At 68.8% G+C, this 115040-nt stretch carries 95 protein-coding genes, 2 pseudogenes and 2 riboswitches (1 of these 99 only partly in view); of the genes and pseudogenes, 39 read left to right on the top strand and 58 right to left on the bottom strand.

Annotated features, from left to right (window positions below; all coding sequences use genetic code 11):
- Nucleotides 1–143: 143 nt before the first annotated feature.
- From tag to AC0KS4_RS04125, 6 genes are all read right to left on the bottom strand, one after another.
- Nucleotides 144–725 (bottom strand): DNA-3-methyladenine glycosylase I, encoded by a 582-nt coding sequence (gene tag / locus AC0KS4_RS04150; RefSeq protein ID WP_238958124.1) that lies wholly within the window; start codon nt 723–725, stop codon nt 144–146.
- Nucleotides 726–727: 2 nt separating this feature from the next.
- Complete coding sequence (locus AC0KS4_RS04145) at nt 728–1081, bottom strand: DivIVA domain-containing protein (RefSeq protein ID WP_238958125.1); 354 nt, start codon at nt 1079–1081, stop codon at nt 728–730.
- Between the two features lie 58 nt (nt 1082–1139).
- Nucleotides 1140–2129: a glucosyl-3-phosphoglycerate synthase gene (locus AC0KS4_RS04140; protein ID WP_238958126.1), complete on the bottom strand. Its 990-nt coding sequence runs from the start codon at nt 2127–2129 to the stop codon at nt 1140–1142.
- Nucleotides 2126–2950 carry a dihydropteroate synthase gene (folP, locus tag AC0KS4_RS04135; protein ID WP_238958383.1) on the bottom strand — a complete coding sequence of 275 codons (825 nt, stop codon included), beginning with the start codon at nt 2948–2950 and terminating at the stop codon, nt 2126–2128. The genes AC0KS4_RS04140 and folP overlap by 4 nt, the downstream gene beginning before the upstream one ends.
- A gap of 179 nt (nt 2951–3129) precedes the next feature.
- The gene (gene fadD6, locus AC0KS4_RS04130; RefSeq protein ID WP_225330165.1) at nt 3130–4908 is read right to left on the bottom strand and encodes a long-chain-acyl-CoA synthetase FadD6; all 1779 of its coding nucleotides are present in this window, start codon (nt 4906–4908) and stop codon (nt 3130–3132) included.
- A gap of 75 nt (nt 4909–4983) precedes the next feature.
- The gene (locus AC0KS4_RS04125) at nt 4984–5547 is read right to left on the bottom strand and encodes a TIGR00730 family Rossman fold protein (RefSeq protein WP_238958127.1); all 564 of its coding nucleotides are present in this window, start codon (nt 5545–5547) and stop codon (nt 4984–4986) included.
- Between the two features lie 86 nt (nt 5548–5633).
- Here AC0KS4_RS04125 and AC0KS4_RS04120 point away from each other — a divergent pair, with 86 nt between their 5' ends.
- Nucleotides 5634–7751, top strand: a complete 2118-nt coding sequence (locus tag AC0KS4_RS04120; protein ID WP_338341736.1) for an AAA family ATPase — start codon at nt 5634–5636, stop codon at nt 7749–7751.
- Here the strand turns inward: AC0KS4_RS04120 and dapE are convergent.
- The 3 genes and pseudogenes from dapE to AC0KS4_RS04105 form a co-directional block, all read right to left on the bottom strand.
- A complete protein-coding gene (gene dapE, locus AC0KS4_RS04115; RefSeq protein WP_238958130.1) occupies nt 7748–8812 on the bottom strand; it encodes a succinyl-diaminopimelate desuccinylase in 1065 nt (354 codons plus the stop codon). The two genes, AC0KS4_RS04120 and dapE, sit on opposite strands and share 4 nt — an antisense overlap.
- Before the next feature lie 203 nt (nt 8813–9015).
- Nucleotides 9016–10178 (bottom strand): annotated as a pseudogene (locus AC0KS4_RS04110) (PPE family protein).
- A gap of 37 nt (nt 10179–10215) precedes the next feature.
- Nucleotides 10216–11028: a PPE family protein, SVP subgroup gene (locus AC0KS4_RS04105; RefSeq protein ID WP_225330211.1), complete on the bottom strand. Its 813-nt coding sequence runs from the start codon at nt 11026–11028 to the stop codon at nt 10216–10218.
- 305 nt (nt 11029–11333) lie between these two features.
- Here AC0KS4_RS04105 and dapD point away from each other — a divergent pair, with 305 nt between their 5' ends.
- On the top strand, nt 11334–12287 hold the full coding sequence (gene dapD, locus AC0KS4_RS04100) for a 2,3,4,5-tetrahydropyridine-2,6-dicarboxylate N-succinyltransferase (RefSeq protein WP_225330216.1): 954 nt from the start codon (nt 11334–11336) through the stop codon (nt 12285–12287).
- Here the strand turns inward: dapD and AC0KS4_RS04095 are convergent.
- From AC0KS4_RS04095 to AC0KS4_RS04080, 4 genes are all read right to left on the bottom strand, one after another.
- On the bottom strand, nt 12284–13549 hold the full coding sequence (locus AC0KS4_RS04095) for an MFS transporter (protein ID WP_225330215.1): 1266 nt from the start codon (nt 13547–13549) through the stop codon (nt 12284–12286). The two genes, dapD and AC0KS4_RS04095, sit on opposite strands and share 4 nt — an antisense overlap.
- A gap of 163 nt (nt 13550–13712) precedes the next feature.
- Entirely contained in the window at nt 13713–15128 is a 1416-nt protein-coding gene (locus tag AC0KS4_RS04090) for an acyl-CoA synthetase (RefSeq protein WP_225330210.1), read from the bottom strand.
- Between the two features lie 27 nt (nt 15129–15155).
- Nucleotides 15156–16064: an alpha/beta fold hydrolase gene (locus AC0KS4_RS04085; protein WP_225330209.1), complete on the bottom strand. Its 909-nt coding sequence runs from the start codon at nt 16062–16064 to the stop codon at nt 15156–15158.
- A 99-nt stretch (nt 16065–16163) separates the two neighbouring features.
- The gene (locus AC0KS4_RS04080; protein WP_238958133.1) at nt 16164–17624 is read right to left on the bottom strand and encodes an aldehyde dehydrogenase family protein; all 1461 of its coding nucleotides are present in this window, start codon (nt 17622–17624) and stop codon (nt 16164–16166) included.
- Nucleotides 17625–17822: 198 nt separating this feature from the next.
- Between AC0KS4_RS04080 and AC0KS4_RS04075 the strand changes: the two genes are divergently transcribed.
- From AC0KS4_RS04075 to AC0KS4_RS04055, 5 genes are read left to right on the top strand one after another with little or no spacing between them, the layout of a single operon-like run.
- Complete coding sequence (locus tag AC0KS4_RS04075) at nt 17823–18368, top strand: FAS1-like dehydratase domain-containing protein (RefSeq protein WP_225330207.1); 546 nt, start codon at nt 17823–17825, stop codon at nt 18366–18368.
- On the top strand, nt 18368–18808 hold the full coding sequence (locus AC0KS4_RS04070) for a Zn-ribbon domain-containing OB-fold protein (protein ID WP_238958134.1): 441 nt from the start codon (nt 18368–18370) through the stop codon (nt 18806–18808). The genes AC0KS4_RS04075 and AC0KS4_RS04070 overlap by 1 nt, the downstream gene beginning before the upstream one ends.
- Complete coding sequence (locus AC0KS4_RS04065) at nt 18805–19254, top strand: MaoC family dehydratase (RefSeq protein ID WP_225330205.1); 450 nt, start codon at nt 18805–18807, stop codon at nt 19252–19254. Before AC0KS4_RS04070 ends, AC0KS4_RS04065 begins: the two co-directional genes overlap by 4 nt.
- Complete coding sequence (locus tag AC0KS4_RS04060; RefSeq protein ID WP_238958135.1) at nt 19251–20420, top strand: lipid-transfer protein; 1170 nt, start codon at nt 19251–19253, stop codon at nt 20418–20420. Before AC0KS4_RS04065 ends, AC0KS4_RS04060 begins: the two co-directional genes overlap by 4 nt.
- A gap of 14 nt (nt 20421–20434) precedes the next feature.
- The gene (locus AC0KS4_RS04055; protein WP_225330203.1) at nt 20435–21046 is read left to right on the top strand and encodes a TetR/AcrR family transcriptional regulator; all 612 of its coding nucleotides are present in this window, start codon (nt 20435–20437) and stop codon (nt 21044–21046) included.
- A 156-nt stretch (nt 21047–21202) separates the two neighbouring features.
- Here the strand turns inward: AC0KS4_RS04055 and AC0KS4_RS04050 are convergent, their stop codons facing one another.
- Nucleotides 21203–22162 (bottom strand): proline dehydrogenase family protein, encoded by a 960-nt coding sequence (locus AC0KS4_RS04050; protein WP_238958137.1) that lies wholly within the window; start codon nt 22160–22162, stop codon nt 21203–21205.
- Nucleotides 22162–23802, bottom strand: a complete 1641-nt coding sequence (pruA, locus tag AC0KS4_RS04045) for an L-glutamate gamma-semialdehyde dehydrogenase (protein ID WP_225330201.1) — start codon at nt 23800–23802, stop codon at nt 22162–22164. The genes AC0KS4_RS04050 and pruA overlap by 1 nt, the downstream gene beginning before the upstream one ends.
- A gap of 83 nt (nt 23803–23885) precedes the next feature.
- Here pruA and AC0KS4_RS04040 point away from each other — a divergent pair, with 83 nt between their 5' ends.
- The 4 genes from AC0KS4_RS04040 to AC0KS4_RS04025 all read left to right on the top strand — a co-directional run bounded on the left by AC0KS4_RS04040 (nt 23886) and on the right by AC0KS4_RS04025 (nt 30044).
- On the top strand, nt 23886–25481 hold the full coding sequence (locus tag AC0KS4_RS04040; RefSeq protein WP_238958138.1) for a PucR family transcriptional regulator: 1596 nt from the start codon (nt 23886–23888) through the stop codon (nt 25479–25481).
- Nucleotides 25482–25536: 55 nt separating this feature from the next.
- Nucleotides 25537–25718, top strand: a riboswitch (cobalamin riboswitch).
- Between the two features lie 120 nt (nt 25719–25838).
- Complete coding sequence (locus AC0KS4_RS04035) at nt 25839–27509, top strand: PPE family protein (RefSeq protein ID WP_225341159.1); 1671 nt, start codon at nt 25839–25841, stop codon at nt 27507–27509.
- A gap of 94 nt (nt 27510–27603) precedes the next feature.
- Nucleotides 27604–29340: a fatty-acid--AMP ligase FAAL21/FadD21 gene (gene fadD21 / locus AC0KS4_RS04030; RefSeq protein ID WP_225329948.1), complete on the top strand. Its 1737-nt coding sequence runs from the start codon at nt 27604–27606 to the stop codon at nt 29338–29340.
- A 17-nt stretch (nt 29341–29357) separates the two neighbouring features.
- Complete coding sequence (locus AC0KS4_RS04025) at nt 29358–30044, top strand: GAP family protein (protein ID WP_225329949.1); 687 nt, start codon at nt 29358–29360, stop codon at nt 30042–30044.
- A 17-nt stretch (nt 30045–30061) separates the two neighbouring features.
- On the opposite strand, the gene AC0KS4_RS04020 is transcribed toward AC0KS4_RS04025, so the two are convergent.
- The 3 genes from AC0KS4_RS04020 to cysC are packed head-to-tail and all read right to left on the bottom strand — an operon-like array spanning nt 30062 to nt 32327.
- Nucleotides 30062–30379: a DUF6955 family protein gene (locus tag AC0KS4_RS04020; protein WP_225329950.1), complete on the bottom strand. Its 318-nt coding sequence runs from the start codon at nt 30377–30379 to the stop codon at nt 30062–30064.
- A complete protein-coding gene (sat, locus tag AC0KS4_RS04015; RefSeq protein WP_225329951.1) occupies nt 30376–31635 on the bottom strand; it encodes a sulfate adenylyltransferase in 1260 nt (419 codons plus the stop codon). Before sat ends, AC0KS4_RS04020 begins: the two co-directional genes overlap by 4 nt.
- Entirely contained in the window at nt 31632–32327 is a 696-nt protein-coding gene (cysC, locus tag AC0KS4_RS04010) for an adenylyl-sulfate kinase (RefSeq protein WP_238958139.1), read from the bottom strand. Before cysC ends, sat begins: the two co-directional genes overlap by 4 nt.
- An 818-nt stretch (nt 32328–33145) precedes the next feature.
- Here cysC and AC0KS4_RS04005 point away from each other — a divergent pair.
- Together AC0KS4_RS04005 and AC0KS4_RS04000 are read left to right on the top strand one after the other, a co-directional pair.
- Nucleotides 33146–34345, top strand: a complete 1200-nt coding sequence (locus tag AC0KS4_RS04005) for a PPE family protein (RefSeq protein ID WP_238958140.1) — start codon at nt 33146–33148, stop codon at nt 34343–34345.
- A 74-nt stretch (nt 34346–34419) separates the two neighbouring features.
- A complete protein-coding gene (locus AC0KS4_RS04000) occupies nt 34420–35580 on the top strand; it encodes a PPE family protein (RefSeq protein WP_238958141.1) in 1161 nt (386 codons plus the stop codon).
- A gap of 13 nt (nt 35581–35593) precedes the next feature.
- On the opposite strand, the gene pks2 is transcribed toward AC0KS4_RS04000, so the two are convergent.
- From pks2 to fdxA, 4 genes are all read right to left on the bottom strand, one after another.
- Entirely contained in the window at nt 35594–41980 is a 6387-nt protein-coding gene (pks2, locus tag AC0KS4_RS03995) for a sulfolipid-1 biosynthesis phthioceranic/hydroxyphthioceranic acid synthase (RefSeq protein WP_275254822.1), read from the bottom strand.
- A gap of 251 nt (nt 41981–42231) precedes the next feature.
- Nucleotides 42232–44595, bottom strand: a complete 2364-nt coding sequence (locus AC0KS4_RS03990; RefSeq protein ID WP_225329956.1) for an APC family permease — start codon at nt 44593–44595, stop codon at nt 42232–42234.
- Between the two features lie 101 nt (nt 44596–44696).
- Entirely contained in the window at nt 44697–45782 is a 1086-nt protein-coding gene (dapC, locus tag AC0KS4_RS03985) for a succinyldiaminopimelate transaminase (RefSeq protein WP_225329961.1), read from the bottom strand.
- Between the two features lie 41 nt (nt 45783–45823).
- Complete coding sequence (gene fdxA / locus AC0KS4_RS03980) at nt 45824–46150, bottom strand: ferredoxin (RefSeq protein WP_238958142.1); 327 nt, start codon at nt 46148–46150, stop codon at nt 45824–45826.
- A gap of 373 nt (nt 46151–46523) precedes the next feature.
- Here fdxA and AC0KS4_RS03975 point away from each other — a divergent pair, with 373 nt between their 5' ends.
- Nucleotides 46524–46856, top strand: a complete 333-nt coding sequence (locus tag AC0KS4_RS03975) for a hemophore-related protein (protein WP_008254522.1) — start codon at nt 46524–46526, stop codon at nt 46854–46856.
- Between the two features lie 24 nt (nt 46857–46880).
- Here AC0KS4_RS03975 and AC0KS4_RS03970 read toward each other — a convergent pair.
- From AC0KS4_RS03970 to mshB, 4 genes and pseudogenes are all read right to left on the bottom strand, one after another.
- Nucleotides 46881–47653: pseudogene (locus tag AC0KS4_RS03970) on the bottom strand (maleylpyruvate isomerase N-terminal domain-containing protein).
- Nucleotides 47654–47691: 38 nt separating this feature from the next.
- Nucleotides 47692–50334 (bottom strand): bifunctional FO biosynthesis protein CofGH, encoded by a 2643-nt coding sequence (locus AC0KS4_RS03965; RefSeq protein ID WP_425326371.1) that lies wholly within the window; start codon nt 50332–50334, stop codon nt 47692–47694.
- 117 nt (nt 50335–50451) lie between these two features.
- A complete protein-coding gene (locus AC0KS4_RS03960) occupies nt 50452–50913 on the bottom strand; it encodes a hypothetical protein (protein WP_225329958.1) in 462 nt (153 codons plus the stop codon).
- 91 nt (nt 50914–51004) lie between these two features.
- On the bottom strand, nt 51005–51910 hold the full coding sequence (mshB, locus tag AC0KS4_RS03955; RefSeq protein ID WP_225329959.1) for an N-acetyl-1-D-myo-inositol-2-amino-2-deoxy-alpha-D-glucopyranoside deacetylase: 906 nt from the start codon (nt 51908–51910) through the stop codon (nt 51005–51007).
- 56 nt (nt 51911–51966) lie between these two features.
- Between mshB and AC0KS4_RS03950 the strand changes: the two genes are divergently transcribed.
- Nucleotides 51967–52578 carry a TetR/AcrR family transcriptional regulator gene (locus AC0KS4_RS03950; protein WP_238958143.1) on the top strand — a complete coding sequence of 204 codons (612 nt, stop codon included), beginning with the start codon at nt 51967–51969 and terminating at the stop codon, nt 52576–52578.
- Here AC0KS4_RS03950 and AC0KS4_RS03945 read toward each other — a convergent pair.
- From AC0KS4_RS03945 to AC0KS4_RS03915, 7 genes are all read right to left on the bottom strand, one after another.
- Nucleotides 52575–54482 (bottom strand): ABC transporter family substrate-binding protein, encoded by a 1908-nt coding sequence (locus tag AC0KS4_RS03945; RefSeq protein ID WP_238958386.1) that lies wholly within the window; start codon nt 54480–54482, stop codon nt 52575–52577. The genes AC0KS4_RS03950 and AC0KS4_RS03945 overlap by 4 nt on opposite strands.
- A gap of 45 nt (nt 54483–54527) precedes the next feature.
- Nucleotides 54528–56417 carry a translational GTPase TypA gene (gene typA / locus AC0KS4_RS03940; RefSeq protein WP_238958144.1) on the bottom strand — a complete coding sequence of 630 codons (1890 nt, stop codon included), beginning with the start codon at nt 56415–56417 and terminating at the stop codon, nt 54528–54530.
- Between the two features lie 226 nt (nt 56418–56643).
- Nucleotides 56644–57375 carry a respiratory nitrate reductase subunit gamma gene (gene narI / locus AC0KS4_RS03935; RefSeq protein ID WP_225330455.1) on the bottom strand — a complete coding sequence of 244 codons (732 nt, stop codon included), beginning with the start codon at nt 57373–57375 and terminating at the stop codon, nt 56644–56646.
- Entirely contained in the window at nt 57368–58036 is a 669-nt protein-coding gene (gene narJ, locus AC0KS4_RS03930) for a nitrate reductase molybdenum cofactor assembly chaperone (RefSeq protein WP_225330456.1), read from the bottom strand. The genes narI and narJ overlap by 8 nt, the downstream gene beginning before the upstream one ends.
- Nucleotides 58033–59652, bottom strand: a complete 1620-nt coding sequence (narH, locus tag AC0KS4_RS03925; protein ID WP_238958145.1) for a nitrate reductase subunit beta — start codon at nt 59650–59652, stop codon at nt 58033–58035. Before narH ends, narJ begins: the two co-directional genes overlap by 4 nt.
- On the bottom strand, nt 59652–63350 hold the full coding sequence (locus AC0KS4_RS03920) for a nitrate reductase subunit alpha (RefSeq protein ID WP_225330458.1): 3699 nt from the start codon (nt 63348–63350) through the stop codon (nt 59652–59654). Before AC0KS4_RS03920 ends, narH begins: the two co-directional genes overlap by 1 nt.
- A 454-nt stretch (nt 63351–63804) precedes the next feature.
- A complete protein-coding gene (locus AC0KS4_RS03915; RefSeq protein WP_225330459.1) occupies nt 63805–64197 on the bottom strand; it encodes a (deoxy)nucleoside triphosphate pyrophosphohydrolase in 393 nt (130 codons plus the stop codon).
- 297 nt (nt 64198–64494) lie between these two features.
- Between AC0KS4_RS03915 and AC0KS4_RS03910 the strand changes: the two genes are divergently transcribed.
- Both AC0KS4_RS03910 and AC0KS4_RS03905 read left to right on the top strand, forming a co-directional pair.
- Nucleotides 64495–65271, top strand: coding sequence for a cell division protein DivIVA (locus AC0KS4_RS03910; protein WP_225330460.1), 777 nt, complete (start codon nt 64495–64497; stop codon nt 65269–65271).
- Nucleotides 65272–65351: 80 nt separating this feature from the next.
- Nucleotides 65352–65636 carry a 4a-hydroxytetrahydrobiopterin dehydratase gene (locus tag AC0KS4_RS03905; protein ID WP_066868689.1) on the top strand — a complete coding sequence of 95 codons (285 nt, stop codon included), beginning with the start codon at nt 65352–65354 and terminating at the stop codon, nt 65634–65636.
- Here the strand turns inward: AC0KS4_RS03905 and AC0KS4_RS03900 are convergent.
- Nucleotides 65633–66901, bottom strand: a complete 1269-nt coding sequence (locus AC0KS4_RS03900; protein WP_238958387.1) for a mannosyltransferase — start codon at nt 66899–66901, stop codon at nt 65633–65635. The genes AC0KS4_RS03905 and AC0KS4_RS03900 overlap by 4 nt on opposite strands.
- Nucleotides 66902–67086: 185 nt before the next feature.
- Here AC0KS4_RS03900 and AC0KS4_RS03895 point away from each other — a divergent pair, with 185 nt between their 5' ends.
- Both AC0KS4_RS03895 and AC0KS4_RS03890 read left to right on the top strand, forming a co-directional pair.
- Nucleotides 67087–67845 carry a hypothetical protein gene (locus AC0KS4_RS03895; RefSeq protein ID WP_225330461.1) on the top strand — a complete coding sequence of 253 codons (759 nt, stop codon included), beginning with the start codon at nt 67087–67089 and terminating at the stop codon, nt 67843–67845.
- A gap of 47 nt (nt 67846–67892) precedes the next feature.
- Nucleotides 67893–68966 (top strand): Rv1157c family protein, encoded by a 1074-nt coding sequence (locus AC0KS4_RS03890; protein ID WP_238958146.1) that lies wholly within the window; start codon nt 67893–67895, stop codon nt 68964–68966.
- Nucleotides 68967–69039: 73 nt separating this feature from the next.
- Here AC0KS4_RS03890 and AC0KS4_RS03885 read toward each other — a convergent pair whose 3' ends face one another.
- Nucleotides 69040–69186, bottom strand: a complete 147-nt coding sequence (locus AC0KS4_RS03885; RefSeq protein WP_007169078.1) for a hypothetical protein — start codon at nt 69184–69186, stop codon at nt 69040–69042.
- A gap of 28 nt (nt 69187–69214) precedes the next feature.
- Nucleotides 69215–69787 (bottom strand): HhH-GPD-type base excision DNA repair protein, encoded by a 573-nt coding sequence (locus AC0KS4_RS03880; protein ID WP_225328153.1) that lies wholly within the window; start codon nt 69785–69787, stop codon nt 69215–69217.
- A gap of 111 nt (nt 69788–69898) precedes the next feature.
- Here AC0KS4_RS03880 and AC0KS4_RS03875 point away from each other — a divergent pair, with 111 nt between their 5' ends.
- Entirely contained in the window at nt 69899–70432 is a 534-nt protein-coding gene (locus tag AC0KS4_RS03875; protein WP_238958147.1) for a nuclear transport factor 2 family protein, read from the top strand.
- Between the two features lie 32 nt (nt 70433–70464).
- On the opposite strand, the gene AC0KS4_RS03870 is transcribed toward AC0KS4_RS03875, so the two are convergent.
- On the bottom strand, nt 70465–70689 hold the full coding sequence (locus AC0KS4_RS03870; protein WP_225328150.1) for a DUF5302 domain-containing protein: 225 nt from the start codon (nt 70687–70689) through the stop codon (nt 70465–70467).
- 48 nt (nt 70690–70737) lie between these two features.
- Nucleotides 70738–71181: a PPOX class F420-dependent oxidoreductase gene (locus AC0KS4_RS03865; RefSeq protein ID WP_225328149.1), complete on the bottom strand. Its 444-nt coding sequence runs from the start codon at nt 71179–71181 to the stop codon at nt 70738–70740.
- 75 nt (nt 71182–71256) lie between these two features.
- On the opposite strand from AC0KS4_RS03865, the gene AC0KS4_RS03860 reads away from it, so the two are divergent.
- A complete protein-coding gene (locus AC0KS4_RS03860) occupies nt 71257–71778 on the top strand; it encodes a DUF1697 domain-containing protein (RefSeq protein ID WP_238958148.1) in 522 nt (173 codons plus the stop codon).
- 55 nt (nt 71779–71833) lie between these two features.
- Here the strand turns inward: AC0KS4_RS03860 and AC0KS4_RS03855 are convergent, their stop codons facing one another.
- Complete coding sequence (locus AC0KS4_RS03855; RefSeq protein ID WP_008254464.1) at nt 71834–72199, bottom strand: GntR family transcriptional regulator; 366 nt, start codon at nt 72197–72199, stop codon at nt 71834–71836.
- A gap of 37 nt (nt 72200–72236) precedes the next feature.
- Between AC0KS4_RS03855 and AC0KS4_RS03850 the strand changes: the two genes are divergently transcribed.
- Entirely contained in the window at nt 72237–72950 is a 714-nt protein-coding gene (locus AC0KS4_RS03850) for an NAD-dependent deacylase (protein WP_238958149.1), read from the top strand.
- 9 nt (nt 72951–72959) lie between these two features.
- On the opposite strand, the gene AC0KS4_RS03845 is transcribed toward AC0KS4_RS03850, so the two are convergent.
- Nucleotides 72960–73592 (bottom strand): class I SAM-dependent methyltransferase, encoded by a 633-nt coding sequence (locus AC0KS4_RS03845; protein WP_225328146.1) that lies wholly within the window; start codon nt 73590–73592, stop codon nt 72960–72962.
- A gap of 65 nt (nt 73593–73657) precedes the next feature.
- Complete coding sequence (locus tag AC0KS4_RS03840; protein WP_238958150.1) at nt 73658–75994, bottom strand: MMPL family transporter; 2337 nt, start codon at nt 75992–75994, stop codon at nt 73658–73660.
- Nucleotides 75995–76307: 313 nt separating this feature from the next.
- Here AC0KS4_RS03840 and AC0KS4_RS03835 point away from each other — a divergent pair, with 313 nt between their 5' ends.
- A complete protein-coding gene (locus AC0KS4_RS03835) occupies nt 76308–76430 on the top strand; it encodes a hypothetical protein (RefSeq protein WP_003878506.1) in 123 nt (40 codons plus the stop codon).
- Nucleotides 76431–76586: 156 nt separating this feature from the next.
- On the opposite strand, the gene AC0KS4_RS03830 is transcribed toward AC0KS4_RS03835, so the two are convergent.
- Both AC0KS4_RS03830 and AC0KS4_RS03825 read right to left on the bottom strand, forming a co-directional pair.
- Nucleotides 76587–77351, bottom strand: coding sequence for a 3-hydroxyacyl-CoA dehydrogenase (locus AC0KS4_RS03830; protein ID WP_238958151.1), 765 nt, complete (start codon nt 77349–77351; stop codon nt 76587–76589).
- 49 nt (nt 77352–77400) lie between these two features.
- The gene (locus AC0KS4_RS03825) at nt 77401–78483 is read right to left on the bottom strand and encodes a CaiB/BaiF CoA transferase family protein (protein ID WP_225328143.1); all 1083 of its coding nucleotides are present in this window, start codon (nt 78481–78483) and stop codon (nt 77401–77403) included.
- 120 nt (nt 78484–78603) lie between these two features.
- Here AC0KS4_RS03825 and AC0KS4_RS03820 point away from each other — a divergent pair, with 120 nt between their 5' ends.
- Both AC0KS4_RS03820 and AC0KS4_RS03815 read left to right on the top strand, forming a co-directional pair.
- On the top strand, nt 78604–79416 hold the full coding sequence (locus tag AC0KS4_RS03820; protein WP_225328142.1) for an enoyl-CoA hydratase: 813 nt from the start codon (nt 78604–78606) through the stop codon (nt 79414–79416).
- A gap of 95 nt (nt 79417–79511) precedes the next feature.
- Nucleotides 79512–80876, top strand: a complete 1365-nt coding sequence (locus tag AC0KS4_RS03815) for a DUF2867 domain-containing protein (protein ID WP_225328141.1) — start codon at nt 79512–79514, stop codon at nt 80874–80876.
- 1 nt (nt 80877) lies between these two features.
- Here the strand turns inward: AC0KS4_RS03815 and AC0KS4_RS03810 are convergent, their stop codons facing one another.
- Nucleotides 80878–81600, bottom strand: coding sequence for a CPBP family intramembrane glutamic endopeptidase (locus AC0KS4_RS03810; protein ID WP_225328140.1), 723 nt, complete (start codon nt 81598–81600; stop codon nt 80878–80880).
- A complete protein-coding gene (locus tag AC0KS4_RS03805) occupies nt 81597–82745 on the bottom strand; it encodes an NAD(P)H-binding protein (protein WP_225328139.1) in 1149 nt (382 codons plus the stop codon). The genes AC0KS4_RS03810 and AC0KS4_RS03805 overlap by 4 nt, the downstream gene beginning before the upstream one ends.
- 91 nt (nt 82746–82836) lie before the next feature.
- On the opposite strand from AC0KS4_RS03805, the gene AC0KS4_RS03800 reads away from it, so the two are divergent.
- From AC0KS4_RS03800 to AC0KS4_RS03790, 3 genes are read left to right on the top strand one after another with little or no spacing between them, the layout of a single operon-like run.
- Complete coding sequence (locus AC0KS4_RS03800) at nt 82837–83919, top strand: type III polyketide synthase (RefSeq protein WP_238958152.1); 1083 nt, start codon at nt 82837–82839, stop codon at nt 83917–83919.
- Between the two features lie 20 nt (nt 83920–83939).
- Nucleotides 83940–84440 carry an isoprenylcysteine carboxyl methyltransferase family protein gene (locus AC0KS4_RS03795; RefSeq protein WP_225328137.1) on the top strand — a complete coding sequence of 167 codons (501 nt, stop codon included), beginning with the start codon at nt 83940–83942 and terminating at the stop codon, nt 84438–84440.
- Nucleotides 84437–85453, top strand: a complete 1017-nt coding sequence (locus AC0KS4_RS03790) for an NAD(P)/FAD-dependent oxidoreductase (protein ID WP_225328136.1) — start codon at nt 84437–84439, stop codon at nt 85451–85453. The genes AC0KS4_RS03795 and AC0KS4_RS03790 overlap by 4 nt, the downstream gene beginning before the upstream one ends.
- Before the next feature lie 80 nt (nt 85454–85533).
- Here the strand turns inward: AC0KS4_RS03790 and AC0KS4_RS03785 are convergent, their stop codons facing one another.
- The 9 genes from AC0KS4_RS03785 to AC0KS4_RS03745 all read right to left on the bottom strand — a co-directional run bounded on the left by AC0KS4_RS03785 (nt 85534) and on the right by AC0KS4_RS03745 (nt 96503).
- Nucleotides 85534–86325 (bottom strand): crotonase/enoyl-CoA hydratase family protein, encoded by a 792-nt coding sequence (locus AC0KS4_RS03785; RefSeq protein WP_225328135.1) that lies wholly within the window; start codon nt 86323–86325, stop codon nt 85534–85536.
- Nucleotides 86322–87470, bottom strand: coding sequence for a thiolase family protein (locus tag AC0KS4_RS03780; protein ID WP_225328134.1), 1149 nt, complete (start codon nt 87468–87470; stop codon nt 86322–86324). Before AC0KS4_RS03780 ends, AC0KS4_RS03785 begins: the two co-directional genes overlap by 4 nt.
- A gap of 222 nt (nt 87471–87692) precedes the next feature.
- On the bottom strand, nt 87693–89177 hold the full coding sequence (locus AC0KS4_RS03775; protein ID WP_238958153.1) for an aldehyde dehydrogenase family protein: 1485 nt from the start codon (nt 89175–89177) through the stop codon (nt 87693–87695).
- Nucleotides 89178–89268: 91 nt separating this feature from the next.
- Nucleotides 89269–90483 carry a cytochrome P450 gene (locus AC0KS4_RS03770; RefSeq protein WP_238958154.1) on the bottom strand — a complete coding sequence of 405 codons (1215 nt, stop codon included), beginning with the start codon at nt 90481–90483 and terminating at the stop codon, nt 89269–89271.
- Nucleotides 90483–91487: an SDR family oxidoreductase gene (locus AC0KS4_RS03765; RefSeq protein WP_225328131.1), complete on the bottom strand. Its 1005-nt coding sequence runs from the start codon at nt 91485–91487 to the stop codon at nt 90483–90485. Before AC0KS4_RS03765 ends, AC0KS4_RS03770 begins: the two co-directional genes overlap by 1 nt.
- On the bottom strand, nt 91480–92628 hold the full coding sequence (locus AC0KS4_RS03760; RefSeq protein WP_225328130.1) for a spirocyclase AveC family protein: 1149 nt from the start codon (nt 92626–92628) through the stop codon (nt 91480–91482). The genes AC0KS4_RS03765 and AC0KS4_RS03760 overlap by 8 nt, the downstream gene beginning before the upstream one ends.
- A gap of 5 nt (nt 92629–92633) precedes the next feature.
- Nucleotides 92634–93752, bottom strand: a complete 1119-nt coding sequence (locus AC0KS4_RS03755) for an ABC transporter substrate-binding protein (protein ID WP_238958155.1) — start codon at nt 93750–93752, stop codon at nt 92634–92636.
- A gap of 85 nt (nt 93753–93837) precedes the next feature.
- Complete coding sequence (locus AC0KS4_RS03750; RefSeq protein WP_238958156.1) at nt 93838–94686, bottom strand: CbbQ/NirQ/NorQ/GpvN family protein; 849 nt, start codon at nt 94684–94686, stop codon at nt 93838–93840.
- 32 nt (nt 94687–94718) lie between these two features.
- The gene (locus AC0KS4_RS03745) at nt 94719–96503 is read right to left on the bottom strand and encodes a nitric oxide reductase activation protein NorD (protein ID WP_238958157.1); all 1785 of its coding nucleotides are present in this window, start codon (nt 96501–96503) and stop codon (nt 94719–94721) included.
- A gap of 215 nt (nt 96504–96718) precedes the next feature.
- Here AC0KS4_RS03745 and AC0KS4_RS03740 point away from each other — a divergent pair, with 215 nt between their 5' ends.
- The 7 genes from AC0KS4_RS03740 to metE all read left to right on the top strand — a co-directional run bounded on the left by AC0KS4_RS03740 (nt 96719) and on the right by metE (nt 105407).
- On the top strand, nt 96719–97894 hold the full coding sequence (locus AC0KS4_RS03740; protein WP_238958158.1) for an acyl-CoA dehydrogenase family protein: 1176 nt from the start codon (nt 96719–96721) through the stop codon (nt 97892–97894).
- Nucleotides 97891–99009, top strand: a complete 1119-nt coding sequence (locus AC0KS4_RS03735; protein ID WP_238958159.1) for an acyl-CoA dehydrogenase family protein — start codon at nt 97891–97893, stop codon at nt 99007–99009. Before AC0KS4_RS03740 ends, AC0KS4_RS03735 begins: the two co-directional genes overlap by 4 nt.
- Nucleotides 99009–99656: a nitroreductase family protein gene (locus AC0KS4_RS03730; RefSeq protein WP_238958160.1), complete on the top strand. Its 648-nt coding sequence runs from the start codon at nt 99009–99011 to the stop codon at nt 99654–99656. Before AC0KS4_RS03735 ends, AC0KS4_RS03730 begins: the two co-directional genes overlap by 1 nt.
- 138 nt (nt 99657–99794) lie before the next feature.
- Nucleotides 99795–101075, top strand: a complete 1281-nt coding sequence (locus AC0KS4_RS03725) for a TetR/AcrR family transcriptional regulator (RefSeq protein WP_238958161.1) — start codon at nt 99795–99797, stop codon at nt 101073–101075.
- A gap of 97 nt (nt 101076–101172) precedes the next feature.
- Nucleotides 101173–102015, top strand: a complete 843-nt coding sequence (locus tag AC0KS4_RS03720; RefSeq protein ID WP_225328122.1) for an SDR family oxidoreductase — start codon at nt 101173–101175, stop codon at nt 102013–102015.
- An 87-nt stretch (nt 102016–102102) separates the two neighbouring features.
- A complete protein-coding gene (locus AC0KS4_RS03715; protein WP_225328121.1) occupies nt 102103–102744 on the top strand; it encodes an SDR family oxidoreductase in 642 nt (213 codons plus the stop codon).
- A gap of 50 nt (nt 102745–102794) precedes the next feature.
- Nucleotides 102795–103006: riboswitch (cobalamin riboswitch) on the top strand.
- A gap of 130 nt (nt 103007–103136) precedes the next feature.
- The gene (gene metE, locus AC0KS4_RS03710) at nt 103137–105407 is read left to right on the top strand and encodes a 5-methyltetrahydropteroyltriglutamate--homocysteine S-methyltransferase (RefSeq protein WP_238958162.1); all 2271 of its coding nucleotides are present in this window, start codon (nt 103137–103139) and stop codon (nt 105405–105407) included.
- Nucleotides 105408–105475: 68 nt separating this feature from the next.
- Here the strand turns inward: metE and AC0KS4_RS03705 are convergent, their stop codons facing one another.
- The gene (locus AC0KS4_RS03705) at nt 105476–107206 is read right to left on the bottom strand and encodes a DUF3556 domain-containing protein (RefSeq protein ID WP_225328119.1); all 1731 of its coding nucleotides are present in this window, start codon (nt 107204–107206) and stop codon (nt 105476–105478) included.
- A gap of 70 nt (nt 107207–107276) precedes the next feature.
- Nucleotides 107277–107981: a potassium channel family protein gene (locus AC0KS4_RS03700; protein ID WP_238958163.1), complete on the bottom strand. Its 705-nt coding sequence runs from the start codon at nt 107979–107981 to the stop codon at nt 107277–107279.
- 121 nt (nt 107982–108102) lie between these two features.
- Here AC0KS4_RS03700 and AC0KS4_RS03695 point away from each other — a divergent pair, with 121 nt between their 5' ends.
- Nucleotides 108103–109599 carry a potassium/proton antiporter gene (locus AC0KS4_RS03695; protein WP_238958164.1) on the top strand — a complete coding sequence of 499 codons (1497 nt, stop codon included), beginning with the start codon at nt 108103–108105 and terminating at the stop codon, nt 109597–109599.
- A 106-nt stretch (nt 109600–109705) separates the two neighbouring features.
- Nucleotides 109706–111085, top strand: a complete 1380-nt coding sequence (locus AC0KS4_RS03690; protein WP_238958165.1) for a flavin monoamine oxidase family protein — start codon at nt 109706–109708, stop codon at nt 111083–111085.
- 59 nt (nt 111086–111144) lie between these two features.
- Here AC0KS4_RS03690 and AC0KS4_RS03685 read toward each other — a convergent pair whose 3' ends face one another.
- A complete protein-coding gene (locus AC0KS4_RS03685; protein WP_225328115.1) occupies nt 111145–111666 on the bottom strand; it encodes a DoxX family protein in 522 nt (173 codons plus the stop codon).
- Between the two features lie 209 nt (nt 111667–111875).
- On the opposite strand from AC0KS4_RS03685, the gene AC0KS4_RS03680 reads away from it, so the two are divergent.
- Both AC0KS4_RS03680 and AC0KS4_RS03675 read left to right on the top strand, forming a co-directional pair.
- On the top strand, nt 111876–113456 hold the full coding sequence (locus AC0KS4_RS03680; RefSeq protein ID WP_225328114.1) for a pyruvate, phosphate dikinase: 1581 nt from the start codon (nt 111876–111878) through the stop codon (nt 113454–113456).
- Nucleotides 113453–114067, top strand: coding sequence for a MarR family transcriptional regulator (locus AC0KS4_RS03675; protein WP_238958166.1), 615 nt, complete (start codon nt 113453–113455; stop codon nt 114065–114067). The genes AC0KS4_RS03680 and AC0KS4_RS03675 overlap by 4 nt, the downstream gene beginning before the upstream one ends.
- Here AC0KS4_RS03675 and AC0KS4_RS03670 read toward each other — a convergent pair whose 3' ends face one another.
- Nucleotides 114068–115040, bottom strand: the 3' portion of a protein-coding gene (locus AC0KS4_RS03670; protein WP_238958167.1) for a WS/DGAT domain-containing protein. 269 nt of this gene lie beyond the right edge of the window; 973 of the gene's 1242 nt are visible here — the last part of the coding sequence; its start codon lies off the right edge, out of view; it ends in the stop codon at nt 114068–114070. It abuts the gene before it with no gap.

Genomic DNA, 115040 nt, shown 5'->3' with positions numbered 1-115040 from the left:
CTGGCCCGCCCGCGCGGACCTGGTCGGCACCGAGCACGCCCCGCCAGCGAACTTCAAGCCATGCCCGGCATCGAACTGACTTATCACCCCTCCATTGTTCCCTATCCAGGTCACCGCTCGTACAAAGACCCACAACTGTGTGCTCAGCGGGCGGTCGCGGGCACCCAGCAACCCCGGATGTGGTCGTCGACCATGCCGGTCGCCTGCATCAACGCATAGGCGGTGGTCGGACCGACGAAGCGGAACCCACGCCGCTTGAGTTCACGCGCCATGGCCTTCGATTCGTCAGTGGCCGAGGGAATTTGGGTTGCGTCGGCCGGGCGCGACCGCGGCGATGGCGCAAATGACCACAGCAGCTCCGCCAGGTCCGCCGGAGTTCCCAGCTCCGCGGCCGCGCGGGCGTTGGCGATCGTCGCGTCAATCTTGGCGCGGTTGCGCACGATTCCCTGGTCCGCCATCAACCGCTGCACGTCGTCGTCGGTGTACTCGGCGACGGTCGCGATGTCGAACCCGGAGAACGCACGCCGGAAATTCTCCCGTTTGCGCAGGATGATCAGCCACGACAGGCCGCTCTGAAAGGCCTCCAGGCTCATCCGCTCGAACAGGCCCAACCCGTCGCGCAGCGGGCGACCCCACTCCTGGTCGTGGTAGTTGCGGTACATCTCGAAGTCCGGCCCGGGCCGAATGGCCGCCCAGCTGCACCGAACCAGCTCGTCTTCGCTCACATTCAGTCCTGACGATCCTCGCCCTCGCCGGGTTCCGCGGAATCGTCCTCGGTGTCCTGTTCGGCCGCGGGCGCGGCGTGCACCGCGGCGAGCTGGCCGCGCAGGGCCTCCAGCTCGCGGGCGAGGCGGTCCAGCACCCAGTCCACCTCGCTGGTCTTGTATCCGCGCAGCGTCTGGGTGAACTTGACGGCGTCGACGTCGGAACCGGTCACCCCGTAGGCCGGCAGCACCGTCGCCGTCGTCCCTTTCGGCAGGGGCGGCAGCTGCTCGCCGCGACCGAACATCAGGCTGGCCGCGCCGAACAGGACGATCGCCACCAGCACCAGCACCACCAGGTACAGCAACACCAACGCCACGGGATCGATATTGCCCTATGCCGCCGACACGGCGATGTCCAGCGTGACCCCTTGGGGCTTATCGGGGCCTGATCACCTGCATCGGCGGCCGGTCGGCCAGCGACACCGGCGAGGTGTGCTGGGAGTAGCCCTGACCGTCGGGCCCTACGGCCACGAACTGGGTCAGGCCGACCCCGGAGTCGGGGATCCCGCAGCGCGACAGCAGGGTCGCGATGACCTGGCGGCTCATCGCGCCCAACTCGGCCAGCGGCCGGTTGCGGTGTGCCCGCACGCCCAGGTTGACCTGGGCGATCGCGTCGAGACCCAGCCGGTCGAAGGTGTCCACCAGCAGGCCGATCTCCACGCCGTAGCCCGGGGCGAACGGCACCGAGGTCAGCAACTCGCGGGTGGCCGCGTATTCGCCGCCGAGCGGCTGCAGCACCCCGCCCAGCTCGGGCCGCAGCGCCGCGAGCAACGGCCGGGCCACCAGCTCGGTGACCCGCCCACCGCCGGTGGCACCCGCACTGCCACCCACATCGGCGACGTTGAGGGGCCGCCGGTAGAAGCTCTTGACCAGGTGAACGCTGTCGCCGGTGAGCAGGGGGCCGACCAGCCACGGCACGAACATCGGGTGCGGGTTGATCAGGTCGGAGTCGACGAACACCACGATGTCGCCGCGGGTGGCCGCCAGCGAACGCCACAACGCCTCGCCTTTGCCGGGCCGTATCGGCACCTCGGGCAGCGCCTGCTCGCGGCTGACGACGCGGGCGCCGGCGGCGACGGCCCGGATCTCGGTGTCGTCGGTCGAGCCGGAGTCCAGCACGATCAGCTCATCGACCAGCCCGTCGACCAGCGGTGAGATGCTTTCGATCACCGACTCGATGGTTTCTTCCTCGTCGAGGGCGGGCAGCACCACCGAAATGGTCCGCCCAGCCTTGGCCGCCTCCAGTTCGGCGACGGTCCAGCTCGGGCGGTTCCAGCTGCGGTCGGCCAGCCAGGTGTCCCCCGGCCTCGCGGCGAGCAACCCGTCGCTGGCGAGATCGCCCGCGACCAGGTCTGACATCGTCATGCGAGCCCCCTCACCGTGCGGGCCGGCGGGCGCGTCCCCTGGATCGAGGCCACCATTTCCAGCACCCGGCGGGTGGCGGCGACCTCGTGCACGCGAAACATCCGCACACCGGCGGCCGCGGCGAGCGCGGTGGCCGCCAGCGTTCCCTCGAGCCGCTCGGTCAATTCCACACCCAGAGTCTCCCCGACGAAGTCCTTGTTACTCAAAGCCATGAGCACGGGCCACCCGGTATTAACAAGATCGTCGACATGGCGCAACAGCAGCAGCCCGTGGAAGGTGTTCTTGCCGAAGTCGTGGGTCGGGTCGATCAGCACCCGGTCGCGGGCCACGCCGCACGCGACCGCTCGCTCGGCGGCGGCGGCGACTTGGGCGATCACGTCGTCGACCACGCCGCGCGTGCTCGTTCCGTAGTTCACCCGGAACGGGCGGGTGCGCGGCTGCGCGTTCCCGGTGTGCGAACACACCAGACCCGCCCCGAACTCCGCGGCCACTTCCGGCAGGGCGGGGTCGACGCCGGCCCAGGTGTCGTTGATCAGGTCGGCCCCGGCCGCGCAGGCCACCGTGGCGACCTCGGATCGCCAGGTATCGGCGCTGATCACCTGGTCGGGATAGGCGTCGCGCAGCCATTCGATGAACGGCACCAGCCGGGCGATCTCGGTGTCGGCGTCGACCTCTTGACCCGGGCCGGCCTTGACGCCGCCCACGTCGATGACGTCGGCTCCGTCGGCCACGGCCCGGTGCACGGCCGCGCGGGCGGCCTCGTCGCTGAAGGTCGCGCCCCTGTCGTAGAACGAGTCCGGGGTGCGGTTGACGATCGCCATGATCAGCGCGCGATCGGCTGACACGGGACGGCCGCAGAACGACGATTGCACGCGTCTATGGTGCCTGGTCGCCGAACAGCGTGCAGTGCCAGGTCGCGAGCGTAACTGCACTGCGAAATCCGACTCGCCATCTCGCAGTGTGGTTACGCTCGCGACCGACTGATCGGCGCGGCCGCCCCCTACGGGCGTTTACCCTCGGCGACCTCGTCGGGGTACTCGTCGTAGAACGGCACGTAGCCGTCGTCGCGTCCGGCCAGCACGTACAGCGGGTCGGCCACGTCGGGGCCGTAGGCCTGCTCGCGCAGCTCCACCTTGCGGCTCTTGAAGGTCGTGGTCTGCTCGATCGACTCGACCACCCGCACGAACAACGGCAGCGCGTAGCCGGGCAGCTGCTCGTAGACGGCACGGGCCAACGACCGCCCGTCGAACTCGGCGCCGTCGCGCAGCTTGACCGCCGCCATCCCGGCGCGACCACCCGTGCGCGGCACCTCGACCCCGAAGACCGTGCAGTCCTCGACGGACTCGTCGGATGCCAGTGCCGCCTCGACCTGGGTGGTGGCCACGTTCTCGCCCTTCCAGCGGAAGGTGTCGCCGAGCCGGTCGACGAACGCGGCATGGCCCAGACCCTGCGGGCTCATCACGTCGCCCGTGTTGAACCAGCAGTCGCCCTCACGAAAAGCGTTGCGCACCAACTTCTTTTCGCTGGATTCCGGGTCGGTGTAGCCGTCGAAGGGCTGCAGCCGGTTGACCGGGGTGAGCAACAGGCCCGGCTCCCCGGCCGGCACCCGGCGCACGCGCCCGTCGTCGCCGCGCAGCGGGGCGCCGGTGTCCGGGTCGTACTCGACGTAGGCCAACGGCAGCGGAAAAACACCGGTGGAGCGGGGCACGTTGAAGACGTTGATGAACGCGGCGTTGCCCTCGCTGGAGGCGTAGAACTCGCAGACGCGCGCGATCCCGAATCGTTTGGTGAACTCGTCCCAGATCTCCGGGCGCAGCCCGTTGCCGGCGATCACCCGCACCTTGTGCGCCCGGTCGGTCGGCTTGGCCGGTTGGTTGAGCAGGTACCTGCACACCTCGCCGATGTAGATGAAGGCCGTGGCGTCGTTGGCGATCACCTCGTCCCAGAACTTCGACGCCGAGAAGGACTTGCCCAGCGCCAGCGTCGCCCCCGAGTTGATCACCGACGACAACGCGACCGTCAGCGCGTTGTTGTGATACAGCGGCAGGCAGCAGTAGAGGGTATCCGCGCTCTTGAGCCGCAGCCCGATGCCGCCGAACGCCGCGAGCGCCTTCAGCCACCGCAGGTGCGTCATGACGCTGGCCTTGGGGAAACCGGTTGTGCCCGAGGTGAAGATGTAGAACGCGGTGTCCCGGGCGTGCACGGCCGACGCCGACGCCGGGTTGGTGGCCGGGGCGCTCGCCGCGAACCGCTCCAGGTCTTCGACGGTCAGCGTCTGGGTGCCGCCCGAGCCCCCGCACTCCGCCACGGCGCTGACCAGATCGGTCTCGGCGATGAGCACCTTGGCTTCCAGCAGGCCGAGGCTGTGCGCGAGCACATCGCCGCGCTGGTGGTAGTTGAGCATGCCGGCGACCGCGCCGCACTTGACCGCGGCCAGCATGGCCAGCACGGCGTTGGGCGAGTTACGCAGCATGATGGCGACGACGTCGCCGTGGCCGACGCCGCGCGAGGCCAGCACCGCGGCGTACCGGTTGGCGGCCGCGTTGGCGTCGCGGTAGGTCAGTTGCTGGTCGCCGAACCGCAAGAAGATCCGGTCGCCGTAACGGGCGGCCCGCTCCTGGAACACCGTGCCGATCGATTTCTTGGAGCCGGGCTGGGCCAGCAGCCCGGTCAGCGCCCCGCGCGCGATCACCGGCAGGTCGGCCAGCACGGCCGGCACCCGAGATGCGATGTCGGTCAGTTTGACCGCCGTGCGCGCTCCCCCGTCACGATCGGACACGTGATCCCCTCGATTCGTTTCCAAAAAGTCAAGCTCGGCGGACAGCCTAGTAGGGGCTGGGACCGGCCGGCGGGCTCAGCCGGGCGCGCACGCGTCCAGCGCGGCGCTCACCTTGTCGACCAGCACCAATCGGTCCATCGCCGCCTGGGAGACGTAACCGCTGTCCAGCAATCCGCACAACCACATCCACAGCCCTTCGTAGTGACCCACGGGGTCGAGCAGGACGATGGGTTTGTCGTGGAGGCCGAGGTAGGCCGTCGTCCAGGTGTCGAGCAACTCGTCGAGGGTGCCGATGCCGCCCGGCAGCGCGATGAACGCGTCGGCGCGGTCCTCCATGATCTGCTTGCGCTCATGCAGGGTGTCGCTCACGATCAGCTCGGCGGCGTCCGCGTCGGCGATCTCGCGGCGCATCAAGACCTGGGGGATGACGCCGACGGTGCGGCCGCCGCGGGCCCGCGCCGCGCTCGCCACCGCGCCCATCGCCGAAACACGGCCACCGCCCCACACCAGCGTCCAGCCCCGCTCCGCGATCGCCTCGCCGAGTTCCGCAGCGACACCGAGCAATTCGGGATGCTGCGGACCCGACGCGCAGTACACACACACCGCCCACTCGCGGGCTGAATCGCGTTCCCCGGGCATATCCGCCAAAGGTAGACCAAGCGCAATAGCCCGTCATATCTGGGGCTTTCGCCTTGCCGACGGCCCGTGCGCCATAAAATCCGGCAGTGCCGATTCGATGGAACGTCCCCCAACATGCGACGGCCTCAGAGCGGCTGGATGGCGCCTTGGCCGACGGGGGTCGGGGAGCGGTGGTGTTGGGACCCGACGGTGTCGGCAAATCCACCTTGGCCCGCGTGGCCGCCGAGCACTTCGCCGGTCAGCACCCCGAGACCCTCGTCCGCTGGGTCACCGGCACCCCGACCGAACGCGCGGTCCCGTTCGGGGCCTTCAGCCACCTGGTGCAGATCGCCGACATCGGCAAGCCGGCCGCGCTGCTGCGGGCCGCCCGCGTCTCGCTGGGCGGCGAGGACCTGCTGCTCGTCGTCGACGATGCCCAACATCTGGACGTGCTGTCGGCGACGCTGGTCTACCAGCTGGCGCGGGCCGGCGCGGCGCGGCTGATCGTCACCGCCCGCGCCGAGTCCTCCCCCGACGCGATCGCCGCGCTGTGGACCGACGGCCTGCTCGACCGGATCGACATCGAGCCGCCCGGCGGCACGACGGCGCCCGCTGAGGTCGACACCTTCCTCGCCGAACTGCCCGCGCCGGCGCGGTCGGTGCTGGAGTATCTCGCCGTCTGCGAGCCGCTGTCGCTCACCGATCTGACCGTGCTGGCCGGCGACGGCGCGGTGGCCGAGGCGGTCAAGTGGGGTGCGGCCGAGACCCGGGTGCGGGGCGGGGCCTCCGAGGACCCGGTCGTCTATACGGCCCACCCGCTGTTCGCCGAGCGGGCGCGCGCCGCGCTCGACCCCGACGACGCGCGCCAACGCCGCACCGAGCTGGTCGAACTGATGTCGCAGCGCCCGTCGGACCATCTCAGCGACCGGCTGCGGCTGGTGTCGTTGGCGCTGGACAGCGACGCGCTCCCGCGGCCGGCCGACGTCGTCGCCGCCGCGCAGCAGGCACTGCGCCTGGGTGACCTGACGCTGGGCGAGCGGCTGGCCCGCTCAGCGCTGGAGCGCTCCGGCGGTCTGGCGGCGCGGCTCGCGCTGGCCCACGCGGTGGCGTGGCAGGGCCGTGGCCGCGAGGCCGATGCGGTGCTGGCCGACGTCGACTCCACCGGGTTGACCGAAGCCGCGCTGATGGACTGGGCGCTGCTGCGGGCGGCGAACCAGTTCTGGATGCTCAGCGAGCCGGAGCGCGCGACGGCTTTCCTGCGGACCGTGCGTAACCGCGTCGCGGAGGCCGGCCCGCGGACCACCCTCGACGCGCTGAGCGCAACCTTCGCGATGAACGCGGGCAATGTCGGGCACGCGGTCAAGGTCGCCGACGAAGTGCTCACCTCGGCGTCGGCCGATGACCAGGCGGTGGCCTGGGCCGGGAGCGCGGCCGCGTTGTGCGCGGCGCGGCAGGGCCGGTTCGGTGACGTCGAGCCGTTGGCGCAGCGCGCCTTGGGTGCCGAGCATCCCGGGCTGCTGCGCTTCACCATCGGGCTGGCCCAGACGACCACGCTGCTGTTGGCGGGACGGCTCGACGAGGCCCGCCAGCTCGCCCGGCAGTTCACCGACTTCGCCGAACTGCAGCAGCCCGGCCGCGCGATCGGCGAGGTGCTGCTGGCGCATGTGTTGTTGACCGAAGGCGAATTCTCGTCTGCGGCAGCACTATTGATTCCGGCGACCGCCACCCTGGAACGCACCGGCTATTCGTGGGGGCCGCTGTCGCTGACGTTGCTGGCCACCGCGCTGTCCCAACTGGGCGATACCGCGGCCGCGGCAAAAGCGTTGAGCAGGGCCGAATCCCGGCACGGAACCAAGTCGGCGTTGTTCGCGCCCGAGCTCGGGGTGGCGCGGGCATGGCGGCTGGCGTTGATGCGCGACGCGCACGGCGCGGTGGCCGCCGCGCGCGACGCCGCCCGCACGGCCGAGCGCGGCGGCCAGCGGGCCGTGGCGGTGCGCATCTGGCACGAGGCCGTGCGGCTGGGCGATAGCCGGGCCGCCGATCCGTTGGCCCGGCTCTGCGACGAGATCGATTGTGTCGTAGGCAGAATCGCGTTGGCCCACGCCCGCGCGCTCACCGCCGGTGATGCCGCGGCGTTGCGGGCGGTGTCGGACGAGCTGACGTCGATCGGGATGCACGCGGCCGCCGCCGACGCCGCCGCGCAGGCACGGCGGTGTGGCGCCTAGCCGCTCAGGTAGCGGCGCAGCATGTCCACCGCGGCGGTGATGTTGTCGACCGCCACGCGTTCGTCGCGCCGGTGCGCCAAATTCGGGTCGCCGGGGCCGAAGTTGACCGCCGGTATGCCCAGCGCGGCGAACCGGGCGACGTCGGTCCAGCCGTACTTGGCCCGCACGTTGCCGCCCGCCGCCTCGACCAGGGCCTTGGCGGCCGGTTGGGACAGCCCCGGCATCGCCCCGGCCGCCGCGTCGGTCTGTTCGATGTGCACGTCCAGCCCGGCGAGCACGTCGTGCACGTGTTGCAGCGCGTCGGGCACCGACCTGTCCGGGGCGAAGCGGAAGTTGACCGTCACCGCGGCCGCGTCGGGAATGACGTTGCCCGCCACTCCGCCGTCGATGCGCACCGCGGACAGGCCCTCACGGTACGTGCAGCCGTCGATGTCGACGCTGCGTGCCTGATACGCGGCCAGCCGCTCGAGTACGGCACCCAGTTTGTGAATGGCGTTGTCCCCCAACCAGGATCGCGCCGAGTGGGCGCGGGTCCCGGTGGCGCTGACGACCACGCGCAGGGTGCCCTGGCAGCCGGCTTCGATGTAGCCGCCGGTCGGCTCGCCCAGAATGGCCACGTCGGCGGCCAGCCAGTCCGGCAGCTCCCGTTCGATGCGACCCAAACCGTTTGCCGCGGCGTCGATTTCCTCGCAGTCGTACATCACCAGCGTCAGATCGTGCACGGGTTCGGCGACGGTGGCGGCGAGGTGGAGGAAGACGGCGTCCCCGGATTTCATGTCGGCGGTGCCGCAGCCGTGCAGCTCGCCGCCCTCGCGACGGCTGGGCAGGTTCCCGGCCACCGGGACGGTGTCCAGGTGGCCGGCCAGCAGCACCCGCGACGGACGCTGGTGCCGGGTTCGCGCCAGCACGGCGTTGCCGTTGCGGACGATTTCGAAGCCGGAGGTCTGCGCGCGCAGCGCGGCCTCGACCTCGTCCGCCAGGCGCGCTTCGTTTCTCGATTCGCTGGGGATGTCGACCAGCGCCGCGGTGAGCGCGATCGGATCGCCGCGTAAGTCCAGCACGGTCTCAGGGTAGTGGCGATCGCAAGCGCGGCGGAGCCGGGCGCAGCGGGTCGCCACCATCTGGCCCAGTGGCGATCGCAAGCGCGGCGGAGCCGGGCGCAGCGGGTCGCCACCATCTGACCCAGTGGCGATCGCAAGCGCGGCGGAGCCGGGCGCAGCGGGCCGCCACCATCTAGGTAGTGCGTCGCCAATGGCGACTCGCTTTACACGAGCAACCGCGTGGGCATCACCGTCGGCTTGACCCCGTAGCGCGGGCCCATGCCGTAGCCGCCGCGCCCGGCCGAGGCGACCGCCGGCATGCCCGTCGCCCACGTCGTGCGCGGCTCTTCGACCGGCGCGGTCCACCCCGAACTCACGGGCGTCGCGGCAGCAGGCGCGGGCGTGGCCGCGGACCACGCGGCGGGCGTCGACAGCCCGCCGACCGGTGAGGCCGAAGCCATGCTCGCCAGCACCGGCGCGGCGCCGACGCCCGCGGTGCTGGCCGGTGCCGCCGCGCCCACCAACATGCCGCCGCCGACCGCGCCCGCCACATCGCCGGCCGTGCCGGTGGCCGCCGCCACGTCGAGGGTGTGGTTGTAGAGGATGTTGGACACCATGGTGTTGAACACGTTCCAGGAGACCACGTCGAAACCGGCGTTGCCGACGTTGTTCACCACCGGGTTGCCGAGGAAGCTGTCCAGCCCGCTCAGGGCCGACGGAGGGTCGGCCAGCGGGGCGGCGAACGTCCGCACCGCGTTGGGCGCGTTGGCGACGGTCTGCTGGAGGCCGCTCGTCTGCGCGCCCGTGGCCGCCGCCTGGGGGAGACGGCCGCGGCTTGCGCCCCCAGCCCGCCCGGGTTGTTCGTCGGCGCCGGCGAGGTCAGGGGGCTCAGCTTGGCCGCGGCCGCCGACGCCGCGGCGTAGCCGTACATGGCGGCGGCATCCTGGGACCACATTTCGCCGTACTGCGCCTCGGTGGCCGCGATGGCCGCGGTGTTCTGACCCAAGACGTTCGTCGCGACCAGGGCCGCGAGTTGGGCTCTGTTCGCCGCGATCAGCGGGGGTGGCACCGTCATCGCGAAGGCCGCCTCATAGGCCGCCGCCGACGCCATGGCCTGGGAGGCCGCCTGCTGCAGCTGGGCGGCGGTGGTGTGCATCCACGTGATGTATGGCTCGACCGCGGTGGCCATCGCGGACGAGGAAGGCCCGATCCACTCCTCGCCGGTTAGGTTCGAGATCGCCGACTGGCTGGCCGAGGCCGTCGTACTCAATTCGTCGGCGAGGCTGCTGAAGGCCGCCGCGGCGGCCATCATCGGCGCGGCCCCCGCCCCGGTGTACATGCGGCGGGAGTTGATCTCGGGGGGAAGTGCTCCAAAGTCGAAAGACATTGCGTCGCTCCTATTCTCGGTTGTTGTTCGTGGGGTGCTAGATGGCTGGTTTGGGCATCACGGTCGGCTTGACCCCGTAGCGCGGCGCGCCGAGGCCATAGCCGCCGCGTCCGCTCGTGGCCATCGACGGCAGGCCGCCCGGGACGGTGGTCACCGGCGCGGCCTGCGGGGCGGCGCTGGTGAAGCCCGCGCCGACCAGTTGCGCCGGGGTCGCATTCACCGACGGGACACCACCGGCCGCCCAGCTGGGCGGCACCGACAACGCGCCGATCGCAGGCCCGCGGCCCATGCTCGCCAGCACCGGCGCGGCACCCACTGCGGCGGGGGCCGCAGGCGCGGGCGCTGACGCCGAGGTGAGCCCGGGAGTGAAGTTGGGAATCCCTGCGGCGCCGGTGACGGGGGCGAATTGCCCCTCCCCCAAGGTGATGAAGTCCGACGCGGCTGCACCGACGTTCTGACCCCACCCGATCCCGGTCCCGAGGGTGGTGCTTCCCGCGGGCGGGGGGTCGGCCGCCGCGGCCTGTCCGGCGGCAAACGGCGACAACGACGAGGCGGCGGTCGTCACCCGGTTCGCGGTTTCGGTCTCGCCATAGGAACCGGCGCTGGTATCCAGGTTGTTCACCATCGTCTGGTGGATCGCCTTCGCCTGGGCGCTGACCTGCTGATACCAGGCGCCGTAGGCGGAAAACTGCGCGGCCTGCAGCGCGGACACTTCGTCGGCCGCCGCCGGAGCGATGCTCGTGGTGGGCGCCGCGGCGGCGGCGTTTTGGGCGTCCATTGAGGAGCCGAGCGCTTCGAGCATGCTCGCCGCGGCCATCAGCGCCTCGGGCCGTGTGGTGACAAAGGACATGGTGTTCTCCTTCTCTAAACGAGCCGGTCCCTTGCGGACCCGCGCCGGTGGCTCTCCACCAGGCCCAGGACGTGACCAGCCGATGCCCGGGAGCGAGGTACCCCGAAACGGCCCAGTTCACTCGGTTGACCTGGCAAGACGGCGGCCTCGAAACGCACACTGCAGCGACCGCGCAGCGAGGACCTCCGAATCACGTTGCGCGGGCCAGCTTTTCACAGGCGGCGGCGCACTCGGCCCATTTCACGACCCCCGGGGCGTCGTCGCCCGCAGGGCGGGCGGACCGGTGAAGCGGGCCGGCAAGTAACCTGACCGCCGTGACTGGAGCTGCAGGTATCGGGCTGGCAACGCTGGCCGCCGACGGATCGATCCTCGACACGTGGTTTCCCGCACCGGAACTGACCGAATCGGGCACCGGGGCGACGTCGCGGCTGGCGCTGTCCGACGTTCCCCCCGAACTGACGGCGCTGATCGGCCGGGACGACGACCGCGGCACCGAGACCGTCGCCGTGCGCACGGTCATCGGCTCACTGGACGACGTGGCCGCCGACGCCTACGACGCCTACCTGCGGCTGCATCTGCTTTCGCACCGGTTGGTGGCGCCGCATGGGCTGAACGCCGGCGGCTTGTTCGGGGTATTAACCAATGTCGTCTGGACTAACCGCGGGCCCTGCGCCGTCGAGGGGTTCGAGGCCGTGCGGGCCCGGCTGCGCCGCCACGGACCGGTGATGGTCTACGGCGTCGACAAGTTCCCGCGGATGGTCGACTACGTGTTGCCGACCGGGGTGCGCATCGCCGACGCCGACCGGGTGCGGCTCGGCGCCCACCTGGCCCCGGGAACCACGGTGATGCACGAAGGCTTCGTCAACTACAACGCCGGCACGCTGGGAGCGTCGATGGTGGAGGGCCGCATCTCGGCCGGCGTGGTGGTGGGCGACGGCTCCGATGTGGGCGGCGGAGCCTCGATCATGGGCACGCTGTCCGGCGGTGGCACCGAGGTCATTTCGATCGGCAAGCGTTGCCTGCTCGGCGCCAATGCCGGCCTGGGCATCTCACTGGGCGACGACTGCGTGGTGGAAGCCGGCCTCTATGTCACCGCGGGCACCAAGGTCATCACGCCCGAGGGCAAAGAGATGAAGGCGCGCGAGTTCTCCGGCGGCAACAACCTGTTGTTCCGGCGCAATTCGCTGAGCGGGGCCGTCGAGGTGGTGGCCCGCGGCGGCCAGGGCATCGCCCTCAACGAGGACCTGCACGCCAACTAACCGACTCCGAGCGCCGTGCCGTTGGTTTCGGGCAGCAGGTAGGTGCACACCAGGCTGACCGCTGTGAGGGCGGCCAACATGAATCCGATCGCCCAGCTGCCGTATGTCGCCTGCAGGGTCCCGGCGATCAGCGGCGGCGCTGCGCTACCGACGATGCCGGCGAGGTTTTGCGCCAGCGCCGTTCCGCTGTAGCGGTAGCGGGTGGCGAACAGTTCGGGGATGAATGCCGCCGTCGGGCCGGAGCCGATCGCCGCGGCCGTGCACATGCCGACGATCGCCACCGCGTACCCCACGGGCTTGCCGGTGTTCAGCAACGGCATCACCAGAAACGACCACAGCAGACAACAGCTCCACCCCACCAGCATGATGCGGCGACGCCCGAGCCGGTCGCACAGAGTGGCCGATACCGCCATGAACGCCATGCTCGCGACCCCGCACAGCGCGCCGACGAACCAGATGAAGTTGCGCGAATACCCCAGGTGCGAGTGCGCGTACATCGCCAGATAGGTGTGGGCCATGTAGATGAACCCCAACGCGCCGAGGATGCTGCCCGCGGCCAGCGCGATCTCACGGCGTTGCAGCCGCAGCAGCTCCGCGAGCGGGGTTTTGGGTATCAGCTCACGCGCCTTCTCCTCCGCGAACACCGGGGTCTCCTCGATGTTCAGGCGCACGTACAGCGCGAGCCCGACCAACACCGCGCTGAGCAGGAACGGCACCCGCCATCCCCACTGCAGAAACGCCGGACTGCCTTCGCCGATGGTGAGGTTCACCCCCAGAAAGGTTGCACTGCTCAGCACGGCGGCGATGCCACCGCCCATCAAGGTGAACACGCCGTACCGGCCGCGCCGGTCGTCGGGCGCGTATTCGGCGCTCAGCAACGCCGAACCCGCCCATTCGCCGCCGACGGCGAACCCCTGCAGCAGCCGAAGCGCGACCAAGATCAGCGGCGCCGCGGCACCGATCACCCCCGAGCTGGGGACCAGGCCGACGCACACCGTTGACACGCCCATGATCAGCAGCGTGGCGACCAGGGTCTTCTTGCGGCCCAGCCGATCCCCGAAGTATCCGAACACGGCCGCGCCGAGGGGCCGGGACAAAAAAGCCGTCGCGAACGTCCCCATCGAGGCGATCGTGGCGCCGGAGGGGCTCAGGTGCGGGAAGAACACCATCGGGAACACCAGTGCCGCCGCGGTCCCGTAGATCATGAAGTCGTAGAACTCGATCGCCGAGCCCACCAGGCAGGCGACCGCGATCCGCCTCATCGGCGTGGGCCCGGTTACGACGGTCGCGGCGGCGCCGGCCGGGGGTAGGTTCCGTCCTTGCACTTTTACGACGGTACCTGCCGCCGGTTGGACTGCGGGCGTAACGGGACTGCGAAGAATCGAGCTGAAATTCGCGGTGTGGTGACGGGCCCACGCACCGCGCTCAGCCGTCGGACAGCAGCTGCTTTTTGAGGACCTTGCCCATGGCGTTGCGGGGTAGCGCGTCGACGACGCGGACCTCGCGCGGGCGCTTGTGCACCGAAAGTTGTTGCGCGACATAGTCGATCAGTTCGTCGCCGTTGGCGGATCCGACGACGTACGCGACGATGCGCTGCCCCAGGTCCGCATCGGGCATCCCGACCACCGCGGCCTCCTGCACGCCCGGATGTCCGAGCAGCACGGTCTCGATCTCGCCCGCACCGATGCGGTAGCCGCCGGACTTGATCAGGTCGACCGACTCGCGACCCACGATGCGGTGCATCCCCCCGCCGTCGATGACCGCGACGTCACCGGTGCGGTACCAGCCGTCGGCGTCGAACGCCTCGGCGGTGGCGTCCGGCCGGTTCAGGTAGCCGTCGAACATCATCGGACCGCGAACGTGGAGCTTCCCGACGGTTTCGCCGTCGTGCGGCACCGTACCGCCGTCGTCGTCGAGCACCCGCGTCTGCACGCCGGTGAGCGGCAGGCCCACCCACCCCGGGCGCCGCTCGCCGTCGGCCCGCGTCGAAATGGTGATCAGCGATTCCGAGGCGCCGTAGCGTTCGACGGGCTGATGTCCGGTGAGTGCGGCCAACCGGTCGAACACCGGCACCGGCAGCGGTGCGCTTCCGGAGACCAGCAGCCGCGCCGGGCCCAGCGCCCGGGCGGCCGCCTCGTCCGCCCCCACCCGCGACCACACGGTGGGCACGCCGAAAAACAGCGTGCCGCCGAAGTCGGTGCGGGCCGCGGCGTAGCCCGCCGGCGTCGGTTTCCCGGTGTGGATGAAGCGATTCCCGACCCGCAGTGAGCCGAGCAGGCCCAGCACCAGGCCGTGCACGTGGAAGAGCGGCAGGCCGTGCACCAACACGTCGTCGGCCGTCCATTGCCAGGCTTGCGCCAGCGCGTCCAGGTCGGCGGCGATCGCGCGCCGGCTCAGCACCACCCCCTTGGGCAGCCCGGTGGTGCCCGAGGTGTAGATGATCATCGCGGTGGCGTCGGGCGAGGGCTCGGGGTAGCGGTGCCAGGAGCGGGCGTGCAGGCGCACCGGGATGTGCGGGAGCCCTTCGGGCTCGTCGGGGACCGGCCCGAGCCACGCTTGCGCCGCGGAGTCGGTGAGCATATGCCGGCGCTCGGCGGTGCCCACGTCGGCGGGCACCGGGACGAAAGGCACCCCGGCGATCAGGCACCCGGTGACCGACAGCACCGTCTCGGCGGTTGGGGCGGCCAGGATGGCGACCCGGCCCGCGCCGCCCACCCGCTCGGCCACCGAGGTGGCGGCACCGACCAGGTCGCTGCGGCTGAGCACCGAGCCGTCGATGCGGACCGCGTCGGCAATATCGGTGGCGGTAACGGCCGAGGGATTCAACGACGCCAGCAGCACGTCAGCAGGCTACCCGGCGTAGAGGTATCAGCTTTTCTCGTCCCAGATCTTCATCAGGGTGGACAAGATCTCCTCGCCGCGGCCCAGCCCGCCGAGGTGGCTTTCGCCCGGGAGCACGATCAGCTCGCAGTCGGGCAGCCTGGACACGACGTGCTCGCCGTGGGCGAAGGGGACGATGTGGTCGCTGTCGCCGTGCCACCAGCGCACCGGGACCTTGACCTCGTCGAGCCGGAATCCCCAGTCCCGCGTGAACAGGATGATGTCGTTGAACGGGGCCGCCAGCTGCTTGCGGCTGCCGTTGAGCAGGTCGTCGAGGAACATGGCCCCGAACTCGGGGCGGGTCAGCAGGCGCCGGTCGCCCTCGGGCGATATCGCGGCATACAGATACAGGGCGGGATTGGCGACCGGGCGGATCGCCCGGACCACCAGGCTCGCACCGATCCGCAGCGGGTCACCGCCCAGCCGCAGCAGGGGCGCCAACCGCTTGCCCAGGTTCATCAGGCCGCTGGTGATCCCCTCGTCGCCGACGAAGGGCGCGACGCCGCCGAGGATTCCGGCCGCGACGACCCGGTCGGACAGCACCGCGGCCGACGCGAGCGCGTACGGACCGCCGCCGGACAGGCCGATGACGGCCATATTGTCGATGCCGAGCGTGTCCGCGATGGTCCGCAGGTCGTCGGCGAACGCCCGGATGTTCTCGTAGCGATGGGGTGTCGACGAGCCGATCCCGGGCCGGTCCAGCCCGATCAGCCGGATCTTGTGGTTTTCGGCGTAGAGGCGGGCTTCGGTGGGAATCTGGCGACGCGCGCCGGGGGTGCCGTGCAGCCAGAAGACCGCGCGGCCCTGGGGATCACCGAATTCGGCGAAGCCGATCTGGCGGTCTTCGCCGACGGCGACGTTTCCTTCGAGCTTGGGGCGGGCGATCTCGATGGCCATGTCAGCAGCTTGGCACGGGACGCGCGCTTTACCAAAGGCGCTTCGGGCCGGTGCCGAACGGGCTCCGGGGTGGGGCGCTGCCGGACTTCTGCCACGTCGTCACGCGGGAACCCCGATGGCCATCGGCTCCATGTACTGGTGTAGCCCGCCGATTCCGCCGCCCTCGCGGCCCAGGCCGCTGAGTTTGAAGCCGCCGAACGGCGCGCCGCCCGGACCGCAGCCGTTGACCGCGATCTGTCCGGTACGGATGCGGCGTGCGACGCCGACGGCGCGGTCGACGTCGCCGCCCCACACCGCCCCGGAGAGCCCGTATTGCGAATTGTTCGCGATGGCCACCGCGTCGTCGTCGTCGCGGTAGCGCAGCACCGTCAGCACCGGACCGAACACTTCCTCTTGCGCGATAGTCGAATTCGGCTCCACGTCGGACAGAATCGTCGGCTCGAAGTAGAACCCCACGTCCAGGCCGGCCGGACGGCCACCGCCGGTCACCAGCTTCGCCCCGTCGTCGAGCGCACCGGCGACGTGCGCCTCGACCCGGTCCCGCTGCGCCGCGCTGATCAGTGGGCCCATCTGCACGTCGGGATCGGCGGGATCGCCCACCTTGACCTCACGCGCCAACGCGGCGAGCCGATCGACGACATCGTCGTGCAGCGAATCGGGCAGCAGCAGCCGGCTGTGCAGGATGCAGGCCTGTCCGGCGTGCAGCGAACAGCAGTCGAACAGCATCTGCTGCAGCATCTCGTCGGTGACTTGCGCGTCGTCCAGGACGATGCTGGCGGACTTGCCGCCGAGCTCGAGCAGGATCCGCTTCATCGTGTCGCCGGCGGCGGACATGACCTGTCGGCCGATCACCGAGCTGCCGGTGAAGCTCACCATGTCGATCCGCGGATCGGTGGTCAGCAGCTTGGCCGCGTCAACCCCGGAAGGCGTGACGACGTTGACCACCCCCGGCGGGATGTCGGTGTGTTCGTCGATGATCCGCGCGAGCGCCAGCCCGGCCAGCGGTGTCAGCGGCGAGGGCTTGAGCACGACGGTATTGCCCGCTGCCAGAGCATGATTGAGCTTCATCACGTTGAGACAGTGCGGGAAGTTCCACGGCGTCAGCACCGATACAACACCCAGTGGCGCATGACGCAACAAGGTGGTTCCGGCGCCCATCCCGGTGACCTCTTGGTCGGTCAACTGGGTGGCCAGCTGAGCGGCGTGCATCGACATGAACCCGGCGCCGTCGATCTGCATGATGCGCTCATTAGCAACGCAGCCCCATTCCACCTGGGACAGCGCGAAGAAGTCGTCGGCGTGTTTGCTCAGCGCCTCACCCAGCTGGTTGAGACACCCGGCGCGCTGCTCGGCGCTCATGGTGCGCCAGGGTCCGCTGTCGAAGGCGCGGCGCGCGGCGGCGATCGCCTCACCTACCTGGGCGACGCTGGCGTCGGGCGCGGTGGCGATCACGGCCTCGGTGGACGGAGAAATGTCCTCATACCGGCCGTCTTGCGGCTCGACCCAGTTGCCGTCGATGTAGAGCCGATAGGACTGAACGAGAGCGGGCAAATCGGCCATGTGTTTCCTCCGGTCATCTGATCACTTGGTGTACCCGCACCAGCGGCCGCCGTCAATCGTCATTTGCGCGAATTCCGGAGCTCCTCGCGCACTTTGCTGTTGTATTGACAGCATGCGACGCCGCAGAGTACACACATCTCGCGAGACAGATCGCGCCAATCTGTCGGATCAAGGTGTCCTGCGAGAGGGGCTTGCTACGTGACCGACTCAGAATCCGTCAGCGCCAAGGTGCGGGCCCTCGTCGGGCAGCCGACCGGCGGCACCGGAAAGCCGTCGCTGGCACCGGACCCGGTGAACCAGCCGATGATCCGGCACTGGGCGTACGCGATGGCCGACATGAACCCGGTATATCTCGACCCCGAGTTCGCGGCCTCGTCCCGGTTCGGCGGCATCGTGTCGCCACCGGTGATGCTGCAGACGTGGACAATGCCGTCGCCGATACTGGAGGGAATCGGTGAGCGGGGCGGGGCGCCGATCGAGATCAAAAGCAACCCAACCGAATTCCTCGACGAGGCCGGCTACACCAGCACGGTGGCGACCAATTCGGAGTTCGAGATCGAACGTTACCCGCGACTGGGCGACGAGATCAGCGCGACGACGGTCTACGAATCGGTCTCGGACGAGAAGAAGACGGCGCTGGGCACCGGCTTCTTTCTGACCTGGCTGACCACCTACACCGACCAGAACGGCGAAGTGCTGGGCCGGCAGCGATTCCGGGTGCTGCGATTCAGGCCGGCGAATTGATGGCGGCCCGTCTGGCGCCGGCGATCACCCCGGACACCGAATTCTTCTGGAATGGCTTGCGGGAGAACAAGCTCCTGATCCAGCGTTGCGGTGGCTGCGGGCAGCTCCGCCATCCGCCCCGGCCGATGTGCCCGCACTGCCGTTCGCTCGAGTGGGACACGATCGAGGCCTCCGGCCTCGGCACGGTGTACAGCTACGTGATGCCACACGAACCCAAGTTTCCGTTCTTCGACTATCCCTACGTCGTCGCGCTGGTGGAACTCGAGGAAGGGGTCCGGCTGGTGTCCAACCTGACCGGCGTGGATCCCTCCGGCATCACACCCGGATTGGCCGTGGAGGTCTATTACCAGGTCTTCGATGACGGCCTCGTGCTACACCAGTTTCGGCCCCGCGGTCAGTCAGTTCGCCTTGACGCGACGTATTCGGAGGGACACGCATGACGACCACCGCGAACCGCACTTTGCAATGGCGAGACATTTCGGTCGGTGACGAGGTCACGCCCCTCGAAATCCCCATCACCACAACGATGATCGTTGCCGGCGCGATCGCCACCCGTGACTTCATGCCGGTGCATCACGACCGCGACTACGCCAAGCAGCAGGGTTCGCCCAACCTGTTCATGAACATCCTGACCACCAACGGCTATTGCGTGCGCTTCCTCACCGACTGGGCGGGGCCCGAGGCGATGGTGAAGAAATTGTCGATCCGCCTGGGCGTGCCCTGTTTTCCCGACGACCCGTTGCGGTTCACCGGCAGCGTCACCGGCAAGAGTGAAGGCTCGGGCGGCGAGAATTTCGTCGAGGTGACCTTCGCGGGCGCCAACAGCCTGGGCGACCACGTCTCCGGCACGGCGGTGCTCAGCCTGCTCGACGGTCCGGACGCATGAGCCGGACGTTGCCGGGCGCCGCGGCCATCGTCGGGATCGGTCAGACCGAGTTCTCCAAGGAATCCGGGCGCAGCGAACTGCAATTGGCGTGCGAGGCGGTCAGCGCGGCGCTGGACGACGCCGGCCTGACGCCCGCCGACGTCGACGGCATGGTCACGTTCACCATGGATTCCAGCGACGAGATCGACATCGCGCGCAACGTGGGCATCGGCGATCTGAGTTTCTTTTCGCGCGTGCACCATGGCGGGGGCGCCGCCGCCGGGACCGTGGTGCACGCGGCGATGGCGGTCGCCACGGGTGTGGCCGACGTGGTGGTGTGCTGGCGTGCCTTCAACGAACGTTCCGGGTTCCGGTTCGGCGGCAGCGGGCGCAGCATGGCCGAAACCCCGTTGTTCATGGCGCATTACGCGCCGTTCGGATTGCTCACTCCCGCCGCCTGGGTTGCGATGCACGCCCAGCGCTACATGTCGACGTACGGGGTCACCAACGAGGACTTCGGCAGGATCGCGGTCGTCGATCGTGCGCACGCGGCGAAGAATCCCGACGCCTGGTTCTACGAGCGTCCGATCACGTTGGAAGATCACCAGAATTCGCGCTGGATCGTGGAACCGGTGCTGCGACTGCTGGATTGCTGCCAGGAAAGCGACGGCGGTGTCGCGCTCGTCATCACCAGCGCCGAACGCGCCCGCGATCTGCGGCAGCCCCCGGCCGTCATCACCGCGGCCGCGCAGGGCGCGGCCTACAACGGCGAGATGATGACGAGCTACTACCGCGACGACATCACCGGGCTTCCGGAGATGGGGGTGGTGGCCCGGCAGCTGTGGCGCGATTCCGGACTCAAGCCGCAGGACATCCAAACCGCCTTCATCTACGATCACTTCACGCCGTTCGTGTTCACCCAGCTCGAGGAGCTCGGCTTCTGCGGGCGCGGCGAGGCCAAGGACTTCGCGACCGTCGAACGGCTTTCGCTGGGTGGAGATTTCCCGATCAACACCAACGGAGGCCTGTTGGGCGAGGCATACATCCACGGCATGAACGGCATCACCGAAGGGGTGCGCCAGGTGCGGGGCACCTCGCACAATCAGGTCGATAACGTCGAGCACGTGTTGGTCACCTCCGGAACCGGTGTGCCCACCAGTGGGCTGATCCTCGCCCCGGCGGGATGAGGGGCGTTGGTCCCGTGACGACTCAACCGGCCCAGGCCGCCGATACCCGCGAGCTCATCGTCGTCTCGGCGTTCACGTGCTTCGGCAAGCAGGGATTGGACAAGGCGACGATCGTCGACATCGCCAAGCAGGCAGGGGTATCCCGCAGCACCATCTACGAATACTTCAGCGACAAGGCCGCGATCGTCGAGGCATGCGCCGAGCACGCGTCCGAGCGTTTCTACCGCGAGATGTCCAAGGCGATGGACCGCGGCAGCAGCCTCGAGGAAAAGCTTTCTTCCGCGGCGGTTTTCGTCACCCAGGCGCGACGAGTCATCGCTTCCGAGAAGTACTTTGACGAAGATGCGATCAGCCTGCTGCTGACCAAGGACGCCGCCGTGCTGCTGCGCGAATGCGTCGAGTTCTTCGCCCCCTACCTGTCGGCCGCCAGGCTCACGGGTGAGGTGCGCAAGGATCTCGACGTCGAGGCCGCCGGTGAGTGGTTCGCGCGCATCCTGTTCTCGCTCTTCAGCACGCCGTCCTCGACCCTGGATATGGACGATCCCGAGGTGGCGGCGGAGTTCGTCCGCGCGCATGTGGTGCGCGGCTTCGCCAGCGATCGCCCGCGGCCCCGCCGCGCTCAGTGACGGCGTTGCGTGTGAATCCTGGGCTTTGCGTGTGAATCGTCGGCGTTGCGTGTGAATCCTGGGCGGGGATCGTCGGCGTGTCGCCGCCGTACGCGCACACCGAAAGCCCACGATTCACACTGAAAGCCGTGATCGCACACTCGACGCGACGCGTGCTCAACGCCCGACCAAAGCCCGCAAGAAGAACGTCAGGTTGGCGGGACGCTCGGCCAGTCGGCGCATGAAGTACCCACACCACTGCGTGCCGAACGGCAGATACACGCGCACGTGGTTCCCGGCCGCGGTGAGGCGTCGCTGCTCGTCGTCGCGGATGCCGTAGAGCATCTGGTATTCGAATTCCCCGGCGCCACGGCCCGATTCGCGGGCAAGGGTGCCGGCCGCGTTGATCACAGCCGGGTCGTGGGAGGCCACCATCGGATAACCCGAGCCGGCCATCAGCACCCGCAGGCAACGCAGGTACGCCTCCGTCACCTCGGCGGGCTCGCGATATGCCACCGACGCGGGCTCGTCGTAGGCACCCTTGCACAGCCGGACCCGGGCGCCAGAGGCGGCGAACGCTTCGCAATCACCCGGCGTGCGCCGCAGGTACGCCTGCAAAGCCACGCCCAGCCAAGGAAAGTCGGCCCGCAGATCGCGCACGATGGACAGCGTCGACTCGGTGGTGGTGTGGTTCTCGGCGTCCACCGTCACCCACACGCCCGCGCGCCGGGCGGCATCGCAGATCGACCACCCGTTCTCCCGCGCGATCTTGGGCCCGTCGCGCTCCACCGCCTGCCCCAGCGCCGACAACTTGACCGAGACTTCCAGCGGCCGCGTGACATCTCCCCCGGCGTCGAGTCGGCCCAACTGCTCGATCAGGTCCAGGTAGGTCCGCACCGCCGCGTCGGCGTCGTCGGCGCTCAGAACGTCCTCGCCCAGATAGTCGACGCTGACGAACAGCGCCGACGAGCGAAGCGCCGCAACGCGATCCAGCGCGGATTCGATCGTCTCCCCGGGGACGAAGCGGCGCACCACGCGACGGGTGACCGGCAACCGCTCGGCGGCGCGGCGCGCTACCTCGCTTTGTCCGGCCGCCAGGAGCACCGGGCGCAGGGTGCTCGCGAACAGTCCGGCCATCAGTCGGCACCCATGTGCGGATAGGTGTGCTCGGTCGCCGGGACGAACGTCTCCTTGATGGTGCGCGCCGACGTCCAGCGCAACAGGTTCAGCATCGATCCGGCCTTGTCGTTGGTGCCCGAGCCACGCGAGCCCCCGAACGGCTGGCGCCCGACGACCGCGCCGGTCGGCTTGTCGTTGATATAGAAGTTCCCGGCGGCAAACCGCAGCCGGTGCTGGGCCGTCAGCACCGCGTCCCGGTCGTCGGCGATGACCGCGCCGGTCAGCGCGTACCGGGAACCGCGGTCGACGACGTCGAGGATCCTTTCGTAATCGGCGTCGGGGTACACGTGCACCGACAGCAGCGGGCCGAAGTATTCGGTCGAAAACGACTCATCGGTCGGATCATCGGACAGCAATACGGTGGGGCGCACGAAATACCCTTCGTGGTCGTCGTATTCGCCGCCGACGGCGATGGTGACGTGGGGCGCGCCCTTCGCCCGCTCGATGGCGGCGACGTTCTTGGTGAAGGCGCGCCGGTCGATCAGCGCGCCGCCGAAGTTGGTGAGGTCGGTGACGTCGCCGTAACGCAGCGCGGCCGTCTCCCCCAGCAAGTCGTCACCCATCCGCCGCCACACCGACTGCGGGATGAAGGCCCGCGACGCCGCCGAGCATTTCTGCCCCTGGTAGTCGAAGGCCCCGCGAATCAAGGCCGTGCACAACACATCCGGTCGCGCGGACGCGTGCGCGACCACGAAGTCCTTGCCGCCGGTCTCGCCGACCAGGCGCGGATAGCTGTGGTAGTGACCGATATTCGTGCCGACCTGATACCACAGCCGCTGGAAGGTGGCCGTCGACCCGGTGAAGTGGATGCCGGCCAGCCGCCGGTCGGCCAGCGCCACATCGGAAACCGCGAAGCCGTCGCCGGCCACCAGGTTGATCACCCCGGGCGGCAGGCCGGCGGCCTCGAGCAGCTGCATGGTCAGATAGGCCGACAACGTCTGGGTGATCGAGGGCTTCCAGACCACCGTGTTGCCCATCAGCGCCGGCGCGGTCGGCAGGTTGCCGGCGATGGAGGTGAAGTTGAACGGCGTGATCGCGTACACGAAGCCGTCGAGCGGGCGGTACTCGCTGCGGTTCCATTCCCCCGGCCCGCTGATGGGTTGCTGCGCCAGGATCTGTTGCGCGAAGACAACATTGAATCGCCAGAAGTCGATCTGCTCGCACGGCGAGTCGATCTCGGCTTGATAGGCGGACTTGGATTGGCCGAGCATCGTCGCGGCGGCGATTTTCTCCCGCCACGGCCCGGCCAGCAGGTCGGCGGCGCGCAGGAACACCGCCGCCCGCTCATCGAACGGCATGGCCGCCCAGTCGCTTTTCGCGGCCATCGCGGCGTCGATCGCCGCCGTCGCGTCGGCGTGCACGGCGTTGGTCAGGGTGCCCAGCTTGGCGGCGTGCCGGTGCGGCTGGACGACATCGATGCGCTCACCGTCGCCCATCCGGTGGTCGCCGCCGATGACGTGCGGCAGGTCGATCGGGTGATCGGCCTGCGCGGCCAGTTCGGCGCGCAGCCGGGCGCGTTCCGGGGAGTGCGGCGCGTAGTCGTGGACCGGCTCGTTTGCTGGTGTCGGCACCTCAGAAAATCCAGTGATGGCGTCCATAACGCCAGGGTCCTCGCGGCGACCACGCATGGAGTTAGCCAATCGGACAAGACAGAACTGGTTCCATAGTAAAATCGCACAACATGGCCGGTGTGGGGCTGGGTCGGCTGTTGCTTGCGCTGGACGCGACCCTCGTCAGCCTCGCCGACGCCCCCCGGGGGCTGGACCTCCCGGTGGGTTCGGCCGCGCTGATCGACTCCGACGACGTGCGCCTGGGTCTCGCGGCCGCGGCGGGTGCCGCGGACGTCTTCTTCCTGTTGGGGGTCGCCGACGACGAGGCGATGCGATGGATGGGCAGGCAGGCGCGCGAGCGCGTGCCGGTGGCCATCTTCGTCAAACAGCCCTCGCCCGCGCTGGTGAACACGGCCGTCGCGGCGGGCTCGGCGGTGGTGGCCGTCGATCCGCGCGCCCGGTGGGAACGCCTCTACCAATTGGTCAACCACGTCCTCGAGCACCACGGCGACCGCGCCGACGCGCTGGACGACTCGGGCACCGACTTGTTCGGGCTGGCGCAGTCGCTCGCCGAGCGCATCCACGGCATGGTCAGCATCGAGGACGCGCAATCCCATGTCTTGGCCTACTCGGCCTCCAACGACGAAGCTGACGAGTTGCGCCGCCTTTCCATCCTGGGCAGGGCCGGCCCGCCCGAGCATCTGGAGTGGATCGGCAAATGGGGCATCTTCGATGCGCTGCGATCGGGCACCGAGGTGGTGCGCGTCGACGAGCGGCCCGAGCTAGGCCTGCGCCCGCGGCTGGCCATCGGGATCCACCAGCCCGCGACCGACGCCCGGCGACCGCCGGTGTTCGCCGGAACCATCTGGGTGCAGCAGGGCTCGCAGCCGCTGGCCGACGACGCCGAGGAGATGTTGCGGGGCGCCGCCGTGCTGGCCGCCCGCATCATGTGGCGGCTGGCGGCCCGCCCGTCCACCCATGCCCGGCGGGTCCAGCAATTGCTGGGCCTGGCGGACGAATCCGCCGACGCGACGGCCATCGCCCGCGAACTCGGCCTGGCCACCGACACCACCGCGGCCCTGATCGGATGGGACGCCGCCGACAGTTCGGCCGGTCATGCTCGGCTGGCCGACATCATCGCGTTGAGCGCCAGCGCTTTCCGGCGTGACGCCCAGGTGGCCTCGAACGGTTCGCGAACGTACGTGCTGCTTCCCCAGACCCAGACCCAGACCCAGAACCGGTCGGTCACCTCCTGGGTGCGCGGCACCATCGGCGCAATGCGCGCCGAGCTCGGGGTGCAGCTGCGGGCGGCCATCGCGGCGCCGGTCGCCGGCCTGGCCGAGGCCACCGCCGCGCGCATCGAGGTGGATCGGGTGCTGGACAGCGCTGGGCGCCACCCCATTTCGTTCGGACAGGTGACGTCGCTGGCCGAAGCGCGCACCGCCGTCCTGGTCGACGAAATCGTGACCCTGGTCGGCAGCGACGAGCGCCTGATCGATCCGCGGATCGTGCAGCTGGGCGAAGACGATCCGGTGCTGGCGGAAACGCTGCGGACCTACCTGGACTCCTTCGGCGACATCGCCGCGGCCGCGCACGCGTTGCAGGTCCATCCGAATACCGTTCGCTACCGCGTGCGGCGGATCGAGAAGCTGCTGTCGACCTCGCTGGCCGATCCCGAGGTCCGGCTGCTGTTCTCGCTGGGGCTACGGATCCTGGAACGCCGCTAGCGCGGGTATCCGCAAGTCCTCGCCGACCGTCTCCGGACGATTTGGCGACATTTGCTCCCAGCGGATGCAACAATGTCACCCCGTAAGGTGATGACGACGCAGGAAGCCGGTGCGAATCCGGCGCGGTCCCGCCACTGTCATCGGGGAGCGAACCTCAACGGCCACGGCTGAAAAGCTGGAAGGCGAGGCGAGCGGCGATCCGAGAGCCAGGACACTCACGTCATCGCGTACTGCGACCCGGGGCGGGTGTACCCCGAGAGAGCTGTCAGCGTCCATGTTTCCTCCGGCATGGGTGGCCGTCGACGCCGCCACTGCGGCGCCGTGCTGCCGCGCCCACACGACCACCGGCGGCCAGCGATGACCGCCCCGATCTGGATGGCCTCCCCGCCGGAGGTGCATTCAACGCTGCTCAGCAGCGGTCCGGGTCCGGGCCCGCTGCTGGCCGCCGCGGCGACCTGGAGCTCGTTGAGCGTGGAATACGCGGAGTCGGCCGACGAGCTGGCCGCGCTGCTGGGCGCCGCGCAGGCCGGCAGCTGGGACGGCCCGACGGCCGCGGCGTACGTGGCCGCGCACGCGCCCTACCTGGCGTGGCTGGCGCAGGCCAGCGCGCATAGCGCGACCATGGCCGCCCAGCAGGACATGGCCGCCACCGCCTACACCGTGGCGCTGGCGGCCATGCCGACGATGCCGGAGCTGGCCGCCAATCACGCCACCCACGCCGTATTGACGGCGACGAATTTCTTTGGCATCAACACCATTCCGATCGCGGTGAACGAAGCCGACTACGCGCGGATGTGGGTTCAGGCGGCCACCGTGATGAGCACCTACGAGGGCGTGGCGACCGCCGCGGTGGCCACCGCGCCGCCGGCCGAGCCGGCTCCCGAGGTCATGAAGGCCACTGCGCTGGCCGCCACGGCCGAGCAGTCGTCGTCGTATCCCCCCGACACGCAGAACCAGTGGATGGACTGGCTGGAGAAGACCGGGTTCGTCGACTTCTACAACCGGTACATCCAGCCGTTGATCGACCAGCTGATGAACAACCCGTTCTTCCAGTCCATGTTCTCCGGTTTCGACCCCTGGCTGCCGTCACTCGGCAACCCGTTGAGCTTCCTGAACCCGTTCAACATCGCGTTCGCCCTGGGCTATCCGATGGACTTCGGTTCGTACTTCGCCTATCTCGGGCAAATGTTCAGCTTCGTCGCGGCGGATCTCGCGGCGGCGTTCGCCTCGGGAAACCCCGCGACGATCGCGTGGACCATCCTGTTCACCACCATCGAAGTGATCGGCACGGTCATCACCGACACCATCGCGCTGATCAAGACGTTGCTCGAGCAGATGATCGTGCTGATCCCGCTCATCGTGCCGCTGCTGACCGTCGCCGTGGTTCCGCTGGTCGTCCCCACGCTGGTCGGGGGCTTGGCGGGCCTGACGGGCCTGGCCGGACTGCACGCCATCCCGATCGTGCCGCTCATCCCGGCCCCGGCCCTCGTCCCCGTCGCACTGGCGCCCACCCTGCCTCCCACACCGGCCCCGGCGCCGGCTCCCGCGCCGACGCCCGCCTCCGCACCCGCCACGGCACCCGCGCCGCCCGCGCCCGGGGCCCCACCACCGACGCCGGCGGGACCGCCGGCGGCCGCGATGCAAAGTCTGGGCTACATGGTCGGTGGCCTGGCCGCGGATGCGCGCAGGGCCGCGAGCACCAGCGCCCGCGCGCGGAGGGCGGCAGCGGCGCGCGCCGCCGAGGCCGAGGCGGTGGCACTGCCGGAAGAAGAGGAGACGAAGAAGCGCCGGCAGCGGGTCAGGGCCACCCAACTCGGCCGCGGGTACGAATACATGGACCTCGAGCCCGCGACGACGGCCTCGGACCGGCCCGCCCCCGCGATGGGGTTCGCCGGAACCATCCCCACGAAGGCCGCCACCGCACCGGCGGGATTGAGCGCGCTCGTCGTCGACGAGTTCGACGACGGCCCCCGCACGCCGATGGTGCCGGGAACCTGGGATGCCGACCCGACGGGATCGAAACCCTAAGCGGCATAGGTCATTTGGCCCGAGACGGTTTCTCGGGCCCCGGGCCTCGCACGACCGTCGTGCGCGAAAAAGCCGAAGCGGTAACCTAGCCCGCATGCAACATTCGTCGGTCGTCTCCCTGCTGCGGGAACGCGCCGGCCTGCAGCCCGACGATGTGGCCTTTCGCTATACCGACTACGAGCAGGATTGGGCGGGCGTCACCGAATCGCTGACGTGGGCACAGCTGTATCGGCGGACCCTGAACCTCGCGCACGAGGTCAAGCGGCACGGCAGCAGCGGGGACCGGGCCGTGATCCTTGCCCCCCAAGGCCTCTCCTACATCGTGGCGTTCCTCGGCGCGATGCAGGCCGGGCTGATCGCGGTTCCGCTGTTGGTTCCGCAGCCCGGTACGCGCGATGAGCGGGTCAGTGCCGTGCTGGCCGACACCGGCCCGACCGTCGTTCTCACCACCTCCGCGGCGGCCGCGGCCATTGGCGATTACGCGCACCAACCGGACGGAGCAACCCCGGCCATCATCGAGGTCGATTCCCCGGGCCTCGACGATCCGAATCCGCCGAGCATCCCAATCGGGGGCGCCCCGAGCGTCGCGTACCTGCAGTACACGTCGGGCTCGACTCGCCTTCCGGCCGGAGTCATGGTCTCGCACCGGAACCTCCACGTGAATTTCCAGCAGCTGATGGCTGCCTACTTCCCGGACTTCGCTGGCGTGGCCCCGCGCGACAGCGTGTGCGTGTCGTGGCTGCCCTTCTACCACGACATGGGCCTGATGCAAGGCGTCATCGCCCCCATCCTGGGCGGCTACCCCGGTGATCTGACGAGCCCGGTTGCCTTCCTGCAGCGGCCCGCGCGGTGGATCCAAGCGATGGCCCAAGCCGATCCGGTGTTTTCGGCCGCGCCGAACTTCGCCTTCGAGCTGGCCGCGCGCAAGACGACGGATGCGGACATGACCGGACTCGACCTCGGCAACATCATCAGCATCGTGAGCGGCGCCGAACGAATCCATCCCGCCACGCTCGACCGGTTCTGTAAGCAGTTCGCCCCGTATAACTTTCGCGAAGACATGATGCAACCCTCCTACGGCCTGGCGGAGGCGACCGTCTACGTGGCCAGCCGCGCGCAGACCGGCGCCCCGAAAGTCGTTCACTTCGAGCCGGAGCGGCTGTCGGAGGGCAACGCCCAGCCGTGCTCACCGGGGACCGGCTCGCCGTTGCTGAGCTACGGGACGCCGCAATCGCCGACGGTACGAATCGTCGACCCCGACACCAGCACACAGTGCCCGGACGGGACCGTCGGTGAAATCTGGGTCAACGGCGACAACGTGGCCGACGGCTACTGGCAAAAGCCGGAGGAAACGCGGCGCACCTTCTGCGCGGTCCTGGCCGATCCGGCGCCGGGTACCCCCGAGGGGCCGTGGCTGCGCACCGGTGACCTCGGCTTCGTCTGTGACGGCGAGATGTTCATCGTGGGCAGGATGAAGGATTTGCTGATTGTCTACGGGCGCAACCACTATCCCGAGGACATCGAGTCGACGGTGCAGGCGATCACCGGGGGCCGCGTCGCGGCGATCTCGGTTCCGGTGGACGAGACCGAGAAATTGGTGACCATCATCGAACTGAAACACCGCGGTGGCTCCGGCCAGGACGCGCTACACACCCTCGACGCCGTCAAGAACGATGTCACCGCCGCGATTTCGAACTCGCACGGGCTCAACGTCGCCGACCTGGTACTGGTGCCACCGGGATCGATTCCCACCACGACGAGCGGCAAGATCCGGCGGGCCGCCTGCGTCGAGCAGTACCGACGGCAACAGTTCGCCCGGTTAGACGCCTGAACGGTCCCATATCTGCGATGTTGTTCACCATCGGTGTGATGGCCATTGCCGTGAGCCTGGAACCGTTCCGGATCGGCATGACGGTGCTGATGCTGAATCGCCCCAGGCCGCTGATGCAACTGCTCGCGTTTTTAACCGGCGGATTCGCGATGGGGTTGACGGTGGGTGCGACCGCCTTGTTCCTCTTCCGGCGCGTTCTGCTGCGCTCGACGTACTTCACCTTGCCCCGGGTGCAAATCCTCATCGGCGCACTCGCGCTGGTGGCCGCCGCGGGCCTGGCGGCCAAGATCGTGGCGGACCGGCGGCGCGGAACGCGCCACGTTCCTCCCGACGGCGACGGCGCCGGCCCCGCCTGGCTGAGGACTCGGGCCCGACGACTGCTGGACGGACGTTCCCTGTGGGTCGCCGCCGCCGCGGGCCTCGGGATTGCGCTGCCGTCGGTGGATTATCTGGCCGCCCTGGCGGTCATCCTGGCGTCCGGCGCGCCGGTCATGACGCAATTGGGAGCGCTGCTGATGTTCAACGTCATCGCGTTCTCACTTGTCGAGATCCCAGTCGTCGCTTACCTGTTGGCGCCAACGGCAACGCGCGCGGCGATGACCGCGCTCCAGGATTGGATACGGTCGCGGCGTCGCATCGAGGTTGCCGCACTGCTTGCCGCGGTCGGGCTTGTCCTGCTGGTGGTGGGCTTAGCCGAACTGTGAGAACGGCCGGAGGCAACTCAGGGCTTCGTCTCCTCGAGAAAACGGCCCATCACGTCGGGCCCGGTGGAATGCATGGCGATAGACAGCTCTAACAGCCTGTCCTTGGCATGCTTGGGCAGCAGCTCGATGGACCGGGTGGTGGCGGAATCATACTTGGACCCCGGATAGCGTTGCAGGACAATATTTTTCTGCTCTTCGGTGGTGTAGATCTCCAGCAGCTTCATTCCTGCGAAAGCCTCATTTGCCAGGTCGGCCATCCCGGCGTTCGCCAACGCTTCCAGCCGCTCCTCGTTGATCCAGACGTTGACCTTGATCTTTGTCTCGTCGCTGCTCACGAACCCTCCAATTGGTTGAGCGTGAAGACGGGCCGTCGGTCCCGCAAATACTCCTCGGTGACGAACGGCGAACCCTGACCATGCTCGGCGGCGCACTCCATCACGACCTCGAACACCTCATGCCGCATCACCTTCTGCGTCGGCTTGACTTCGTCGGTGAGGATGCTTCGTATCAGGCTGCCGCTGAAACTCTGCGCTTGTGCATCATGGCCGCACAGAGCAGAGTTGGTGACCTCCAAACACACCGGGCAATACCAGTTTTCCCGCAGGAACACCGGCTTGATGCCCAGCTGGCTCCGGTATTGCTTGAGGATGTTCTGGGAGTCGTACGGGTGGTAGAAGTCGCCCACGCCCGCGTGGTCGCGCCCGAACATGTGATGCGTGCAGCCCAGGTTCGTCCGCAGGATCGCGTGGAAGATCGCCTCGCGCGGCCCCGCATACCGCATGTCCCAGAGGGTGAAGGACACCATGTGCACGTTCTCACGGAAATACCCGCTGGTGCGTAGCACGTTCTGCGCCAACAGTATTGCCTCGTCGATGTAATCGCCCACGCGCTTCTGGCCGATGATGGCATTCACCAACACGCCGGTGTTCAGGTTGTCGACGGGCTGGTCCTCGTTCGCGGCCAGCCACGCTTGTTTCATCAACGCCTCGTGGCCGGTGTGCGGCACGTTCCTGGTCTGGTGGGCGACGACGCGCTGCCAGTGCCGCTCGGCCAGCGCGTCCTTGTGCTGCTTCGGGGTGAGCCAGAAACTTTTGAAGGGCTCGTTGAATACGGGTTCGTTGATCAGCGTGACATCCCCGCCGATGAACCGGTTCGCGTAACCCATTGTCTTCTTGACGCCAGGGTGTCGGGGATCGGTTGTGCCGTAGGTCTTTTCGGCCATGCGCTCGAGGTCGTATTCGTAGATCTCGGCGACGTCGAAGATGGCCATGGGGGCGCCGAGATAGTCGAGAACGACGCTGGCGCCTTCCTTGATGTCGAGCTTCGCAATGTCCTCGGCGGACATGTCGAAGACGATCGGGATGCTCCACAGCGTCCCGTCCGGCAGCGCGAAGTTGTCCAGGGTCCCGTCGACCTCGTGGCGGCCCATGAATCCGGTCAGCGGGGTGAAGAAACCGTAGGAAAGGCTGATCACCTCGTGCGCGGTGGCCTTCGAGATCGGCACATGCGGCAGCCCCTCGATCCGGCCCGCCGCATCGTCCGTGGACACCCGCTCCACGATCGGCTTCCCGTTGTGACCCGTGTAGCTCATGCCGTGACCTCGCTCCTGTCCCCGCCCTCGTGATCTCGATCCGGGGCCCGGATGACGCCGGTCCTCTCCAGGTGGGCGATCACCTCGTCGGCCAGCGTGTCCGCGTCCTTCGTTCCGCCCTCGAGGCGCAACTCCGGCCGCACCGGCGCCTCGTAGGGGTCGTCGATCCCGGTGAATCCCTTGATTTCCCCCGCCCGGGCTTTCTTGTAGAGGCCTTTGGGATCGCGCTGTTCGCAGATCTCGATCGGGGTGTCGATGAAGATCTCCTGAAAGTCGCCGTCGCCCAGCGTGGCCCGGATCGCGTCGCGATCACGCACGTAAGGGCTGATGAAGGCCGTCAAAGCGATGACGCCGGCCTCGCAGAACAGCTTCGCGACCGCGCCGATGCGGCGAATGTTCTCCTCCCGGTCCTGGGCCGAAAATCCCAGCCCGAACCGTTGGGCGAACTCGGGCCCGTGGCGCTCCTCGAGCAGCTCCGGCCCGGCGTTGAGCCCGTAGCGGACGTTGTCGCCGTCCAGGAGGTAGCTCCGGATGCCCCGCTCGTAGAGCTTTTGCTCGACGATGTTGGCGACCGTGCTCTTGCCGCTGCCGCTCAGGCCGGTGAACCAGATGACGCAGCCCTGGTGGCCATTGAGTTCCTCGCGCTCGCCGCGGCTGATCTTGTGTTCGTGCCAGGTGATGTTGTTCGACATGTCCAGGTCCTGTTCCAACGAAGTCGGTAGCGGCCGGCCATCGCGCCGGCTCGGCGGCGACCCTTGCGATACGCAGCTACGGCGCCGACGGCCGCGCACCTTCACCATCTTGCTTATCAAGCAAACCGGATTAGAACCAGCCTACAAGTAAAGATGGTCAACTTACGGGAGTTTTCCGGTCGCGGGGTTGACCAGCCATGTTCCCCGCAGCAGCCTCGTCAGCAAACGAGCGCGAGAGGCTCAGCGAAGTAGGCCATCCCGGTCTTTGCCGGGGCGCGACGGATGGCTTGTGTTTGCCATCCCGGCGGCCGGGGGACGCCGGCGTTGGTGTGCACGCATCGATACCACGCTCCGCTGGTGACGTCGGACTGTCGATCGTTTGTGCGCCAACCGATCATGGCCGCCGACGCCGGGCCGTCGGGTTTAACTCAAGCAGAGAAAAATTTGCCTCGCGCCGCCGCGGGCGCCCGTGCGGCAAGACGCGATGACGACCGGGCTCACCATAACCGCGCGTGAGGATCGATCCTCGGCGATCCCGGCGAACATGCCATAACTTCGCGGGCAAATTTGCAGCAGGCGAGGCGGCGCGGGGGCGGCCGTAAACACCAAGTTAATTTCATTTAACATTCCGATGATTAAGTCCCTTGACTCGCTCGCCATTGCCTGCTCGTCGACGCGCCCGGGCCGCAACGCACGAGGCCGTCGTCGCCCGCGACAGCGAGCGCGTACCGATCCAACGGTCCCGGGGTCACCGCCAGCCGGCCCTGCCGCCTCGTGGCGGTGCGTTCCCGGAGCCGACTGACGAAGAGGAAGTACGGATGCTCGATTTCGGGGCCCTGCCGCCAGAAATCAACTCGACCAGAATGTATGCCGGCCCCGGCTCGGCGCCGATGGTTGCCGCGGCGGCCGCCTGGGACGTACTGGCCAACGGGCTCGAGACCGCGTCGCGCGGGTACTCCGCGGTGATCGCCCAGCTGGAAGGCGAAAGCTGGACCGGCAGCGCCTCGGCCGCGATGGCCACCGCGGCCGCGCCGTACGTGGCATGGCTGGCGACGGCGGGGGCACAAGCGGAGGAGGCCGCAAGCCAGGCTCGGGCCGCGGCGGCCGCCTACGAGACCGCCTTCGGAGCGACGGTGCCGCCCGCGTTGGTCACGGCCAACCGCACCCTCCTGGCGCAACTGGTCGCGAGCAACATTCTGGGACAGAACACGGCGATGATCGGGGTGACCGAAGGCGCCTACGAACAGATGTGGGCCCAGGATGCCGCCGCCATGTACGGCTACGCCGCGTCGTCGTCGGGCGCGACATCGCTGACGCAGTTCCACGAGCCTCCGCGGACCACCGACGCCGACGGGCAGCCCGCGCAAGCCTCCGCGGTCGCCCAAGCCACGAATAACTCGGCCGCGTCGCAGTCCCACGCCGCACTGTCCCGGACGATGTCGAGCGTGCCCCAGAAGTTGCACAACCTCTCCGAAACACCACCGCCTGGCTCTACTGGTGGCGGCCCTTCGACAGGCTCCGCGCTCGACGCCGTCGATGATTTCAACACGCTGACGGCGCCGGTGAACCTCGGCGACGCCATGAGCCGCACCGTCACGTCGGCGGGCACCTTCGGCACCGGGGCCTTCCGCGCCAACCTGCAGGCGGCGGGCGAAGCCGCCAAGGCGGCCGTCGCCCCCGCCGCGACGGCGAGTCTCTCGACCGGCACCGTGGGTGTCGCCGGCCCGACCCTGGCGAGCACGGGCAGCGCGAGCGCGGTAGGCCGATTGTCGGTCCCGCAAAGCTGGGCGGCGACGAACCCGACGATCGCCACCGTCGCCGAGTCGCACTGGCTGTCGGACGCCGAGCTCGACGGTGGGCCGTCATGGCATGAAGGCCCGGCGACCAACATGTGGGGCGGCGCGCCGGCGGCGGGCGCGGGCGCCTCGTCGGCGCTCCTGTCGCGGCCCTCGGTCAACAACGTCTTGCGCGTGGCGCCACGCCAATTCAAGATGCCGCGTCCTTCCGCGGGCGGATAGCCACCAGTTCCACCCTTCAGTGCAGGCATGGACCTGCAGCGGCCGCGTGTGCGCTTGTTCAGAAAGGATCGCCGATGCTTGGTTTCGGGGCGCTGCCGCCCGAGATCAATTCGGCCAGAATGTATGCCGGGCCGGGTTCGGCCCCGCTGTCGGCTGCCGCCTCGGCGTGGGACGCGTTGGCGGCGCAACTGGAGTCCCACGCCGCGGGTTACTCCGCCACGCTTTCGGAGCTGCGCGGGCGCGCGTGGTCGGGCGAAGCGTCAGCGGCCATGGCGGCCGCGGTCGAACCGTATGTGGCGTGGGCGTTCACCACGGCGGCTGCGGCCGGGCAGGCCGCCGCGCAGGCTCGCGCCGCGGCGGCGGCCTACGAGGCGGCGTTCGCCGCGACGGTGCCGCCACACGTGGTCGGCGCCAACCGAGTTGCGCTCCTCACCCTGATCGCGACCAACTTCTTCGGACAGAACGCGCCGGCGATCGCGGCCACCGAGACCGCGTACGCCGAGATGTGGGCGCAGGATGCCACCGCCATGTACGGCTACGCCGCGTCGTCGTCGGCCGCCACCGCTTTCACGCCGTTCACCGAGCCGCCCCGCACCACCAATGCGCACGGCCAATCGGCCCAGGCCGCCGCGGTCAACGAAGCCGCGAGTGCCGCCGCGGGTCAGGCCCGGGGGGCGCTGGCCGCGGGTGTGTTCACGAACGCTGCCCCGGCCGCCCTTGGCGAGGCGCCGGCGTCCGGATCCGGTCTGTCCCTTATCGGTTCGGTCGGCGACTTCAACACGCTCATCACCACACCGGGACAGACGTTTCTGGCGGGCGCCCGCACATTGCTGGGGTGGGGGCAATTGGGGTACGGGCTCGACCTGTCCGATATCCAGGCCGCGAAGGCCGCGGAGGGCGGCGTGCCCATCGTGCCGGACATCCCGGCACCTGCGGCGCCGGCGGTCGCGGCCGTTCGCGGTCCCGTGTTGGGCGGTCTGGGCCGGGCGGCACTGGTGGGCGAGCTGTCCGTCCCGCAGGCCTGGACGGCCGCGAATCCCGCGTCCGCTGCCGCTGCGGTGTCGAATCCGCTGCTGCACAACGCATTCCGGGCAGCTCCGGCGTCCGCGGCGGACCCTTCCAGCGTCCCGGGGCCCATGCCCGCGGCGCGCACCGCGGGCCACGCCGCCGGTGTCCCGGTGTTGCGCAACGGACGTCGCATCTTCAAGATGCCGCGCCCGGCATACGGCGGGTAGCGACGCCGGTGGGTCAGGGTGCTGACGGCGCCGCTTCCACACCCGTCAGCTCGTCGCATAAGTGGTCCGCCAAGTCGCGGACGGTGGTGATCTTGGTGGGGCTGATGCGCACGCCCGTTTCGGTTTCGATGCGGGTCCGCAGTTCCAGGTTCCCCAGCGAGTCCAGGCCGTAGTCGGATAGCGGGCGATCCGGATCGATTGTGCGCCGCAGCAATAGGCTGATTTGACCGGATACCAGCCGCCGGATCGCCGACGGCCATTCCTCGCGCGGCAGGGCCTGCAGCTCGGCGAGGAACCTGCCCGTCTCCGGTTTGCCCTGCCCCATCGATCCGAACGCTTCGGCGAAGCGGCTGCGTTGCGCGAAGGACGTCAACCACGGCGTGCCCACGATCGGGGCGTAGCCGGAGTAGGGGCGGTCGTAGCGCAGCAGCGTCTCGAATGCGCGGAAACCCTCGGCCGGTGTGATCGCCATGCCGGCGCCTTCGGCCAGGGCCGTGGCGCGGCCGACCTCTGACCATGGCCCCCACGCGATCGCGGTGCTCGGCAGGCCCTGTGCGCGACGCCAATAAGCGAACGCGTCCAGCCAGCTGTTGGCCGCGGCGTAGGCGCCCTGCCCCGGCGAACCCACCAGCGCGGCGGCCGACGAAAAGGAGCAGAACCAATCCAGTGGCTCACCCATGGTGGCGTGGTGAAGGTTCCACGCGCCGTGCACCTTTGGGGCCCAGCACCGGTCGATGAGCTCATCGGTGACGTTCGCCAGCGTGGCGTCCTCGACGACGGCCGCTGCGTGCAGCACGCCGCGCACCGGTAGCCCGGTGGCCGTCGCGCACGCGACCAGCCGCTCGGCCGTCCGCGGTTCGGCGATGTCACCGCACTCCACGGCGATGTCGGCCCCCGCGGCGCGAAGGCGTTCGATCACTTGGCGCGCTTGCTCGTTGGGTTGCGAGCGGGAGTTGAGCACGATGCGCCCACAACCCGCTCCGCCACCACGCGAAGCCATCTCGCCGGCCAGGAACAGGCCCAGGCCGCCGATCCCGCCGGTGATGATGTAGGCGCCGTCGGCGCGGAACGGCCGGATCTTTTCCGGGGGCACCGCCGCCACGCTGCTGCCCGCGCGCGGCACGTCGAGCACCACCTTGCCGGTGTGCCCGGCGGCGGCGACCAGGCGCACCGCGGCGGCCGCGTCGTGGATCGGATAGTGCGTGCTGCGCGGCATCGACAATTCGCCCGCCGCGGTGCGTCCGTACACGGTGGTGAGCAAGCGCCGGACGGTGTGCGGGTGGCTGACGGTCAGCAGCGCCAGGTCGACGGCGAACAGCGAGAGGTTGCGGCGGAACGGAAAGAGCCCGAGACGGCTGTCGCCGTAGATGTCGCGCTTGCCCAGCTCGATGAAGCGCCCGCCCACGGCCAGCAGTTCGATGCCCGCGCGCTGCGCGGCGCCGGGCAGCGAGTTGAGCACCACGTCGACACCGTAGCCGTCGGTGTCACGGCGAATCTGGTCGGCGAATTCCGTGCTGCGCGAATCGTAGACGTGTTCGATGCCCATGTCGCGCAACAGTTCCCGGCGTTGCGGGCTGCCGGCGGTCGCGAAGATCTCACAACCCACGGCCCGGGCGATCGCGATGGCCGCCTGCCCGACGCCGCCGGTGCCAGAGTGAATCAGCACCTTGTCCGTCGGGGCGATGCGGGCCAAGTCGTGCAGGCCGTACCACGCGGTCGCCGACGCGGTCGGCACGGCGGCGGCGTCGTGCAACGGCACTTCGGGAGGCACGGTGACCGCGTGCCGCGCATCGGCGATGACGAACGTGCCCCAGCATCCGTTCCGCGACACCCCGCCGACGTGGTCGCCGACCTTGTGCTCGGTGACACCGGGCCCGACGGCGGTCACCACGCCGGCGAAGTCGCCGCCCAAACGCTGTTGATAACCCTCGAACGTCGGATAGCGCCCGAACGCGACGAGCACGTCGGCGAAGTTGATGGTGGACGAGGTGACCGCCACCTCGATCTCGCCGGGCCCGGGCGGAACCCGGTCGAACGCAATGAACTCCAGCGATTCCAGGTCACCGGGGGTCCGGATCTGCAGTCGCATGCCGTCACGCCCGTGGTCGACGACGGTGGTCCGCCGCTCGGCCGGACGCAGCGGACCGGGCCGCAGCCGCGCGGTGTACCAGTGGCCGTCGCGCCAGGCGGTCTCGTCTTCTTCCGAGCCGCTCTTCAGTTGCAGCGCAATTTTTTCCGGGTCGGTAGCGTCATCGACGTCGATAAGGGTGGCGCTCAGATGCGGATGCTCCGCGTCGATCACCCGCATCAGCCCGCGCAGGCCGCCCTGCGCCAGGTTCGGCACGTCGCCGGCGGTCACGCTCGCGGCGTCACGGGTCACCACGAACAACCGCGGCGATTCCCCGGGAAGCTCCGAGAGCTCACGGGCGATGGCCGCGAGGTGCGACACGCAGTCCCGCCCGCGCCGGCCCTGCGGGTCGTCCGGGCGGTCATCGGCGGCCGCGGTCACCACGACGACACCGGCCAGCCCCCTGAGGGACCCGTGGCCGTTGGCGCCGGCCTGGCCACCACCGGACAGCAGCGAACGCAACCGCGCGGTGTCCACCGATCCGACGGGCAGGGACACCGTCGTGCATTGCGCCCCATCGGAATTCAGGGCAGCGTCGAGTTGCACCGCCAACCGGTCGTGGCCGTCGGAGGCGCTGAGCACAAGCCAGGATCCCTGCCCGCTCTGCGCCGGCTCGGGAAGTTCGCGGGGCTCCCATTCGATGGTCAACAACCGCTCGTTGAGCAGCCGGTGGGCGTGTTCGCGTTCGGACGTTCCACCGGCCAGCCGTAGCCCCTCGACGGTCAGCAACACCGTTCCGGATTGGTCCAGCACGTCGACGTCGGCCTCGCACTCGCCGGGGCCCGAGGACGTGACCCGGGTGAGGCAGTATTGCGCGTTGCGCGTCGAGTGGTAGTTGCGCAGCCTGCGCACCCCCACCGGCAACAGCAGTCCTCCGTCGCCGGCCTTCTGCACCTCGGGCGCGACGATCACCGACTGGAAGCAGGCGTCGAGCAGAGCCGGGTGCGTGGAGTAGGCCGACTGCTGCGATCGGATCGCCCCCGGCAGCGCCACTTCCGCGAGCGCCGTCGCGGTGTCCGCGTCGCCGACCCGCACCGCGGACAGACCCGAAAACGCCGGGCCGTATTGAATACCCACGGCGTCGAAGGCCTTTCGCAGCTCGGCGCCCTCCATGCGCGACGGGTGGTCGGCGATCAGGGTTTCCAGGTCGTAGGCGGGCGGTGGGTGCGGCTCGGGTCCCGCGTCGTCGCCGGGAACGTGCAGGATCGCGCCCGCCCGGCGGAGGCGTTCGCCTTCCTCGTGCGTGTCCACCGTGAAGTCGAGCACCCCGGGCGCGATGACCGTGGCCGTCGACGAAACCTGCGTGTGCCCGCCCAGTAACAGCGTCTGCTCGAACGTGACGTCGCGGACCTCGGCGCGTTCACCGAGGGCGGCGGCGGCCGCCAGCGCCATTTCGCAGTAGGCGGCGCCGGGAAAGGCTGCGACTCCGTGGATTTGGTGGTCGGCGAGCCACGGGTGGGCGTCGGTGCCGACCTCCCCTTGCCAGACGTGGCGCTCGGGCTCCTCGCGCAGATGCACGTGCGCCCCGAGCAGCGGGTGCACGGCCTGAAGCGAGGCTCCGTGTGGCCGCTCCACCGTCTCGCGACTGAGCATCAACCGGCGATGGGTCCACGTCGGCAGCGGCGCGTCCACCAAACGCCCACTGGGGTATTGGACGGCGAAGTCCACCAGCGCGCCGGCGCTGTGCACGTCGGCGACGAAGCCGCGCAAGCCGATTGGCAGCTCTCCCCCGCGAGCGGGTGGTACCCCGGGCTCGCGTCGGCGCATGGCCGCGAGTGCGGCGATGGGCATGTCCAGGCTGGCGGCGTTCTGCTCGACGGCGTGGGTGAGCAGCGGATGCGGCGACAGCTCACCGAAGACGCGGAACCCGTCTTTAAGGGCGGCCTGCACGGCCGCCGCGAATCGCACGGTGTACCGCAGGTTTTCGGCCCAGTAGTCGGCGCCGAAAGACGGCCGTTCGCGGGGGTCCCACAAGGTGGCGGAGTAGTACGGAACCTCGGGCGCCGTCGGTTGCAGGTCAGCGAGGACCCCGGCCAACGCGTCGAGGATCGGCTCCACCTGCGGCGAATGTGAGGCGACGTCCACCGCCACCTCGCGTGCCATCACATCCTGTTCCTGCCAGGCCGCGACGAGGTCGCGGATTGCCTGGGCATCACCGCCGACGACCGTCGAGGTGGGCGAAGCGACCACGGAGAGCACGACGTCGGAGATTCCGCGGATGGACAGTTCCGAAAGCACCTGTTGGCCCGGCAGTTCCACCGATGCCATGGCGCCGCTCCCGGCGACCCGCGCCATCATCCGCGAGCGGCGGCAGATGACCTTGACGCCGTCGTCGAGCGACAACCCGCCGGCGACCACGGCCGCCGCGGATTCGCCGAGCGAATGGCCGATGACGGCGCCGGGGCGCACCCCGTAGGACCTCATCGCCTCGGCGAGCGCGACCTGCATCGCGAAGATCGTCGGCTGGATCTTGTCGATGCCGGTCACCGGCTCCGGTGCCGTCATGGCCTCGATGACCGAAAACCCCGATTCGCGGGCGATCAACGGCTCGATCTCGGCGATCGTCGCGGCGAACACCGGTTCGGTGGCCAACAGTTCGACGCCCATCTGCGGCCATTGCGAACCCTGCCCGGAGAACACCCACACCGGCCCGCGGTCGTCTTGTCCCACGGCCGGCTCATACGGAATGTCGCTCTCGGCGACCGCGCGCAGTCGCGCGCTCAACTCGTCAAAACTGTTCGCGGAGACCACCGTCCGCACCGGCCGATGCGCGCGGCGGCGCGACAGCGTGTAGCCCAGGTCCCACAGGGGGGCGCCGCTGTCGCCGTCGGGGACAGCACCGCGGCGCCCGTCGACCCAAGTCGCGAGCCGGGCGGCCGTGGCGCGCAGCTGCTCAGCCGACGTGGACGACAGGGGAAACAGCGCTGGCCCGGCGATCCCGGGTGCAGCAGGCCCGTCAGGTGCCCGCGCCGGGGCTTCTGCCGGTGCCTGCTCCACGATGGCGTGCACGTTGGTGCCGGACATCCCATACGACGACACCGCGGCGCGGCGCGGGTGATGGGCGTTGGCGGGCCACGGTGTATTGGATTGCGGCACAAAGAGTTCCGTCTTTATCCCGGCCATCTCATCGGGCAGGCGGGTGAAGTGCAGATTCTGCGGCACCACGCCGTGCTGCAGCGCGAGAATCGCCTTCATCAATCCCAGCGGCCCGGACGTCGACTGCAGGTGGCCGAAGTTGGTCTTCACCGACCCCAGCACACAGGGCCCCTCGGTCCCGTACACGGTCGCGAGGCTGGAGAATTCGATCGGATCGCCGACCGGGGTGCCGGTGCCGTGCGCCTCGACGTAGCCGATCGTGGTCGCCTCGACGCCCGCCACACCCAACGCCGTTCGGTAGACGGCGATCTGAGCCGTTTCGGAGGGCGCCGCGATGTTCACGGTGCGGCCGTCTTGGTTGGCAGCCGTGCCGCGCAGCACCGCCAGGATACGGTCGCCGTCGCGCTGCGCGGCGTCGAGCGGCTTGAGCAGCAGCATGACACAGCCCTCGCCGGACACGAAGCCGTCGGCCCGCACATCGAAGGCATGGCAGCGCCCCGTCGGGGACAACATGCCTTGCAGCGAACCGGAAACGGATTTCCGCGGTTCCAGGGTCACCACCACGCCACCGGCCAGGGCGAGGTCGCTCTCGCCGCTGCCGACACTGCCGCACGCTTGGTGGACGGCCATCAGCCCGGACGAGCACGCCGTGTCCACCGTGACCGCCGGGCCGTGCAACCCCAGCGTGTAGGCGATCCGTCCGGACGCGAAGCTGTTGCTGGTGCCGGTGAATCCGTACGGCCCTTCGGCGGCGCCGCAGTCGGCGGACAGGAGTTCGTAGTCGCCGTGCGTCAGGCCGACGAACACGCCGGTCAGCGTTTGGGCCAGGGACGCGGGGGCGAGGCCGGCGTGCTCGACGGCATCCCACGACGTTTCCAGCAGCAGGCGGTGTTGCGGGTCGACCGCGGTGGCCTCACGCTCGGTCATCCCGAAGAAATCGCAGTCGAAGCCCCCGACGTCGTCGAGGAACGCCCCCCACCGGGTCACCGAGCGGCCGGGCACGCCCGGCTCGGGGTCGTAGTACAGGTCCGCGTCCCACCGGTCGGCGGGAATCTCGCCCACGAAATCGTCACCGCGCAGCAACGCCTCCCAGAGGCGCTGCGGGGAATCGATCCCGCCGGGAAGTCGGCAGGCCATTCCGATGACGGCCACGGGTGTGGCGTTCGCGGCGCGCAATGTGCAGTCCCCTGTTCTCGCCGACCGCCCGTGAGCGGCGGCGCGCACCGTCTCTTCGCACGTGGTCGGGCGTAATTGTGCAGGCGTCAGTTTACCTACCGGACCCACGTCAGTTAGCGGGATTAAACAATTTCGTCCGCGCACCACAGACGCACCACGTCTGGCGGGTGCGCCGGGGCCGGGATGTCGAAATGCCCTGCCTTTCACGGTGTTTCACACCGCGCGCGCGTCACATGAGTCGGCGGGAGGCCCTAAGACTGGTCGGCTTGTTCCGTCGCCCCGGACTCGGCGTCCTTCGCCGGATCCTCGATGACCTGATATGCCGGATCGACCATCGACAGGGAACGATGGCCGACCTGGCGGGCTTTGCCGCTGATTCGCAAGAGCTGACCGGGCTGGATGTCCGCACCCCCGCGGCCGGGACGGAACGTCACGGTGAGCTCGCCGCTGCTGTCCCCCACGACGATCTGTCGTCGGGTTCGTCCGCGTTCGGCGACGTCTTCGACCTCGCTGACGCGTCCTTCGACGGTCGCGCGTTGCCCGGAGATCAGGCCGGCCACCATGATCACCGACGACGGCCGTTCGGGGTGTTCGTAGGCCTCCACCGACTGGTCCTCGTCCTGGGAGACCCAGGCCTGGATCTTGTCGATCTCCTGCCCGATGCGCTGTTCGAATGAGTCCGGGTAGGCCTCCCTGATCCGCGATTCCACGTCATAGGGAACGATCGTCGCCGCGGCGTCCGGGATGAGGCTGACGGCCCGGGCGACCTTGTCCGCGGTCCGGTCGTGCAACAGCCGCCCCAACAGCCGCGCGAACGTCCGGCGCGGCAGGAGGACCGTCACGTTGGTGTTCGGATGCTCGTCGCGCGCCTTGGCGACCAGCAGCTGCGCAGACCTGCTGATCCGCCGGTCGGGACAGTCCACGATCCGCAGCGGGGTGTCGAGACCGAAGTGGTCCCAACGATTTCGCAGTTGCGCGGCGTGGGCCGGGTCGACCATGAAGTGCACGGCGACCAGCTCGTCGGCCCGCAGGCCGCGGCCGTAACGCAAGGCTTCGATCACCGCCAGGTCGACCGAGTCGACGAACACCAGCACCTTGTGCCGCGCGTACTTCACCAATTCGGGGCGATCGGTGCGGAACATCTCGAGAATGGCTGCCTCGGCGCGGTATTCGCGGTTCAGCCGCGTCAGCACGAACACCAACAGCGGGAACACGACCACCACCAACCAGGCGCCCTCGGTGAACTTCGCCACCGCGAAGATGCCCACCACGATCGTCGAAAGGATCGCCGCGGACAGGTTGATCGCCAGCCGGCGCCGCCAGCCCGGTTCACGATGCGTCAGGTGGTGTTTGGTCATGCCGTAGCCGGCCATCGAGAATCCGGTGAACACGCCGATCGCGTAGAAGGGAACCAGCGCGTTGACCGAGCCGCCGGTCACCACCAGCAGGGCCACCGACAGCGCCGTCAGCGTGATGATCCCGTTCGAGAACACCAGGCGGTGACCGCGTTTCGTCAGCTGCCGCGGCAGGAAGCGGTCCTCGGCGACGAAGCTGGCCAAGGCCGGGAAGCCGTTGAAGCTGGTGTTCGCGCCGGTGAACAGGATGGCCGCCGTCGAGGCCTGGACCAGGACGTAGAACACGTCACCGAGCGTGCCGTTGCCGTAGACGGCGCGACCGATCTGCGACAACACCGACGGATATTCGGTCAGATACGGCGTGGCATGGGTGGCGTGGGCCAGGTAGGCGACACCGGCGAGCAGGAAGCCCAGAATGCAGGCCATCGCGGTGAGCACCCGGCGGGCGTTGCGGCCCTGGGGCTTTCGGAAGTAGTCGACCGTGTTGGAGATGGCCTCGACACCGGTCAGCGACGAGCCTCCGTTGGCGAAAGCACGCAACAACACCAGAATCGTTGCGCCCAGCACCAATCCGTTGCCCTGATGAACCGGCACGGTGCCGGCCGTGTGCGCCGGGTCGTAGACCGGCAAACCCCCGCCGATTGCGCGGACGACGCCGACCAGGATGGTCAGGCCGACCATGGCGATGAAGGAGTAGGTCGCCACCGCGAACGGCATTCCCGCTTCCCGCAATCCCCGCAGGTTCGCGTAGCAGATGATGAGCACCACGCCGACCGTGATCGCCAAGCTGTAGGGACCCAATGCGGGGATCGCCGACACCACCGCGACCGTCCCCGCCGCCGATTGCACCGCGACGGTCACCACGTAGTCGATCAGCAGCGCCGCGGCGGCGATCTGCGCGACGCGGGGGCCGAAGTTGTCGCGCGCGACGATGTAGGAGCCGCCGGCCCGGGTGTAGGCCATCACCACCTGCCGGTACGACGCGGCCACCAACACCAGGATGAACAGGATGACGCCGGTGATGGGAAGCAACAGCAGGAACGCCGCCAACCCGGCGTGCGGCAACAGTTCGATCAGGATCTGCTCGGGACCGTAGGCGACCGATGACACCGCATCAGGTGAAAGCGCCCCGAGCGCAACGCCATTGGACAACTTCTCGGCCGCGATGTCCTCGGTGATCAGCGGCTTACCGAGGAACACGCGCCTGGCGACGTCCCCGACCGAGAGCGGGATGCGCAGCTTGCCGGTCGAACTGGTCACAAGCACCGTCCTTACCCGAGGTTCAAGAACGTGAAACGCCTCCGAAGCATTGTGCACGTTCGGACCGCGTCGGGGGCGGCGCACAGCGTCACCGGGCGCAGTTAGGCGAGCCGGCGTACCGCCGCGTCGATCCGCTCATCGGTGGCCGTCAGCGCAACGCGCACGTGCTGTGCGCCGCGCGGGCCGTAGAAATCGCCGGGGGCCACCAGGACGCCGCGCTGCGCCAGCCAGGCGACGCTGTCGTGGCAGGGCTCGCCGCGGGTGACCCAGAGGTAAAGGCCGGCTTCGGAATAGTCGACGGTGAAGCCGGCCGCACGCAGGGCCGGCAACAGGGCGGCCCGGCGCCGCTCGTAGCGCTGCCGCTGTTGCAGCTCGTGGGCGTCGTCATCCAGGGCGGCCACCATGGCCGCCTGCACCGGCGTCGGCACCATCATCCCGGCGTGCTTGCGCACGGCGAGCAGCTCGGCGATGAGATCGGAATCGCCGGCGACGAAGCCGGCCCGATACCCGGCCAGCGACGAGCTCTTCGACAGGGAATGGATCGCGAGCAGCCCGGTGTGGTCGCCGTCGCAGACCGAGGGATGCAGGATCGACAGCGGCTGAGCGTCCCAGCCCAGTCCGAGGTAGCACTCGTCGGAGGCCACCAGACAGCCCCGGTCGCGGGCCCAACCGACCACTTTGCGCAGGTGGTCGACGCCCAGCACCCGCCCGGTCGGATTGCTCGGGGAGTTCAGGTAGTACAGCGTCGGCGATTGCGGGCCCAGCTGGGTCAGCGAATCCGCCCGCAGGACCCGCGCCCCGGCCAGCCGCGCCCCGACGTCATAGGTCGGGTAGGCCAGCTCGGGCACCACGATCGTGTCCGCGGAGCCCAGACCCAACAATGTCGGCAGCCACGCGATGAGCTCCTTGCTGCCGATCACCGGGAGCACGTCCGCCTCGGCCAGCCCGGTGACGCCGAAGCGGCGGGCCAGGGCGGCGACCGCCGCCTCGCGCAGCCGGGCGGTGCCCGCGGTCGCCGGATAGCCAGACGCCGAACCGGCCGCGGCCAGCGCGTCGGAGATTACCGGGGCCACCGGGTCGACCGGCGTGCCGACGGAGAGGTCGACGATCCCGTCGGGGTGGGCGCCGGCCCGCGCTTTCGCGTCGGCCAGCGTGTCCCAGGGGAATTCCGGCAGGGACGCCGACACGGCCGGCCGGCGCTTCTTGAGCTGGTGTGGCACCGGGCCGCTCAGTCGCCTTCGCCCTGCGGCGGCAGATCCTTGACCACCCGCGGGTCGTTCTCGGTCATGCCGACCTTGGCCGCGCCGCCGGGCGATCCCAGCTCGGCGAAGAAGTCGGCGTTGATCTGCGTGTACTGGCTCCACTGGTCCGGCACGTCGTCTTCGTAGTAGATCGCTTCGACGGGGCAGACCGGCTCGCATGCGCCGCAGTCCACACACTCGTCGGGGTGGATGTAGAGCATCCGGGCGCCTTCGTAAATGCAGTCGACCGGGCACTCCTCGATACAGGCCTTGTCCTTGATGTCGACACAGGGTTCGGCGATCGTGTACGTCACAGACGTCTCCTCCATGTACTACTCAACGTGGGCTGCGGTTCAGCTCGCACCGGCGCGTCCGTCCTCTTCCGGTGAAGCTTTCGGTTACTGATACTAGACGTTGCAGATACAGGTCAACCATTTGGCGCGCCTGTCGAAATACCGATTTAAGACTGACAGTCTCGGACCCCGCGCGCGGCCCCCCTTTCGCCGAGGGCGAACATGGCGCACAACGCGCTGACCTGCACAGAGTTACGGCCGGGCGGTAGGCTTCGATATCTGTTGCGTTGCCGGCACGCTCGCGGGGCCTGGTAATCTCAACCGAAGGACGGCAACCGCTGGGCAGATTTTTTCGCCGTAAGAGCGGTGCATTAACTGGGGAAGGTGTCCACACATGAGGGTGTCGTTGAGCAAATTGGGCGTTGCGGTTGGCAGCGCGGCAGTGGCGTTGACCGCCGCGGCCGGGATCGCATCCGCCGACCCCACGGACGCGATCATCAACACCACCTGCAACTACGGACAGGTGATTGCGGCGCTCAACGCGACCGACCCGGCAGCTGCCCAGCAGTTGAACTCGTCGCCGGTGGCGCAGTCCTACATCCGCAACTTCCTGGCCGCGCCGCCGCCCAAGCGCGAGCAGATGGCCCAGCAGATCCAGGCCATGCCGGCGGCGCAGAAGTACTACAACACCATCAACCAGGTCGCGGTCACCTGTAACAACTACTGAGCCGATCGCTTCGTACGAAGCGGTTCAGTAGCCGCCGAGCAGGCGGCGCACCCGTCCCAGGGTCTCCGGCCCGACGCGGCTGCGAATGCGTGACGGGTCGGCGGGCCTGCGCCCCCACAGGAGCAGCACGCGCGCGGCCGCGTCGGTGTCCAGGGTGGCCGGGCCGTCCGGCTCGGCGAATCCGATGGTGACCTGATCCGGATCGGCGGTCAGGACGACGTCGTCGGTGCCCTCGGCCCGCAGGCGAGCCTCGATGCGCTCACCTGGGTTCAGCAGCCTGGCCCCCTTCGCCAACAGCGGCTTGCCGACCGCGACGACGCTGTGCGTGGTCATCCATGGCTCGGCCAGCCGGGCCTGGGCGGCCGGTTCGTCGCCGGTGATGTCCCAGCTGTGCAGGACGAGCTCTTCGCGCATGTGCTCGGCGAACCACGGCACCTTCATGGTGCGGCCGGTCCAGGCGACGTCGGTGTCGGCGGGCGCTCCTTCGGCCGCCGCCGCGACGTCACCGAGGGTGGCCATCCGGTCTAGCAGCGCGTCCCACAGGTCCGCGTCGTTCAAGGCGCGCAGCGGACCCTCGCGCTCCTCGAACCCGCGGGTGGCCACCGGCTGACCGGCCAGGTGGCCGCCGAGCACTCGCGCGAGTTCTTCGGCGTTTCCAGGCCGAGGACGACCTACGAAAGCGAGTCGCGCACCGTCCAGGCCTCACACCAGGTGCCGGCGTCCGGGCCGTGCCGTTGCACGGCATCCACGAACGGCCGCCACTCCGGGAATCGGTCTTCGTCAACTCGTCGCGTCACGGCGTCGGGTATACCCGCCGCGCCTGACCGGCAAGCGGCTACGCGGCCAACGGCGTGTAGTCGGTGGTGCGCTGGCGCGCCGGTCGCCCGATGCCTTCGGCGATCGCGGTCAGTTCGGCCACCGTCTTGGCCGACCCGTATTCCGAGCCGGCCATCCGCGAGATGGTCTCCTCCATCAGCGTGCCGCCCAGGTCGTTGGCGCCGCCGTTGAGCATCACCTGCGTGCGCTCGACACCGAGCTTGACCCAGCTGGTCTGGATCTGGGAGATGCGGCCGTGCAACATGATTCGCGCCAGCGCGTGTACGGCCCGGTTGTCGCGGTGGGTGGGCCCGGGCCGGGCCGCGCCGGCCAGGTACAGCGGCGAGCTCTGGTGCACGAACGGCAACGGCACGAACTCGGTGAAACCGCCGGTGCGGTCCTGGATGTCGCGCAGCACGTTGAGGTGGCCGACCCAGTGCCGCGGGCTGTCCACGTGGCCGTACATCATGGTCGACGACGACCGCAGCCCCACCTCGTGCGCGGCGGTGACGATCTCGATCCACATCGAGGTCGGCAGCTTGCCCTTGGTCAGCACCCAGCGCACTTCGTCGTCGAGGATCTCGGCGGCGGTGCCGGGGATGGTGTCCAGGCCCGCTTCGCGCAAACTGGTGAGCCACTCGCGCACGCTCAACCCGCTCTTGGTCACCCCGTTGGCGATCTCCATCGGAGAGAACGCGTGCACGTGCATCGACGGCACCCGCGCCTTGACGGCGCGGACCAGGTCGGCGTAACCGGTGACGGGCAGCTCGGGGTCGATGCCGCCCTGCATGCACACCTCGGTGGCGCCTTCGACGTGCGCCTCCCAGGCGCGGTCGGCGACCTCGTCGGTGGACAGCGAATACGCGTCGGCGTCGCCCTTGCGCTGCGCGAACGCACAGAACCGGCACCCGGTGTAGCAGATGTTGGTGAAGTTGATGTTGCGGTTGACGACGAACGTCACGTCGTCACCGACCGTGTCACGGCGTAACGAATCCGCCAGTGCGGCAACGGCTTCCAGCGCGGGACCGTCGGCGGTGGCCAGTGACAGGTATTCGTTGTCGCTGCAGCCGGCGGGATCGCGTTCGGCGGAGCGCAGCGCGGCAAGCACGTCGGTGTCCAGGCGTTCTGGCGCGCTGGCGCCCTGCGCGGCGAGTTCGTGGACGTGCGCGCGGATCGATTCCCAGTCGCCGAAGGCGCTCTCGATGTCGCTGCGGGTTTCGGTGTTACGGCCCTCGCTGTCGATCGCGGCGTTGAGGTCGACCCGGCCCACCGAACCGACGTCGTCGGGCTCCTGCCACGGCAGCCCCACCGGGTTGACGTCGCGGGCCAGACCGGTGGCCGGATCGGCCAGCGCCTGCACATGTCCGGACACCCGCGGGTCGATCCAGGCCGCGCCCCCTTGCACGTATTTGGGCTGCGCGGTCAACCGCTGGACCAGCTCGTAACCGGCTTCGGCGGTGACGGCGGCCAATTCGTCCAGGGCCGGCCACGGCCGCTCCGGGTTGACGTGGTCGGGCGTCAGCGGCGAGACACCGCCCCAGTCGTCGACTCCGGCGCCGACCAGCGCCAGGCACTCCTCGCGCGAGACCAGGTTCGGCGGCGCCTGGATACGCATGCCGGGGCCGAGCACCAGCCGCGCCACCGCCACCGTCGCCAGGTAATCCTCGATGCCGGCGTCGGGAACCGCGGCCATGGCGGTGTGTTCCTTGGCCCGGAAATTCTGCACGATCACTTCTTGCACATGACCGAACTCCTTGTGCGACTTGCGAATCGCGTGCAAGGTGTCGGCGCGTTCTTCCAGTGTCTCGCCGATGCCGACCAGCAGCCCGGTGGTGAACGGAATCGACAGCCGTCCCGCGTCGGTCAACGCGCGCAACCGGACCGCCGGGTCTTTGTCCGGGCTGCCGTAGTGCGCAAGCCCTTTCGTTTCGAACAGCCGCCGCGAGGTCGTCTCGAGCATCATGCCCATCGACGGCGCCACCGGCTTGAGCCGCGCCATTTCCGACCAGCTCATCACACCGGGGTTCAAGTGCGGCAGCAACCCGGTTTCCTCGAGCACCCGGATCGCCATCGCCCGCACGTAGGACAGCGTCGAATCGTAGCCTCGTTGACCGAGCCACTCGCGCGCCCCCGGCCAGCGATCCTCGGGACGGTCCCCGAGCGTGAATAGTGCTTCCTTGCAACCAAGTTCGCCGCCACGGCGGGCGATGTCGAGTATCTCGTCGGGCTCGAGGTACATGCCGGCGCCCTCGGCGCGCAGCTTGCCCGGCACGGTGACGAACGTGCAGTAATGGCAGTTGTCGCGGCACAGGTGGGTGACCGGGATAAAGACCTTGCGGGAGTAGGTGATCGGCAGCCGGCCGCCGGGGCCGCGCCGTCCGGCCGACTCCAGGCCCGCGTCGCGCACCCGGGCCGCGCTGGCGCACAGGTCGGCCAGATCCGCGCCGCGCGCGGTCATCGCCACCGCGGCCTCGTCGATGTTCAGCGCAACGCCATCCCGCGCCCGCCGCAATACCCGTCGCAGCGCCGACGCGTCGGCCTTCGACGCACTGGCCTTCGCCGGAATCTGTGGATCAGGCAAAGCGGTAGGCTCCTCGCCCGGAGTCAACAGCACCTTGGTGTAACTTCCCCACGATCGAATTTCATCCGTGCGTCCCAACATGTGAAATCGTGGCACCCGCGGCGGGTCCCGTATGGGCAACAGTCAACAGTAGCGCCATGCCCGTGGGCACAAGCGGGCGACATCCCGGCCGAAACGATCGCTCGGCGCAGGCCAAGATCAGCCGCTGTGGCCGCGCCGCCACAGCACCCAGACCGGCGGCACCACCCCGAGCACCAGCAGCAGCAGGGCCGCGTAGGCCATCAGGCCGCGACCGCCCAGGATGACGTCGTCGGCCGGTCCGCCCAGGCTGATCACCGCCACCGTCAGCAGCCACGTCCACAGCGGCAGTGCCGCCACCCGGGGGGACCGGGCCCATCGCCCCGCGGCCCACACCAGGGCCGCGTTGACCAGCCCGGAAATCAATCCGCTGAGGGGAAACGGAACCGTCCCGATATAGAAAGGCAGCAGCAGGGCCCCGGCTAGTGCGGAAAGAACCCCATCGACCGCCAAGAGGGACAGGACAACGAAACGAATCGCGGGGTCTGTTGCGCCGCTGTCTTCAACGGAGGCGACGCGTGGCTGGATGTCGGTCAGGTCGGAACGCTGTCGATGTTGGAGAGTATCGAGCCGATAACCCACTGCAGGCTGTCGAGCCGGTCCTGCCAGTGCTGCTGATTAGGGTCCAGGTCGGGGTCCATGCGAATTCCTTCCGTGGCTGCCTGTTTGGAGCCTACCGCGTGCTGGCCGCGCTGAGATCGAGCCCTGCGAGCAGATCGGTCTCCCAGCCACGCCCGTCGCGCTCCCCCGCATCGCCGGCGGCCAGGACGTAATGCTCATGCCCCACGATCGGCAGCGCCACGTTGTTGGACAGGGCGCACGCGCGGCCGGTGGGCCCGACGACCACCTGGGTGGCGTGCGCCGCGAGCGCCGCCCGTTTGGCGTCCAGGGCATCCGCGCCGGTCTCGACGACGGCGTCGATGTCGCCGTCGTCGTATCCGAACGTGAACCCCTCCTCCGACGGGAGCGACCATTCCGGCAGCAGGTCCTCGGGCGTCAGCGCGGCCAGGCCCGCCTCGAATGCCCGGGTGGAGAAGACCGACCAGTAGAACTTCGGCACGGCCCACGGCTCGCCGGGAAACTCGGAAGCGCCGGCCGCCGCGGCGACGGCGGCCGTGGTCACCGTGTGCGCATGCACGTGATCGGGATGCCCATAGCCGCCGGCGGGATCGTAGGTGACGACGACGTGGGGGCGCTGCTCGCGAATGAGGGCCACCAGCGCGCCGACGCTCTCGCGCTCGTCGGCGTCGATGAAGCGTTGCCGGTGCCGCGTGGGGGTGCCGCGCATGCCCGAATCGCGCCACCGGCCGGCGCCGCCGAGATAGCTGGGGCCGTCGACCCCCAGCGCACGCAACGCGGCGGTCAATTCGCCGATGCGGTAGCCGCCGAGTTGGTCGGCGCGATCGACGGCGAGCTCGGCCCACCGATCGCCGATCACCTCGCCCTCCTCGCCCAGCGTGCAGGTGACGACGCGGACGTCCGCGCCGCGGGCGGAGTAGTGGGCGATGGTGGCGCCGGTGCCGAGGCTTTCGTCGTCGGGATGTGCGTGGACGAACAACAGCCGCGGCGTCTCAGGCATGGACGGCACCCTACCGACACGCAGCAGATAGGAACGCGCACGGCTACTATCGAAAAATGCCTCAGCTCACGGACGCAGACCAGACCGGCAGCCGAAGCCGCCGGCGAGGCGAGGTCCTCGAACGCGCCCTCTACGAGGCCACCCTGGCCGAACTGACCGAAGTCGGGTACGGGGGCCTGACCATGGAGGGGATCGCGGCGCGCGCCCACACCGGCAAGGCCGCGCTCTACCGCCGCTGGGACACCAAGTGCGAGCTGGTGCACGCCGCTTTGGTTTTCGCGCTGCCGCCGCTGCCCGAGCTGCGTTCGGGTCGTTCGGCCCGGGAGAACTTGCTGGCGATGTTCACCGCCCAGCGCGACCTGCTGGCCGGAAAGACCGCCTTTCCCGGCTTGGACGTCATCCATCAGCTCTTGCACGAACCGGAAATGCGGACCATTTTCGCCGACGCCGTGGTGCGGCCGCGCCTGCGGATCGTGGAATCGATCCTGCAGGCCGCCGTGGCAGACGGTGACCTCGATCCGACGACGATCACACCGCTGACCGCGCGCATCGGGCCGGCGTTGATCAACCAGCACTTCCTGCTGAACGGGTCGGCGCCGAACCGGCGGGAGCTGGCGCTCATCGTCGACACCGTGATCCCGCCGCGGGCCGCGCGGCCGACCGCTTAGGGCCCGGTTTTGATCCACTGGCCGGCGTCGCCCACGATGCCGACCGGAACGGCGCCGGACAGGCTGACGTTCTGCACGCTCGGTCCGGCCGCGACGATCGTGGTGTCCTGCAGGATCGGCAACACCGTGGACATGTTCCACAGCCGCGGTTCGACCGCGGTGATGACGTCGTTGATGCTCTTGGTGCCGTTGAGGGCGGCATCGATGTTCGACTGGATGCTGCGATCGCAGATCCCGGTGAAGTTCGACGGCGCCTGCACCAAAGCGTTGGGATCCGCGGGCCGGCTGGGCGGCGGTGCGGACGTCGGCAGTGTCGAGGTGGGGGCGGTCGTGGTGCCCGGCCCGGTGGACGGCGCGGGCCCGGCGGGAGCCGACGAGGCCGGCGTCGCCTCCCCGGTGGCCGGGACCTGGGTCGATTGCAGCGCGGGACAGCCGTAGCGGGAAGCGAGGCGGGTCGCCAGGTTTCCACCCGCCTGGTGCCAGCCGACGATCGCATCCACGCGGCTGTCGTTCAGCGCGTCGCGGTAGAGGGTGACGGGGTCCAGCGCCAGCACCGTCGCGGCGATGCCGACGTTGCGCAACTGGTCGGCGGCGGTGTTGGCCACCGCCACCGCGGTCGGGTCATTGGCCGCCACCCCGATCGCCAGCGACAGCTGTTGGCCGTCCTTACTGATCCGGCCCCGGATGACCTCGGGCGGCCCGGTGTTCGCCGGGGTCGGCGCGGGTGACGCCGAGGCATTGGGTTCGACCCGGTATCCGGCCCCCTGCAGCAGGGTCAGCGCGGCCGCCGTCGTCATCGCCGGCGGCGCGGTCGGCTCGTAGCCGGGATCGCTCGGCGCGCGGATCTGGGCCTGATCCAGGGTGACCGTATTGTCGCTGCCCGCGCCGACGGCGGCGAGCAGGTCGACGTCGAGCAACCCCAGGATCGCCTTACGGACTTGCGTGTCAGACAGTTTGGGCTCGGTCGCGCGCAGCGTGAGCTGCATGACCCGCGGCGTCACGATCCGCGCGGTCCGGACGTCGGGAATGGCGGACAGCTGCGCGAAGGCCGCCGAGCCGCCGTGGACCTGCGCCACCTGGGTGTCGCCGTTGCGCACGGAGTCGGCCAGCGCGGCGGGCGCCCCGGCGCGCCGGAAGAGGATGAGCGCGGGTTTGGCCGGCGGCCCCCAGTAGCGGTCGTTGCGGGCGACCAGGATCTCGTCGCGCTGGGGGTCGATGCTTTCCACGCGGAACTGCCCACCCGTGACCGGAAGCGCCCGGGCCAGCCCGGCCGCGAATCCGCCGGGCACGTCCTTGACGATGTGCGCGGGAAGGATGTTGCTGAACAACTCTTTCCACGCCGGATACGGCTGCGCGAACGTCACCACCGCCTGCTTGCCGCCCTCGAGCGACTGCACGCCGGTGATGAGGTCATAACCGGCCGGGTCGACGACTCCGGGCTGACTGACCATCTGGCGCCACAGGTACCAGAAGTCGTCCGCGGCGATGGGGGCGTTGTCGGTCCACTGCGCCTCCGGCCGGATCTTGTAGGTCACGGTGAACGGGTTCTGGCTCGTCACGTCGGCGGACACCAACAGCGTCGGGTCCATCTCCCAGCGTGAGCCCGTGGGCGCGGTGGTGTCCGGAACCGGCCGAAAGGCGCTCGGCAACACCAACGCGCTGATCGCCGCGTTCACCGGGGACAGGTCGGACAACAGGTGCGGATTGAAGCCCGCGCCGATCGAGTCGATGCCCATGATGATCTCGCTGACCCGGGGCGGCGGCGGAACCGAGTTGTGCGGCGTATCGGTGCTCTGCGGCGCCGGCGGCGGGTTGACCGTACACGCCGAAACCACCAGCCCGACCAACGAGACGAGGCCGCCGAGCACCATGAACAAGCGGCGGACGCGTCTCGGCACGCTGATCAGGGTAGCGAGCAGCCGCGCAGCGGCCCGTTCGACCACCAGAGGTTAGCCCCGGGCCTTGGCGCGCGACCGGCTGCGCGCCCGGGCGGTGGCGTCCAGCTCGACCTTGCGCACCCGCACGATCTCCGGAGTCACCTCGACGCATTCGTCCTGCGCGCAGAACTCCATGGCCTGCTCCAGGTCGAGCTCGAGCGGCTTGGCCAACGTCTCGATGACATCGGCGGTCGAGGACCGCATGTTGGTCAGCTTCTTCTCGCGGGTGACGTTGATGTCGAGATCCTCTGCGCGCGGGTTGATTCCGACGACCATGCCCTCGTAGGTGTCCTGGCCGGGCTCGACGAAGAACTGACCCCGGTCGGCGAGCTGGATCATCGCGAACGGCGTGATGGTGCCCGCGCGGTCGGAGACCAGCGACCCCGTGTGGCGGGCCCGGATCTCCCCGGCCCATGGTCGGTAGCCGTCGAACACGGCGTTGGCGATGCCGGTGCCGCGGGTGAGGGTGAGGAAGTCGGTGCGGAACCCGATCAGTCCGCGGCTGGGCACGATGAAGTCCATCCGGACCCAGCCCGCCGCGTGGTTGGCCATCTCTTCCATGCGGCCCTTCCGGGCGGCCATCAGCTGCGTGATCGCGCCGACGAACTCTTCCGGGCAGTCGATCGTCATCGCCTCGAACGGCTCGTGCAGCTTGCCGTCGATCGTGCGGGTCACCACCTGCGGCTTGCCGACCGTGAGCTCGAAGCCCTCCCGGCGCATCTGCTCGACCAGCACGGCCAGGGCGAGCTCGCCGCGGCCCTGCACCTCCCAGGCGTCGGGCCGGTCGATGTCGACGACCCGGATCGACACGTTGCCGACCAGCTCGGCGTCCAGCCGGCCGCGGACCATGCGCGCGGTCAGCTTGTGGCCGGACACCTTGCCCGCCAGCGGCGAGGTGTTGGTGCCGATCGTCACCGAGATCGCGGGCTCGTCGACCGTGATGCGCGGCAGCGCGTGGGCGTGGTCGGGATCGGCCAGGGTGTCGCCGATCATGATCTCGGGGATGCCCGCCACCGCGACGATGTCGCCAGCGACCGCCTCGTCGGTGGCGCTGCGCTCGACGCCTTCGGTCGCGAGCAGCTCGGTGATCTTGGCGCTGGTGATGACGGGCAACCCGTCGACCTCGCGCATCCACGCGACCTGCTGGCCCTTGCGCAGCTTGCCGTTGTAGATCCGGATCAGGGCGAGCCGGCCGAGGAACGCCGAGGCGTCGAGGTTGGTCACCAGCGCCTGCAGCGGGGCCTCCGGGTCGCCCGACGGCGCCGGGATGTTTTCCATCAGCACGTCGAACAGGGGGTCCAGGTTGTCGCCGGCGGGCGCCTCGCCGTCGGCGGGCTGCTCGGTGCTGGCGATGCCCGCGCGCCCGGACGCGTACAGCGTCGGCAGGCCCAGCGCGTGCTCGGCGGCCGCGGCCGCCTCGTCGTCCAGGTCCGACGCGACGTCGAGCAACAGGTCGTGGCTGGCCTCGACGACCTCGGCGATGCGCGCGTCGGGCCGGTCGGTCTTGTTGACGACCAGGATCACCGGAAGGTGGGCGGCCAGCGCCTTGCGCAGCACGAACCGGGTCTGCGGCAACGGGCCCTCGGACGCGTCGACCAGCAGCAGCACCCCGTCCACCATGGACAGCCCGCGCTCGACCTCCCCGCCGAAGTCGGCGTGACCGGGGGTGTCGATCACGTTGATCACCGTGACGGTCCCATCCGGGTGATGGCGATGCACCGCGGTGTTCTTGGCCAGGATGGTGATGCCCTTTTCCTTCTCCAGGTCACCGCTGTCCATGATGCGTTCCTGGGTGTCGTCACCGCGGTGGTGCAGCGCGCCCGACTGCCGCAGCATCGCGTCAACCAGGGTGGTCTTGCCGTGGTCGACGTGGGCGACGATAGCGACGTTGCGAAATGACACGTCGGTGATTGTGGCAGCGGGGGGCTGTCAAAGCGAACTGGCTAGCGAACCGGCTGGTGGCCGGCGCCGGCGTTGAGTGTGCGGTGGCGGCGTTGAGTGTGCGGTGGCGGCGTTGAGTGTGCGGTGGCGGCGTGGCGGATCGGCGTGTCGTCGGCCTGGCTGCACGACCAAAGCCCACGTCGCACACCGAACGGCGAGACGGCGCCTCGCGCCTTGGCCGGGTCCGCTACCAGCCCCGGCGCCGCGGCGCCGTGCCCACCAGCTGGCCCTTGCCCGCCGCCTCGCGGCTGCGGTAGACGATGTAGGGCCGGAACAGGTAGACGACCGGGGCGCTGAACACGTGCACCAGCCTGGTGAAGGGCCACAGCGTGAACAGCACCATGCCGATCAACGCGTGCAGCTGATAGTCCAGCGGCGCGTTGATCATCACCTCGCCGTGCGGCTGCAATATCCAGATCCGGCGGAACCACAAACCGACCGTGTAGCGATAGTGGAACTCGCCCCCGTGCGGGCCCGTGCCGATCAGGTCGCAGTACAGGCCCACCACGATCGCCAGCACCAGCACCACATACATCACCTTGTCGCTGCGGGTGGTGGCCATGGACACGGCGGGGCGAGTGAACCGCCGGTACACGAGCAGCCCGATTCCGACCAGCGTCGCGATGCCGGCCGCCGAGCCCGCGATGACCGCCTGCATGTGGTAGAGGTGGTCGCTCATCTTCATCATCTGTGTGACCTTCGGCGGGATGAACAGCCCCACCACGTGCCCGGCGAACACCGCCAGGATGCCGAAGTGGAAGACGGGGCTGGCGATGCTCAGCAGTCGCGACTCGTAGATCTGCGAGGACCGTGAGGTCCAGCCGAACTTGTCGTAGCGGTAGCGCCACCAGGTCCCCACGATCAGGACCGACAGCGTGACGTACGGGGCGATATCCCAGAACAGGACGTTGCTAAACACCTGGCGTTCCTTTGCGGGGTGGCACGGTCAAGGTAAACGGTTGCAGCCCAACGGCTTCCGCGGGCGGGCCGGCCTGCGCCAGCCGCTCGGCGCGGCGCACCTCCTGATCGGTGGCAGCCGGCAGGGTCTCGCAGATCGCCGCAACCACCGGCTCGTACGGTGACTTGGCGTCGGCCAGGGCGCCGCGCAACACGTCGATCGGCACGCGGTGCTGGACCAGCAGTCGCCGGCCGGCCTCGGGATCGACGGTCGCGGCGAATTCGAGCACCACGGTCAGGTGATCGGGCGCCTCCCCGCTCGGCGGCTGCGCACCCGCCTCCCGGTACGCGGTGGCGAACGCCAGCATCTCCCGGCCGCGGTTGCGGGTGTCCCCCGCGGTCCAGTACGTCAGATACATCGTGGCGCGCCGGCGCAGGTCGAACGTCGCGACATAGTCCATCGCGGCGGCCATCGGCTCACGGGCACGCAGCGCCGCCGCCGTCTGCTCGAGGAGCGCCGCCGCGGGACCGCTGATGTGGCCGAGTATTTCGTCGACGGCGTCCAGGCGCTCGGCGAACCCGTCGTCCGGGTAGGCCAACAGCAGCGACGCCGCCTGCCACACCAGGCGATCCTGCATCGCCCGGCCGGTGGAACGCTCGCGGAGCGCGGACAGGAGTCTCACCGCTTCTGCTCCTCGGGGAACATTCCCGCGGGCACCTGGCCACCGTCCCAATTGAGCAGGTTCACCCGCGGCCGCGCGTGAACGGGTTCCGCGTCTGCAGCGCCGCCACGCTGGAGCGCGTGGAAGGTCTCCACCGACACCGGGACGGGCTCCGATTCGTACATGCCCGGGCCGCCCTCGCCCGTCAACGAACAGCCCATCTCCTCGAGCTCGCGGGCCTGCGGGGCGAAGGCCGTCGGAATCACGTAGCGCTCTTCGTATTTCGCGATGGCGAGCAGCCGGTACATCTCGTAGATCTGTTCTTCGGTCATGCCGACCGAATGCGGGATGTGCGGCTGGGTGTCGCGGCCGAGATTGATGTCGCGCATGTAGGAGCGCATCGCCGCGAGCCGCCGCAGCACCCCTTCGACGACGGCGGTATCGCCGGCGGTGAACAGCTCGGCCAGGTATTGCATCGGGATGCGCAGCGCGTCCAGCGCGCCGAACAGGTTGCCGATGTCCTCCCCGTCGTGCCCGTCGCGGCTGACCGCGTCGACCACCGGTGACAGCGGCGGGATGTACCAAACCATCGGCATGGTGCGGTATTCCGGGTGTAGCGGCAGCGCCACCTTGTAGGTGTGGATGAGCGCGTAGATCGGGGAACGTTGCGCGGCCTCGATCCACTCGTCGGGGATGCCCTCGGCCCGCGCACCGGCGATGACGTTCGGATCGTTAGGGTCCAGCAGGATCTCGCACTGCGCCTGGTAGAGATCGGTGTCTTTTTCCACCGACGCCGCTGCCAGCACCCGATCGGCGTCGTAGAGGACCACCCCGAGGTAGCGCAGCCGCCCCACACAGGTTTCCGAACAGATGGTCGGCAGGCCGACCTCCATGCGCGGATAGCACAGCGTGCACTTCTCGGCTTTGCCGGTCTTGTGGTTGAAATAGACCTTCTTGTAAGGACATCCGGACACGCACATCCGCCAGCCGCGGCAGCGGTCCTGGTCGACCAGCACGATGCCGTCCTCGCTGCGCTTGTACATCGCCCCCGACGGGCACGACGCCACGCAGGAGGGGTTGAGGCAGTGCTCGCAGATCCGGGGCAGGTAGAACATGAAGGTCTCTTCGAGCGAAAGTTTGATCTCCTCGCTGATCTTCTTCAGGATCGGGTCCTCGGCCAGGATCTCCGACGAGCCGGCCAGGTTGTCGTCCCAGTTCGGCCCCCACGACACCTTCATCGGCTCACCGTTGATCGCGCTGCGGGGCGCGGCCGTCGGGAAGGTGTCACCCGCCGGTGCGGTGATCAGGTTCTCGTAGTCGTAGGTCCACGGCTCGTAATAGTCGCCGATGACGGGCAGCTTCGGGTTGGCGAAGATGCGCAGCAGCTTCTGGATACGGCCGCCGTCGCGCAACCGCAGCCGGCCCTTCTTGTCGCGAATCCAGCCGCCCCGCCACTTCTCCTGGTCCTCATACGTGCGCGGATAGCCTTGGCCGGGACGGGTTTCGACGTTGTTGAACCACACGTATTCGGTCCCGGATCGGTTGGTCCACGCCTGCTTGCAGGTCACCGAGCAGGTGTGACAACCGATGCACTTGTCGAGGTTCATCACCATCGCCAACTGCGCCATGACCTTCATCAGTACGTCACCTCCTGGCTGCGGCGACGCACGACGGTCACCTCGTCGCGCTGGTTGCCGGTCGGCCCCAGGTAGTTGAATGCGAACGCGTGCTGACCGTAGCCGCCGGCCAGGTGGCTGGGCTTGATCCGCACCCGGGTGAGCGCGTTGTGGTTGCCGCCACGCTTGTTGTTGGTTTCGGTGCGCGGGGTGTCGACGGTGCGCTCCTGCACGTGGTAGACGTACACCACCCCGTCGGGCATCCGGTGCGAGACGATCGCCCGGCACACGTAGATGCCGTTGACGTTGACCGCCTCGACCCAATCGTTGTCGCGCACTTGGATTTTCGCCGCATCGCCCGGGCTCATCCACATCGTCGGGCCGCCGCGGGACAACGACAGCATGTACAGGTTGTCCTGGTAGGTGGAGTGGAAGGACCACTTCGAGTGCGGCGTCAGGTACCGCACGGTGAGCCCGATTCCGTCGTCCGTCGGGCCGAGCTGTGGCTGGCCGAACAAGCGGGCCATGTCCAGCGGCGGCCGGAAGACCGGCAGGTGCTCGCCGAGTTCCTCGACCCAGTCGTGGGCCAGATAGAAATGCATCCGCCCGGTCAGGGTGTGGAACGGCTTGAGGTTTTCGATGTTGATGGTGAACGGTGCGTAGCGGCGACCGCCCGTTTCGCTGCCCGACCATTCCGGGCTGGTGACCACGGGTACGGGCCGCGCCTGGGTGTCGGCGTAGCTGATGCGCTTGTCCTCGCTGCCCTCGGCCAGATGCACCAGGCGCTGACCCGTGCGCTTCTCCAGCTCGTGGAAACCCTCGACCGCCAACCGGCCGTTGGTCGTCCCCGACAACAGCAGCAGCACATCGGCCATCCGTGCGGCGGTGGTGACGGCCGGACGGCCCGCTGCCACACCGGATTTGAGCACACCGAATTTGGCGGCGAGCTCCTCCACCTCCCGGAACGGGTGCACCGTGATGCCCTTGGTTGTCAACCCGAACTTGTCGACCAGCGGACCCAGCGTCAGCCACTTGTCGTAGATGGCACCGTAGTCACGGTCCACCACGGTCAGCTTGCCCATGGTGCGGCCCGGCACCGGCGTCCCACCGTTGTGCAGCCAATCCTGCTCGGTGCCATCGGGATAGGCCATCGCGTCGGGCGTGTCGTGCTGCAGCGCGCTGAGCACGACGTCGGTGCGGGTGCCCAGGTGCTCCTTGGCCATGGCGCTGAAGGCGCGCGCGATCGCGCCGAAAGCCTCGAAGTCCGAACGGGTTTCCCAGGGCGGGTCGGTCGCGGCGCTGAACGCGTGCACGTAGGGGTGCATGTCCGTGCTGGAGATGTCGGCCTTCTCGTACCAGGTCGCCGCCGGCAGCACGACATCCGAAACCAGCGTCGTCGAGGTCATCCGGAAGTCGATCGACATCATCAGGTCGAGCTTGCCCTCGGGGATGTCCCCCTCACACGTCACATCGACGGGGCGCACCCCGTCCTCGGGCGGCACCGCTGAGGCGTTGGAGTCGGTTCCCAGCAGGTGGCGCAGGAAGTACTCGCCACCCTTGCCCGACGACCCGATCAGGTTGGCGCGCCACACGGTAAGCACCCGCGGCCAGTTGACGGGGTTGTCGGGATCGGTCACCGCGAGTCTGAGTTTGCGCTGGCCGAGCTGCTCGGCGACGTAGTCGGTGACGTCGCGGCCCGCGGCGCGCGCCTCGTCGGCGACGTCCAAACTCGACCGGTCGAACTGCGGGTAGTACGGGCTCCATCCCATGGCCACCGCCGACGCCAGCAGGTCCATGGTGTGCTTGCCCGCGAAGCGGCCCCGGCCCACCGGGCTGGCCAGCTTGTCCGCCCCGTAGCCGTCATAGCGCCATTGGTCGGTGTGCGCGTACCAGTACGAGGCACCGGGCACCTGCCGCGGCGGCCGCACCCAGTCCGTGGCCATCGCCATCGTGTGAAATCCGGTGAGCGGGCGCACCTTTTCCTGGCCGACGTAGTGGGCCCAGCCGCCTCCGTTGCGGCCCATCGACCCGGTCAGCATCAGCAGCGCCAGCACCGCACGGTAGATCGCGTCGGCGTGGAACCAGTGGCAGATGCCGCCGCCCATGATGATCATGGAGCGGCCGCCGGATTCCTCCGCGCTGTGCGCGAATTCCCGTGCCACACGGATGGCCTGGGCGGCCGACACACCGGTGATCGCCTCCTGCCACGCCGGGGTGTTCTGCTGCGTCGCGTCGTCGTAGCCGGTGGGCCATTCGCCGGGCAACCCCTCGCGCGCCACCCCGTACTGCGCGAGCATCAGGTCGAAGACGGTGCACACCACATGCTTACCGATGCGGCGCACCGGGACACCGCGCGCCACGGTCGTGCCCTCGCCGTCGACGGTGTCGAAGCTGGGCATGTGCACCAGCGCGGTGCTGCCATCCCCGTTGGAGCCGTGGGCGTCTCGCACGCTGAGCGCCGGCACCAGGTCACCTAGATCCAGGTTCCACTTTCCCACCCCGGACTCGCCGTACCGGAAGCCCAGCGAACCATGCGGAACCACAACCGAATTGGTGGCTTCGTCCAGCACCGCGGGCTTGAGTGCCGCGTTCTCGACCGCCTCACCCAGGTCCGCCGCCGTCAGGTTCTTGCCCGGCACCAGCATGTCGCCGCGTTCTTCCAGCTTGATCAGGAACGGCAGATCGGTGTAGCGACGCGAATAGTCGGTGAAGAACGGGACCTGCTTTTGCACATAGCATTCCGAGAGAATGACGTGACCCATCGCCATGGCCAGCGCCCCGTCGGTGCCGGCCGCGCACGGCATCCACTCATCGGCGAACTTGGTGTTGTCGGCGTAGTCGGGGCTGACGGTGACGACCTTGGTGCCGCGGTAGCGCGCCTCGGCCATCCAGTGCGCGTCCGGCGTGCGGGTGATCGGCACGTTGGAGCCCCACATCATCAAATACGCTGCGTCCCACCAGTCTCCGGACTCGGGGACGTCGGTCTGGTCGCCGAACACCTGCGGTGAGGCCACCGGGAGGTCGGCGTACCAGTCGTAGAACGACGTCATGGGGGCGCCGATCAGCTCGAAGAAGCGCGAGCCGGCGGCATAGGAGACCATCGACATCGCCGGGATCGGGGAAAATCCGGCGACCCGATCCGGGCCGTAGGTCTTGATCGTGTGCACGTGCGCGGCGGCGATCAGCTCGGTGGCCTCGGCCCAGGTGACGCGGACCAGTCCCCCCTTTCCGCGGGCCTGCTGATAGCGCCGGCGGCGCTCGGGATCGGCCTGGATGTCGGCCCACGCCAGCACCGGATCGCCGAGCCGCGCCTTGGCTTCCCGGTACATCTCGACCAGCACGCCACGGGCGTAGGGGTAGCGCACCCGGGTGGGCGAGTAGCTGTACCAGGAGAAGGAGGCGCCGCGGGGGCAACCACGCGGCTCGTACTCGGGACGGTCCGGACCCACCGACGGATAGTCGGTCTGCTGGGTCTCCCAGGTGATGATCCCGTCTTTGACGTAGATCTTCCACGAGCATGACCCGGTGCAGTTCACGCCGTGCGTGGAGCGAACCACCTTGTCGTGGCTCCACCGGTCGCGGTAGAACACGTCGGCCTCGCGTCCGCCCTGCCGCGTCACGGTGCGCAGGTCAGCCGAGATCTCGCCCGGCGTGAAGAACCGCCCGCTGCGCTCCAAGAGCTCCTCGAGCACTCCACCAATGTGCGGTGTGGCAGTCAAGAAGTACTCCTCCTCGTCGATAGCGTCGCGCCTCGTCGTCCGGCCCTGCGTGTGATCCCAGTTGAGTTGTGTGCGGCGATCATCCCCGTGATCCGCCCGTCCGCACCAACTCGGATCGGCTCAACCATCGGCAGTTCGGGACCGCGGCCTGGGCGGCGATACAGCACCAGCATAGGTCGGCGTGGACGGGCCGATCACCTTCGCCGCGCGCGGTGAATCCGGGAAAACAGGGTCATGAGCATCGGTTTTCGCGCACGCGAGGGCCTCCCGGTCGGGCACCGAGCCGGGACGGCAGGGTCTGAACAATCATTCGGCTGGCTATCGGCACGCACATCCAGGGCAGATTCGTGTGGCGTTACTACAAGTCATATCGTCGTATTCAGTTGACTGTGGCGACCTGCAACGCGGCTGTGCATCAGCTGCGGGAAGTCTGTGGGCTTGTTATGAGGGGCGTTCACAGGGCGCCGGCCAAGTCCGCCAGCCAGCCCCTGTCGGCCGGCACCCAGTCGAGATCATGCAGCTCAGCGGCGGTAATCCAGCGCAGGGCTCGGTGATCACGCGCGTCCGGGCGGCCGCTGAGCAAACGCGCCCGGTAGGCGCGCAGCGTGATCCCGCCGTCCACCGCGATGTCCGCGCCGAGCCGGTCGCCCACCGCGACGTCGCCCGTCGCCAAACCCAGCTCCTCGGCCAGCTCGCGGACCAGGGCGTCGCGCTCGGTCTCGCCGGGCGCGACCTTGCCCCCGGGTAGCTCCCAGCGGCCGGCCAACTCCGGCGGGCGGACGCGCTGTGCCACCAGGACGCGCGCGTCGCAGATGAGGGCGCCGGCGACGACGATCTGGGTCGGCATGGCCAGTGACGGTATACGGCGCCCTTGCGAATCACCACCGCTCGGCAACGCCGGCCGCACCGCCGGTGGGATCCGGACAGCTTCGGGCCCCGCACGCGAGGGCGAACGTCTCGGCATCGGAGCAAGGGCCGTGCAGCCTCGCCCGCGAAACTGCCGCCGAGACGGCCACCCCAGTCGATTTCTCTATCGAATTATGTTGGGACACAACGACTCTCTTACGGTTTAGTCGCCGCCGTGGAATACTCGACCCTAGTCGGTCACGACCACTACAGGCACTTCCAACGAGGGGAGTTGACAATGATCGCCAAACCCGCAAAGTCGTTCACTCGGATCTTCCGGGGCTATGACCCGGCTCTGGTCGACCCCTACATCGAGGCGTTGCTCGCCAAGGAGAAGGTACTGATCGACGAAGTCCTGAACCTCAGGACCCAGCGAGACGAATCCAGCAATGAAGCGGCCGGGCTGCGGATCGAGGTCGCCTGCCTCAAGGACGAGGTCGCCGCACTGTCGGACACGTCACCGACGCCCTATGCGATGCAGCATCGGATGGCGAAGCTGCTGCGGCGCACGCTCGATGAGGTTTCCCGGATGCAGGACGAGGCGCGCGCCGAGGCGGATGCCCTGATCGCGGATGCCGTGGCCGAGGGGGAGGCCGCGCGGCGAGAACACCGAGAGTTGTTGGAGCACATGGCCGTGCAGCGAAAAGCGCTCGAAGTGGAGTGTGAGGAAACCAGGAAGAAGCTCGACGCCGACCTCGCCGGGATGCGGGCCGAAGCCCAGGCATTGATCGATGCGGCCTCGCGGGACGCCCAGCATGAACGTGAGCAGCTGCTCGCCGACGCAAAGCAGAAAGCTCACGAGTTCGATGAGCGAGCCCACCGGGCGATGGACGAGGCGAATCAGCAACGGATCATGATCCTGGAAGAACTGATGGGCGTGGCCCGCGACCTAGAGGGCGTTCCCACCAGCCTGGAGTCCGCTTACCAGCAAAGACAGAGCCTCCCGGAGGCGGACGTCGTGGTGGCGTTGGACCAGAAAAAGCAAGCACCGGGTAACTCCGCCGTAGCCTCGTAGGTGACCACCTTCGCGGGAGGTCGCGTTCGGGGCCGCCCCCTCGATCAACCCGTTATCCGACAGGAGAGGACGAGTCCGATATGGCCGTGTTAACGGATGAGCAAGTAGACGCCGCACTGCCCGAGCTCGACGGATGGGAGCGGGCCGATGGGGCCCTGCGCCGCTCAATCAAATTTCCGAGTTTTCTCGCCGGCATCGACGCCGTGCGCCGGGTGGGCGAGCACGCGGAGAGCAAGGACCATCACCCGGACATCGATATTCGTTGGCGGACAGTCACTTTCGCTCTCGTCACGCACTCCGAGGGTGGCATCACACAAAACGATATCGACATGGCCCGCGATATCAACGGCATCGTCGACAGCTAGCCGGTGGCCTCGGCGCGTTCGCCGGGCGTGGCGAACCGCCCGCGGCTGCCGGTGGCCGCGATCCAGATCAACGTCGCCACCGCGGCCACGGTGTAGATCAACCCGGCCCAGGCCAGGTACCACGGGCGGCTGATCTGCCAGATGGTCGGTTGAGCGAAGCTCAGCAACCACGGCACGCCGATCAGGGTCAGCACCAACCAGCCCCAGCCGACGATTCGCGCCCCGCGCAGCGTGCGCCCCGCGCCGTGGATCGCCCAGATCATCAACGGCACCAGCCACACCCAGTGGTGGGTCCAGGAAATCGGCGAGAGCAGCAGCCCGAACAACTCGACCACGAGCAGCCTGCCCAATTGGTCGGCGGCGTCCAGCGCGCGCCAGGCCAGGACGGCCAGCACCGCGGTGACGACGAGGGCGACCACCAGCGGCGGGCCGAACCCGACGTCGTGGCCCAGGATGCGCGAGATGCCGCCGCGCCACGACTGATTGAACGAGGTGGCGATGGGGCCCACCCGGTGGGCGTCGCCGAGCAGGTCGGTGAAGTAGTAGCGGGTCTGATCCCCGACCACCACGACCGAAATCCCAATGGTGGCAACGAAAACGACCGCCGAGAACACCGCCGCGGCCCACCGCCGGGCGCCGGCCAGATAGACCCCGGAGATGGCGGGGGTCAACTTGATTCCGGCCGCCACGCCGACCAGTAATCCCGACAGCCACCATCGCGTGGTGTAGACCGCCCACAGCACCGCGGTCATGAGCAACACGTTGACCTGGCCGTAGTCGAATGTGCTGCGCAGCGGCTCGATCCAGATCGTGATCGCCGTCCACGCCATCGCGAGTCGGCGGCCGCGGGGGCCGGCCGCCACACCCGTCAGGCGCTGGCTGATCCGGATCGCGGCGTACAGGGCGGCCATGGTCGCGACCTGCCACAGAAATGCGACGAGCCCGAACGGCAGCAGGTGCAGCGGGTAGAAGACGACGGCCGCGAACGGCGGGTAGGTGAACGGCAGCGGGAAGTCCGGTGTCTGGTCGGCGTAGACGTAGCTGTACAGGGCGCCGGGATGGTCGATCGCGGCGGCCCCGCCGAGGTAGACGTGCAGGTCGACGAAGTTCGCGCCGTTGGGGGCCAGGTAGGTCCAGGCCAGCCGCGCGGCGATGCTCACGATGAGCAGCATCGGCGCGCCCCCTTCGAGGAGACTCGCCAACCGCTGGGTGATGGGTGCCGCCGGGGCGGCCGAGATGGTTTCTATCCGCCCGACTTTAGCGATCGGGGCGTGCGGCGCCGCCCCGTCGGTCCCGGACTTCTATTTAGGGAACCGCATTTCGCGCTTTCGGTCACCGCTCTCACTCGTCTCCGTAACGAATGAATAAATGCCACACGTGTCACTTGAGTCCCATCTGCATCAAAGTAGCTTCAGCGGCGGGACCTGTAATCGATCAATCAGGGAGAGTCATGCCAACCATCTGGACTTACTTGCGTGCAGCCGCCGTCGTGGCCGGTTCGTCCGCAGCACTATTGACGGGCGGTATCGCCCACGCCGACCCCGTGCCGGCTCCGGCGGTGCCGAACATTCCGCAGCAGCTGATCAGCTCGGCGGCCAACGCACCTCAAATCCTGCAAAACCTCGCGACCGCACTGGGCGCCACGCCGCCCTCGGCGCCGGCCACACCGGGCATCAGCTTCCCGGGTGTTCCGGCCGCCGCCTCGCCGGCGTCGGCGTCCACGGCGGGCATCCCGTCGATCCCCGGCCTGACGCCGGCGGCACCCGCCGCTCCCGCGTCATCTCCGGCGGCGCTCCCGTCCATTCCGGGGCTGGCGCAGTCGGCGACGCCGGCCGCGCCGGCGGCACCTTCCGCGGCGTCCGGCATTCCGGGAATGATTCAGGGCCTGACCGGCGCACAGCCGGCGGCCGCGAGCCCGGCCGCTCCGGCGTCCTCGTCGATCCCGGGCCTGCCCGCGATCCCGGGGCTGTCGGCACCGAGCGCGCCGGCCACGCCGCCCGCACCGCAAATCCCGCAGGCGCAGGTCAACATGCCGGCGATGCCCGCGGGCCTTCCGGTGCCCTCGCAGGTGCGGCTCCCGCAGGATCTGCCGGCGCTGGCTTCGGGCCAGACCCCGGCGGCTCCGGCGGCACCAGCCGCTCCGGCCGCACCCGCGCCGGCTGCCAGCCCGGCCGGACCGGCAGCGCCGCTGCTTGCCGCATTGCCTTGAGCAGCGTCGTAGTCGGACCAATCAACCACTGAGAACCGGAGGACACCGTGGCAACCACTTGGAATCTGTCCAAAGGTTTGGCCGCTGTCGTCACGGCATCGGTTGCCGCGCTCGGGCTTAGCCCGAGCGCGGTAGCCGATCCGGCGGCGCCGCAGCCGACACCACAATCCAACGCGGCCCAACAGCTGCCGGGTCTGCCTGCCCTGTCGCAGCTCAGCCCGCTCATCCAGCAAGCGGCGGGCGACCCGCAGCAAGCGACGCAACTGCTGATGGCCGCCGCGCAAGCCTTCGCCCACAGCCCGACCGCTCCCAGCGAGTCGAAAAACGTGGCGGCGGCGGTGAATCAGTTCGTCCAAGAGCCCACCGCACCCGTGCAACACGTTCCCGCGACCGGCGTGGAACCCGGTTTGCAGGCGCACCTGCCGACCGGAATCGACCCGGTGCACGCGGCGGGTCCCGCACCCGAAGCGGCACCGGAGGCGCACCTGCCCGCCGGCGTCGACCCGGCGCACGCGGCCGGGCCAGCGCCGGCACCCGTGCCCGCCCAGCCCGCCGCCCAGTCCGCGAATGTGCCCGCCGCGGCACCGGTTCCGGCGCCACCTGCGCCGGCCGCCGCGCCGCCGGCACCGGAGGCCGCGGCGGCGCCAGCCCCGGCGCCCGCCGCTGCGCCGGACGCCGCCCCGACGGCGGCCGCCCCCGGGTTCGGCGCCGACACGCCGCCGACCCAGGACTTCATGTATCCCTCGATCGGCACCAACTGCCTTGCCGATGGCAGCAGCGCCATCGCCACCGCACTGTCGGTCGCGGGCCCGGCCAAGATTCCGCTTCCCGGCCCGGGGCCCGGGCAGACCGCCTACGTGTTCACCGCGGTCGGCACGCCCGGACCCGCCGAGGTGCAGAAGCTGCCGTTGAACGTCACCTGGGTGAACCTGACCACCGGCAAGTCCGGCACCGTCGCCCTCAAGCCGCGTTCGGACATCAACCCGGAGGGGCCGACGACGTTGAGCGCGATCGCCGACACGGGCTCGGGCAGCATCATGTCGACGATCTTCGGGCAGGTCACGACCAAGGAAAAGCAGTGCCAGTTCATGCCCACGATCGGCTCGACGGTGGTGCCGTAACAGACCGGCGCCGTCACCGTCTCGCCACCTGCGAACGCGCGTGTCCCCGCACCGGGGTCACGCGCGTTCGCTACTAGTACGCCATGAACAGGATCGCGTCGCGGTCGTACTCGAGGCCAGGATGAACGCTGGCGAGGTGAGCCTGGGTCAATTCGACCAGCTCGTCCTCGTCCTTGCCGACAATGGCTTCGCCGCACGGACACGTCAGGTGTGTCTTCACGTTGCCGCCCTTCCCTTCTGTGCACCCACTACTTCGCCGCCTTGGCTGCCGCTTTCATCTGCTTCTTATAGGAACGCACCGCGCCCATCGATTCGGCGTCGACGATATCGGCGACGGAGATGTGCGTGCCCGGTTTGCCGAACTCGCCGGCGGCTCGTCGCCACCCGGACGGCGTCACCCCGTACTGCTTGCCCAGCAGCGCCAGAAAGATCTGCGCCTTAACGGCGCCGAAACCGGGCAGCCCCTTGATGCGCCGCAGCAGCTCCTCGCCGTCGGGGTCGCCCGCGGTCCACAAGCCCGCGGCGTCGCCGTCGTAATCGTCCACGATGATCTGGGCCAGGGTCTGGATACGTTTGGCCATCGATCCCGGAAACCGGTGGATCGCAGGCCTTTCCGAGCACAGCGCGGCGAACTTGTCCGGGTCGTACTCCGCGATCTCGTGAGCGCCGAAGCTGCCCATGCGGTCGGCGATCTTCTTCGGTCCCGAAAAGGCGGTCTCGAACGGCACCTGCTGATCGAGGACCATCCCGATGAGCAGGGCCAACGGATTCTCGTCCAGCAGCGCGTCGGCCTCGGGATCTTGAGCCAGCCAAAGTTTCACCGTCAACGACCTTCCTTCCGCTGAACACCCTACGACCGAGACCGCCTGGCGCGACACCAACCACCGAAATTGCGCCTATGACCAGCACCCTAACCATCGAGTTATCGTGACGTGGTGGTGGATGAGGCCCGATTGGCGCTGATGCTGGCCCGCGACGAACTGCACGCGCTCGTCACCTCCTATTGCCGGGCCGTCGACCGCGCCGATTACGACGGCCTCCGGGGCCTGTATCACCCCGACGCGACCGACGCGCACGGGTCGTTCTCGACCGGCGGTGTCGAACAGTTCATCGCGCAGTTGCAGGCCGCGGAGCCGTATGTGCGTGTCTCCCAACACAACATCACCACGACGAACTTCGTGATCGAGGGCGAGGCGGCCCGCGGTGAGGTTTACTGCCTGGTGTTTCACACCTTCGCCGGCCCCGAGCACGACGTCGACGTGGTCATCGGCGGCCGGTACCTGGACGAGTACACCAAGCACGACGGGCGCTGGAAGTTCAGTCGACGCACCATCGTGGCGGACTGGGCATACCAAAACGACCCGTCCCAAGTGAACTTCGGACACCCCAGCACGCGGGGAAGCCTACGCGGCAGACCGGGGCAAGACGACCCGTCGGTCGGCCTGTTCTACCCACCCCGGGGATAAACGAATCAGGCTGTCTGCCAACGACTCTCGGGTCAGCCGCTCTTGCGGCGGAATTCGCGGCGGTTTCCCGCCGCGCCGTGCGCCCGGGACTGCTTGCCGGCGCCGTCTTTGTGGTCGGACGCGTTCGAGGATTTCGCCATCTTGCGGTCGAGGGCTTCGCGGAACTTGCGCTTGGTGTCCTCGTCCGACCCGGGCGATTCAGAAGCCCCCGAAGATTTGGACGACTTTGAACCCTGCCGGGCATTCGATTCAGCCATGGGTGCAGCTTAGCCCCGGTCTGCCGGGCGGGCCCGCGGCCGGCGCGGCTACCGCATGCCCGGGGGCATGCCGTACAGGTGGGTGATCGGCAGCGTCAGCAGCACCCGCCGGTCGGTGACCATCGCCTGACGGTATTCGTCCCAATCCGGGTGTTCGCCGGCGATGTTGCGGTACAAGGCAATCAACGCCTCCACGGTGCTGTCGCCGGGCGCGGCCGCCGGGGGCGTCAGTTCGGCAGTGCCCTCGGCGACGGCGTACGACCAGCCGTCGTCGGCGTCGACCAGGATCGACGCCCGCGGGTCGCGGCGCAGGTTGCGCGTTTTGGCGCGCGGCTCGGTGATCGACACCTGGATCGCCATGCTGCGCGGGTCGAAGTGGTAGCTGACGTTCGACAGCTGGGGTCGCCCGTCGCGCTTGATGGTGGCCAGCACCCCGAGGGAATGTCCGCTTATCAAGGCCAGCAGCTTGTCGTCGAAGACTTGGCGTCCCATGACGAAAGCCTACGTCGCGCGCCGCCCGGGCGGCCCGGGATGGCCGTTTGGCGGCCGGGCTGGTGGAATCGGGGCATGGCCGAGTACGCGGCGTTTCTGCGTGGCGTGAACGTCGGGGGCGTCAACCTCAAGATGGCCGAGGTGGCTGCCGCGCTGACCGACGCGGGCTTCACCACGGTGCGAACCGTCTTGGCCAGCGGCAACGTCCTGCTGGAGTCGTCGGCCGGCGCGGCGGCGGTGCGCAAGAAGGCCGAGTCCGCGTTGCGCGAACGGTTCGGCTACGACGCCTGGGTGCTGGCCTATGACCTCGGCACCGTGCGCGACGTGGTCGCCGCCTATCCGTTCGAGCGCGACGCCGACGGCTACCAGTCCTACGTCACGTTCGTCGCCGATGAGGCGGTGCTCGACGAGCTCGCCGGGCTGGGCAAGGACGCGGGTCCGGACGAGAGGATCAGCCGCGGTGACGGCGTGCTCTACTGGCAGGTCCGCAAGGGCGCCACCCTGGACAGCACCATCGGCAAGACGATGGGCAAGGCCCGCTACAAGTCGTCGACCACGACGCGCAACCTGCGTACGCTCGACAAGGTGTTGCGCTGAGCGGCAGCACCACACAGACTGTGCGCCAACACTTTTCGATGCCGGACGATACCGCTTACTCGTCGGGCACCGATTCGATGTAGCGCAGGGCATCGGCCTTGTCCAACCCGAGTCCCCGCGCTACCCGAACGTACTCGCGGGCGGCGGCCGCCATCGCGGCGTCGGTCGGGTCGTAGCGGGCGACGAATGTGCCGAAGCGGCCCCGGGTTTCGATGATGGCGGCGGTTTCCAGCTCGCGGTAGGCGCGAGCCACGGTGTTGACCGCGACCCCGAGCTGGCCGGCCAGGTCCCGCACGGTGGGCAGGCGGGTGCCCGGCGGCAGCGCGCCCTCGCGGACTCCGTCGATCACCTGCGTCCTGAGCTGGTCGAACAACGGCTTGCCCGCCTTCACGTCGACCCGCAACCAGTCACCCAGTTCCACCCGTTCAGTATCCCCCAGCTCCGGCTATCTTGGTGGGATGCGCGTAGCGGTGCTCAGCGGCGCGGGGATCTCCGCGGAAAGCGGTGTGCCGACCTTCCGCGATGACAAGAACGGGTTGTGGGCACGCTTCGATCCCTACGAGCTGTCCAGCACACAAGGGTGGCGCGACAACCCGCAGCGCGTCTGGGGCTGGTATCTGTGGCGGCACTACCTGGTCGCCGATGTGCAACCCAATGCGGGTCATCGCGCCATCGCCGCCTGGCAAGACGATGCCCAGGTCACCGTGATCACCCAGAACGTCGACGACCTGCACGAGCGGGCGGGCAGCGACTCCGTCCACCACCTGCACGGGAGCCTTTTCGAATTCCGTTGTGCGCGTTGCGCTGTGCCGTACAGCGGCGCGCTGCCGCAGATGGCCGAGCCGGCGCTGGAGGTGGAGCCTCCGGTGTGTCAATGCGGCGGCCTGATCCGGCCCGACATCGTGTGGTTCGGTGAGCAATTGCCCGACGAGCCCTGGCAGCGCGCCCTCGAGGCGACCGAGTCCGCCGACGTGATGGTGGTGGTCGGGACGTCGGCGATCGTCTATCCGGCGGCCGGGCTCGCGGAGCTGGCGCTGGCGCGCGGCGCCGCCGTCATCGAGGTCAATCCCGAAGTCACGCCGCTATCGGCCAACGCCACCCTCAGCATCCGCGAGTCGGCCGGCCAGGCGTTGCCCGGACTGCTGCAGCGGCTGCCGGCACTGCTCAAGTAGGCGGGCCCCTCAGGCGGGCCGGCGCGCGCGGCCCAGCAGGAGCTCGGAAACCGGCATCGGCGCCCAGGCCGGCAGCGTCCACTCCCGCCGCGACGTGTCGACTTCGAATCCCGCCTCGACGATCGAGCGTTCGGTGTCGCGATGGGTGTGGCAGTTACCGAATAGCCGGGGCCACAACGTCGCATCGACGAAACGCTGAAAACGGCCCCGCGCGCCGGCGCTGGCGATGTGCTCGAGGTAGCGCAGTTCCCCACCCGGTCGCAGTAACGAGTACAGGCGCCGCAGCACGGCGCCCGGGTCGCGCACCGAGCACAGCACCAGCGAGCACACCACCGCGTCGAATGGCTCCCCGTCGCTGAGGCTTTCGGCCGTCTCGCCGGAAACGATGATGCGGGCCGGCGCCGCGTCGGCCGCGGCGCGCGCCCGAGCCGCCAGCCGCGGTTCGGGCTCCACCGCGATCACCTCGTCGACGGAGGCCGGATAGTGCGGAAAGTTCGTCCCGATCCCCGCGCCGACTTCCAACACCCGGCCGGACAAGCCGGCCAGGTTCTCCCGTCGCAGGACCCGGATCGCCTCGGCTTCATGGCTGGCGACGACGGGCCAGACGCGCGCGAAGAAGGGGTTGTCGACCGCCGTTGTCATACGTGTGTGAACCTTCCGACTCGGATGAGGCCCAGAATAGGGTTCGGCGACGGCATGGGTCGCCGTTAACCGATATTGGGCACCGGCTCCCCGAGCGCGGCCCCGGCGACCGGCGCCGGAGTGGGCTCGCGGTGTGCGGGTTGTTCGCCTTCGCTGATGCCGAACCGGTCGTGCAGCCGCGCCAGGGGCCCGGGCGCCCACCAGTTCCAGCGGCCCATCACGTGCATGAAGGCCGGGACGACCACCATCCGCACCAGGGTGGCGTCGGCGAAAACGGCCAGCACCAGGCCCAGACCGAACATCCGCATGAACGAGACGTGGGCGGCGATCAGCGCGGCGAACGACATCGACATCACCAGCGCGGCCGCGGTGATGACCCGGCCGGTGCGGGCGACGCCGAGAGCCACGCTCTCGTCGTTGGCGGCGTGGGCCTGCTTCGGGGTCGGCTTGGCGGGTCGGGCGGCGCCGGACGCCAGCCAGTACTCGCGGATCCGGGAGAGCAGGAAAACCTCGTAATCCATCGACAGCCCGAAGGCGATGCAGAACAGCAGCACCGGCATGTTGGCCACCAGCGTCCCGCTCGGCGTGGTGCCAAGCGCGCCGAGATGGCCGTCCTGGAAGATCCACACCAGCGCACCGAACGCCGCGGTCAACGACAGGAAGTTGCAGGCGAGCGCCTTGACCGGCAGCAGCACGCTGCCGGTCAGCAGGAACAGCAGCACGAAGGTGATCGCGGCCATCAGCCCGAGAACCAGCGGAAGCCGTTCGGTCACCGCGTCGACGCTGTCGCGGTTGACCTGCGCCACCCCACCCATTTCGACGGATCGGCCCGCCGGGCCGGGGACGCCGTGCAACCGCGCGAGCTGGGTGTCGTTCGCTGCGGAGAACAGTGGCGCCGTGCTGCTGACGGTCAGGAACGCGCTGCCGTGGGCCAGCCCGGTCGCCCCGGCCGGCGGCCCCATCCGGTTTCCGCCCGTGAAGGTTCCCCCGGGCGCAAACACCGCCGCCACGTCGGGCACCCGCGAAAGAGCGGCGGCGTAGGCGTCGAAGTCCCCCGGATTCAGGCCGGAGGCATCGGCGATGACGACGGGCACCGACGTCGCGGAATCGTCGGCGAAATCGCTGCGCAGCCGGTCACCGACCTGATGCGCCGACGCCGAGCGCGGCAGCACCCGGTCGTCCGGGAACCCCCACTTCACCGAGAAGAACGGCAGCCCGAGCAGCAGGAGCAGGCCCACGACGGCCAGGCCCACCGGCGCCCAGCGGCGCATCACGAACTTGCTCGACCGATACCAGAACAGTTGCTCGACGGGCTTGCGCGACGGCTCGGGTCGCCGGAGAGCCCGCCGCAGCAGCCGGCGCACGTTGAACGCGTCCAGCCGGTCGCCCAGCAGCACGATCGCGGCCGGGGTGATCACGATCGAGGCGGTGGCGACGAAGGCGACGGTGGCCACCCCGGCGTAGGCGAACGACTTGAGGAAGTACATCGGGAACGCGACCGTCGCCGACATCGACAGCGCCACGGTGACCGCGGAGAACAGCACCGTGCGGCCGGAGGTGGCCATGGTCCGCACGAGCGCTTCGTCGCGCTCGTGCCCGTCGGCCCGTTCGTCGCGATAGCGGCTGACGATGAGCAGGGTGTAGTCGATGGCCAGCGCCAGGCCCAGGGCGGTGCTGAGGTTGAGGGCGAAGATCGACACCTCGGTGGTGAAGGTGACGAGGCGCAACACCGACATCGAGCCGACAACGGCCAGCGCGCCCAACGCCATCGGCAGCGCGGCGGCCAGCAGCCCACCGAACACCCAGATCAGCACCACGAAGCTCAGCGGCAGCGCGATCATCTCCATCACCAGCAGGTCGTCCTGGTTCTGCTTGTTGATCTGCGCGTACTGCATGGCCGCGCCGCCGGCGCGGACGGTCACCCCATCACGGTCGTGGACGAACTGGTCCGCCAGGGTCTGCGCGTTGTGCTGAACGAAGTTTTCGCCGCCTTTGAGGTTGACCACGATGAGGCCCGACTTGCCGTCGCGGCTCACCAGATCGTCCGACGCTCCCGGGGCGCCGTCGGCGAGGGGTCGTGCCCACGGCGAGGAGACGTTGTACACCAGCGGGGACCGTTGCAACTGGTCGACGAGGGCGGTGCCCACCGTGCGGGCCTGTTCGCTGTGGGTGCCGCCGGGGGAAGTCACCAGGATCAGCATCTGCTGACCGCTCTGCCCGAACTTGTCGGTCAACACGTCGATGGCGCGGGCGGACTCCGAGTCCAGATCTTGGAAGCCGCCGGGAGACAAGCTCTTGGCGACGGGAATGCCGAAGACGGCGGCGGCGATGAAAACCAGCAGCCCTATCGCAATGATCCGGCGCGGCGCCGCGATGGCGACCCGGGCGATTTTCTGCAGCATTTTTTCAAGCCCTTCCGCTGCCGGTGCCCCTTTGCGCTGGCCGCTGGCTAGTCCGCGACAACGTAACAAACGCTAATGTCCACGCGTCGAACAGTGTTGTCTCTAAGCACGTGAAAGGGCCCGCAGACCGTTCAACGCCGGCTTTTAAACCGCGGGGACGGTAAGAGTCCGGCCAGAAAAATGTGTCGCAAGTAAGCAGCTCACGGCGCAAATCCCAGCGGAAATGGCGGCCACCCTACCCGTCGGTAAATTGCCACCATTTTCCGAATCGTGACTCAAAGTTTCCTTAATGGTGGCCCATACGCTCAGTGTCATGTGGATCGACGACACAAGTGCCGACGTCATCAAGGTCGACTTCGAGGCCCTCTACCACGGCGACGTGCTGGTGGAAGGCGAGACCTCGGAGCAGTTCGACGAACTGCAAGCGGCGAGCTGAGGCCCGACATGAGCATGCTCGCACGGCTGTTAATGGCCGAACCCTCCGTCAGTCGGTGGTTCCGTAAGTAACCATCGAATCGTGGTTATCACGAAAGCCCCCCGCCGATGCGGGGGGCTTTCGTTTTGTCGATGTTTTTCGCAGGGGCGTACGCCGCTAGCGCGGCGCCATGCGAATGGCGCCATCGAGGCGGATGACCTCGCCGTTGAGCATCGGGTTCTCGACGATGTGGACGGCCAGCGCGCCGTACTCGTCGGGGTCGCCCAGCCGCGCCGGGTGCGGCACCTGCTTGCCCAACGAGGCCTGCGCCTCCTCGGGCAGCGAACCCAGCAGCGGGGTCTTGAACAGGCCGGGCGCGATGGTCACCACGCGGATGAGCTCGCGCGACAGGTCGCGGGCGATCGGCAGCGTCATGCCGACCACGCCGCCCTTGGACGCCGAGTAGGCGGCCTGGCCGATCTGGCCCTCGAACGCGGCGACCGAGGCGGTGTTGATGATGACTCCGCGCTCTGGGCTCGTTTCGGGCCCAATAGGTTCGGTCTTGGCGATGCGCTCGGCGGCCAGCCGCAGCACGTTGAACGTGCCGATCAGGTTGACGCCGATGACCTTCTTGAAGCCGTCCAGCGGGAAGGGGCCGTCCTTGGACAGCGTCTTGATGGCGTTGCCGATGCCCGCGCAGTTGACGTTGATGCGCAGCGTGCCCATCGACTCGGCGGCGTCCAAGGCCTTGCCGACGGCGGCCTCGTCGGTGACGTCGGCCTCGACGAAGCGGGCGCGGTCGCCCAGCTCGCGGACGGCTTCCTCGCCGCGCAGGTCGATCACGACCACCTGGGCGCCGCGGTCGAGCAGCCGCTTGGTGGTGGCCAGGCCCAGCCCTGAGGCGCCCCCGGTGACGACGGCGACGGCGTCTTTGATCTCCATGCGAGTCCTTCCTTATTTCCCTCGATTCCAGCCAACTGGTTGGTCGGGACTATACCCAGTCGTTGAGTACCGATTCGGCGTCGGCCACCGGCGCAGCGGGACGCGGTGTCTCCGGCGCGGTGCGGGAGAACCGCGGCGCGGGCCGCGGCTGCAGGCCGCCGTCGACCTCGTAGAAGGTGTCCCGCTCGGTGATGTGCGGCTCGGTCTGCACCTCACCGAAAGCCAGCACCGGCGTCACGCACGCGTCGGAGTCGGCGAACACTTTGGCCCAGTGGTCACGGTCCTGGCTGGCGAACTTCTCGGTCAGCACCGCGCGTAGTTCCGGCCAGCGGCCGACGTCGTTCTGCCCGGGCAGGTCCGCCCCGTCCAGGCCCAGCCCGGTGAGCATGGCGGCGTAGAACTGCGGCTCGATGGCGCCGACCGCGACGTAGCGGCCGTCGGCGCATTCGTAGGTGTCGTAGTAGGGGGCGCCGCCGTCGAGCAGGTTGGTGCCGCGCGCGTCGGTCCACATGCCCGACGACCGCATCTGCCACATCATCTGGACCAGCACGCTCGAGCCGTCCACCATCGCCGCGTCGACAACCTGCCCCTTGCCGGAGGTCTGCCGCTCCCACAGCGCGGACAGGATGCCCAGCAGCAGGAACATCGAGCCCCCGCCGAAGTCCCCGACGAGGTTCAGCGGCGGGACGGGCCGTTCGTTCACCCGGCCGATGGAGTGCAGGATGCCGTTGAGCGAGATGTAGTTGATGTCGTGGCCGGCCTGCTGGCTGCGCGGACCGGTCTGGCCCCAGCCGGTCATCCGGGCGTAGACCAGGCGGTCGTTGACCTTCGCGCAGTCTTCGGGGCCGAGGCCGAGCCGCTCGGTGACGCCCGGGCGGTAGCCCTCGATCAGCACGTCGGCCTTGGCGATCAGTTTGAGGACGAGGCCGCGGCCTTCGTCGGACTTCAGATCGGCGGTCACCACGCGGCGGTTACGCATCATGGCGTCCTTTGCCACACCGCCCGGACCGGACGACGGGCGGTCGATGCGCACCACGTCGGCGCCCAAGTCCCCCAGGATCATCGCGGCGTGTGGGCCCGGCCCGATGCCGGCCAACTCGACGACGCGCAGTCCCTTCAACGGTCCAGCCATGATCCACCGACCTTTCGTCCGCTCCGACGACATTGACCGTTCGTGCTCAAACAACCGGTCGTTCGACATCTTCGCAGCCGTGCCCGCGGCCCGCGCAGCCCGGTCACTTATGGTGAGCCCATGCCTTCATCCGCGATCGCCACCCTCGCCCCAGTCGCAGGCCTCGACGTCACGCTGTCCGACGGCGTGTTCTCGGTGACCATCAATCGGCCCGACAGCCTGAATTCGCTGACCATTCCGGTGATCACCGGGATCGCCGACGCGATGGAGTACGCGGCGACCGACCCCGAGGTCAAGGTGGTGCGGATCGGCGGCGCCGGACGCGGCTTCAGCTCCGGCGCGGGCATCAGCGCCGACGACGTGTCCGGCGGGGGCGCCGTCCCGCCGGACGAGATCATCCTCGAGATCAACCGGCTGGTGCGCGCGATCGCCGCGCTGCCCCACCCGGTGGTCGCGGCCGTCCAGGGACCCGCGGCCGGGGTCGGTGTTTCCATCGCCCTGGCCTGTGACGTCGTATTGGCTTCGGAGAGCGCGTTTTTCATGCTCGCCTTCACCAAGATCGGGTTGATGCCCGACGGCGGCGCATCGGCGTTGATCGCGGCCGCGATCGGCCGGATCCGGGCCATGCAGATGGCGTTGCTTCCCGAACGGTTGACCGCCGCCGACGCACTGTCCTGGGGGCTGGTCACCGCGGTTTATCCGGCCGACGACTTCGAGGCCGAGGTGGACAAGGTGATCGCGCGGTTGTTGGGCGGCCCGGCCGTCGCCTTCGCGAAGACCAAGCTGGCGATCAACGCGGCCACGCTCACCGAATTGGATCCCGCGCTGCAGCGGGAATTCGACGGACAGTCGGTGCTGCTGAAGTCCCCCGACTTCGTCGAGGGCGCAACGGCCTTCCAGCAGCGCCGCACGCCGAACTTCACCGATCGCTGAATGTCGTTGCGCTGACCCGGCGCAACGCTTGAGTCCGCGTCGATGCGGTAATCCTCCTCGTAAGACCCCAATGGCTGACGAGCGACGGAGGATCGATGCCCGAACCCGTGCGGTGCTTGGTGACCGGCGCGACCGGCTACATCGGCGGGCGCCTGGTGCCCCGGCTGCTCGAGGACGGTCATCACGTACGGGCCTTGGCGCGCAACCCCGACAAGCTGGCGCAGGCGCCATGGCGCCGGCACGCGGAGGTGGCGCGCGGTGACCTCGGTGACGTCGATTCCCTGATCGCCGCGTTCGACGGAATCGACGTGGTGTACTACCTGGTCCACTCGATGGGAAGTTCGAAAGACTTCGCCGCCGAGGAGACCCGCGCCGCCCGCAATGTGGTGACCGCCGCACGGCGCACCGGGGTGCGTCGGATCGTGTATCTGAGTGGACTGCATCCGGAAAACACCGACCTCTCACCACATCTCGCGTCGCGCAAAGCCGTCGGGGAGGCCCTCATCGACTCCGGCATCGAGACCGTGGTGCTGCAGGCCGGGGTGGTCATCGGCTCGGGATCGGCATCGTTCGAAATGATCCGGCACCTCACCGACCGGTTGCCCGTGATGACCACGCCGAAGTGGGTGCACAACAGAATCCAGCCGATCGCGGTGCGCGACGTGCTGTACTACCTGGCCGCGGCGGCTTCTGTTTCGAGCGCCCCGGTCCCGAAGTCACGAACTTGGGACATCGGTGGACCCGACGTGTTGGAGTACGGGGACATGATGCGGGTCTACGCCGAGGTCGCCGGGCTGGGCAACCGCTACCTGTTCGTACTGCCGTTTCTGACCCCGGCGATCGCCAGCCTCTGGGTGGGGCTGGTGACCCCGATTCCGTCCGGCCTGGCGCGGCCACTGATCGAGTCGCTGGAATGCGATGCGGTGGCGCGTGATTCCGATATCGACATGATCATCGAGCCGCCACCGGACGGACTCACCGGATACCGCCGCGCGGTCGAGTTGGCGCTGCAGCGCGCAAAGCGCGGCCTCCCCGATGCCAGCTGGTCGTCGCTGCGGTCCGAGCCGGCCGAGCCGCTGCCCAGCGACCCCGACTGGGCCGGCGAGATCGTCTACACCAGCGTGCAGACCGCGACCGCCGCCGCCGCGCCCGCCGACGTATGGTCGGCGGCCCGCGCCGCGACAGCCGCGCGCCGCTGGCAGCGACGCCTGCCGCTGTCGGGCTGGGGCGTGGAGGAAAGCGATCCCGGCGCCAGGCTGCGGCTGCACTCCATGCCGGGTCGAGTAGGCCGGGCCTGGCTGGAGATCACCGTGCGGCCGGACGGCGGCGGCAGCCGGTACACGCAACGGGTGATCTTCGTGCCGCGCGGCGTCGCTGGCCGGATGTACCGGCTCACGGTGTGGCCGCTGCGGGTCGCCGCCCTGCGCGCTCTGGCGCACAACGTCGTCTCGTCGGCCTGACTCAGACGCCGAACATGGGCGGCAGGGCCAGCACCATGATCAGCCCCCAGCCGACGTGGGTCAGCACCGGCGCCAGCACGCCGCCGCTGGCCCGGCGCTCCAGCGCGCACACCGTCCCGAGGATGATCGCGGCGAATCCCAGCATGGGGTTGCCGCTGGCCATGGTCGCGGCGGTGTAGAGCAGCGTGGAGATCAACACCGGGTGATACCGGCCCAGCGCGGTGTAGAGCGCGCCACGGAAGAACAGCTCCTCGGCGACGCCGTTGATCACGGTGATCAGCACCACCAACACGAAAGAGCCTTGATGGGCGAAGAGCAGCACCCGGGTGATCAGCTCGGAGACGGCCGGGATCTCTCGGGCGATCAGCCCGCCCACGACGAACGCGCCACCGACGAGCAGGCCGACGGTCGTTCCGGTGATGACCGGCCGCTGGTTGCGGCCCCGCCAGCAGATGCCGCCCAGGTGCAACGGACCGGAGACCAGCGCACCGGCGGTCCACACCGCCGCGAGCGCCAGGGTCAGCCAGTAGAAGCTGGCCTCCCCCGGATGGCGCCGCAACGAGTACCCCAGCACCGCCGCGCCGACCACCAGCGTGATCGCGACGATGACGCGGCGCCGCCGCACCACGGACGGCGATTCATGGTGCGGCACAGCAACATTGGTGACGGCGCGGCGCAACTCGGCGAAGGCGCTGCTGTGGTAGGGGGTCGTTGACTGGCTCATGCGGGACGCACCTTCGGGGTCAGGGCGATCAGAACGTCGAGGCCGGTGCGAAGCGCTCCGGCAACCGGACCGGGGACCCTGTTCACCAGCCCCAGGGTCGGCCGCACGATGGGGGGTGTGACGCGCTGGGCGAGTTGCCGGATGCGCCGCGCGTCGCCACCGGCCCAGGCGGCATCGGTGTTGGCGAGGTCGTGCGGATCGGCCAGGGCATTGACGGGGCGCGGCCGCTGATTCGACCGGCCGGCCAGGGCCAGCGCGATGGCGTCGTCGATGCCGAGCAGGCCGCCGGGCGGATCGGGCACCCGGTCGCGCAGGTCGCTGACGGACGCCACCATCGGGTGGTCGAGCGACTGGACGAGGTCCCCGGCCAGGCCCGGGGGCACCGGCAGGGCGACGCCGGTGATCAGCGAGGCCAGCGTCGTGTCGACCCTGCCGACCGACAAGCCGGTATGCCATCGCCCGGAGATGCGGGCATAGGTCTTGAGTAGCCGGCGGTAGGACGTGGTTTCGGGCCCGGAGATGTCATATGCCCCGGCCGGCACCCGGTCGGGATCGGCCGCGGCGACGAGGTAGTGCAGGACGTCGCGGATCGAGATCGGGTCGATCGGGTTGTCCATCCAGCTCGGAATCGGGATGACCGGGAAGCGATCTCCCACGTAGCGCATCATCTCGAACGACGTCGAGCCGGCACCGATGATCATCGCCGCGCCCAGCCACACGAGCTCCGGGCCGTCGGGGACGGTGAGCGCCTCGGCCACCTCGGCCCGGCTGGTCAAGTGCTCGGACAAGGCCTCGTCGGCGGGCACGAAACCGCCCAGGTAGACGATGCGGCGCACCCCGGCGTCGCGGGCCGCGGTCGCGAGGTTGGCAGCCGCGGACTTGTCCGCGTCGCGGAAACCGGGCTGACCGATGCCGTGCACCAGGTAATACACCACGTCAACGGGGCCGCAGCCGGCGAAGGCGGCTCGCAGCGAATCCGGGTCAGCGGCGTCGAGGGTCACCGGCGTGATGTCGTCGAACCAGCCGAAGCGCTTGAGACGCAACGGGTTTCGAGTTGCGGCCGCAACCTGGTGCCGGTTTTGCAGCAGCGCCGTGACCAGTCGTGATCCCACATAGCCGGTGGCACCGGTGACCAGAACCCGCATACCCCGACCCTAGCCCGACGACCAGGCCCCTGGCCCGCGCGACGCAAAGACGGATTTGAACCGGTGCGGCGGCGGCATCGTTCCCGGGTGCATGAAGAAGTTCACTGGGGGCACCGCGGACGTCGCGGTGAAATATCCGTCCATCGCCGGCGTGGCGGTGAAGTTCCCGCCCAACCGCTATACGCAACACGAGGCCATCCGCGCGCTGACCGACATCGCCGGCCCCGATTTTCGCCGCTTCGGCCTCAGCAGCGGCGTCGAATTCCGCAACACCGCGTTGCGGCTGCCCCGCTACCGCGAGCTGAACGGCTTCACCGAGGCCAACGACGCCTATCTCGACGTGGCGCTCGACCTGGGCGAGCAGGCGCTGGTGGCGGCCCTGGACGACGCCAAGGTGAAGCCGTCGGAACTCGACATCGTGTTTTCGACGACGGTCACCGGCCTCGCCGTTCCGACGCTGGAGGCCCGCTTGGCGACGCGGGTCGGGCTGCGGCCCGACGTCAAACGCGTCCCGCTGTTCGGGCTGGGCTGCGTCGCCGGCGCGGCCGGGGTGGCGCGCATGCACGACTATCTGCGCGCCTTCCCCGACCACACGGCCGCGCTGCTCGCGGTCGAACTGTGCTCGCTGACCATCCAGCGCGACGACACGTCGGTCGCCAACCTGGTCGCCACCAGCCTTTTCGGCGACGGCGCGGCCGTGGTGATCAGCGAAGGCGCCCAGCGCACCGGCGCCGAACACACCGGCCCGCGGGTGCTGGCCACCCGTAGCCGGATCTATCCCGACACCGAAGACGTCATGGGCTGGAAGATCGGCGGGGACGGATTCCGCATCGTGCTCTCCGCCGACATCGCCACCATCGCCGAGAAATACCTGGGCGATGACGTCCGCGAATTCCTCGCCGATCACGGGTTGCGCCCGCACGACGTCACAACCTGGGTCTGCCACCCGGGCGGGCCGCGGGTGATCGAGGCCGTCGAGAGCGTGTTGGACCTGCCCGCGGACGCCCTCGACCGCACGCGAAAGTCGTTGCGGGAGAACGGCAACCTGTCGTCGGTCTCGGTGCTCGACGTGCTCGCGGCCAACATGGCCGATCCGCCGCCACCGGGCTCGATCGGCCTGATGATCGCGATGGGGCCGGCGTTTTGCTCCGAGCTGGTGCTGCTGGCCTGGTAGGGCTGGTAAAGACTGTATCCATGTATTACCTGCTGGTGCTGGCCGTCGGGGTCGAGCGCGTCGCCGAGCTGGTGGTGTCCACCCGCAACGCGCGATGGTCGTTTACCCAGGGCGCCAAGGAGTTTGGTCGATCGCACTACCCGGTGATGGTGGTCATCCACACCGCGCTGCTGGTCGGCTGCCTCGTCGAACCGTGGGCGCTGCACCGGCCCTTCATCGGTTGGCTGGGCTGGCCGATGCTGGCGGTGGTGGCGGCCAGTCAGGCGCTGCGCTGGTGGTGCATCACGACGCTGGGCCGGCGGTGGAACACCCGGGTGATCGTGCTGCCGGCGGCCCCGCTGGTGCGACGAGGTCCCTACCGCTGGCTGCACCATCCGAACTATGTTGCAGTGGTGGCGGAAGGGTTGGCGCTGCCGTTGGTGCACACGGCGTGGCTGACCGCGGCCATCTTCACCCTGGCCAACGCCGCGTTGCTGAAGGTGCGTCTGCAGGTGGAGAACTCGGCTCTGGGTTACACATGAGCGATTACGACGCGGACCTGCTGATCGTCGGCGGCGGTCCGGGCGGCCTGGCCACGGCGTTACACGCTCGACGCCTTGGACTTTCGGTGATCGTGGCCGAGCCGCGCGAGAGCCCCATCGACAAGGCGTGCGGCGAGGGGCTGATGCCCGGCGGACTGGCCGAACTGACCGCGCTGGGCGTCGACCCGGTGGGCATGCCGTTTCACGGCATCGCCTATGTGAGCGAACAACGGCGGGCCCAGGCTCGGTTTCGCGGGGGGCCCGGGCGCGGCGTGCGTCGCACGACGTTGCACGCGGCGCTGGCCGCGCGCGCCAAAGAGCAAGACACCGACTGGATCCGCACGCGGGTGACCGGCGTCCGGCAGGATGCGCACGGCGTCTCGGCCGCCGGGGTGCGCGCGAAATGGTTGGTGGCGGCCGACGGCCTGCATTCTCAGGTCCGGCGGGCCGTCGGCATCGCGGCGAGCGCGGGGACACCGCGACGCTACGGCGTGCGCTGGCACTACCGGGTGCCGGCGTGGACCGACTTCGTCGAGGTGCACTGGTCGCGCTGGGGCGAGGCGTACGTGACGCCGGTCGAGCCCGATCTGGTCGGCGTGGCGATCCTGTCTCGTGGACGGCCCGACCTGGCCTGGTTCCCGCGGCTGGCCCGGCAGCTGGACGGCGCCGGCGCCGGGCAGCCCCGCGGCTGCGGCCCCCTGCGCCAGGTGGTCTCGCGGCGCGTCGCGGGCCGCGTCCTGCTGGTCGGCGACGCCGCCGGTTATGAGGACGCCCTGACCGGCGAGGGCATCAGCCTCGCCCTCAAGCAGGCCGCCGCGGCCGTCGAGGCCATCGCCGACGAGACTCCCGCCTCGTACGAGAAGGCGTGGCACCGGATCACCCGCGACTACCGGTTGCTCACCCGCGGGCTGGTGCTGGCCAGCACGCCGCCCGCGGTGCGGCGCGCCGTCGTGCCGGCGTGCACGCTGCTACCCGGCGTGTTTCGGCGCGGGGTGAACATCCTTGCGCACTGACACGGGGCTTTGAAGCGCGAGCAGACGCAGAATCGCGTTGTGCGGGCAGTTCGCGTGCGATCTGTGTCTGCTCGCGCCTTTTAACGCGCCTTCCAGACCGGGTCCCGCTTCTCGGCGAACGCCAGTGGTCCCTCCTTGGCGTCCTCGGAGCGGATCAGGACCCGCATCTCGCGCACGGTGCGTTCCCAACCCGGCTCGTCGTCGACGACGACCCCGTCGTCGACGCCGTAGGCGACCCGCTTGCTGGCCTGCACCGACAGCGGCGCGTTGACGGTGACCCGCGCGGCCAGCGCCAGCGCGGCGTCCAGCACCGATCCCTGCGGGGCGACCTCGTTGATCAACCCCCACTCGCAGGCGGCGGCCGCGGTGAGCGGATCACCGGTCAGCAGCAGCTGCATCGCCACCTTGCGGGGCAGCTGCTGCGCGATGCGGAAAACGCCACCGGCGGCGGCGATCAGCCCGCGTTTGACCTCGGGGAGCCCGAACTGGGCCCGCTCGTCGGCCACCACCAAATCACTGGCCAGCGCCAGCTCGGTGCCGCCGCCCAGGGCGGTCCCGTTCACCGCCGCGATGGTCGGCTTGTCGATGAAGTGGTGGACGTAGCCGGCGAAACCCCACTCGGGATGGTCGGGGTGGTAAAGGTTTTCGCGGCGAGCGATCGCCTTGAGGTCGGCGCCGGCGCAGAACGACTTGTCGCCTGCGCCGGTGAGCACCACCGCCCGCACCTCGGGATCGTGTTGCGCCGCTTCCAGCGCATCCCCGACGCCGATGCTGACCGCGGCGTTGACCGCGTTGCGGGCCTCCGGCCGGTTGATGGTTATCACCATCACGTTGCCCCGGCGTTCCGCCAGGGCGCCGGGCGCTTCCGTCACAACAGTTCCACGATGGTGGCGTTGGCCTGGCCGCCGCCCTCGCACATGGTCTGCAGACCGTAGCGAATCCCCTTGTCCCGCATGTGATACAGCAGGGTGGTCATGATCCGGGCGCCCGATCCGCCGAGCGGGTGGCCCAGCGCGATGGCGCCGCCGTTGGGGTTGAGCTTCTTCTCGTCGGCGCCAATGTCCTTGAGCCACGCCAGCGGGACGGGCGCGAACGCCTCGTTGACCTCGTAGGCGCCGATGTCGTCGATGGACAGCCCGGATTTCTTCAGCACCTTCTGCGTCGCCGGGATGGGCGCGGTCAGCATGATCACCGGGTCGGCCCCGGCCAGCGACGCGGTGTGCACCTTGGCGATCGGTTTGAGGCCCAGCTCCTTGGCCTTCTCGGCCGACATGAAAAGCAGCGCCGCCGAACCATCGGAGATCTGCGACGAGTTGCCGGCGTGGATCACGCCGTCCTCCTTGAACGCCGGCTTCAGCGAGGCCATCTTCTCCATCGGCGTGCCGCGGCGGATGCCCTCGTCCTTGAGGACGACGTTGCCGTCCTGATCCTTGATGCCGACGATCTGGCCGTCGAAGGCGCCGGAATCCTGTGCGGCCGCGGCCTTTTCGTGCGAGGCCAACGAGAATTCGTCGAGCGCGGTGCGGTCGAAGCCCCACTTCTCGGCGATCATCTCGGCGCCGATGCCCTGGTTGGGGATCTGGCCTTCGTAGCGATCCAGGAAGGCCTGGGAGTACGGCCTGCCCCCGTTGGCCAGCGACGCCCCCATCGGGGTGCGCGACATCGACTCGACGCCGCCGGCGACGACGACGTCGTAGTGCCCGGCGATCACCCCGGCGGCCGCGAAGTGGATGGACTGCTGGCTGGACCCGCACTGGCGGTCGACGGTCACGCCGGGGACGGTCTCGGGCCAGCCGGCGGTCAGCAGCGCGGTGCGGCCGATGTCGAGGGCCTGCTCGCCGGCCTGCATGACGCAGCCCCAGATGACGTCGTCGACGATGCCCGGATCGACGCCGGCCCTGTCGACCAGGCCGTTGAGCACCTGCGCGGACAGATCCGCCGGGTGCAGCCCGGACAATCCGCCGTTGCGCTTCCCGATCGGTGAACGCACTGCCTCGACGATGACGGCTTCAGCCATGGTCTTGTCTCCTTTGACACGTGGACTTCGAAAGAGTTGAGTCTTGCCTCGATTGTCAACCAAGGGGTTGGGAGGGCGAACCCCGGGGTGCTTCTCCCCCGTATCGACCGAGGTGACCAACTACGCCGTCGCACGCGCTACCGCATGTGCGAGCGGATTCGAAAGCCACGTAAAGCAGGCCGGCACAGCCGTTTTGGGTGGCGCGACCAAGTCGCGCCGCCCTCAACCGGCGGGGTAGGCGATCGACTTGATCTCGGTGTACTGGTCGAACCCGGCGACACCGTTCTGGCGACCCACGCCGCTTTCCTTGTAACCACCGAACGGGGTGTCGGCGCCGTAGGGGGCGCCACCGTTGACGCCCATGAAGCCGGCCTTGATGCGGCGGGTCACCGACAGCGCACGCTCGAGGGAACCCGCAAACACGTTGCCGGCCAACCCGTACACGCTGTCGTTGGCGATCCGGATCGCGTCCTCCTCGTCGTCGAACGGAATGACCGAGAGCACCGGGCCGAAGATCTCTTCCTGCGCGATGGTCATCTTGTTGTCGACGTTGGTGAAAAGCGTTGGCCGCACGAAGTATCCCTTGTCGAAACCCGTCGGCGCGTCGGGACCGCCGACCAGTGCGGTGGCACCTTCTTCCACACCCTTCTTGATGTAGCCGGTCACCCGCTCGAGCTGCCGCTGCGAGATCACTGGGCCGCACAGCGTGCCGGGGTCCTGCGGGTCGCCGCACGTGACGTTCTCGTAGATGTTCTTGAGGATCTCCACGCCCTCGTCATAGCGGGACCGCGGCAGCAGCAGCCGGGTCGGGTTGGCGCAACCCTGACCGGCATGCATGCACGGCGCGATGCCGACCATGCAGGCCGTCCCGAAGTCGGCGTCCTCCAGCACGATGGTGGCCGACTTGCCGCCGAGCTCGAGGAACAGCCGCTTCATGGTGGCGGCGCCCTTTTCCATGATCCGCTTGCCGACCACCGTCGAACCGGTGAAGGAGATCAGGTCGACCTTCGGTGACAGCGTGAGCTCCTCGCCCACGAAGTGGTCCGACGCGGTGACGACGTTGACCACGCCGGCGGGGATGTCGGTCTTCTCGGCGATCAGCCGGCCGAGCCGGGTGGCGTTGAACGGCGTGTTCGGCGCCGGCTTGAGCACCACCGTGTTGCCGGTTCCCAGCGCCTGGCCGAGCTTGTTGAGGGTGACCTCGAACGGGAAGTTCCACGGCACGATCGCGCCGACCACACCGACCGGCTCCCGCCATACCTTGCGGGTGGTCAGCGTGCCCGTGAGGCTGATGACCTTGTCGCCCAGGTCGGTCTCCCACGCGTACTCGTCGATCAACCGGGCGGGATAGCGCAGCCCGTCTTCCAGCGGGGCGTCCAACTGGGGGCCGAACGTGATGGCCCGCGGCGAGCCGACCTCGAGGATGAGTTCCTCGCGCAGTTCTTCCTTCTCCGATTCGATCGCCTCGTGCAGCTGCAACAGGCAGCGCTTGCGCAGTTCGCGGTTGGTCGACCAGTCGGTCTCGTCGAAGGCGCGTCGGGCGGCGTCGATGGCCCGCTGCATGTCCTCCTTCGAGGCGTCGGCAACCTCGCCGAGCGGCTCCTCGGTGGCCGGGTTGATATTGGTGAAGGTGCCGGCCTGCCCGTCGACGAGCTTGCCGTCGATCATCATCTTCGGCTCGAAGCGGACCTTTACAGCCTCAGTCATATCTGTCACTCTCTTCTGGGTCGTTGAGGGGCTACGGAGAGCCTTACCGGAAACTAGCCGATTGGCAAGGTGTAGCCGGCCGCGGGGCCGCTTAGTGCGGGTCGAACAGCACCGGCACCGACGTCGGCGACCGGAAAACCTGCCCGCGGATGTGCGGATCGTCCGCGTCCGGGTCCAGCCGAAGGTTCGGCAGCCGGTCGAGCAAAAGGTTGATGGCGGTGCGCATCTCGAGCCGCGCCAGGTGCATGCCGAGGCAGACGTGCACACCGTGCCCCCAGCCCAGGTGGCTCTTGGGTGCGCGGAAGATGTCGAACGTGTCCGGTTCGGGATAGCGGTCTTCCTGCCGATTGGCCGCACCCAGCATCGGCATTACCGTCGAACCAGCCGGTATCGGCACCCCGCCGAGCTCGGTGTCGCGGGTGGCCACCCGGGTGATGGTCAGCAGGGGCGGTTCCCACCGCACGCCTTCCTCGATGGCCTGCGGCAGCAGCGACCGGTCGGCGCGGATGGCGTCGAGCTGCACGGGGTCGGACAGCAGCGCCAACAGCAGGCTGCCCAGCGACCGGTAGGTCGTCTCCACCCCGGCGGGCAGCAGCAGGCGCAGGAACGAGTAGATCTCCTCGTCCTCGAGTTTCTCGCCGTCGATCTCCGCCTGGGACAGAGCGCTGATCAGATCGTCCTGGGGCTCGGCGCGGCGGGACGCGAGGATCGGCGCGAAGTAGTCGCACAGCGCGGCCGAGGCGGCAAGGCCGCGTTCCGGGTTCAGGATCCAGCTCAGCAGCGAGATGGACCAGCGCTGAAACTGCGGGTAGTCCTCCTGCGGCAGGCCCAGCAGGCCGGCGATGATCTGGCTGGGGTAGTCGAAGGTGAATTCCTTGACCAAATCGGCCTTGCCGTGGGCGGCGAACTTGTCGATCAGGCTGTTGCCCACGCGGCCGACCAGCTCGTCTTCCCACCGCGCCAAGGCCTTCTGCGAGAAGGCCTTGGACACCAGTGATCGCAGCCGGCCGTGCACCGGCTCGTCCATGCCGAGCATGACGCGCTCCCCCAGCACCGGGCCGAACGCGGCGATGACGGCCGCCGAGGAGAACGTCTCGTTGTCGCGCAGCATCTGCTGGGCTTCTTCGTGACGGTAGACGATGAAGACGGGCTTGGATTCCTCATGCGGCATCCCCGACGTGTCCAGGCGTTGAATCGGCTCCTCGCGGCGCAGCCGGGCCAGCTCGGTGTACGGGTCGCGCACGTCGCCCGAGACCGCGTCGTCGAACGCGCCGAAGTCTTCCAAGTCGTCGAAAAGTTGCTCCACTATTCCCCCTCGTTTCCTTTGTGGCGCTTGGCCGCCAGCGATGCCAGGCGCTGCAGCACCGGTGCCGGAAGGATCTTCGCGGCCATCACCATCGCCTTCTGGCTGGCGGTCAGCGGCCACGCCCCGCCCCGCATCGACCCCTGTCTCGGTATGCCCAGCACGATCCGCGACAGGTGGTGCATGCCCGAGGCGGGCAGGATCCTGTTGGCGGCCAGCAGGATCGACGCGTCCGGGCCGATGCCGCGGCGGCGAAACGGCTCCCGGTCATCGAGCGCCTTCAGCAGGCCGTCGGCGAAGCGCTCGGGCGGCCGGGCCATCTTCATCGCGAAGCGGCCGCGGCTGTTCATGGTGTTGTGCAGCCGGGCGTACGGGCCGGCGAAGTCGCGATCGTCGGTGGTGCCGGCGTCGGTGATGATCTCGGTGTCATACGTGCCGGCGACCACCACGGTGACCCCGAGACCGAAGGGCGCGATCTCACACGCCATCGACTCCCCCCACCGCTCCAGCGCCCCCTTGGCCGCCGAGTACGGCGCGGTGGCGGGCTGGCCGCGCACTCCAGCGGCGCTGGACACCAACACAATTCGCCCCGCACCCGCCGCCCGCATCGACGGCAGCAGAGCCTGGGTGAGCGTGACAGGCCCCAGCACGCTGGTAGCAAGCATGCGCTGCCACAACGCCAGATCGGTTTCCTCCACCATTCCGGCCGCGGAGATGCCCGCGTTGTGCACCAGCGCATACGGTGCGCCCACGGCTTCCTCGATTGCCTTGGCCGCCGCGGTGATTGACGCGGTGTCCGTCAGGTCGAGCTGCACACCGATCAATCGTTCGTCGTCGGACGGCGTCAGCCCCTGGTCCTGAATCGCCTGACGCAGCAGCGGCATTCCCTGGTCGGGTGTGCGCATGGCCGCGACGACGCGCCACCCTTCCCGATACAGCCGCACCGCCGAGGCGAACCCCAGCCCGCGCGACGCGCCGGTGATGACGACCGTGCGCGGCTCAGCCATGGTTGCTCGGTGCGGGGGTTGCGCACGCGCCTTCGCCCGGTGGCGGGGGCTCGACGTGGGGCCGACCGTTGGGCTCTCCGCTCGCCCACGTCGACCAGATGCCGACCGAGAACGGACCTTGCGCGCCGGCCTTCTCGTAGAAACCTTGCGGGTCATAGACTTTGGCCTCGGGGTACGGCCACGGGCAGGCCACCGAGGTGGCGGCATGGCTGACCTTGATGACCCAGAACCAGCCGCCGTACGCGAAGTAGGACACGTTGATGATGACGAACATCACCAGGAAGGTGCCCAGCACCGGTCGCCCCGGGAACAACTTCGCCTTTGCGGCAAGCTTTTCCGCGACCGATTTCCCGGTGTCGTCGCGATAGCACAGGATCGCGGCCGGCACCATCACGAAGCACACCGAGAACGACTCCCAGATCAACGGGAACTGAAATGTCGTGCCGGTGAACACCGATCCCCACGGAATGACCTGCGAGTAGATGTACATGCCCCAGTGGACGAGGGTGTTCTCCAGGAATGCGTCGAAAACGAAACCGATCACCAGGGTGATCAGACCCAGGCACACCAAGGGGTGCCGCGACGCATAGCTCGCGGGCCCGTATTTCGCCTGCAGCTTGCGCAGCAGCCAGACGGCCGGGAAGTAGGGGCCGAAGTAGAACATCACGTAACCGAAGACGACGAACGGCTCGACCGTCGGCGACAGCGAAACCAGCGGCCAGGATTCCGGCCAGTGCACCAGATCGGGGTTGTAGACCGCGAATGGCGACCAGTTCATGATCGGGTCCTGCCACACGATCAGCGTGGTGCACAAGAACATCAGCATCGCCGGGCTGCCGGGGTTGCGGCGCCAGCCCCTGATGAAGACGATCAACAGCACGATCAGCGCCACCACGGTGGCCCAGTCCAGGAAGTCGATGTAGTCCAGCCCGAACATGAACTTCACCGGGCGCGGCCGCCCCTGCACGTTCGGATTCGCCACGCGCGGGTCAAGGGCCACCCGGCAATTCGCGATGAAGAACAACACGAAGGCGGCCAGCGCGGCGCCGGAGATCCAGCCGCCCCAGCCGCGCCTGTTGGTTCGCGGCGGGGAAACCGCTTCCTGTTGCGCGGCAGGCGGTGTGGACTGTTCGGTGGACATCGTCGTCAGCCTTCCTCGCCGAAGCGATCAACCAGGTGCGAGTTGACGCCATCGGCATCGAGCGTGCGGGCCACGAGATACCCGGCGCCCATCCATGCCCGCCGCGTCCACTTGCCGAAGGAGATCCGGGTTCCGGGCGCCCCGGAGGCGGCGGGCATCATCTTCACCCGCTCCAGCGCCTCCTTGATTCCGCGCGGGCTGAGCGGGTGCGCGTCGGTGAACGCGCGCACGAGTGTCGCGGCGACGTCGCGATTCACCACGGTCACGCAGAACTCGGGCCGGCTGCCGTTGTACCGCTTCGCGTAGCTGTCGAGGAAGTCCTGGCCGATCCGGTTCGCCTCGTCGTACTGGTCGACACCGATCCAGCCCATGAACGCGTTCCACATGATCGGGTTCACCCAGGCGTTCTGCCACGCGGTGGTGGTGAAACGGGGCGGGTCCCAGGCGAGAGCCTCGAGGGCCGGGTTGATGAAGACGATTCCGAATCCGAATCCCAGGTGCACGATCGCCTCGGCCTTCGCCTCGTGCAGCGTCCGCACCGCAGCGTTGATGTCCTGGGCGGTCTGGGCGATTTCAGCTTCCGCCACGATCCGAATGCCCTTGCGCCGACAGGCACTTCGCAGGTTCTTCAGGTAGCTCTCGCCGATGAGGCTCTGCTCGACCAGGACACCGATCTCGGCCAGTCCCCGTTTGGCGATCAGGTCGGCCAGGAAGATGGGTTCATCGGTCATGGATCCCTGGGGGAATGCGAAGGTCCACTCGCCCAGCCAATCGTCGGTGCCGGTCACACTGATCGCGGGCACCTTGAACCGCTCCTCGATCGCTTCGCGCAACGGCACGCAGTTATCGGTGATGTTGGGGCCGAAGACCACCAGGCAGCCCTCGTCGACCAGTTCGCCATACGCATCGATCACCGCCTTGACCGAACCCTTGGGCAGGCCCTCCACCTCGCGGTAGATCATCTGCACCGGACGGTCCATCAGCCCCTGGGCGACCGCCTCTTCGAAGATGAGGTCGAAGGTCTGGGTGAAGGACGCGAACAGATCATCGGGAAACCCCGGCGGCAGCGTGAAATCCATCAGGTAGCCGACCTTGATCGGCTCAGCGCTGCTTTCGTAGGACATCTGACCTCCCGGGTGGCATGTTCGCGCGTCCCCAAATAAAAAACCTAATATTTGTTCAGACACTAGCGGGGGGCGATATGCAGCGTCAATCGTCGTGCTCGCCCAGGTAAATCTCGATCATCTCGCCCAGGGCCTTGCCCACCGCCACGTCGTCGGTGAGCGGCCCCGCGATGGCCGCGCGGGCCGCCTCCCTCATGCTCAGCCCCTCGGCCACCAGCTTGCCCGCCGCGATCAGCACGCGCGTCGACGCGACTTCACGCAATCCGCCCGTCTCGAGCCGGCGAATCGCCTGACCGAAACGGACCAACTCGGCCGCGGTGGCAGCGCCCACGCCGGCCTCGTGCGCGACGATTCCCTCTTCGACATCGACTGCGGGGAAGTCGAATTCGATCGCGACCATGCGCTGACGTGTCGAATCCTTGAGATCCTTGAGCACGCTCTGATACCCGGGGTTGTACGACACCACCAGGCCGAATCCGGGGGCCGCGTCCAGCGTGACGCCGAGTCGCTCGATGGGCAGCTGGCGCCGGTGGTCGGCGAGCGGATGCAGGACCACGGTGGTGTCCTGGCGGGCTTCGACCACTTCGTCGAGGTAGCAGATCGCGCCCTCGCGCACGGCCCGGGTCAGCGGGCCGTCCACCCAGACGGTCTCGTCACCGCGCAGCAGATACCGCCCGACCAGGTCGGCGGTGGTCAGGTCGTCATGGCAGGCGACGGTGATCAGCGGCCGGCCCAGGTCGTAGGCCATCGCCTCGACGAATCGGGTCTTCCCACAGCCCGTCGGGCCCTTGAGGACCAGCGACAGGCCCTGGCGGTACGCCGCCTTGAAGACGGACTCTTCGCCGCCGACCGCCTGGTAATAGGGCCGCACTCCCTTTGCGTCCGCGTCGGACGGACCGCGGTTGAAGTACGCAAGCCCGGACTCGTTGGCCATAGCTTCCCTTCAGATCGTCCGGCGATTGGAGCCTATCCGGAACAGATGTTTGTTTTCAAGTGGCCGCGACGAGCGGGTCCGGCGAGTTGGTTCGCCAACGGTGTTCTGGGACTTGACATCAGCGACGGCCTGCGGCGAACCTCCGCCGAGCGCAGCGCCGACCGAAACAACGGTCCGATGACACCGGCCAGCTGATCGGGGCGGGCGATCGTCGCGTGCGCGGTACTGCCGAACACCCTGCGCAGCGATTGCACATCGGTTCCCGCGCCGATGGTCAGGCACACACAGCCGGTCCCCCGCCGGCGGGCCTCGGTCAGCGCGCGACGCGCGTCCGCGGCACCGTAGGCCCGCTCGTATCCGTGGTCATAGGCGAGGCCGTCGGAGAGCACGACCAACAGCCGCCGGGACGTTCCGCCGCGCGCCTCCAAGACCGCCGAACCGTGGCGGATCGCCGCGCCCAGCCGCGAGTACGCGCCGGGTTCCAGGCTGTTGAGCCGCCGGATGACCTGGGCGTTCAAATGGTCGTCGAACCGCTTCACGGGCACCATGCTCACCGCGCGCCGACCCTGCGAGTAGTACGCGTAAAGCGCGACGCGGTCACCCAGGTCGTGCAGGGCCACCGTGAGGTTGGCGACCGCGGCGCGCTGTTGTTGGTGCACCGTCCGCCCGACCGTTCCCGGCTCGGCCGCCGACCCCGACACGTCGAGCAGGAGCAGCACCGACAGGTCGCGTCGGCGCCGCAGGCTGTCGAGGTACACCGCCTCGTCGGGCACCGACCCGGCCCGCACTTCGACCCGGGCTTCGACGGCCGCGTCGATGTCGATGTCGTCGCCCTGCGACTGCCGGTGCCGGCGATGCAGACCCATGCCGAGCCGCGAAAGCGGACGGCGCACACCGAGGGCGTCGTCGATGGCCTGCGTCGCGGTGGCGTTGATCTCCGGTTCGATCTCGCGCACGGTGCACCATGCCGGTCGGTAATTCCTGTGTGCCACATCCCATTCCGGATACCGCACACCGTCCGCGGCGGGGTCCTCATCGTGCCCCTCGTCGCCGGGGGCCGGCGCCAGCGACGCCACGGCGTAGGCGCCGCGCCGGGTGGAACTGATGCGATGAGTGGGGCCGTCCGCGCCGGGCGGCCCGCCGCCGCTCCCGGTCCTGCGCGCCGAGGACAGCATCTTTTTCAGCCATTTGCCGATGAAGCCGCCCCCGCCCACGGGACTGGTGAACAAGTCCGGGTCGTCGGAATCGTCGACCTCACCATCGTCGAGCTCCTCGAGTTCCCGCTTCTGGTTGCTCGAATTTCGCGGAACATGTTGGGGTTCGGCCTGATTCTGCTGCGCGGACACCCGGGAGGCCGCCGCCGCCACCTTCGCCGCACGGATCACGCCGAATTCCGGTCGCGGGTCCTCGATGGCCCCCCGCGCGGCGGCGATGCGCAACGACGCTGCGGGTGAGTCACTGCGACCCGCGACGGCGCGATCACCGACCGGCGACAGGATGCCCGGCAGCAGATGGACGTTGCTCACCAGTGCGCGATGACCCTCGACCGCCAGATAGCGTCTGGCCAGCCGCGGGTGGCGCACCAAGGCGCGCACCACGTCGGGATCCAGACTGCCGGCCGCGATCATCGAGGCCTGTACCGCGACCGACGCGAGCCGCGCGCGGTCTGGCGCGGCGGGGTCAATGTAGATCGTCTGGCCGTCCGTCCACGCGGATTCACCAGGCCGCAGCTCGGCGACGGCCACCGCCCGGCCCGCCAGTGCCGAGGCCAGCATCCCGAGCCCCTGCACCCGGTCACCGCGCGCGTCGTCTGCCACGCCAGCCCTCCGAACCGTCGTTGACCAAATATCTGTTCCACCGTAAAGTCCGCCATGAGTGCAGTCAATCGGCTTTTCCGTCACAAGAGGCGGCGTCACCGCGCGTGTACACGAGTTAGTCAGGAGCACATCATGATTGACTTCACCGCCAGGCGGCGGTGGTCACCGGTGCCGGCCACGGCATCCCGCGTGGCAGCCGACATCATTGACCAAGCATGGGCCCAACCGTAAAGTCCGGGAAAGTGGACTTCTCATACCCGGCGGAAGTGGAACAGTTCCGCATCGAGCTGCGTGAGTGGCTTTCAGAAAACCTGACCGACGAGCTGGTGGCCGCCCGCCGGCCCACTAGGCGCGACGACGCCGCGTTCGAGAAGCTGCGGGTGTGGAACGCGACGATGGCCGACGCGGGATGGGCCGCGGTGTCGTGGCCGCCTGAGTACGGCGGCCGCGGCGCGACGGTGCTCGAGCAACTGGTCTACACCGAGGAAACCACCCGCGCCCGAGCCCCGGTGCCGCTCAACGTCATTGGGTTGAACAACATCGCGCCGGCGATCATGCAATACGGCACCGAATCCCAGAAGCGCACGCTGCTCCCGCGCATGATGCGCGCCGACGACATCTGGTGCCAGGGCATGTCGGAACCGGAGGCGGGCTCCGACCTCGCGGCGCTGCGCACCCGCGCCGTGCGTGACGGAGCCGACTTCATCGTCAACGGCCAAAAGATCTGGACGTCGCTGGGACATCGGGCCGACTGGTGTCAGCTCTACGTGCGCACCGATCCCGACGCTCCCAAGCACAAGGGGATCTCCTGCCTGATCGTCGACATGACCCTGCCCGGCATCGAGGCACGCCCGCTAGTCACCCTCAACGGCGACGCCGACTTCGCCGAGGTGTTCTTTCACGACGTGCGGGTGCCCGCGGACGCCTTGCTCGGGCCACTCAATGCGGGCTGGCAGGTGGCCACCACCACGCTCAGCCACGAGCGCGCCGGGGCCGCCCGGTTGTACGCCGAGATGCAGGTGCGGCTCGAAGAGCTGGTGGACGATCTCGCCACCGCCGACACCGGCGCGCTGGACGATCCGGTCACGCTGCGGCGCCTCGGCGAAATCGCGGTCCGCATCAAGTATCTCGAAGTCCTGTGTCAACGCTCGATCTCGGCCACGATGCACGGCGGTGACGCATTGGGGTCGGCAAGCCTCGCCAAGACCGTGTGGGGCGAGATCGGGCAGGACCTGGCCGCCCTGGCGTTCGACGTGCTGGGTAACCGCGACGCCGGCGCGTCGTGGGCGGACTACCGTCTGACGTCGCGCGCGCTGACCATCGCGGGCGGCACCAGCCAGATCAACAAGAACATCACCGCCCAACGGGTACTGGGGTTGCCGCGCAAATGAACCTCGAACTCACCGACGAACAGGTGGCGCTGCGCGACACCACCCGGCGCTTCGTCGCCGAAAAGGCATCGATCTCCGATCACGTTCGCCCGCTGCTCGACGACCCGACCGGGACCGACGCATCGGTCTGGCGCGGTCTCGCCGGTCTCGGCGTCACGGGTCTGCTGGTGCCGGAGGACTGCGGCGGCGCCGGCATGACGATGGTCGAGGCCGGCATCGTCGCCGAAGAGCTGGGCGCCGCGCTGCATCCGGGGCCGTGGTTGTCGACCGCGGTGGCCGCCCCACGGGCGCTGAACCTGTTGGGCGCCAACGACACCGCCGCGAAACTGCTGCGCGGTATCGCGGACGGCACCACGATCGCCGCCGTCAGCTTCCTGGACCTCGGCAACGCGTCCGTCACCGCCGGCCGGCGCGATGACGGCATGGTGCTCTATGGCGAGGTCACCGGCGTACCGGGCGCCGCTGCCGCTGACGTCCTGCTCGCATTCGCCGTCGATGCCGGCGACGCCGGGCTTTTCGCGGTGCCGAAAGGCTCGCCGGGGGTTTCGGTCGCAGCCGAACCCGGCATCGATCCGACCCGCAAGCACTTTCGCGTCGCGTTCGACGCGGCGCCCGCCCGGCGCCTGGGCCCCGCGTCCGCGCAACAGATCGCCGCGGTGATCGACGACGTGCTGATCGCGGCCGCCGCCGATGCGCTCGGCGCCGCACGCGCCGTCATGGACCTCGCCATCGAATACGCAAAGACCCGAACGCAATTCGGTCAGCCGATCGGCTCGTTCCAGGCGGTCCAGCATCTGTGCGTCGACATGTATGAAACCGTCGAGCTGGCCCGCAGCGGGGTGATCCACGCCCTGTGGGCCAGCGACGCGTTGCCCGGCACCGACGGGCAATCCGGCGAGCGACACCTTGCCGCGCTGCGGGCCAAGGCGTTCGCCGGGCGGCTGGCCGCCGTGGCCGACACCGCCATCCAGGTGTTCGGCGGGATCGGCTACACCTGGGAGCACGACGCTCACCTCTATCTCAAGCGCTTGCTGGGCTGGAGCGCATTTCTCGACGCGCCCGATCGCTACCTCACCGAAATCGGTGCGCACCTTGCGAAGAGAGGTCGTCACTGATGGAGATCGAGTATCTGCTCACCGCGACCCCGTCGGCGCGCAAGTCGCTCGACCTGGACGCGCCCGTCAACCTCGACGACATCCGCGAGTGCCTGCGGATCGGCCTGCAGGCCGCGAACGGGTCGAACGCCCAGTCGTGGCGCTGGCTGGTGATCACGGATCCGGTGGTGCGCGCCAAGATCGCCGAGCTGTATCGCGAAGCCTATCTACGGCGGGTCGGTGGGCAGCTGATTGCCGATCTCATGCCGGCGGGAACACCCGAGAGCCGGGTCATGTCGTCCACGGAGTGGCTGGTCGAGAATATGGCAACAATACCGATGCTGGTAATCCCTTGCTATCAGCCCTACTTGCCGCGCATCGACGGCGACGAATCGTTCCACCTGGCAACGCTGTACGGTTCGATCTTCCCGCCGGTGTGGAATTTTCAGCTGGCCCTGCACACCCGCGGATACGGGACCTGCATCACGACCCTGCACCTGCACCACGAGGAAGAAGTCCGAAAGTTGCTCGGAATTCCGCAAACCTACGTTCAGGGTTGCCTGCTGCCGGTGGGCCGCCTCCGCGCCGGCCGCACCTTCCAGCCGGCCCCACGACGGCCGGTCGAGGAAGTGGTTGCGTGCGATCGCTGGGATGGCCCGGCCCTCTAGAATGGGGCTTTCACCGCTTTGTGCAGCGCATTCACGGTGCCCGGTCTGATAGCCTCTAACAAAGATTTGGTTCGGTACGAGAGGACGAATGCGCATGTTCGCCAACCCGCAGTCGTCCCGGCTCGTGCACCGCTGATCATGGCGAAAGCCGAGTCGCTGCGACCCAGCGGCACAACCGATTCCCCGACGCGCCGCTCCGAGATCCTCGCCACGGCGGCGTCACTGATCGCGTCCTCGGGGTTGCGGACCTCGCTACAGGAAATCGCCGATGCCGCAGGCATTCTCCCCGGCAGCCTGTATCACCATTTCGAGTCCAAAGAGGCGATCCTCGTCGAGCTGATCCGGCGCTATCAAGACGATCTGGACCGGATCGGGCGGTCCGCCCAGGCGAAATTGGACGAACCAGACTCCCGTCCGGTCGCCGAACAGATCATCGAGCTCGGATCGGCGATCGCCAATTGCGCCGTCGAACACCGCGCCGCCTTGCAGATGTCCTTCTACGAGGGGCCGAGCACGGATCCGGAGCTGATCAAGCTGACGCAGCAGCGGCCCGTGGCGATTCAGGAGGCGATGCTGCAAACGCTGCGCGCCGGCCGGTGGAGCGGCTACATCAAACCCGACATCGACCTTCCGGCACTGGCCGACCGCATCTGCCAGACCATGCTGCAGGTCGGTCTTGACGTCATGCGCCACAAGTCTCCCGGAGACCAGGTGGCCCGGCTGCTCTGCCGAATCATCCTGCAGGGGTTGGCAACTCGTCCGCCGTCCGACGCAGCGCTGGACCGCTCGAAGGCCTTCGCCGCCGCCGACGACGTCATCGCCACCTGGTCCGACGACAGCGACGCCGACCCCAGCGACAAGGCGGCACACGTGCGCGCGGTGGCGCGGACGGAATTCGGCCGCCGAGGTTATGAGGTCACCACGATCAGGGACATCGCCTCGGCGGCCGGGCTCGGCACCGGCACCGTGTACCGGGTGATCGGATCCAAGGACGAGTTGCTCGCATCGATCATGGAATCCTTCGGCAAGAAGGTCGAGGCGGGCTGGGTCAGCGTCCTGCGCTCGGATGCCACCCCGGTCGAAAAGCTGGACGCGCTGAGCTGGGTCAACGTCAACGCGCTGGACCGCTTCTCCGACGAGTTCAGGATCCAGCTCGCCTGGATGCGCCAATCGCCCCCGGACACGCCCAACCCGGGCTGGCTGTACGCCACGCGGCTGCGGCAAATGAAAACGCTTCTTTCCGAGGGGATCCGGTCCGGGGAAATAGGCGTGGACGCACCGTCCACCGCGATGTTGTCCCGCTGTGTCGTCGGCCTGCAGTGGATACCGGAGAACATCCTGCGGGAAGTCGGCAAACGCGCGGGACTGGTGCACGCGCGTGACACCGTGCTGCGCGGCGTCGCGGTCCGCGGCAAGTAAATCTCAATCAACCCGCCCCGGTATTGAACCAAATAACTGTTACCCATACAGTTGAGCGGTTAGAACCGCGTTGGCATTATCGGAGAAGGGGATTTCCATGACCATTGTCGATCGGTTGCGCTACGACGGCAAGCGCGCTCTTGTTGTCGGTGGCGCGACTGGCATGGGCGCCGCCGCGGCCAAGTCAGCCGCCGAACTCGGCGCCGAAGTGATCGTGATGGACTACGCGCCCGTGGACTACAAGGTCGCCCAGTCCATCCAGGTGGACCTGCGCGACCCCGCGTCCATCGATTCCGCTCTCGAGCAGCTCGACGGCCCCATCCACGCGGTGTTCTCCGCTGCCGGCGTCGCCGACGGAACGATCGACCTGATGAAGATCAACTTCATCGGCCACCGCCACCTGATCGACCGTCTGCTGGAAAAGGACCAACTGCCCAACGGTTCGGCCATCTGCTTCATCTCCTCGGTGGCCGGCATGGGCTGGGAGAACGACCTGGACCTGATGCTGGAATTCCTGGCCACGCCGGACTTCGCGGCGGCCGAGGCATGGTGCCAGGCGCACGAGGCCGAAGGGATCAACCACTACGGCACCAGCAAGAAGGTGATCAACACCTACGTGGCGACCCAGGGCTACCCGCTGGCGAAGAAGGGCATCCGCATCAACGCGATCTGCCCCGGCCCCACCGACACCCCGCTGGCCCAGGCCAACGCCGACCTGTGGCTGTCCTTCGCCCAGGACTACCGCGACGAGACCGGCTCCAAGGTGCACACGCCCGAGCAGATGGGCGACGTGATGGCCTTCCTCAACAGCGAGGCAGCCTGCGGCGTCAGTGGGATCACCCTGCTGGTGGACTCGGGCCACACCATGGCCTCGATGACCGGCGCCTACGCGCCGGGCAAGCCGATCATCGACATCATCATGGGCAAGGTGAAGCTCTAACTTCTCGCCCGCGAGACTGTAACCGCCTACCGCTCTACCCGACGTTCGCGTTGGTAGTTGCAGTCTCGCGGAAAGTAGCGTGGGGGCATGGCTCGCATCGCCCTCATCGGCGGCCACGGCAAGGTCGCCCTGCAACTGGCCCGCCTCCTGACCGAACGCGGCGACGAGGTGAGCTCGGTCTTCCGCAACCCGGACCACGCCGACGACGTCGCCGCCACCGGCGCCAAACCGGTGACCGCAGACATCGAGCAGCTCGACACCGACGCGCTGGCCGGCTTGCTGGCCGGGCATGACGCGGTCGTGTTCTCCGCCGGGGCCGGTGGCGGCGACCCGGCACGGACCTATGCCGTCGACCGCGACGCGGCCATCCGGGTCATCGATGCCGCCGCCCAGGCGGGCGTCACGCGATTCGTGATGGTGTCCTACTTCGGTGCCGGCCCGGATCATGGTGTGCCGCAAGACGACCCGTTCTTCGCCTACGCGGAGGCCAAGGCGGCCGCGGATGCCCATCTGCGCTCCAGCGATTTGGACTGGACGGTGCTGGGCCCGGGCCGGCTGACGCTCGAGCCGGCGACCGGGCGCATCGCGGTCGATCAGGCCAAAGGGTCGGTGTCCCGCGCCGACGTCGCGCAGGTCGCCGCCGCCGCACTGGCGGATGACTCCACGATCGGCCGCACCATCGAGTTCAACAACGGTGACGTCCCGATCGCCCAGGCACTGGCTCGCTGACCCCTCGACCAGCGGAGTAGGCTGCGCTACGCAGCTGGTCTGCCATCGCCGCACAACGCGGCGTCGGCATCGAGCGAGACATGTTAGACATGCTTCGCAAGAGGGAACCCGGTGAGAGTCCGGGACTGTCCCGCAGCGGTATGCAGGAACGACCGCCGTCACGAGCACTGGTCTTGAAAAGACTGGGAAGCGACGGCCATTAGGAGCACCACCACAGTGCGCGCCTGCGAGTCCGAAGACCTGCCAGCTGTGCCGGACGCGCCGCGTCCGGCGGGCTCATCGCCTCGTGGAATGGGCGTTTGACCGCAACCGTTGAGGGTGGTGCACACCCGAGATGGTTCGGCCTCGCGTCCGCCGGCGGTGACCAGACCGTTGATAAAAGGACGAAAAACGTGACCACTCAACCATTCACCGCCACGGTTACCGGCTCGCCGCGCATCGGCCCGAAACGCGAACTCAAGCGCGCCACCGAGGGCTACTGGGCCGGCCGCACCAGCAGATCGGAACTGGAATCCGTCGCCGCGACACTGCGCCGCGACACCTGGGCGGGCCTCGCGGCGGCCGGCCTGGACTCGGTGCCGGTGAACACCTTCTCCTACTACGACCAGATGCTGGACACCGCGGTGATGCTCGACGCGCTGCCGGCCCGCGCCACGCAGGTCTCCGACGACCTCGACCGCTACTTCGCCGCCGCGCGCGGCAACTCCGACGTCGCGCCGCTGGAAATGACCAAGTGGTTCGACACCAATTACCACTACATCGTCCCCGAGATCGCACCCACCACGAAGTTCGCGCTGAATCCGGACAAGGTGCTCTCGGAGCTGAAAGAGGCGCTGGCACAGGGCATTCCCGCGCGGCCCGTCGTCATCGGACCGGTAACCTTCCTGCTGCTCAGCAAGGGGGTCGACGGCGCCGGCGCACCCATCGAACGACTCGAGGAACTGGTGCCCATCTATTCCGAGCTGTTGTCGCTGCTCGCCGACAACGGTGCGCAGTGGGTGCAGCTCGACGAGCCGGCGCTGGTGACCGACACCTCCCCCGACGCGCCCGCGTTGGCCGAGGCCGTCTACAACAAGCTGGGCGCGGTGAGCAACCGGCCGTCGATCTACGTGGCCACCTATTTCGGCGACCCCGGCGCGGCGTTGGCAGGTCTGGCACGCACGCCCGTCGAGGCGATCGGCGTCGACCTGGTCTACGGTCCCGACACGGCGATCGCCGCCGTCCCCGAACTGGCGGACAAAATTCTGGTGGCCGGCGTCGTCGACGGACGCAACATCTGGCGCACCGACTTGCAGGCCGCGCTGGGCAAGCTGGCGAGCCTGCTGGGTTCGGCTGCCGCAGTTGCCGTTTCGACGTCCTGCTCGACGCTGCACGTGCCGTATTCGCTGGAGCCGGAGACCGGGCTGGACGAGGCGCTGCGCAGCTGGCTGGCCTTCGGGCAGGAGAAGGTCGCCGAGGTGGTGGCGCTCGCCCGCGCGCTGCGTGAGGGGCGCGAGGTGGTCGCCGACGAGATCGCGGCGTCCAACGCCGCGGTCGCGTCCCGCAAGAGCGACCCGCGCCTGCACAACGACCGCATCCGTGCCCGCATCGACTCGATCGTGGCCTCCGGCGTACACCGGGGCGACGCGGCCGGGCGCCGGGCCAGCCAGGACGAGCGGCTGCACCTGCCGCCGCTGCCGACGACCACGATCGGGTCGTTTCCGCAGACCGTTCAGATCCGCAAGGCCCGCGCCGCGCTGGTCGCCGGCGAGATCGACGCGGCCGAGTACGAAAAGCGGATGAAGCGCGAGATCGCCGACGTCATCAAGCTGCAGGAGAACCTCGGGATCGACGTGCTGGTGCACGGCGAGCCCGAGCGCAACGACATGGTGCAGTACTTCGCCGAGCAACTGGAGGGCTTCTTCGCCACCAAGAACGGCTGGGTGCAGTCCTACGGCAGCCGCTGCGTGCGCCCGCCGACCCTCTACGGCGACGTGATCCGCCAGCACCCGATGACGGTGGATTGGGCCAAGTACGCGCAGTCGCTGACCGACAAGCCGGTCAAGGGCATGCTGACCGGTCCGGTCACGATCCTGGCGTGGTCGTTCGTGCGCGACGACCAGCCGCTCGCGGACACCGCCAACCAGGTGGCGCTCGCGATTCGCGACGAGACCGTGGACCTGCAGGCCGCCGGTATCGCGGTCATCCAGGTCGACGAGCCCGCGCTGCGGGAGCTGCTGCCGCTGCGGCGCGCCGACCAGGACGACTACTTGCGTTGGGCCGTAGGGGCTTTCCGGCTGGCCACGTCCGGCGTCGCGGACTCCACGCAGATCCACACCCACCTGTGCTACTCGGAATTCGGCGATGTGATCGGTGCGATCGCCGATCTGGATGCCGACGTGACGTCGATCGAGGCGGCACGCTCACACATGGAGGTGCTCGACGACCTGAACGCGATCGGCTTCTCCAACAGTGTGGGACCGGGCGTCTATGACATCCACTCGCCTCGGGTGCCGAGCACCGAGGAGATGGCCGAGTCGCTGCGCGCGGCGCTGCGGGCCGTTCCGGCCGAACGGCTCTGGGTCAACCCGGACTGTGGGTTGAAGACCCGCAACTCCGATGAGGTGAGCGCGTCGCTGAAGAACATGGTCGCCGCCGCGCACGAAGTCCGCGCGGGGGCTTAGGTTTTCGCGAGCGTAACCCCACTGCGATTTTCGAGCGATTATTTCGCAGTGAGGTTACGCTCGCGGACCTACGCCGGCTTCGACACCACCTCGACCGGAACGTCGTCGGCCCAGGGCTGCCGCGTGACCATGTCGGCGACCCGGACGATGCCGCGCTCGAACTCACCGGTCGCCGCGTCGACCAACCGATACGTCTGCGTCTGCTTGTGAATCGGCTGCGCGTCAAGCAGAACGACGCGGACCTCGCCCGGCTCGAAGTGACAGCGCTCCTGCAGCGCGGTGATCAGTTGCTCGTTGTGCATGTGGCCGTCGCCGAAGTTCCAGCCGATCGCGGTGCTGCAGATCCGCTCGCCGTCGGTGAGGACGTAGTCGTCCTCGTTCTGGCCCGCCATGGCGCGGTGCGCCAGCGTGAACAGCGCCCGGCCGTGAGTGTTGAACCCGCGGAACGCATATCCCATGTACAGCGGGATCTGCGCGGCCTCCGGGCTGCCGTAGAACCGCTCCAGCTGGGCCTGCGGCATGCTGGCGATCGCCACGATGCCCCTGCCGATCTTCTCGTTGGCGGACGGCTTGATGCACCACAGGGTGGTGTCCCAATTGCCGGCGTAGTAACGCATCCCGGGCAGAAACGAGATCTTGCGCGGAAACATGTTGCCCAGCAAAACGATTCCCGCGATCACGACAAACAGGATCGCGACCACCACCGGGTGCCTCAGGTCGGCGAGCCCGATGTGGGTGTGCGCGACGAACAACGACAACACCCCGAAGATCATGAAGACGTTCCACTCCAGCGGCACGCCCATGGGGATCGAGACGAGGATGCCGAGGTGGAAGCACACCATGACGACGGCGGCGACCGTGACGGGCCACCCGCCGTGACAAAAGAACAGCGGTAGCGGCACCAGCATCTCGATGGCGGTGCTCAGGTGCGCCAGCCACCGCGACAGCCGCCCCGGCCGCAGGTCATCCGGGAACTTCTCGAAGAAGCGCCGTTTCAGCCAGCGGGGCCGCACCAGCGGGTTGTTGGACATCATCGTGGAGATGACGAACGGAAAGTGTTTGTTGAGTTTGGATGTCGCCGCGCCCATCCAGATCACCAGGAACACCACTTTGGACCCGACGATCATGTCGGGGGCGGCGAACAGGAACGTCACCGCCATGGTCGCGTAGACCTCACCACGCGCGGCCAGGAAGATCACCTTGTCGCGCAGACCGAGCACCGCGAGCAGCAGCAGGATCAGCACGATCTTCCATGTGGGCAGCAGCCCGATGGTCGTGCCAAGTTCGGGGATGGGCCCGGTGCCGTCGGCGAACAGCGCCGCGAGGGTCACCAGTAGGAACAGCGCATACAGGGCGACGTCGATCGGTTTGCGCTTGGTGCCCTTGGTCAGTGGCACGCGGTCCGGCCAGGGTGGCAGCCGGATGGTGCCGAAACGCATCCAATACAGGACCGAGCCCATCGGCGGGAAGAACCGGTTGTTCAGCGGCCCGAAGCCACAGCCCAAACCGATCACCTCGAACAGCATCGTGTAGAGCACGACCTTCTCGAACACGATCGGCTCCGACCACCACGACGCGACCTGCGTGAACCCGCCGAGACCTCGGGTGGCCGAGGCGAACAGCCACGCGCCCAGGATGTAGAGCAGGATTTTGACGACGTAGAACAGGTGCAGTGCGACCGGCGTGCCGAAGCCGACCTCGGCCCAGTGCTTGGCCATCGGGCGGATCTTGTCGCTGCGGCTGCCCTTGTTCCATTCGGCCATGTCGAGCTGTGGTAGCTCGGGCTTCAGAAATCCCATGGTTCCACAGACTAGAACGTGTTCTAGGCGGGTGGCACGCGTTGGGGCGGAAACTGGGCCGGCAAGTTTCTCACTGGGCTAGCGGGTATTTCACCGCGTGCGCTGTCCGGCTTGGGCCGCCGTGGACGATGAGGGCGCGAACCTGATTCTCGGCGGTACTGCCTGCGACGAACAACATTTCGTCGCCGGCCTCGAGCACGTCGTCGGGCTGCGGCAGGATCACCCTGCCGCCGCGCAGCACGGTGATCAACGCGGCGTTCTCCGGCAGTGGCAGGTCACAAATCCGCTGGCCGACGAGCGGGTTGTCCACCGGCAGTGTCAGTTTCGACAGGTTGACCTGACCATGCGCGAGGCCCATCAGCCGCACGAGGTGGCCGACGTCGATGGCCCCCTCGACCCCGGCGACCATGGCGCGGGGTGTGGAGACCGCCACGTCGACGCCCCAGGCCTCGGTGAACAGCCACTCGTTTCTCAAGTCGTTGACGCGGGCAACCACTCTGGCAACCCCGAACTCGGCCTTGGCCAGCAGCGCCGCCGCGAGGTTCACCTTGTCGTCGCCGGTGGCCGCGATGACCACATCACACAGCTGCAGCCCGGACTCTTGCAGCGACGCCAGCTCACACGCGTCGGCAAGTAACCACTCCGCCTCGGGCACCGTGTGCGGCACGTAATGGTCGACGTTGCGCTCGATCAGCAACACCCGGTGTCCGGCCTCGAGTAGCTCACGTGCGACCGAGCGACCGACCGCGCCCGCGCCGGCGATCCCGATGCGCACTATCCACTCTCCTGACGGCTGGTCGGCGTGTAACCCAGCTAGTCATTAGTGTTACTAGTGATTCACTTGCACACAACCCGACTTCGCTGGCTTGTGCCGCGACCGAACGGCGATAAACAACATGACCTTGCAGCAGCTGTACGTGACGCTGCTGGTCGGGGGCCTCGTGCTGCTGGCCAGCATCGTCGCCACCCGGGCGGCCGCCAAAGTGGGGCTGCCCAGCCTGCTGCTGTTCCTCGCGGTCGGCGTCGCGCTCGGCGACGACGGGCTGGGGCTGGAATTCAACGACGTCCAACTCGCCAGCGATCTCGGCACGACGGCGCTGGCCGTGATCCTGGTCGAGGGCGGGCTGACGACGCGGTTCGCCGACATCCGCAAACTGCTGGCGCCCGCGGGTGTGCTGGCGACCGTCGGAGTGGGCATCAGCATGGTGGTCACGGCCGCGGGCGCGCACCTGCTGCTCGGCATCAACTGGCAGCTCTCCCTGTTGCTCGGGGCCATCGTGTCGCCGACCGATGCCGCCGCGGTGTTCTCCGTCCTGCGCGTCCTGCCGTTGCCCAGGCGCGTCGCCGGCCTCCTCGAGGCCGAGTCCGGATTCAACGACGCGCCCGCCGCCATTCTCGTGCTCATGTTCAGCACGACACCGCTGACACTCGCCCCGGGAACCGCCGCCACCGGCGTGGTGTACGAGCTGGTCGTCGGCGTCGCGGTCGGCTTGTTCAGCGGGGTGCTCGGCGCGTTCGCGATGCGCCGTGCGGCGCTACCGGCCTCCGGGCTCTATCCGCTGGCGACCTTTGCGCTGGGCATGGTGGCGTTCGCCGCGGCCGCCAGCGCTCACGCCAGCGGCTTCATCGCCGCGTATCTGTCCGCGGTGATATTGGCGAACTCCGGGCTGCCCCATCGCTCGGCCACCCGGTCTTTCGCCGAAGGGCTCGGCTGGCTCGCCCAGATCGGCCTGTTCGTCCTGCTCGGGCTGTTGGTGAGCCCGAGTCAATTGGGCCCCGAACTGATACCGGCGATCGTCATCGGCGCGGTGTTGCTGTTGCTCGGCCGGCCGCTCTCGGTCTTGATCTCGCTGGCCCCGTTTCGGGTGCCGTTGCGCGAGCAGGTGTTCCTCTCCTGGGCCGGCCTGCGCGGCGCGGTCCCCATCGTGCTGGCAACGTTCCCCATCGTCGAAGGCGTCGCGGACAGCTACCGGCTGCTCAACATCGTGTTCATCTTGGTCGTGGTCTTCACCCTGATCCAGGGCCCCGGGTTGAGCCTGCTGGCCCACAAGATCGGGCTGATCTCCGGTGAAGCCACTCGCGAGATCCAGGTGGAGGCGGCGCCGCTGGACGTGTTGGAGGCCGAACTGTTGACGATGACCGTGTCGCCACCGTCGCGGCTGCACAACGTCTCGGTGCTCGAGTTGCGGCTACCGGACCCCGCCGTCATCACCCTGATCATCCGCAAGGGCCGCACGTTCGTTCCCCAGCCCCACACCCGCATCCAGGCCGGCGACGAGCTGCTGATCGTCACGACACCCAAGACGCGGGCGCCCACCGAGCGCAGGCTCCGCGCGGTGAGTCGCCGCGGCAAACTGGCGTACTGGTTCGACGAGTACGGCGAACCGGACTGATCTGCCGCCGCTGCCCGCGGCCTCGGGGAAATCGCGTCAACCCCGCACCGCCGGCACCCGCTCGGTGTAGTTTGCCGCTGGGGTGGACGAGGTTGAGGAGCCAGCCGTGTCTGAGGTCGATTATTGCGTGGTCGGAGCGGGATTCGCGGGCCTGACAGCCGCCTTGCGGCTCCACCAGGCGGGCCGATCGGTGGCCTTGCTGGAGGCGCGCGACCGGGTCGGTGGGCGCACCTTCACTGAGACCCGCCCGGACGGGACGTGGATCGACCGCGGCGGCGCGTGGATCGGCCCGGGCCAGGACCGGATCTACGCGCTGATGAACGAGTTCGGCGTGCCGGAGTACAAGCAGCACAACGACGGCGACGCGATGATGATCGTCGGCGGCAAGAAGCACCGCTACGGCGGCACCATCCCCTGGACGATGAGCCCGTGGGCGGTCACCAACCTGGGCCTCGCCCTGATGTCGTTCGCGAGGATGTGCAAAGCGCTCCCGCGCGAAGCCCCTTGGGAGGCAACGCAAGCCGCCTCGTGGGACCGGATCAGCCTCGGCGCGTGGATCGAGAAGAACACGCTGTCCAAGGCGGCCCGGGAAATGCTGAACATGGCCCTGTCCGGCCTGTACACCTCGGCGGGGTCAGAGACGTCGTTGCTGTGGGCGTTGCTGCAGACGGGATCCGCCGGCGGCCCGACCTTCGCCATCACGGGCAAGGGCGGCTCCCAGGACGCCCGCCCGGTCGGCGGCATGGGCGCCATCTACCGACAGATCGCCGCCGAACTCGGCGATGCGGTGCACCTGTCGCGGCCGGTCCGGCAGATCGCGCAGGACGCCGACGGCGTCACCGTCAGCGCCGAGGGCATGACGGTGCGGGCGCGGCGGGTGATCGTCGCGATCCCGCTGGCGATCGCCACGTCGATCGCCTACGAACCGGCCCTGCCGGTGGACCGGGCCTTCCTGCACCAGCGCATGCCGAGCGGCGCCGTCATCAAGATCTCGGTCGTCTACGACGAGCCCTTCTGGCGTGCCGACGGGCTGTCCGGCCAGACGGCCGCGCCGGGATCGCCGGCCACCCTGACCATCGACGCCTGCACCGACGCGGGGAGCCCGGGGGTCATGTGCGTCATCAGCGAGGGACCCGCCGCGCGACGGCTGGGCAGGCTCGGCGAGGCGGAACGCAAAGCGGTCGTCATCGGCGAACTCGTCGATCGCTTCGGTAGCAAGGCGAACGACTATCGCGAATTCCACGAGCAGAACTGGACAATGGAGCGGTATTCCGGCGGCGGCATGATCAGCCACGCCCCCACCGGCGTGCTGACCGAATTCGGTTACACCATGCGCGAACCCTGCGGTCGCATCCATTGGGCCGGCACCGAGAGCTCGGCCGTCATGTGCGGGTGGGTCGACGGTGCCATTCGCTCCGGCGAGCGCGCCGCCACCGAGGTGACCGCGGCGGACACGGCGGCGGTGGCGGCCTCGAACGTCGACTAGTGGGGCGCAGCGCCCGCGCGTCGGCCCAACAACTCGACGTTGGGCGAAAGAGGAGCGAGCTAGCCGACTTGCTTGGCCGGCGGCCGGTAGAAGATGACCAGCTGGCCGATGGCCCCGGCCAGTCCGAGCACCACCGAGATCGCCAGACCGTGCCAGCCGTCCATCCAGTTCTTCCCGAAGACCAGGTGGTCCAGGCTGTACTTCCCGGCGCCCAGCGTGGCCACGACCACCGCGCTGACCGCCAACACCAGGTTGTACTCCCAGCCCTCCTTGACGATGAAAAAGCCGTTGGCGCGGTGCACCGTCCAGGCCGCGACCAGCATCAGCGAGACGAAGCCCGCCGCCGGGATCGGGGTGAGCAACCCCACCGCCAAACCCAGGCCCGCGGCCATTTCCGTGGTCGCCGCCACGGTGGCGTGGAACTTTCCGGGTTTCATGCCGATGCTCTCGAACCACCGCGCGGTGCCCGGGATGCGGCCGCCGCCGAAAAACTTGTTGTAGCCATGCGCGGCCAACGTCACGCCCAACACCAGCCGCAGGATCAGTACTCCGACGTCATGGAACGTGTCATATGAAGTCATAACTGTAAACCTAGATCATGGGGCGGGTGGCAAGACAAGAGCCGCCGAGCAGCTACGGCGCTTTATCCGCTGGTACGTGTGGGAACATAGCGGGCGTTCCGACGTCGGCATCGGTAGCTAAGCCACAAAGGGGGTGCACCACGGCTCGTACCGCACGAGGCGGCGCCCACCAAACCGCGTCAAGCAGGGCCGCGCCTCCCGAGCATTCCGTGGTGTTGCTGGACGGCACATCGAGCCACCCGCGCGAGTTGCTGGGCAACAAGGGCCACGGCATCCAGCTGATGCGCCGCCACCAGCTGCCGGTGCCGCCCGCCTTCTGCATCACCACCGAGGTGGGACTGCGGTATCTCGCCGACCCCGCGGCGACGATGGACGCGATCTGGGACGGCGTGCTCGACCGGATGGGCTGGCTCGAGACGCAGACCTCGCGCACGTTCGGACGGGGACCGCACCCCCTGCTGGTCAGCGTGCGCTCGGGAGCCACCCAGTCCATGCCGGGCATGATGGACACCATCCTGGACCTGGGCATCAACGACGACGTCGAGCAGGCGCTGGCGGCCGCCGGCAACCCGGCGTTCGCCCGCGACACCCGCCGGCGGTTCTGCGCGATGTACCGGCGCATCGTGGGCGGCGGTGACCAACGCGAGGTGCCGGCCGACCCGTACGCGCAGTTGCGCGCCGGCATCGAGGCGGTGTTCGCCTCGTGGAACTCGCCCCGCGCGGTCGCCTACCGCGCCCATTACGGTTTCGGTGATCAGCACGGCACCGCCGTGGTCGTGCAGGCGATGGTGTTCGGCAACCTCGGCCCCAATTCCGGTGCCGGGGCATTCATTTCACGCAACCCGATCACCGGCGACAACGAGCCGTTCGGCGAGTGGCTGCCCGGAGGCCAGGGCGACGACGTGGTGTCGGGATCGGTTGACGTGGAACCGATCACCGCACTGCGTGATGAGCAGCCGGCCGTCTACGACGAGCTGATCGCCGCCGCCGCCACCCTGGAGCGGCTGGACTCCGACGTCCAAGAGATCGAGTTCACCGTCGAAAAGGGCAAACTGTGGTTGCTGCAGACGCGGGCGGCCGAACGGTCGGCGCAGGCGGCGGTGCGCACCGCACTACAGCTGCGCCACGAGGGACTCATCGACGATGCGGAAACACTGCGGCGGGTGACCCCGGCTCACGTCCAGAGGTTGCTGCTTCCCGCGCTTCAGCCCGAAATACGCTTGGCGGCACCGCTTTTGGCCAAGGGCCTACCGGCCTGTCCCGGTGTGGCATCGGGCACGGCGTACACCGACGTGGACGAGGCGCTGCGCGCCGCCGACCGTGGCGAACGGGTGATCCTGGTCCGCGATCACACCCGGCCCGAAGACGTGTCAGGGATGCTGGCCGCGCAGGGCGTTGTCACCGAGGTCGGCGGCGCCGCCAGCCATGCGGCGGTGGTCAGCCGCGAACTGGGCCGGGTGGCGGTGGTGGGCTGCGGTCAGGGCGTGGCGGCCTCGCTGGCGGGCAGACAGATCACCGTCGATGGTGCCGAAGGCGAAGTGCGCGAAGGACTTTTGAGCCTGTCCGCCTGGTCGGAAGACGATTCGCCGGAACTGCGCGAGCTGGCCGACATCGCGCGGCGCGTCAGCCCGCTGCGCGCTCATATCACCGGCGGCCATCCGCACCTGGGCGACAGCTCCGAGGCCGCCGTGCGCGCCGCCATGGACAGCGGACACACCGACGTGGTCTCGGCCACCCCGCTGATCGTCATGCTGACCGCGCTGCGCCTGGCCGCGGGGGCGGCGTCATGACCGAACTGGATGTGCTGCAAGGGGTCCGACTCAAAGGTCGGCTGAGCAGAACCGATCTGGCCGCGACGTTGGGGGTGGATCCCGGTGACCTCAGCCCCCTCCTCGAGGAACTGACCGCGGCGGGTCTGCTGGCCGAGGGTGCGACCGTGCAGATCACCCCCGCCGGCCGCGACAGGTTGGCGGCGCTGCTGGCCGAGGAACGCGACGGCATCGATGCGGGCGCGATGGCCGCCGTGTACGGCGAGTTTCGCGCCGTCAACGCCGACTTCAAACGCCTCGTGACGGATTGGCAGCTCAGAGGCGGCCCGGACGGCGTTCCCAACGCCCACGACGATGCCGAGTATGACGCCGCGGTGCTGGCCCGCCTCGACGACGTGCACGCCCGCGCCGTGCCGATCGTCGAGGCCGCCGCGGCCCAACTGCCGCGGTTGAACGCCTACGCGACGAAACTGGCTGCCGCGCTGGACAAAATCAAGGCCGGGCAGACCGCGTGGCTGACCAGACCGCTGGTCGATTCCTACCACACCGTGTGGTTCGAGTTGCACGAGGAACTCATCGTCGCCGTCGGCCTGACCCGCGAGGAAGCGGCCCGATCCGGCGATGCGCAATAGCTATAGGGCCGCCTCGAGCAGCGCCACGTAGGCGTCGATATCGGGAACGGCCGACGCCGACGCGTGGACGCTGATCGCGATGGTGTCGCCGATGCCGTGTACGCCGTGCGTCAGGCCCATCATCGGCGACAGCGCCGGGTACCCCGCCGTCAGCACCACCGGGGCGCCGCCGAAGCTCAGGTCGGCCGCACCGCGGTAGACGCTGGACAGCACGGTGTTGCCGGCCACCTGCGTGGGACGCTGGTCGAGGTCGAATTGGTTGATGCCCCAACGTAAAAGCGGTGCGGGCACCGCGGCGAAGGCCCGGTCGGCCGCGCGGGTGGCCGGATGCTCGAAACGGCGCCGGCCGTTGGCCAGGTCGGCCGCGATCCGCCGCAGCCGCGCATCCAGGTCCAGCTGCGGGTACAGCCCGACAACCACGTTCCCGAAGTGGTTATTGGCATGCGGCACACCGGGTTTGGCCATCGGGACTTCCGCCCCTAACGACTCGGATCCGGGTCCGAGCAGACGATGCAGCGCGGTGGACACGGCGGCGAGCGCCCCGACGGTGACCGTGGGCCCGCGCAGCTGGGCGCGGGGACGCACCAGCGTGCGCACCGAGCGGGCGCCGTCCGGGCGGGCGTTCGTCGCCAGCAGCGGCCGCGGCCCGGCCCCGGCCGTCAACAGGCCCGCGCGGATATCGCGGACCTGGCGGCGGTGGCCGCGGGCCGCCTGCACGGCCCGCCACGGCAGGAACCCCGCCGATAGCCGTCGCGCCTCGGGCACCGGAACGTCCCGGCCGAGGAGCCAGGCCGCCATCGCCGCACCGCGGCCCCCGTCGGCCAGCGCATGCGCGATCTGCACGACCGCTACCGCACCCGGACCGTCGACGCCCGGGATGCCGACGACCGGCGTGAGCACGTGCAGCCGCCAGGGCATCCGGCGAACGTCCAGCTGGCCGTCGGCAAGCGTGGCCACCGCCGTCAGGCAGCCA

The organism is Mycobacterium sp. NTMscope_MAC_12, assembly GCF_976985675.1.
Note: the sequence above shows the minus strand (reverse complement) of the source record. Positions and strands in the feature narration are given on the sequence as shown.

Excerpts from the sequence above, each read along its gene's own strand:
- AC0KS4_RS04140 (WP_238958126.1), bottom strand. The coding sequence starts at position 2,129 with ATGACGATGTCAGACCTGGTCGCGGGCGATCTCGCCAGCGACGGGTTG.
- folP (WP_238958383.1), bottom strand. The coding sequence starts at position 2,950 with ATGGCGATCGTCAACCGCACCCCGGACTCGTTCTACGACAGGGGCGCG.
- AC0KS4_RS04125 (WP_238958127.1), bottom strand. The coding sequence starts at position 5,547 with ATGCCCGGGGAACGCGATTCAGCCCGCGAGTGGGCGGTGTGTGTGTAC.
- AC0KS4_RS04105 (WP_225330211.1), bottom strand. The coding sequence starts at position 11,028 with ATGTCCTTTGTCACCACACGGCCCGAGGCGCTGATGGCCGCGGCGAGC.
- AC0KS4_RS04095 (WP_225330215.1), bottom strand. The coding sequence starts at position 13,549 with ATGAGGCGGATCGCGGTCGCCTGCCTGGTGGGCTCGGCGATCGAGTTC.
- AC0KS4_RS04085 (WP_225330209.1), bottom strand. The coding sequence starts at position 16,064 with ATGGCCATCGAGATCGCCCGCCCCAAGCTCGAAGGAAACGTCGCCGTC.
- AC0KS4_RS04080 (WP_238958133.1), bottom strand. The coding sequence starts at position 17,624 with ATGGCCGATTTGCCCGCTCTCGTTCAGTCCTATCGGCTCTACATCGAC.
- AC0KS4_RS04070 (WP_238958134.1), top strand. The coding sequence starts at position 18,368 with ATGGCGGCCCGTCTGGCGCCGGCGATCACCCCGGACACCGAATTCTTC.
- AC0KS4_RS04065 (WP_225330205.1), top strand. The coding sequence starts at position 18,805 with ATGACGACCACCGCGAACCGCACTTTGCAATGGCGAGACATTTCGGTC.
- AC0KS4_RS04060 (WP_238958135.1), top strand. The coding sequence starts at position 19,251 with ATGAGCCGGACGTTGCCGGGCGCCGCGGCCATCGTCGGGATCGGTCAG.
- AC0KS4_RS04050 (WP_238958137.1), bottom strand. The coding sequence starts at position 22,162 with ATGGCCGGACTGTTCGCGAGCACCCTGCGCCCGGTGCTCCTGGCGGCC.
- pruA (WP_225330201.1), bottom strand. The coding sequence starts at position 23,802 with ATGGACGCCATCACTGGATTTTCTGAGGTGCCGACACCAGCAAACGAG.
- AC0KS4_RS04040 (WP_238958138.1), top strand. The coding sequence starts at position 23,886 with ATGGCCGGTGTGGGGCTGGGTCGGCTGTTGCTTGCGCTGGACGCGACC.
- AC0KS4_RS04035 (WP_225341159.1), top strand. The coding sequence starts at position 25,839 with ATGACCGCCCCGATCTGGATGGCCTCCCCGCCGGAGGTGCATTCAACG.
- fadD21 (WP_225329948.1), top strand. The coding sequence starts at position 27,604 with ATGCAACATTCGTCGGTCGTCTCCCTGCTGCGGGAACGCGCCGGCCTG.
- AC0KS4_RS04025 (WP_225329949.1), top strand. The coding sequence starts at position 29,358 with ATGTTGTTCACCATCGGTGTGATGGCCATTGCCGTGAGCCTGGAACCG.
- sat (WP_225329951.1), bottom strand. The coding sequence starts at position 31,635 with ATGAGCTACACGGGTCACAACGGGAAGCCGATCGTGGAGCGGGTGTCC.
- cysC (WP_238958139.1), bottom strand. The coding sequence starts at position 32,327 with ATGTCGAACAACATCACCTGGCACGAACACAAGATCAGCCGCGGCGAG.
- AC0KS4_RS04005 (WP_238958140.1), top strand. The coding sequence starts at position 33,146 with ATGCTCGATTTCGGGGCCCTGCCGCCAGAAATCAACTCGACCAGAATG.
- AC0KS4_RS04000 (WP_238958141.1), top strand. The coding sequence starts at position 34,420 with ATGCTTGGTTTCGGGGCGCTGCCGCCCGAGATCAATTCGGCCAGAATG.
- AC0KS4_RS03975 (WP_008254522.1), top strand. The coding sequence starts at position 46,524 with ATGAGGGTGTCGTTGAGCAAATTGGGCGTTGCGGTTGGCAGCGCGGCA.
- AC0KS4_RS03965 (WP_425326371.1), bottom strand. The coding sequence starts at position 50,334 with ATGTTGGGACGCACGGATGAAATTCGATCGTGGGGAAGTTACACCAAG.
- mshB (WP_225329959.1), bottom strand. The coding sequence starts at position 51,910 with ATGCCTGAGACGCCGCGGCTGTTGTTCGTCCACGCACATCCCGACGAC.
- AC0KS4_RS03950 (WP_238958143.1), top strand. The coding sequence starts at position 51,967 with ATGCCTCAGCTCACGGACGCAGACCAGACCGGCAGCCGAAGCCGCCGG.
- narH (WP_238958145.1), bottom strand. The coding sequence starts at position 59,652 with ATGAAGGTCATGGCGCAGTTGGCGATGGTGATGAACCTCGACAAGTGC.
- AC0KS4_RS03915 (WP_225330459.1), bottom strand. The coding sequence starts at position 64,197 with ATGCCGACCCAGATCGTCGTCGCCGGCGCCCTCATCTGCGACGCGCGC.
- AC0KS4_RS03910 (WP_225330460.1), top strand. The coding sequence starts at position 64,495 with ATGATCGCCAAACCCGCAAAGTCGTTCACTCGGATCTTCCGGGGCTAT.
- AC0KS4_RS03905 (WP_066868689.1), top strand. The coding sequence starts at position 65,352 with ATGGCCGTGTTAACGGATGAGCAAGTAGACGCCGCACTGCCCGAGCTC.
- AC0KS4_RS03895 (WP_225330461.1), top strand. The coding sequence starts at position 67,087 with ATGCCAACCATCTGGACTTACTTGCGTGCAGCCGCCGTCGTGGCCGGT.
- AC0KS4_RS03870 (WP_225328150.1), bottom strand. The coding sequence starts at position 70,689 with ATGGCTGAATCGAATGCCCGGCAGGGTTCAAAGTCGTCCAAATCTTCG.
- AC0KS4_RS03865 (WP_225328149.1), bottom strand. The coding sequence starts at position 71,181 with ATGGGACGCCAAGTCTTCGACGACAAGCTGCTGGCCTTGATAAGCGGA.
- AC0KS4_RS03860 (WP_238958148.1), top strand. The coding sequence starts at position 71,257 with ATGGCCGAGTACGCGGCGTTTCTGCGTGGCGTGAACGTCGGGGGCGTC.
- AC0KS4_RS03850 (WP_238958149.1), top strand. The coding sequence starts at position 72,237 with ATGCGCGTAGCGGTGCTCAGCGGCGCGGGGATCTCCGCGGAAAGCGGT.
- AC0KS4_RS03845 (WP_225328146.1), bottom strand. The coding sequence starts at position 73,592 with ATGACAACGGCGGTCGACAACCCCTTCTTCGCGCGCGTCTGGCCCGTC.
- AC0KS4_RS03840 (WP_238958150.1), bottom strand. The coding sequence starts at position 75,994 with ATGCTGCAGAAAATCGCCCGGGTCGCCATCGCGGCGCCGCGCCGGATC.
- AC0KS4_RS03835 (WP_003878506.1), top strand. The coding sequence starts at position 76,308 with ATGTGGATCGACGACACAAGTGCCGACGTCATCAAGGTCGACTTCGAG.
- AC0KS4_RS03830 (WP_238958151.1), bottom strand. The coding sequence starts at position 77,351 with ATGGAGATCAAAGACGCCGTCGCCGTCGTCACCGGGGGCGCCTCAGGG.
- AC0KS4_RS03825 (WP_225328143.1), bottom strand. The coding sequence starts at position 78,483 with ATGGCTGGACCGTTGAAGGGACTGCGCGTCGTCGAGTTGGCCGGCATC.
- AC0KS4_RS03820 (WP_225328142.1), top strand. The coding sequence starts at position 78,604 with ATGCCTTCATCCGCGATCGCCACCCTCGCCCCAGTCGCAGGCCTCGAC.
- AC0KS4_RS03815 (WP_225328141.1), top strand. The coding sequence starts at position 79,512 with ATGCCCGAACCCGTGCGGTGCTTGGTGACCGGCGCGACCGGCTACATC.
- AC0KS4_RS03810 (WP_225328140.1), bottom strand. The coding sequence starts at position 81,600 with ATGAGCCAGTCAACGACCCCCTACCACAGCAGCGCCTTCGCCGAGTTG.
- AC0KS4_RS03805 (WP_225328139.1), bottom strand. The coding sequence starts at position 82,745 with ATGCGGGTTCTGGTCACCGGTGCCACCGGCTATGTGGGATCACGACTG.
- AC0KS4_RS03800 (WP_238958152.1), top strand. The coding sequence starts at position 82,837 with ATGAAGAAGTTCACTGGGGGCACCGCGGACGTCGCGGTGAAATATCCG.
- AC0KS4_RS03795 (WP_225328137.1), top strand. The coding sequence starts at position 83,940 with ATGTATTACCTGCTGGTGCTGGCCGTCGGGGTCGAGCGCGTCGCCGAG.
- AC0KS4_RS03790 (WP_225328136.1), top strand. The coding sequence starts at position 84,437 with ATGAGCGATTACGACGCGGACCTGCTGATCGTCGGCGGCGGTCCGGGC.
- AC0KS4_RS03780 (WP_225328134.1), bottom strand. The coding sequence starts at position 87,470 with ATGGCTGAAGCCGTCATCGTCGAGGCAGTGCGTTCACCGATCGGGAAG.
- AC0KS4_RS03775 (WP_238958153.1), bottom strand. The coding sequence starts at position 89,177 with ATGACTGAGGCTGTAAAGGTCCGCTTCGAGCCGAAGATGATGATCGAC.
- AC0KS4_RS03765 (WP_225328131.1), bottom strand. The coding sequence starts at position 91,487 with ATGGCTGAGCCGCGCACGGTCGTCATCACCGGCGCGTCGCGCGGGCTG.
- AC0KS4_RS03760 (WP_225328130.1), bottom strand. The coding sequence starts at position 92,628 with ATGTCCACCGAACAGTCCACACCGCCTGCCGCGCAACAGGAAGCGGTT.
- AC0KS4_RS03755 (WP_238958155.1), bottom strand. The coding sequence starts at position 93,752 with ATGTCCTACGAAAGCAGCGCTGAGCCGATCAAGGTCGGCTACCTGATG.
- AC0KS4_RS03750 (WP_238958156.1), bottom strand. The coding sequence starts at position 94,686 with ATGGCCAACGAGTCCGGGCTTGCGTACTTCAACCGCGGTCCGTCCGAC.
- AC0KS4_RS03740 (WP_238958158.1), top strand. The coding sequence starts at position 96,719 with ATGGGCCCAACCGTAAAGTCCGGGAAAGTGGACTTCTCATACCCGGCG.
- AC0KS4_RS03735 (WP_238958159.1), top strand. The coding sequence starts at position 97,891 with ATGAACCTCGAACTCACCGACGAACAGGTGGCGCTGCGCGACACCACC.
- AC0KS4_RS03730 (WP_238958160.1), top strand. The coding sequence starts at position 99,009 with ATGGAGATCGAGTATCTGCTCACCGCGACCCCGTCGGCGCGCAAGTCG.
- AC0KS4_RS03725 (WP_238958161.1), top strand. The coding sequence starts at position 99,795 with ATGGCGAAAGCCGAGTCGCTGCGACCCAGCGGCACAACCGATTCCCCG.
- AC0KS4_RS03720 (WP_225328122.1), top strand. The coding sequence starts at position 101,173 with ATGACCATTGTCGATCGGTTGCGCTACGACGGCAAGCGCGCTCTTGTT.
- AC0KS4_RS03715 (WP_225328121.1), top strand. The coding sequence starts at position 102,103 with ATGGCTCGCATCGCCCTCATCGGCGGCCACGGCAAGGTCGCCCTGCAA.
- AC0KS4_RS03705 (WP_225328119.1), bottom strand. The coding sequence starts at position 107,206 with ATGGGATTTCTGAAGCCCGAGCTACCACAGCTCGACATGGCCGAATGG.
- AC0KS4_RS03695 (WP_238958164.1), top strand. The coding sequence starts at position 108,103 with ATGACCTTGCAGCAGCTGTACGTGACGCTGCTGGTCGGGGGCCTCGTG.
- AC0KS4_RS03685 (WP_225328115.1), bottom strand. The coding sequence starts at position 111,666 with ATGACTTCATATGACACGTTCCATGACGTCGGAGTACTGATCCTGCGG.
- AC0KS4_RS03675 (WP_238958166.1), top strand. The coding sequence starts at position 113,453 with ATGACCGAACTGGATGTGCTGCAAGGGGTCCGACTCAAAGGTCGGCTG.